This is a genomic window from Prevotella sp. P4-51, from assembly GCF_002251455.1.
GTDB lineage: Bacteria > Bacteroidota > Bacteroidia > Bacteroidales > Bacteroidaceae > Prevotella.
The window spans coordinates 1-115,343 of record NZ_NPJM01000062.1; the positions used below are offsets into that span (position 1 = coordinate 1).

Sequence of the window (115,343 nt, forward strand, 5' to 3'; positions counted from 1 at the left end):
TTCTACAAGACCATCATGAGCAGGCTTGACACCAAGGCTTTTGGGCTCAAGAAAACGAGTCGCATAAAGGCTTTTGTCTTCAGATTCATCTCCGTACCTGCCAAGTGGATCATGACTGCAAGGCAATACGTGCTGAATATCTACACAGAGAACCGAGCTTATGCAAAACCTTTCAAAACAGAATTCGGATAAGAATCCTTTCTTTCCGGTTAGAATCTGCGTATTACCTCAAGTCGCATCGTGGGGTAAGGGGATGGTGGCTACATATTGATGTTGTGCTGTTGCTTTTTACTGAAAGCTGCTACTAACGACTCATAAATCTACCCTTAATCGTGTATTGGATGATAGTTGCGGATTTTAGGTTTATTTGAACACAAGCGTTTTTTGAATACAGCCTGACGGCAATTTTCCAACAAAAGGGAAGAAGTAAGACTTCCCCATTGTTCGCACTCTGCTGTATGTCTCAATCAAACACGCCATTAAACAGATTGACCGCCTCTATCTTCTTTTCAAGAGCCACTTTTGCATAAACTTCGGTTGAAGTGATGCTTCCATGTCCCAAAACATCCTTCACTGCTGATATGTCTGCTCCTGCTGAGATAGCCAACGATGCTGTCGTATGCCGTGAGCAATGGTAGGTCAAATCCTTTTCTATGCCAGCCTTTTCTTTAAGTCTTCTTACGTATTTCGATACGTTGTCTGACTTCTTGACAAGGTGAAACACAAGACTTTCCGGATTGTCATCCGTCCGAGGTGGCAACAACGATTGTGCCATTTCATTGAGCGGAATAATGGCAGGACGCTTTGTCTTTCGCTGTATGATGCTGATTGTCGGCACGCCATCTATCATTTTAATATCACACCACCTCAGATGCTGCATATCGCCAAGGCGAAGGGCAGTCATGGATGATAACCCAAATGCCAGTTGTACGGTTCGTTCATTCTCACATTCTGCTTCCACCGCCAGGAAATGTGTGAGTTCTTCGGGCGTAAGATACTCTCTGTGTTTGTCAGGAGCATGGAAGCGTTCCAATTTGTTTAGACTGTGTACAGGATTGAATTTTACAAGTCCTTCACGCATAGCCTTGTTAAATATCGCTTTGACAGTTTCCTCAAACAACAGTAATGTGTAATCAGCCAACCGTCCTCCGTTGGTCTTGATTTGGCGTTTGTTGCGATACTTGTTGCGCATATAATCAAAAAGACCGCAAATTTCATCTTTACTGACATCTTTCAGCAGGATGTCTTTCTTATCTACTCTCCGTAAATAAGTGGCTATACGTTTGCGGACAACATTCTTATGACCTATCATCTTCTTGCAGTTGCCACAATCAACAGACCATTTGATATAATCATCGCACCATTGTAGCCAAGTCAAGCCGTTGCCTTGTTCTTCGCTTTTGGCATTCTCTTTCTCCAATACAGGAGGGGTGAGGATGCGCTCTGCTCGTATCTCCATAGCCTTGTTGTATGTAAGCCGATTGTGCTTTGCAGCACCAACGGCATCATCGGGCAAGAGATAGAGGTGCAAGTTTTCTCTCTTGCGGAAGCCAGTCTCGTAGTATTCCAGATATAAGGCTCTTTTGCCTTCCGTCAGCTTACGTTCCTTGATTTCTATCTTCATTGTATTACTGGTATTTGGTCAAACATTCCGTTCACGAGGTTCACGGTTTCCAACTTCTTCTTGTCAACAATCTTGGCGTAAATCTCCGTCATCTTGATGCTCTTGTGTCCGAGTATCTTACTTACTACATAGATACTTGCACCGAGTGTCAGGAGCATAGTTGCCGCCGTATGTCGTGAGCAATGGTAGGTTATATGCTTGGTTATTCCTGCTGCCTCCATCCATTCTTTCAGCACCACTTCTACAGTTGTAGATGTGATTGTCAAATTGTGGAAGATGTTGTCTATACCTTCTTCTCTTTTAGGCATCCACTTCTTTGTTTCTTCCGACAATGGGATGGTTACTCTATCCTTGGTCTTGACTTGGATGTGGTCAATGTATTCTGTCTTGCCGTCAGCAGCCTTGTGGATTTCACTCCAGTTCAAGGCTTTCATGTCGCTATATCGCAGACCAGTGAAACAGGAGAATAGAAAGGCTTTCTTTACCAGTTCATAACGGCATGGTGTATTCATCACTTTCTTTATTTCCTCTATCGTCAGAAACTCACGCTCTGCCACTCGCTTCTGTGGCTTCTCCTTTGCCTCCAACAGCAAGAATGGATTTTGCTCAATCAGTCCGTCCCTTACTGCCTTTGCCAATGACGAGCCGAAATAGTTGACGAACATACGGCAAGTGGTGGTGCTGAGTTGTTTCTTTCCATCATTGTAGGTGCAAGTCTTCAAAAAAGTAATGAAGCCTTTGCAAAACTCCTTATCCACGTCTTTCAACAGAAACTCTGGTTTTCCTATATATAAGAGGTATTGGTCAATGCGAGCATGAGTGTTTCGCTTTGTCTTCATGGAAGACTCAGACAACTCGGCATTGTACTTCACAAAGTCATCCATCCACTTGGTAAGTGTCATGCGTGACTTCTTCACCTTGTCCCAATCCACAAGACCCTCTCTCTGGATGTCAAGAATGCGCTGCGCCTTGATTTGCTCTGCCAACTTTCTTGTATTGGCGTTTTGCAACTTGGTAGCAGCGTTGATTTCTGGCACAAGATAGAGTTTCAGCGTCTCTTTCTTTCTCAATCCCTTTTGGTAAATGTCAAGATAGAGGCTGATGTTGCCACCTGCTATCTTCTTTTCTCGGATGCGCACAGGCTCCTTCAAACGGATTTCCTTCTTCTTTCGTCCCATTTTATTTCCTTTCTTTTCTGATGTTAATATATTCTTTTATCACTGATTATCAAGCATTTAACTTGCGATACAAAGATAATACAACGAGGGACAAAAACGAGACAAAAGTGGATAAACAATCCGCTAATTTAGGAAAGAATAACGAACCAATCCAAAATCGGCTTTCATTCCTAATAGACTGTAAATCAGTGATATTACATCACCTTGCTATCCTTTCATTTCCGATGGTTAGACCCGCTTGGGATAATTGGTGGTTACTGGTGGATCCTCCAAATGTGTATGGCATTGGCGGCACTGTTCTCTATCATCGTGGCGGCAAGCATGGCCTACAAGATGATGGTGAAGAACGAACCGTTGGACGTGATGAAACTGTTCAAGCCCTTGGTGGTGAGCATCATCCTCTGTTGGTGGTACCCACCTGCTGACACAGGCATGACCAACAGCGGCAGCAGCTGGTGCGTATTGGATTTTCTATCCTATATTCCCAATTGCATCGGCAGTTACACCCACGACCTCTATGAGGCAGAGGCGACCCAAATTTCCGACAAGTTTGAGGAGGTGCAGCAGTTGGTATATGTCAGGGACTCGATGTACACTGACCTCCAGGCACAGGCAGACGTGGCGCATAAGGGCACATCAGACCCCAACCTGATAGAGGCGACGATGGAGCAGACGGGCGTGGACGAAGTGACCAACATGGAGAAGGATGCCAGCAAACTGTGGTTCACCTCACTGACGGCAGGGGCCGTGGTGGGCATCGACAAGATAGTGATGCTGATAGCCCTGATCGTGTTCCGCATCGGTTGGTGGGCGACGATATACTGTCAGCAGATATTGCTCGGAATGCTCACTATATTCGGTCCAATACAATGGGCATTTTCGTTGCTGCCCAAGTGGGAAGGAGCGTGGGCGAAGTGGCTAACCCGTTATTTGACAGTTCATTTCTACGGAGCCATGCTCTACTTCGTCGGTTTCTACGTCCTGTTGCTGTTTGATATTGTGCTCTGCATACAGGTAGAGAACCTGACGGCCATCACCGCCAGTGAGCAGACGATGGCAGCCTATCTGCAAAACTCGTTCTTCTCGGCAGGCTATCTGATGGCAGCGAGCATCGTGGCGTTGAAATGCCTGAACCTCGTGCCCGACCTTGCGGCATGGATGATACCAGAGGGCGACACCGCCTTCTCAACCCGAAACTTCGGCGAGGGCGTGGCACAACAAGCCAAGATGACGGCTACGGGAACCATGGCGACCGTGATGAGATAACATGTGAGTGTGCGGTGAGTCACCGCACCTCCTATTGAAACAAATAAAAGTAACCATCAAGAAAAATGAAAGCAAAAAATGAAATTGAGCGTTGGCTCAAAGATGAGAAATTCATGGCGTTTGCCAACAAGCGTGCAAAGGAAGAGTTTTTCAATTCCGAAAACAACTACATCGACCCACAGTATGAGGAGATGGCAGAAGGCTTTGAGGATAACGACGAGTATGTAGTGCCTATGGTAGATTACCTGAGTTATCGCTTGCATCGTGTCAAAATCTACAGAAATCGACGGAGACGTGAACGTGACATCTGGTGGGTGTGGATCCAACTGAAATACGAAGGCATCTACGTAGAGGCTTGCATCAAGTATTACGCCAAACTGGTGGAAGAAGTTGAGAAGGACATATACACCATCCTGCACCGTGAATATGTGAGAATGAAGAGAAATCAGACCTCAAACAAGCAGTAACGTATGGTAATCAAGAACTTAGAAAACAAAATCAAGCTGGTGGGCATCATCTGCTCTGCGTTCCTCATGGGCTGCATCATCATCTCGGTGTCGAGCATCTGGACGGCGCGCTGCATGGTGACGGACGCGCAGCAAAAGGTGTATGTATTGGACGGCAACGTGCCCATACTGGTGAACCGCACCACGATGGAGGAAACGCTGGATGTGGAGGCAAAGAGCCATATCGAGATGTTCCACCATTACTTCTTTACGCTTGCTCCCGATGACAAGTACATCCGCTATTCGATGGAGAAGGCGATGTATTTGGTCGATGAAACTGGTTTGGCGCAGTACAATACGCTGAAGGAAAAGGGCTTTTACAACAATATCATGGGTACGAGTGCCGTGTTCAGCATCTTTTGCGACAGCATCAAGTTCAACAAGGAGAAGATGGAGTTCACCTACTACGGTAGGCAAAGGATAGAGCGAAGGAGCAATATTCTGATGCGTGAATTGGTGACGGCGGGACAGGTGAAGCGCGTGCCGAGGACGGAGAACAATCCTCATGGACTGCTCATCACGAACTGGAGAACCTTGCTCAACAAGGATATTGAGCAGAAGTCGAAGTCAAACTTCTAATATCCTAGCGGTATGAGTGTAAAAGGAATCAGACGGATGCTTGTGGGCGAGGATATGCCCGACAAGAACGACCCCAAGTACAAGAAGCGGTATGAGAAGGAGGTGGCGGCAGGGCGCAAGTTTGCCAAGACCGCGAGGATAGACCGTGCGGCGGCTAAGGTGCAAGGCTTTGCCAATGCCCACAAGACGCTGTTTCTCGTCATCGTCTTCGGCTTTGTCGCCACGTGCTTCGGCATCAACATCTACAGGATGGTGCGGTATTACGGTCATCGGACGGAGGCTGCAAGTGCCATCGAGCGGCAGGAAGGGCGCATGAAGCAGATGATGAATGCAGCCCATTGCATCACTCCTCCCGTGACGCATCGAACCAACGAGGAGAATCGAGACAAGTCAGTAACATCAAAATCAGACAGCGATGAGAATAACAGATAAGATAAACTTCCGTCAGCCGAAGTACATGCTGCCAGCCATCGTGTACATCCCGTTGATTGCCACAGGCTATTTTGTCTTTGACATGTTCAATACGGAGGTGGCGGAAACGCAGGACAAGAACCTGCAGACCACCGAGTTTCTGAACCCCAACCTGCCCGGAGCGCAGATTAAGAATGGTGACGGCATCGGTGGCAAGTATGAGAACATGGCGAAGTCGTATGGTCGCATAGCAGACTATTCGGCTGTTGATAACATTGAGCGTGACAACGAAGAAGAGAAAGAAGCGTATGAATCCAAGTACACAGAAGAAGACCTTGCGGAACTCGTCCGTCAGGCAGAAGAGAAGGACGATGCAGCCGAAGTGGCCGATGCCAAGGCGCGAGAAGCGGAAGCACTCGAAGCACTCAACAAGGCACTCGCCGAAGCGAGGCTGAGAGGACAGGCGGCAGTTGCCCCCGTGGCCCAGGATACCACACAGGCTGGGCCTCCCAAGGAGCAGATTGAGGTGAAAGGTCAGATTGCCGAGGACAGCAAGGCGGTGAAGGCACTGGACGAGGAGGACAAGGCACAGGAGGTGGTGAAGAAGGTGAAGGTGACTTCGGACTATTTCAACACCCTGACGCAGAACGAGCATGAGCCAAAGCTCATCAAGGCCATCATTGACGAGGACGTGAAGGCTACGGACGGGTCGAGGGTGCGGCTGAGACTGTTGGACGATATTGAGATTGGTGAGACCGTGGTGAAGAAAGGGTCGTACCTCTATGCCACCATGAGCGGTTTCGGTTCGCAGCGAGTGAAGGGTAGCATCAACTCCATCCTTGTGGATGACGAGCTGATAAAGGTTTCGCTTTCGCTTTATGACACGGACGGACTGGAGGGACTGTATGTCCCCGGCAGCCAGTTCCGTGAGACCACGAAAGATGTGGCGAGCGGTGCTATGCAGAGCAACATGAACATCGACCAGAGTGGAGCGAACAACAGTTTCTCGCAATGGGGAATGCAAGCCGTGACCAATGCCTACCAGAAGACAAGCAATGCCATCAGCAAGGCTATCAAGAAGAACAAAGTGAAGCTGAAGTATGGGACGTTTGTTTACCTTGTAAATGGGAAAGAGAAAAGGAAATAGACACTGCCCGACAACGGAATTGTCGGGAACGGTGGCTCATAGAGTATAAACATCAAAAAATCAACTAATATGAATTGTTTTCAGAAAATGAATGTCTGTGCATTGCTTTCGCTGAGCGTGCTTTCAGCCAAGGCGCAGACCACCTACATGGAGATGGAGCAGCTGACGGTCAACGACCAAGTGACCACCGTCATCACCGCCTCCGAACCCATCCGCTTTGTCGATATATCCACAGACAAGGTGGTGGGCGACCAACCCATCAACAACACCATCCGCCTGAAGCCGAAGGACAACGTGTATGCCGACGGTGAGGTGTTGGCGATAGTGACAATCGTGACGGAACGCTACCGCACGCAGTATGCACTGCTCTATACCACGAGGATGCAGGAGGCAGTAACCGATAAGGAAATAGAATGCTCGGAGCGCAATGCCTACAACAATCCCGCTGTAAGCCTGTCCACTGCCGACATGACCAAGTATGCACGTCAGATATGGTCATCGTCTGCCAAATACCGCAACGTGGCGACGAAGATGCACCGCATGGTAATGCGCCTGAACAACATCTACAGCGTGGGCGAATATTTCTTCATCGACTTCTCCGTGGAGAACAAGACCAACATCCGCTTCGACATCGACGAGATGCGCATCAAACTATCGGACAAGAAGCAGAGCAAGGCTACCAATGCGCAGATAGTGGAACTGACCCCATCTCTTGTGTTGGACGATGCGAAGACCTTCAAGTATGGCTATCGCAACGTGATTGTGGTGAAGAAGATGACCTTCCCCAACGACAAGGTGCTGACCATCGAGCTGTCGGAAAAACAGATAAGTGGACGCACCATCTCGCTCAGCATCGACTATGAGGATGTGCTGTCTGCCGATTCGTTTAACCATATACTGTTGGAGGAGGAATAATGAGAATTAGGAATGAGGAATTAGGAGTGAGGAATTGGCTTGTGCATACCTTACTCGTTGTCATCTGTTTTATGGCAAGCATGACTCCGGCAATGGCGCAGCAGAATAGCGACCGCATATCCTTGGGGTTCGGATGCCTGTATGAGCGAGGACTGGACGTGACGCTGTCCTACGAGTATGAGACGAAGTACCACAATGCGTGGGAGTATTTTGCAAACGGATATATCAAGTGGAACGAGTGCGCATCGTGCGGTCATGTCTGTCCTGAGAGTTTTTGGAACAACTACCGCAGTTATGGTTTCGGCTTTGCCTATAAGCCCTGTGTGGCAAGAGGACGCAACCACCATGGCAACATGCGCATAGGAGCATCGGCAGGTAGCGATACTGACAGGTTCTTGGGTGGCATCCACCTCGGCTATGAGCAAAACTATACACTCAGACACGGCTGGAAGCTCTTCTGGCAGGTGAAGACCGATGTGATGATCAAGGGTGAAGACCTGTTCAGAACGGGTATTGTCCTGGGTGTGAAACTTCCTGTAAAATGACTATGCGTATGAAGAAACTGTTTTCAATCTTGGCAGTTGCGGCAACGGTGTTGCTGACTGCCTGTGACGAGCATCAGGACTTTCCCGACACAGCCATGAAGGTCACCCATATCTTGACCACTGACGGCAAGGTGATGCCCTACGAAACCTACGAGCAATCGTGCAAGCAAGCCATTGCAGTGGTGTTCAACGTCAATCAGAGGGAAGAAATGGAGGGAAACGGATATGCCGTCTATCTGTGGGACATCGCTCCCGAAGCCTTTGCTGACAGTATCGGTGTGGAACAGGACACATCCTGTGACCTCACCGCCTACGACGGCAACAAGAACACTTTTGCCCTTTATGGCACGACCGATGTGAAGTCGCCTTTGGCTGAGCGTGTCTTCGACATGTGGCGTTACGGGCAAAGTGCCTATATCCCCAGTGTGGCACAGATGCGTCTGCTCTATCATGCCAAGGACATCATCAACCCATACATCCTGAAATGCGGCGGCACACCTATCCCCGATGAGGATGATGACTGTTGGTATTGGACTTCAACGGAGGTAGAAGGACAAGCGACCGCCAAGGCATGGCTTTACTCACTGGGAAGCGGTGCCATACAGGAGACTCCCAAGTGGCAGCCGCATAAGGCGAGACCCATCATCACGATTATGGATTAGCCCATATACAGACATCGAGTATCACCCGTATCATCATCAAAGTACAACAATTAAAAAAGAAAAAGCATGAAAAAGAATTTGTTTCTAATGTTGGGACTTGGAGCCATGCTCCTCACGTCCTGTGACCAAGACATCGTCAATGAGATTTACCTGCCCGGTGGCGGAGGTTCTGTGGTCGTGACCGACAGCACATCAACCAAGCAGCTTCAGGTATTCACCAATCTGGAGATGCTGCAACCTGCCGTTTCCACACGAGCCGTTGACAACCAGTGGGAACTCAATGATATGATTGGCATCTCTTCCACAGGGATGATCAACAATATGAAGTTCACCCGAAGCGGCGGCACGAATCAGTTTGTGTCAGCCAACAAGGTGTTTTTCACGGACACAGACACTCACACCTTCAATGCCTACTATCCCTATACGGCAAATCCTACCAACGACCTCATAGAGTTCCAAGTGCCGGAGGCAGCTGTACAGAGTGAGCAGAAGGTCAATGATTTTCTGTTTGCCAGTGGAGCGGCATCATACGCCAATCCGAGCCTTACATTGAACTTCACCCATCAGATGGTGCGTGTCATCATCAAGGTCTATACCTCACCAGAATACGGTTTCACCACCAATGATTTTGCAGGAAGCCTACTCACGTTCGTCGGTTATTTTGACAGCGGTACTTTCAACATCAAGACCGGAAAGGTAGAATGCAGTGACGAGTCGGTGACGACCTATTATTTCGGCGACCCACAAAGTGACCACATGGAATATACGCTTTATGTTCCTGCACAGGTTATGCCAGACATGACATTGCAACTCAGCAATGGGGAGAACTTCGTATTCCTCACAAACGACACGTGGAAAGCGGGTCATTCCTACAGCTATTCATTGAAGCCTGTACGCAACACCTTGGAGGTCATATCTGCAACTATTTCTCCGTGGACAGTAGAGTCTGAGAAGACCATCAACGGCTACGAATAAAACTCATAAGAGGATTGGAGGGTGTCCACCGTGGCATCCTTCATCTTTTCTCATTATCACCCAACATCATCGTAAAGTAAATGGAAGAAAGCAAAGAGTTACAGGGTTTTTACAAGATATTCAGGGCGGTGATTTATGTCTCCATCCTGATGGAGTTCTTCGCCTACGCACTGGAGCCGGAGCAGTTGGACTTCTTGGGCGGCGTAGTGACGGATATCCACACTCGCATCAAGCGGTGGATGATTTACCATGACGGCAACCTCGTGTATAGCAAGGTGGCTACGTTCCTGCTGATATGTATCACCTGTGTGGGAACGCGCAACAAGAAGCATCTGGAGTTTGACGCTCGCAGGCAGGTGCTCTATCCGCTGCTGTCGGGAGTGCTGCTGATTGTGCAGTCCGTATGGCTGTTCGGTCATTCGATAATGCCCTGTTTCTATACCCTCCGTTTGAACACTTGGCTCTATATGCTCACTTCCATCGTCGGTGTCGTATTGGTGCATATCGCCCTCGACAATATCTCTAAGTTCCTGAAGGAAGGGCTGCTGAAAGACCGCTTCAACTTCGAGAATGAGAGCTTTGAGCAATGCAGGGAGTTGCAGGAGAACAAGTACAGCGTGAACATCCCTATGCGCTATTATTACAAGGGCAAGTTCCGCAAGGGATGGGTGAACATCGTCAATCCGTTCCGTGGCACATGGGTTGTGGGTACTCCTGGTTCTGGTAAGACCTTCTCCATCATCGAGCCGTTTATCAGGCAGCACAGCGAGAAGGGCTTTGCCATGGTGGTGTACGACTATAAGTTTCCCACTCTCGCCACCAAACTCTACTATCATTACTTGAAGAACAAGAATGCCAAGGACAGCAAGATGCCCCATGGCATGAAGTTCAACATCATCAACTTTGTGGATGTGGAGTATTCGCGCCGTGTGAACCCCATCCAGTTGAAGTACATCAACAACCTTGCCGCAGCGAGCGAGACCGCCGAGACCCTGCTTGAATCCCTGCAAAAAGGCAAGAAGGAAGGCGGCGGTGGCAGCGACCAGTTCTTCCAGACCTCTGCCGTCAACTTCCTTGCCGCCTGCATCTATTTCTTCTGCAACTACGGCAAGGAGCCCTACGACAAGGACGGAAAGATGCTGATTGCCGAGCGGCGTGAAGACCCAAAGACGAAAAGGCTGATACCCACAGGACGGGTGTTCGACCATTCGGGCGCGGAGGTGCAGCCCGCTTATTGGTTGGGCAAGTACAGCGACATGCCACATATCCTATCGTTCCTCAATGAGAGTTATCAGACCATCTTCGAGGTACTTCAGACCGACAACGAGGTAGCCCCCTTGCTTGGCCCGTTCCAGACTGCCTTTGCCAACAAAGCCATGGAGCAGTTGGAAGGTATGATTGGCACGCTACGTGTCTATACCTCCCGTCTCGCCACCAAGGAATCTTACTGGATATTCCACAAGGACGGCGATGACTTCGACCTGAAGGTCAGTGACCCGAAGAATCCAAGTTATCTGCTCATTGCCAACGACCCCGAGATGGAGAGCATCATCGGTGCACTGAATGCCTTGATTCTCAACCGCCTTGTAACGAGGGTGAATACAGGACAGGGCAAGAACGTTCCTGTCAGCATCATCGTCGATGAGTTGCCGACCTTGTATTTCCACAAGATAGACCGACTGATAGGCACAGCCCGAAGCAACAAGGTGAGCGTGGCACTTGGCTTTCAGGAACTGCCGCAGTTGGAAGCCGATTATGGCAAGGTGGGTATGCAGAAAATCATCACCACCGTGGGCAATGTGGTGAGCGGTTCGGCAAGAGCCAAGGAAACCCTCGAATGGCTGTCGAGTGACATCTTCGGTAAAGTAGTGCAACTCAAAAAGGGCGTGACCATCGACCGTGACAAGACCTCCATCAACCTCAATGAGAATATGGACAGCCTGGTGCCTGCAAGCAAAATCTCCGATATGCCCACAGGTTGGATATGTGGACAGACCGCCCGTGACTTCGTAGTCACCAAGACCGGGATGAACGGAAGCATGAACATCCAGGAGAGCGAGGAGTTCAAGACATCCAAGTTCTACTGCAAGACCGACTTCGATATGACGGAAATAAAGAAGGAGGAATCGGAGTATGTCCCTCTCCCTAAGTTCTATAAGTTCAAGTCGAAAGAAGAGCGAGAGCGCATCCTCTACAAGAACTTCGTTCAGGTTGGGGAGGACGTGAAAGCCATGATTAAAGAGATTCAGCAGTTCCGCACTATGATGTAGTGATATTGATTAGAGTGCGGTGAGACATCGCACCTCCTATATAAAATAATGTAATGAGAAGATACATCATCGTACTATTGAGCATGTTGGCCATCTGTAGCGTGCCCTGTCAAAGCCAAACCATTGACAGGGCACTGTTTGAACGGATGGTAGCCATTACCAAACACTTCGAGGGTTGGCACGACCCAAAGACCACACCGGGCTATGTGGGCTATGGTCACCAGCTACAGAAGGGAGAGCGTTTCCCGAAAACACTGACACGTCAGCGTGCAGATTTGCTGTTACGGACAGACCTCCTCCGGCACCTGCGCCTATATGCCCGTTATGGCAGGGATGCTTATCTGCTTGCCACCCTCTCGTACCAGATTGGACCAGCCAAGTTGTTAGGCAATGGACGATACCCGAAAGCGTCCCTGCTCACCCGATTGGAACGTGGCGACAGGGACATCCTGCCACTCTATCTGAGCTATTGCAAATGGAGGGGAAAAGCAGTGGCATCCATTAGGAAACGGAGGTGGGTGGAATATCAGCTGTTGTATGCCGAGCGGTGAGGCACCATCCCTCCTATACCTGTTTGTCTGTCACTTATATTATATATAAAGGTAATAATTGCAATTTCAATGTTAAAGTCAGAGCATTATGGCATCCATCAAATTAAAGTTCAGAACATCATCTGTTCAAGAGAAAGAGGGTCGCCTGTATTATCAGGTGATACACAATCGTGTGGCACGTCAGATCCATACAGAGTACAGAATCTATTCCTCAGAGTGGGATGCGGACCATTCAAACATCATTTTGCCAACTTCCGTCACTCCACAACGTCAAGCCTATCTTCTTTCCTTGAAAGATACATTGGATGCTGACAGGAAGAAACTGCTGTTGGTCATTGCACGGTTGGACAAGGAAGGGCAGTCATATACAGCAGACACCGTCGTTGACAACTTCCATGAGGGAAAAGAATTACATGGCATTATCGGCTATACGCTGGAGTTGAACGAAAAACTGAGACGCATCGGCAAGAAGCGGATGGTAGCAAGGTACAAAACCACCCTCAACAGCCTCCAGCGTTACCTGAAAGGAGGCGATGTGCCATTGGAGGAAGTCGATGGGACAACGATACAAGGCTATGAACAGTGGCTGAAAGACAGCGGACTGTGCCGCAACACCACCTCTTTCTACATCCGCAACCTGCGCACCATCTACAATCATGCCGTAGATGACGGACTGGTCATCTCTTCCTCACCGTTCAAGCATGTATATACCGGCATCGACAAGACCGTCAAGCGGGCACTCCCCTTGGAAATCATCAAGCAACTGAAAGAGCTGGACTTGAGTCTGAACCCCCGTTTGGAGCTTGCAAGGGATATGTTCCTGTTCAGTTTCTATACCCGTGGGATGTCGTTCATCGATATGGCACAACTTACACCAAGCAATCTGCATGGCAGTACGCTCATTTACCGCCGTCAGAAGACCTCACAACAGTTGCACATCAAATGGGAACCTGCCATGCAGGAGATAGTGGCGAAGTACAAAACAGATGATTCTCCCTACCTGCTCCCTATAGCAAAAGGAGAGGGAGCCATATTCTGGAGACAGTACAAGAATGCCTATAGCCGTATCACCAAGCAGTTGAAGAAAATCGGAGAAATGATAGGCCTGTCCGTCCCCCTGACCACCTACGTAGCCCGCCACTCCTGGGCAAGCATAGCCAAGAGCAAGAACGTGCCCGTATCTACTATCAGCGAGGCATTGGGGCATGACTCCGAGAAAACCACACAGATATACCTCTCCTCATTGGACACCTCTGTCGTTGACAACGCCAACAATCTCATCATCAATTCTCTTTAGGAGGTGCAGCGTCTCACTGCACCTTTATTTCAATATTTATAACTATTGTATTGCGGTGTGATACCGCAACTATAATAAAAAAGTCGGGGATTGTTGAGCAAAAAGGTGTTTCTCTCTTTAAGAGAAATATCGTTTTGCTAAACAGTTGATATTGAGGTATCATTTTATCGTAAAAGACATATTTGCTCAACAATTGCTTGACGGAAATCAACAAATTTTAGCATTTTTGTAAAAAAGTCGCTATATAATTTGGTGAATTGGAGTTATTTTCATATTTTTGCATCCCGAAGAGTTTCTCTTAAAGAGAGAAACATCTTTTGCATACCTTTTCCGACCGAATTTTTATGTCGTAAAGAGGGGCTTTGCAGGGGGTGGACTCAGAAAGATGAGAATAGATGACTATTGTAGTTGAAACACATAGAAAGTTGCTGATATACAGACCGATACGCATATCGGGATGAACCATGAGTACGTTCTTTTCTCGAAAAACACATGTCAAAACAGTATGGTGAATGTATTGGACAAGGATAAGATACTGTGGTATGTCATGCGGGCCTACAAGAACGAGAATACTGCCGAAGATCGGCTCTCTAATGGGTTCTGCGGGATTTAGTGTGAATTAACATGCCGTATCCCGCATTAAACGGCAAGAAATTCGTAATTTTGTGGTCATTATGAAGAGAACAGAAGACATATTAGCCAAGCTGCTACTCCAAAATAATGATGACTGGGAGATAGGGGATGTGACATGTGATGATTCCATGGAGGAGATACACATCACTCTCAAATATCGCCACGGCACCATCAAAATTGAAGGGAAAGAATTCCCTATATTTGACTTCCGTCACGAACGGAGCTGGAGGCATCTAGATATGTGGCAGTACAAGACGATTCTTGATGCTCGAGTTCCTCGATACAGAGAAGGAAATGAGGTCAAAAGCGTGCCAGTACCATGGGCAATGCCGAACTCCCGACTGTCCTGGCTGATGGAAAAAAAACGATAGAAACGTTGCAATCCACCAAGAACCAGACAAAGACCGCACGTCTGCTCCGCCTGTCTTTTGAGCAGGTGCATGGAGTGATGCTACGAGCTGTGGAGCGAGGATTGAACCGGCGTGACAAGAAGCACATCTATGAGCATGTCTGTATGGATGAGAAATCAATCAGACGAGGCCATGAGTATGTGAGTATGCTCTATGACGGAGAGACTGGCCATGTACTTGAAGTCGAAGCAGAACGAACCAAGAAAAGCGTTGATAATCTGTGTACTAAGGCTCTCACAGAGGAGCAAAGAGCAGGCGTGAAGACCGTGTGCACGGATATGTGGGACGCATTCATCGATGGCGCGAAGAAGTACTTCCCCAACGCCAGTCATTGCCACGACATGTATCATTGTGTCACCTATCTGAACGATGCCGTCGACAAGGTCCGCAAGCGTGAGGTCAGGCAATTCCCCGAACTGAAACGGACCAAATATTTATGGCTAAAGGATCAGTCCAAATATACGTCCAACGACCAAACTCGTTTCGACAAGCTCGAAGATGCTGAATATGAGGTTTCGCAGGCTTGGAAAGTCAAAGAACTCTTTCGTGATCTCCTCCGTCTCAAGTACCATGGCGACATGGAAGCTTATGGGATGGTGTTGCGATGGATGGATGATGCATTGCAGTACAACATTGAGGAGATTAACGGTGTGGTCTTCATGTTCAAGAGACACCTTAAAGGCATCATAAGAGCCATGGTTACTGGCGCCAATAATGGCAAAGCCGAGAGAACCAACGGATCCATCCAAGAGATAAAGACCATCGGCAGAGGATATGGGACTGCCGAGCGATACAGGATCGCAATCCTATTTTTCTACGGTGGCCTAGACATATGTTAATTCACATTAATTACGGTAGAACCAAAGTTAAAAAATCCTCCCACTTTTGTTAGATATATTTTTTTGTGTAATTTTGTAATCGTTATGCGGCAGTAATAATATACATATTAATACGAGTTAGTAATCCTGTAGTTCTCATATGCTACGAGGAGGTATTAAAAGGTGCGTTTCGACAATGCATCTACTGTAGTATATTATTGCTTAATCCAAATGAATATTATAAATTTAGGAATTCTTGCTCACATTGATGCAGGAAAAACTTCCGTAACCGAGAATCTGCTGTTTGCCAGCGGAGCAACGGAAAAGTGCGGCCGCGTGGATAATGGTGACACCATAACGGACTCTATGGATATAGAGAAACGTAGAGGAATTACTGTCCGGGCTTCTACGACATCTATTATCTGGAATGGAGTGAAATGCAATATCATTGACACTCCGGGACACATGGATTTTATTGCGGAAGTGGAGCGGACATTCAAAATGCTTGATGGGGCAGTCCTCATCTTATCCGCAAAGGAAGGCATACAGGCGCAGACAAAGTTGCTGTTCAATACTTTACATAAGCTGCAAATCCCGACAATTATATTTATCAATAAGATTGACCGTGCCGGTGTGAATTTGGAGCGTTTGTATCTGGATATAAAAGCAAATCTGTCTCAAGATGTCCTGTTTATGCAAACTGTTACCGATGGATCGGTTTATCCGGTTTGCTCCCAAACATATATAAAGGAAGAATACAAAGAATTTGTATGCAACCATGACGACGATATATTAGAACGATATTTGTCGGATAGCGAAATTTCACCGGCTGATTATTGGAATACGATAATCGCTCTTGTGGCAAAAGCCAAAGTCTATCCGGTGCTACATGGATCAGCAATGTTCAATATCGGCATCAATGAGTTGATGGACGCCATCACTTCTTTTATACTTCCTCCGGCATCAGTTTCAGACAGACTTTCAGCTTATCTCTATAAGATAGAGCATGATCCCAAAGGACATAAAAGAAGTTTTCTAAAAATAATTGACGGAAGTCTGAGACTTCGAGACGTCGTAAGAATCAACGATTCGGAAAAATCCATCAAGATTAAAAATCTAAAGACTATTTATCAGGGCAGAGAGATAAATGTTGATGAAGTGGGTGCCAATGATATCGCGATTGTAGAGGATATGGAAGATTTTCGAATCGGAGATTATTTAGGTGTTAAGCCTTGTTTGATTCAAGGATTATCCCATCAGCATCCCGCCCTCAAATCCTCCGTCCGGCCAGACAAGCCCGAAGAGAGAAGCAAGGTTATATCCGCTCTGAATACATTGTGGATTGAAGACCCGTCTTTGTCCTTTTCCATAAACTCATATAGCGATGAATTGGAAATCTCGTTATATGGTTTGACCCAAAAGGAAATCATACAGACATTGCTGGAAGAACGGTTTTCCGTCAAGGTCCATTTTGATGAGATCAAGACTATCTACAAAGAACGACCTGTAAAAAAGGTCAATAAGATTATTCAGATCGAAGTGCCACCCAACCCTTACTGGGCCACAATAGGGCTGACGCTTGAACCCTTGCCGTTAGGGACAGGGTTGCAAATCGAAAGTGACATCTCCTATGGTTATCTGAACCATTCTTTTCAAAATGCCGTTTTTGAAGGGATTCGTATGTCTTGCCAATCTGGTTTACATGGATGGGAAGTGACTGATCTGAAAGTAACTTTTACTCAAGCCGAGTATTATAGCCCGGTAAGTACACCTGCTGATTTCAGACAGCTGACCCCTTATGTCTTCAGGCTGGCCTTGCAACAGTCAGGTGTGGACATTCTCGAACCGATGCTCTATTTTGAGTTGCAGATACCCCAAGCGGCAAGTTCCAAAGCTATTACAGATTTGCAAAAAATGATGTCTGAGATTGAAGACATCAGTTGCAATAATGAGTGGTGTCATATTAAAGGGAAAGTTCCATTAAATACAAGTAAAGACTACGCCTCAGAAGTAAGTTCATACACTAAGGGCTTAGGCGTTTTTATGGTCAAGCCATGCGGGTATCAAATAACAAAAGGCGATTATTCTGATAATATCCGCATGAACGAAAAAGATAAACTTTTATTCATGTTCCAAAAATCAATGTCATCAAAATAATGGAGCGGTCAGGAAATTTCTATAAGGCAATACAGTTGGGATATATACTTATCTCCATTCTTATCGGATGTATGGCATATAATAGCCTCTATGAATGGCAGGAGATAGAAGCATTAGAACTTGGCAATAAAAATGAAACGTATGGCTTAGAGTATTTCATACCCAAGCAGAAAGTCCTTCGCACTGTCAAGGGCAAGAAAGTCTTTTTCAAGGAAATATATATCGAAACCGAACGAATTATCATTCGAAATTTCAAACAGAAGGATGCCGAAGGGTTGTTGGAGTATCTTTCCCATCCGCGTGTGAATTGCTTTGCCGGAGACCGCCTTTGTTCCAGAGAGGCGGCATGGGCATATATGCAGTATTCCCCGAAAGACATGCTGCGCTATGCGGTGAGTCTGAAAAAAGATGACTTTATTATCGGTGACGTGTTCGCTTTGCGTGAGAATGAAGACACTTATAATGTGGGGTGGCATTTCAACAAACGTTTTGAAGGCAAAGGATTCGCTTGTGAAGCGGCAGCCGGATTGTTGGATTATCTTTTCCGAGAGGCGGGCGCACGGCGTATCTATGGATTTGTGGAAGATGACAATATCCGCTCCAAACGCTTATGCGAACGTCTTGGTATGCGCCGCGAAGGATGTTTCAAAGAGTTTGTGACATTCGTAAACAATCCTGACGGCTCCCCAAAATATGAAGATACCTGTGTTTATGCCATTCTCGAAAAAGAGTGGAATACCATCCGTCAGTGGTGACACACCAAACCTATTATGAATTAATACAAAACAAGAAGAAAATATGAACAAGCAATTCATTATCACGAATTTCGCCGCATTTGCTCTCATGCTGTTCCTGCCGACCGGATGCAGGCAGGCGGACGGCAAGCAGGATGCGGTGCAGAGTTATCGGGTCATAAAGGTCGCGGCAAGTCCGGTGGAAATCTCCGAGTCCTATTCCGCCGCCATACGCGGACGGCAGGATGTGGACATCCTGCCGCAAATATCCGGGCGCATTATCCGTCTGAAAGTGAAAGAGGGTGAACGGGTGAAGACCGGTCAAGTATTGGCTGTAATTGACCAAGTGCCCTATCGGGCGGCATTACGCACGGCGCAGGCCAATGTCAGCGCGGCACAGGCAAAAGTGGAAACGGCAAGAATCGAGCTGCGGGGCAAGCAGGCATTGTTTGACGAGAAGGTCATATCCGACTACGAGCTTTCTCTCGCCCGGAACCAACTGGCAGTGGCGTGTGCTGAACTCGAACAGGCAAAGGCACAAGAATCGGATGCACGCAACAATCTCTCCTATACGGAAATCAAAAGCCCGAGCAACGGAGTAGTAGGCACATTGCCCTATCGCATCGGTGCGCTTGTCGGTCCCAATATGGCACAGCCTTTCACGGTCGTGTCCGACAATGCGGAGATGTATGCCTATTTCTCCATTTCGGAGAATATGCTACGGCGATATTTGGCTCGCTATGGCTCGATTGACAGCATGATAGCCGGGATGCCGGAAGTGGGCCTGCAACTCAACGACGGCAGCCTGTACAAGGCGAAAGGACGTATTGAAACCGTAAGCGGCGTGGTGGATCCTGTTACCGGAACGGTACAAATCAAAGCCCTGTTCCCCAATCCCGACCGCGAACTGTTGAGTGGCAGCATCGGCAATGTCATCCTTCAAAACCCGAAAACGGAGGCCGTAACCATTCCCATGACCGCCACCGTGGAACTGCAGGACAAGATTATCGCTTACCGTCTGAAAAACGGACAGGCGGAAGCCGCCTATCTCACGGTGGACCGCCTGAACGACGGCAACCGGTTTATCGTAAAAGAAGGTCTTTCGGTCGGTGACACCATTGTCGCCGAAGGCGTGGGACTGGTGAGAGAAGGCATGAGCATAACCCCTAAAAACGAAACGAAATGAACCTGCGATTTTTTATAGACCGCCCGGTGTTTTCGGGCGTTATCTCGGTGGTGATTGTACTGTTGGGCATGATTTCCATGTTTTCCTTGCCGGTGGAACAATACCCCGACATCGCACCTCCGACCATCAACGTATCCGCAACTTATCCTGGAGCAAACGCTGAAACTGTGCAGAAGGCAGTGATAACCCCTCTGGAAGAAGCCATCAACGGCGTGGAAGACATGACCTATATGACTTCCACGGCATCGAATACGGGCGATGCTTCCATCGACATCTATTTCAAGCAGGGAACCAACGCGGACATGGCGGCGGTAAACGTGCAGAACCGCGTGAACGGCGCGCTGAGCCAGCTTCCGGCGGAAGCCACCAAGACCGGTGTCACCACTGAAAAGCAGCAGAATGCCGAACTGATGACTTTCGCGCTCTATTCGCCCGATGACCGCTTCGACCAGACCTTCCTGAACAATTACGTGAAAATCAATGTCGAGCCGAGGCTGAAACGTATCAGCGGCGTGGGAAAGGCACAGATGTTCGGTTCCAACTACAGCATGCGACTTTGGCTGCGTCCCGACAAGATGGCGCAATACGGGCTTATCCCCGATGACATATCCACCGTACTCGCACGACAGAACATCGAGGCCGCCACCGGCTCCTTCGGTGCCAATCATCCTACCGCCAATGAATACACGATGAAATACCGCGGACGCTTGTCCGGCGCGGAAGAGTTCGGTGAGTTGGTCATCAAGTCACTGCCGGGCGGCAATGTGCTTCGGCTGAAGGAGGTTGCCGATGTGGAACTGGGCGATGAATACTACAACTATTCCTCCGAAGTGAACGGGCATCCGGCAGCCATGATGCTCATCAACCAGAAAGCCGGGTCCAATGCTTCAAGCACCATCAAGGAGATTCACGAAGTGCTTGACGACCTCAGCCGGGACTTGCCCGAAGGGACGGAATTCGTGGTGCTTACCGATACCAACAAGTTCCTGTATGCTTCCATCAATTCTGTTATCCGGACACTTATTGAAGCGATACTTCTGGTTATCGTGGTGGTATATGTATTTTTGCAAGATATTAAGTCCACGCTTATTCCTACGATATCCATTTTCGTCTCCATTATCGGTACGTTCGCCGTGATGTCCATGATCGGCTTCTCCGTCAACCTGCTCACCCTGTTCGCGCTTGTGCTTGCCATCGGAACTGTGGTCGATGATGCCATTGTGGTGGTGGAAGCGGTGCAGGCGAAGTTCGACGAGGGCTATCAGTCTGCGGTTCTCGCGGCTGATGATGCCATGAAAGGCGTTTCGTCGGCTATCCTGACCTCTACCATCATCTTTATGGCAGTGTTTTTCCCCGTTGCCATGATGGGCGGGACTTCGGGAGCGTTCTACACGCAGTTCGGTATCACGATGGCTGTTGCCGTGGGAATCTCGGCAGTCAATGCCTTCACACTCTCACCGGCACTTTGCGCGCTGCTGCTGAAACCCTATATCGATGAGCAGGGCAACACCAAGAACAATTTTGCAGCCCGTTTCCGTAAAGCGTTCAATGCCGTCTTCGACCGTCTGAGCCGACGCTATGTACGTGGAGTGATGTTCATTATCCATCGCCGATGGCTGTTGTGGAGCATCATAGGCATTTCTTTCGGGTTGCTGGTGCTGCTGGTCAATGTCACAAAGACGGGACTTATTCCCGAAGAGGACACCGGGACGGTCATGGTGAGCATGAACACGAAGCCCGGCACATCCATGGCTCAGACAAGTAAGGTGATGGAGCGTATCAACAGCCGTCTCGACAGCATCGGCGAGATTGAATACAGCGGTGCGGTCGCCGGTTTCTCTTTCAGCGGTTCCGGTCCCTCGCAGGCGATGTATTTCGTGACACTCAAAGACTGGGAGCAGCGTAAGGGAGAGGGGCAGTCGGTCAATGATGTCATCGGAAAGATTTATGCCGCCACTTCGGATATTCCCGATGCCACGGTGTTCGCCATGTCGCCTCCGATGATTGCCGGGTACGGCATGGGAAACGGTTTCGAGCTTTATTTGCAGGACAAGGCGGGCGGAAACATCGCCGCCTTCAAGGAAGAGGCAGACAAGTTTGTCGAAGCCTTGTCGCAGCGACCCGAAATCGGCGAAGTCTATTCCTCCTTTGCCACGGATTATCCGCAATACTGGGTGGATATCGATGCCGCCAAATGCGAACAGTCGGGTGTGTCGCCCGCAGATGTGCTTTCCACATTGTCGGGCTATTATACCGGACAATATGTTTCCGACTTCAACCGGTTCTCCAAGCTCTACCATGTGACCATGCAGGCTCCGGCGGAATATCGTGTGAATGCGGAATCCCTGCACCACATGTATGTGCGTGCCACCGATGGCGGCATGTCGCCTTTGAGCCGGTTCGTGCGCCTGACCAAGACCAACGGCCCGTCAGACCTCACCCGTTTCAACCTGTTCAACGCCATCTCGATTAGCGGGTCTCCGGCTCAGGGCTACAGTTCGGGGCAGGTGCTCGAAGCCATCGGCGAGACGGCACGTGAAGTGCTTCCGTCAAATTACACATACGAGTTTGGCGGCATTTCGCGTGAGGAAAGCAAGACGACCAACAATGCCACGCTTATATTCCTGCTCTGCATGGTTCTGGTCTATCTGATTCTGTGCGCCTTGTATGAGAGCGTGTTCATACCCTTCGCGGTTCTGTTGTCGGTGCCTTGCGGACTGATGGGCAGTTTCCTGTTTGCGTGGCTCTTCGGTCTGGAGAACAACATCTACATGCAGACCGGACTTATCATGATTATAGGCCTGCTTGCCAAGACAGCGATCCTGCTTACCGAATACGCCGGTAAACGGCGGTCGGAAGGCATGACGCTGGCACAGGCGGCATACAGTGCGGCAAAAGTCCGCCTGCGCCCCATATTGATGACTGTGTTGTCCATGGTGTTCGGTCTTGTCCCGCTGATGATGGCGCACGGAGTGGGTGCCAACGGCAGCCGTTCGCTTGCCACAGGTGTAATCGGTGGAATGATTGTAGGTACTTTGGCTCTGTTGTTCCTTGTGCCGTCATTGTTTATTGTATTCCAATATATCCAAGAACGTGTTAAGCATAATTAAATGAAGAAGACAGTAATATATATCATATTGTCGGGATGGATGCTTGCCGGCTGTGGCACATACAGCCGGTATCATCGCCCTGACCTCTCAACGGAGAATCTGTATCGGGACATGCCGGCGGACATTGATACAATGACCATCGCGTCCCTGTCGTGGCGGGAAATGTTTACCGACCCGAAACTCCAGTCCTTGATTGAAACCGGACTTGAACGGAACGCAGACCTCAATGTGGCACGGTTACGCGTGGAAGCGGCAGAAGCCGTCCTGATGACTGCCAGACTATCATATCTTCCATCACTGGGACTGACTGCCGAAGGTAATGCCAATAAACATGACGGAGCAACGGCAAAGACATATAATGTGGGAGCGTCGGCAAGCTGGGAACTGGACATCTTCGGCAAACTTACGGCGGCAAAGCGTGGCGCAGCCGCCGCATTACAAGGAAGCCGTGCCTACCGGCAGGCCGTACAGACACAGCTTGTCGCCACTATTGCAGACAGTTACTACACCCTTGCCATGCTTGACGCACAAATGACAATAAGTAACCGGACTTTGGAGAACTGGCGGACTACCGTACGCACTCTTGAAGCGTTGAAAAAAGTGGGGAAATCAAACGAGGCTGGCGTATTGCAGGCAAAGGCGAACGTGATGCGACTCGAAGCATCCCTGTTATCCATACGCAAGAGTATTTCCGAAACAGAAAACGCCCTGTCTGCGATACTTGCCATGCCGTCACACTCGATTGGACGAAGTGATCTGGCCGAGGCTGCTTTCCCCGATACTGTCTCGATCGGAGTCCCTTTGCAACTGCTTTCCAACCGTCCCGACGTGCGTCAGGCTGAAATGGAACTGGCGCAAGCATTCTACTCCACCAATGCGGCCCGTGCCGCCTTCTATCCCAATATTACCCTCTCGGGAATTCTTGGATGGACTAATAACGGCGGTGGCGTAATCGTAAATCCCGGACAATGGTTACTTAATGCCATCGGTTCCCTGACACAGCCGTTATTCAACCGGGGCGTAAACATCGCCAACTTGAAGATAGCCAAAAGCCGTCAGGAAGAAGCCAAACTGTTGTTCCGGCAATCATTACTGAACGCAGGAAAGGAAGTGAACGATGCTCTGACCGCATGGCAGACGGCAAAATCGCAAATTGAAATCAATGCTCGGCAGGTTGAAACATTATGCGACGCTGTGCGAAAGACAGAATCGCTGATGCGTCATTCCAATACCACCTATCTGGAAGTGCTGACCGCCAAACAGTCTCTTCTCGAAGCGGAAGTGCAACAGTTACAAACTCGTTTTGAACGCATACAAAGTATAATTAAACTTTACCATGCGTTGGGAGGAGGAATGTAACTTTACAAGAATTATAACCTAATACTGAACCATGTTGTGTAATTTTTATATTTCAGTCGTCATAAACTTATAAATAAGTAATTTAGTATGCAAAAACAAATTAAAAAGTCTTCTCTTTTTTTGAAGAGAAGCAACACCTGACCCACTTCGCTACCGAACAGGATGTAGCAGAAGAATTGTTTGAGTTACTCTTAGAAGCGAGAGAACTCTATCTTCAGGATGTGATTTTGAATGGCAAGCGGTATGACCGCTATGTGGATGACTTCATCAACAGTCATCGGTATATCAACTGCAACAGTGCAATTTGCCGAAACTGCCACGAGATGAACATCCACATCGTCAAGGGACTGCTGAACGAATGCGCCCACCTTATCCAGCCTCTTTTTGAGGCATCCGACTTCTCCTTTGAGAAGTGTATGGAGTTACAAAGGAAGTATGACCGCTCGGAACCGTTGCCGCCATACAGTTGGCACGGAGCAAGGGGGCTTTTGTGTATGGCATCTGCAACGTCGTGGGTGCCTCTATCCCAAGAAATACGGATTCCGGGACATACATCCATGTAGGACCTGAGATAGGTGTGGCTTCTACCAAGGCTTTTACAGGACAGGTAACGGTGCTGATGCTGCTTGCCCTCTGCGTGGGACAGATGCGTGGTACTGTGGATGATGCAACCGTAGAGAGGATTGTCCGGGAGTTGAAGAACATGCCCCTATATATAAAAGATGTGTTGGGACTTGCTGACAAAATCAAGAACTTGTCGAAGATATACACCTATGCCCGCAACTTCCTTTATCTCGGTCGTGGGTACAACTACCCCACCGCCCTTGAAGGTGCGTTGAAGCTGAAAGAAATATCCTATATCCATGCGGAGGGTTATCCTGCTGCGGAAATGAAGCATGGACCGATTGCACTTGTAGATAGCGAGATGCCCACGGTGGTCATTGCTCCAACGGACTCGCTGTATGACAAGATAATCAGTAATGTAAGGCAGGTGAAGGCGCGTGGCGGTACGGTTGTCGCCATCATTACCAAGGGCAATGACGCAATGAAGGACATCGCCGACCATTGCCTTGAAGTGCCCGACGTACCCGAATGCCTTACACCTCTCGTTGTTTCCGTCCCATTGCAGTTGCTGGCCTATTACATCGCCATCAACAAGGATAGGAATGTTGACCAGCCAAGAAACCTTGCTAAATCAGTTACCGTAGAATGAATAGAATATTATCACTTATTGTTACCATCCTCTTTGCGTTGTGCATTGAGGCTGGCATCTTTATGCTTATTGCCCACTGGTGGGGCATGACTGCGGCCATTACCGTGATAGCCATTGAATGTGTGTTAGCCTTATGGACAGTTTACGAAATGAGACATGCGAGTGATGAACCAGTTGATGAATAACATTGCAGGCTGTGGTTAGAACGAAAAAGGCTAAAAACAAAAGGACGGGTCGATGATTCGTCCTATTTTTGTGTCTTTTTGGTGGCAAAATGTAGCGATTTAGCAAAATAAACATAAATTCCAGTGATATTCAGCATGAAAATTCGCCCATTTAAGTGAAAATGTGTAATTTTGCAACGCAAAATTGTGCCTAAGCATTTGCATCAAAACAACAATAGTTCAATCGAGGCTGATATGAAAGTAGAGATTAACAAGAAACGTTTAGAATACCTGCTGGCATTATACAAGATGTCGGTGGATGACTTGTTGTCTCTTCTGAACAAAGGCAGGAAACGGATAACAGGAGCCGCAGACATCAGTGGAGATTCTATTGATTTGGGGGTGTTGAAGCGTATAGGTGAGATATTCGACAAAGAAGTCAGTTTCTTTCAAGACTATTCTAAGTTGTCAACCAATGCAAGCAGCAGTATCTTCTTCCGCAAGACCTCATTCGGAACAGAGCTGAACTTGGAGTCGATCCGTACTGTAAACCGATTCGAGAGTCTGAAAAACGCTTTGGATGCATACAACAAACTGTCGCAACTGGATGTGAAGTTTGACATAGAACACTACACCCTACAAGATGACCCTAAGACAGTAGCCGTACGTGCAAGAGATTTTTTTTATCCCGGGGAAACTGTCAATCATAGGCAGTTTCTTGTGAAGATGATAGAAAAAATCGCCGATCATGGCATTTTTGTCTTTGAATACATAGAGACATGGAACAAGAAAGAGAAAACCAACATTGACGGTTTTTACCTTAAGCCCAATGTGATAGTGCTTAAGCATCATAAGCATTACAAGCGAGAAATATTCACTCTGGCGCATGAATTGGGGCATTGTCTATTGGGGATTGAAGAAGTGGAGTCGGTGGACATGATGGACATCTCGGCACAGACTTCATACAGTGATGTCGAAAGATGGTGCAATGATTTTGCATATCAGTTCATTATGGGACAAGAAGCAGAAACACTTGCTAACATAGCATGTGTAGATTCCCGTAACGACTACTGCATTGACCTCTTCAAGGCTATCAGTGCACGGACGCACATTAGCCGTCTTGCCTTATATACAAGGATGTATATCGACAGGAAAATCAGCTATTCGAGCTACAGCAATGTCAAGAGTGAATTGGCAGAGGAATACAGAAGAAGAGAGGAACAGGAAAAGTTGAAAAACTCTGAGAAGAGAGGCGGGCGAACACCAAAGCCCATCATTTCTCCGCTATTCTTGAAAACCATGCAATATGCCTATTTCAATGGAGTGGTCAACGAGACCACTTTCTGTTCGAGACTCAATGTCAAACCAGCAAATTTTGAGAGGGAGTTATGGCGATAGTTGTTGATACATGCTCATTGGTGATGATTGCCAAGAATTATCTTCCCTTGGATAAGGACGGACAGTTGTACTCATTCCTGGAAGAGGCGTTCTCCCGCAAGGATTTGATGCTACTTGATGTGATTCTGGATGAATCAAAACGCACCTCCAAAGGAATTGCAGTTGAAAAGATGCCTTTCCTCAAAGACAAGAAATTGGTCATTCCGACAAAGGATCTATTTCCATGTGCCCCAGAGAGATTCAGCAACATGATAGACAACAATTTCTGTGTAAGACTGAAGAAGCAGGAACTGACTGAAGAAGAATACATAGAGCAAAAGGAAGAATACCTTAAAACAGGTGATGCTAAGATTATCATTTATGCACTGAATGTACGACACTCGGACGCTATCCATCTGGAAGAGATGCAAGTAATGACGGAGGAAACAAGGCAGCAGAATGACGGTAAGTTGTTCAAGAAACTTCCTTTGTTGTGTGAGCAGATAGGGATTGGAACACTAACCGTTTCAGAATATCTGCATAGAAACGGGTTCTTTATTGACAAATAGCATAGATATTAGTATCATCTTATGACATCTTTCACGAAATCATATTATATTCGTGAATAAAACACTTGTTTTTCAAGAATAGAAATTGTTGAGGATTAGATATTTAAGACATTATTGCAATGCGGAAGGGGTGATGTGAACGACAAAAGACAAGGCGTTCTATTAGAGTGGATGCTTGATAAGATTGAGAAGAATGGACGGGTCGATGGCTCGTCCTTTTTTTGTGTCTTTGAGTGTGAGGTGCAGGTGGGGACCAGTACTGCGACCACTGTTGCCTGTCAGCGCGATGATGATGCCGGGACGGACGTGGGTGCCTTTGGTGACGAGAGTTTGGGAGAGGTGGCAATAGCTGACGGTGAAGTCGCCGTGACGGAGGGTGACATAGAGGCCTGAACGTTTGTCCTTGCCTACCTTGATGACCTCGCCGTGCATCATGGCGTATGTGGGTTCGTAATTTGCCTTCAAATCAAGCCCGTTGTGTAGGGCTTTTCTTTTTGTAAATGGGTCTCTGCGGTAGCCGAAAGGGCTGGTGACAGAGATATGACGGAGTGGACTGACAAGTGCCGTGTGGCGGTCGGTCTGCTCCGTTTGGGTTTGTAATGGGGCAAAGGCAAGAGAGTCTCGCCGCTGATGCGGCGAGCACGGAGGCAGTTGTTCGGATGTTGCGGACTGCGTCGTTTTTGGCACAGCCTTGCGGTGTACCTTAGTCTGTGTGACGGTATTGAACTGAGCGCATACTGTTGCTGATGAACAGAATATTGCTGCTATTGTGATGAGTAGAAATCGTTTCATGGTGCAAAAGTAACAAGCAATTCTTTGACTGGCATAAAGAACAAAGGGAAGACAAGAAGATTGTAACATAATATAGCAATCGAGTTTGATTTTTGAGCAGAAATCAAACTCAAATAATAATAATCGTCAAAAATAACACGCATTATCTTATGCAATTCTGCTTGTCTCTGAATAGGTATATAACTTTGCATGAGTTTAATTTCAAATTCAAAGTTAAAGTATGAAGCAAGTACGATTTGAAGAGAGCGAGGTGCCTTATCAGACACTGGCTCGTTTTGGTCTCACACAAGAGAAGATTGAAGACCTGCCCATGTGGGCGTTGGAAGATATTGGTCAGGGACGACGTTCACCGTTGCTGCCCATTCAGGTGAATAATGATGAGGGCGAGACATTGAAGAGCCGCACCCGATTTGCGTTGGTCCGTATGGAGGACGGCAAGGTGGATGTGGTCTTCTATCCGCAGTTGGAGAAATCACCATTGGAGGCTTTTACTCAGGAACAGCAGGAGGACTTGCTGGCTGGAAAGGCTATCCTTGCCGATGTTAAGGATGCTGATGGCAGGAGCAGCAAGGCTTTCGTGCAGATTGACACGGAGACCAATCAGGTGATGTCGGTACCTACGCCTGTCATCGGGCGCAACTTGGAGGTGCTGAAGGATGAACTGAAACTGAGTTCGGCAGAACTGACCGTGATGCAGAAGGGTGAGCCGCTCACGCTCATCATGGAGGACGAACAGGTGACGGTGGGTATTGACCTGAACGATAAGACCGGCATAAGGATTAATCAAGGCGACAGTCAGAAGTGGAAGGAGAACACCAAGCGAGAGTGGGACAAATACACCTTCGGGTGCTATGGCTGTTGGGTAATGGGCGATGACGGTAATCTTGACTATGTGCCTGAAGAGGAATACACGGAAGAACTTTGGAATGAGCAGAAGAAGAATGGAGAGCGCAACCGCGCCTCTTTTTCCATGCACAAATAATCTACACATAATATAAATAAGTATATGGCATCAAATAAATATTATCCAGAGGATGTGCTCGTCGAGAAGATACAGAGCGGCGAGTACGGTTGGTTGGAGTATGTCAACCATCATTCTGCTGAATGGCAGGAAGAATATGAGAGCTATTGTCTGAACAACGGACTCTGCATTTGTGAAGAGAGTGCGGAGCAGTTTGTCCATCACAAAGATGAGGAACTGGAGAAGGCAATAGAGAACGGTGAAGCATGATAAATGAAGAGTGAAGAATGAAGAGTGAAGAATAAGTATGGCGATAAGAAAGAATACGAATCCCCAACAGATGGACCTGCAACCAGAGATGCGTGACTTGCTCATGCGCAATGGTATGCAGGCTCATGTGGTGAGTAATGGCAGCGGCTATCAGCTTGTGGTGCAAGGGCATGACAGTCCGCTGCTTACCTATAACATCACCGAGAAGCAGATGTTGGCTCTGACCGACTGGGGTACGAATCATGCCAACAAGTTAGCCTACAATACCTTTACGGGCATTGTGGGCAACGACTTCTATATGCCCAAGAACTTCGTTCATGCACGCAATGCCAACGGTCGTGTAGCTATGGGGCTGCACGGCTATCGTGTTGGTATCGGCGAGTATGGACGGATGGGGCGCATCGATATGCCACCACCCTTTTTAGGTTGGACACCACGCAGTCAGGAGGGATTCCATCTTCGCAGAGTTGGAGGACGATTGTTCTTCCCCGAAGCCCCGATTGTGCCTGAACGTTGGGACGGCAGAATGAAGCCTGGCGAATTGCAGAGCGGCGGTTATGGGTTCTATTATAAGGGACAGCAACAGAGTTATAGCCCTCAGCAACAGGATGTGCTGAAAGATTTGGAGGGAATCATAATGCCTTCCATCAGCCGCACGAGAAGCACGGAGCCAGCCAAGCCTTATAAGGAACTGATTACCTCGCCTGTCTATTTCACCAATGAGAAGTGGCAGGAGTGTCTGGCATCGCATGGCATCATCATTGATGAGAATGCGAAGACGCTGACCATTCAGTCGAACAGCGTCAATGCCGACATGGTGTATGACCTGACAGATGAGGAACTGAAGAAACTCACCTCCAACTCCATCAAGGAAGTGCCCGTCGTTCAACGCTTGGAACTGCTGAATGGCATCATCAAGGACGACTTTGCTGACAAAATCCTGATGGACACACTGAATAGCAAGGAGCGCATCGACCTGCATCTGCATCCCGAACTTGAACAGGAGTTGCAGCAGCGTCAGCAACAAGACGAGGAACGGTTGCTTCCGTTGGAAGAGGACGAGACTGTCAGACGTGACGTGTTGCAAGGCGATGCCATGGTGAGAGGTGAAGACCTTGCCTTGATTAATGAGAACAAGGGTTGGTATCGTGAGGGAGCGCATGGGCGTGAAGTGAAAGTCGGTGACATCATGGTGGAGAAAGTGCCTCCGATGGAGGGAGATAAGAAAGGCGAAGATAAGTATCGCATGACCGCCATTATCAATGGAGAAGCCATCACGCACGAAATCAAGCAGAAGGACTACGACAAGTTCTTGGCGGTGGATGACTACCATCGCATGAAACTCTTCTCCAAGGTTTTCAGTGAAGTGGATATGAAGACACGCCCCGAAACCAACGCCGGACTGGGCACGAAGATATTGGCGGCTCTGACGGCAGGAGCAGTCGTTACAGCAGAGGTGGCGCATGACATAAGCCACCATCATCACCATCCAGCCCCGGAGTTCTATGCAGAGCATCATGGCGGTCCACGTCCTTACTTCAAACCGGGAGTGGATTCGCCACAGGAGATTGCGGCAAGGTACTTTGAGGCAGAAGCAAATCATGTTGCCACGGAGATAAGGAGAGGATATTAACAATGTATAATTTACAATTTATAATTTATAATGAGTAGTGAACTGACATACGATGACTTTCTGGACAGGTTGAGCATACAGGAAGTACTGGTGGACGCAGGGTATCATCTGAACAAGAGAGATGGCTTGCGTTATCCGTCGTATGTGCGTACTGACAGTGAGGGCAGACGGGTGCGTGGTGATAAGTTCATTGTCACGCAGAATGGGAAATGTTGCTTCCAACCACCGCAGCAGAAGGTGTATAATGTCATTTCGTTCATCAAGGAGCATCCAGAAATGTTTTCAGAGAACAAGGTGGGAATGTCTCCTGACCGACTCGTCAACCTCGTCTGCAACCGACTGCTCAACCAACCCATAGAGGACAGACCATCGAAGATTACAGAACCAAGAAAGGACGGAAAGCCATTCAACCTGAATGACTACGACATCCACAAGTTCAATCCGCAGGACAGGGAAACGCAGAAAAGGTTTTATCCCTATTTTAAGTTCCGAGGCATCGACCTCTATACGCAGTATGCTTTTCATCGGCATTTCTGTCTGGCTACTAAGCATCGGACGGATGGACTTACCTTTGCCAACCTTGCCTTTCCGCTTGTACTGCCCAAGACACCCGACAAGACTGTGGGCTTTGAGGAACGAGGACGACCGAAGATGGACGGTAGCGGCGGTTACAAGGGCAAGGCAGAAGGAAGCAACAGCAGTGAAGGACTGTGGATTGCCAACCTCACGGGCGAGCCGTTGGATAAAGCAAGCGAAATTGTATGGTTTGAGAGTGCCTACGATGCCATGGCAGAGTATCAGATAAATCCTGTAAAGATGGTGTATGTATCTACGGGCGGCACACCCACCGAGGGACAGATGCGAGGACTTCTGTCCGTTACTCCCAACGCACGGCACTATTTGGGTTTTGACAAGGACGATGCAGGGCGGCAGTTTGTTGCAAACTTCAGGAAGGTGGCAGCAGAGATGGGCTTCCGTCACGAGCATGTGCAAGCCTATCATCCATTGGGTTGCTACAAGGACTGGAACGATGCGCTGCTCAACAAGAAATCAGCAGAACTGATTGCCAAGGGCGAACCAGATACCTTCGACTATGCCGAGTTTATCGCAGCCGGCAAGGCAGAGAAACAAAGGGAAAAAGAAGAAAAGAACACATATCATAGAAGCGTATGAGACAAGAAGATAATAGCATCATCACCTTGTGCCCCAGCATCGGACAGTTTTTCATCAACGAACTGCCTCTGTTGCTGTTGTGCGTGGCAATGCTCCTAATCGGAGGATTGCCCGGTTGTGCATATAGTACCCTGTTGCTTGTCTTCAGCCTCCTGTTCTCCCTCTGTTTACTCTACCGATTCATCTATCTGAGGAGTATCCGCTACCATATCGGGAGCGAGCAACTCATCTGTGAGCACGGAGTGTTTCAGCGGAGCGTGAACTACATGGAGTTGTACCGAGTGGTGGACTTTGCCGAGCATCAGACATTGATACAACAGTTATGCGGACTGAAAAGCGTGACCGTGTTGTCGATGGATAGAACGACACCGAAACTGGAAATGACCGGCATCAGCAACAGCTATGACGTGGTGAGTGTGATACGAACAAGAGTAGAAACGAACAAACGAAGAAAGGGCGTATATGAGATTACGAATAGATAAGATTTGGTTCATTGTCGTGGCATTGGTACTGAGCGTGCCGTCAGCCCATGCACAGATTGTGACTGCCAACCCTTTGGAATGGATGGCATTAGCAGAGGGCAACGAAGCCATCAACGGTGAGATAGAGAAGGAAATCAAAGGTCAGACCAAGACTGCCCTGTTGCAGAATACCATCGCCGCAGAGTTCACCAAGATACACGAATGGGAGAAGAAGTACAACAGTTATCTGAAAACCGCCAGTGGTTATGCCTCTTCCCTCAAAGCCTGTACCTATCTGTACGACGATGGAGTGAAGATATTCATCACCTTGTGTAAGATGCGCAAGGCCATCAACAATAATCCGCAAGGCATCGTTGCCACCCTCTCGATGAACAACCTGTATATGGAGACCGCCACGGAATTGGTGTCCGTCTTCACACTGCTGAAAGATGCAGTCGCCAAAGGAGGCAAAGAGAACATGCTGACTGGTGCGGAAAGGAGCAAGACGCTGTGGGCACTGAACGACAAGCTGAGTGCCTTCAGCAAGAAGCTGCATCGTCTTTATCTGTCTATACGATATTACACCATGACCGATGTGTGGAACGGCGTGACGGCAGGGATGATAGACCGAAGCAATGGAGAGATAGCCACCCAAGCCCTTAGCAGATGGCGCAGAGCAGGACGTATGACCATCAGTGATTAACGATAAAGGAATCAGTCATGAAGTATTTCATATCAATTGCCATTTTTATGTTTATATCATCTTTTGCAGGAGTGCGGGCGCAGAACGACCCGACTCTTGCGGGGATGATTCTGATGTACACCAACAAGGCGGAGAAAGAACTGAAGAATCAGGAGAAAGTGATGCTGCTACAATCCACCGGCCATATCTGGACCAAGGAGGAAGTGGAAGCCACTACCGACCTGCAGCGGGAGTTCAACAACTATCTGGACTCCTTCCGTTCCATCGTCAGCTATGCCGCACAGATATATGGTTTCTATCACGAGATAGGTCAGTTGGTGGACAATATGGGTGGATTGGTGGCGCAGTTGGATGCCCATCCTGCCAACGGACTTGCCGTAGCCCTGTCAGCCAAGCGCAACAAGATATACCGCGAGCTGATTATGAACAGCATCGAGATAGTTAATGACATACGCACGGTATGCCTGTCGGGCAACAAGATGACCGAGAAGGAGCGTGTGGAGATAGTCTTCGGCATCCGACCCAAACTGAAGAAGATGAACAAGCAGTTGAAGCGACTGACGAGGGCGGTGAAATACACCACCATGGGCGATGTTTGGATGGAGATAGACGAAGGGGCAAGACCCACCAAAGCGAACAAAGCCGAGATAGCAGCGGCTGCCAAGAGGCGGTGGAAGCAGGTGGGCAAGAACGTAAACTGATGGAGCAGCGAGAGCAGAGCCGAACTTGTTCGAGCTATGCCGAGTCGTGACAGAAGAAGACGAAGTCAAACCGTGATTAAAAAACGATAAGATATGGGATTTTGGAGTTCATTATTGAAATATGGTGGCAAGGCGGCACGAGGTACTGGCCATGTCATCGGAGTAACTGGAAAGACCTTAGGCAGTGCGGCACTCCACCCGCAACGCACCCTTATGGGAGCCGGCAAGGCTATGCAGACGGCCGCAGTGGGTAGTGCCGCAGGCTATGTGACATGGGAGAAGCTGACCACAGACAAGAGCGTGGCACGCATCGTAGGTGATGCTGTCATCGGCGAGAATGCCACGGAAGCGGTGGCACAAACCGCCAACGATGTGCAACGTCTGACGGGCAAGGCTGGTGAAGCCGTTGATGCGGTGAACACTGTAGCCGGAAAGATGGACACCCAGTTCAGCGGCATCAGTGATTTCTTTAGGAATATGTTCGGAGGCGTAGGATGCGACATGATAGGCAATCTCTTTGGCAATATCGGCAAGGGCAACGTGTCGGGTATGAGCATCGTCGGACTGGTGGCTGCCGCCTTCATGGTATTCGGACGCTTTGGTTGGATGAGCAAGATTGCGGGTGCCCTGCTTGGAGCGATGATCATCGGGAACAATTCTAAGGTGGCGCAAACTCTGCCTAACAGAGGCGGTACGTCTTCACATGGGCAGAACATGAAAGAAGCAGAGACCCAAAGCAGAGGGATGAAACGATAACCAATATACAGTGATATGAGATATACAGAAGAAATGATACTGCGCTCATCGAGCGGCTACTGTATGCCGTTTGAGGAGCCTATAAAGCAGGACGTGCAGATGTCCTTGGGTTACGGAGAGCAGAAAAATCCCGTGACGGGAGAAACATTCTTCCATCACGGCATAGACTTCTCAGTGAACCATTACCTGCTGTCGGCGGTGGCAACGGGAACCGTCTCTGCCATTGGGTCGGACGCGGAGCATGGCATCTACCAGACCATCCGCTACGGCAAATACGAAGTGACTTACAGGCATCTCTCCAATGTCTTCGCCAACTTCTCCCAAAGCGTCAAGGCCGGTCAGACCATCGCCATCAGTGGCGACCTGCTGCACATGGAGGTGAGGTTTGACGGAGAGGAAATCAATCCGTTGGAGTTCCTCACCATGCTCTACGGCAATATCAAGGCATTGGAGCACAATTCCCAAATGGGCATCAATGAACTGGACATGAACATCCCTTCACCCTACGACACCGACCGTCAGGAGATAGAGGCATTGATGCTCCGCTTCCTTCCCTCCTACTTCGAGGACCTTCAACAAGGAGCATACTCTCTGCCCGAACATACGGAGCAGTCGTTGAGAAACATCTTCTCGTTGGGAGCGAGCAAGCATTATTTCTACGAGACCATGCCGAGCATGGCTAATCCCTTGGGCATCGGCAACCGCTGTATGCCTTTGGCGACTAAGGTGCAGAACCTGCTCATTGCCGACTTTCTCAACTATCTTGCCATGCGACATCAGGTATATCTCTCCACGATGGACGAGGTGTTAAAAAAAAACTCCAAGAGCAAGCCCTGACGCATGACGGCATCATCGACCCTCTTGCCGACTTGGACGTGGATATCCAGAGCTTCGACATTCCGAGGATAGTGAGCGTCTATCCCGACCGGGCTGGCGTGAGATGGTGGACAAAGGCATGGTTCAATGGTAAGGAAGAGGGGGAACCCTCCGTGGAGATTGAGGAACGTATGGCCGTGCAGTTCATCCACTGCCAAGTGGACAAGGACGCATGGTTGGAGGAACACTATCCTAAGCAGATGGAGATATATCACAATGCCATCGAGCAGACAAAGGAACAGATATTACAGCAGTATAATATATAAACAAGGTATATGGCAGTTAAGAACAGTCAGCGATTCGCAGAGATAGAGCGTCTGATGGGCGACTACTTCGGGTGTCACCTTGCCCCCGTGATGGGCAGGGTGCAACGGGACTTGTCCAACAGACAGGCAGACGAGATGCGAGCCTACTCCAACAGTACGGCTGGCATCCTACGCTCATTGGCCACTGCCAATATGCCTGGTGATGACCCATACGCCACGCTGAAGATTACAGGCAAGTGGAACAGCAAGACCACCGAAGACTATCTGGCGATGTGCAAGGAGGCTATTGTCGGCAACAAGGATATGCAGCGTGACCTTGCCGTGATGGCTGAGGAATGGCGCAAGGCGGTGGTGACGGAGATAGGACGAGAGCGGTACGATGCACTCTCTAAACAACTCGGTTGTGATTTGGCATACGCCTATATCGATCACCGCATGGAGCAGCTGATGATAGAAAAAATGGTGAAAGACCGTATGCCAACATCTTCTGCCGACTATATCATCCGCAAGGCGGCACAAAGCAGTCTGTTCGGTCTGCCCTACGAACTGAACAAGTCACCCCTTGCCGCAGAGATAGAAGCCAAAGGAGAGGCAGCCTATAAGCCCTCTCGAACAGAGAAGGCAGCGGGATGGGCAGCCGGAGCGGGTGCCGATGTCGTGGCCATGGGAGGGATTGGCTCATGGGCAACCTTCGCCAAGTTTGTCGGTATCGATATGGTGATGAATGTCGGCATGGAGCACCTAAGCAAGAAAGGTAGCAGCCAAGAGGTCTGTGTCGAGGAGTGTATCAGCAAGGGAGTTTTCGGTACGGGCACCAACGTCTTCGCCTCATTCCGCAAACAGGCAAAAGTCATCAAGAACCACGAGAACAGCTATATCAAGGCTACCAACAGCCATTTCAAGAACAAGATTCCCACGAGCAATATCACTTTTATGGATTGGACGAAACAAACCGAGCAGACCTCTTTTCCTTGGAACAAAGGTACGTTCCTTGACCCTCAGAGAAACGAAGCAACCAAACGTACAGGCAAGTACAAGGATGTGCCCTTGATAGTTGCGCCTGGACAGGAAGACGAGTATCTGGAGGTTAAGGCGAGACTGGATGCAGAGGCTGAGAAGGAGAAGAAGGCAGAACCGAAAGAAACTCCTGATTCATCGACTGAAGAGGCAACACCATCTGTAGTCCAGCAGGAGGAAACAGCCTTACAAACAAACGAAAATGGATGGGACGGGCTGTTGCAGAGTTTTGGACTGAACGGCTTTTCAGACATCGGCAAGAACCTTGGTTATGTGTTGGCGATGCTGCCCGATGTACTGGTGGGACTGTTCACTGGCAAGACAAAATCGCTGAATATGGACAATAGCCTCCTTCCTTTGGCCTCTATCGTGGCTGGAATGTTCGTGAAGAATCCTATACTGAAGATGCTGTTGATGGGTATGGGAGGTGCCAATCTGCTCAACAAAGCGGGACATGAGGTGCTGGGCAGGAAACAGCAGGAAGGCATTGCACCTACAGTTAGTCCTGCTGCATCTCGCATTCAGTACCGCCAATATCCTGATGAACCACTCAATCCTCGTATCAGCAACCCGATGCTGCAAGGGCGGTGTCTCGTTGCCAACATTGACCATGTGCCTTGTACCATTCAACTGCCTGACAGTGTGATTGGGGCGCATCAGTCGGGGGCATTGCCGCTGAATACATTGGCTAACGCCATACTTGCCAAGAACGACCAGATGCGACAGATGGCAGCAATGCAGTACGAAGAGCAGGCACGGGAGAGCGTGGTGCGACCGAGGGGAATACAGTGAAGCCCGACAACAAAATTGTCGGGAACGGTGGCTTGGTAAGCCAATTATAGAATGTGATTGAGATAAACAAAAAGATAAAAGCATGAAAGAGAAATCAGAATTTGAGAAGCGGACGGCGGAGAAGCAGGTGTCGCTGCTCACTGAGGCACTGACGAGTGCGGTGGATGCCAAGGGACATTGGTTGAATGCAAGCGGCAAACTCTATCCGAAGCTCTATCCCAAGGGCTTTTCGGTCAGTCCGTTCAATGCCCTTGTCCTTGCCCTTGACTCCGATGCCAAGGGTTGCAAGAGCAATCTGTTTACGCAGTTCTCCGAAGCGAAGGCACGGGGTGAGAGCGTGAGGGAGCATGAGAAAGGTGTGCCGTTCCTGTATTACAATTGGAATAAGTACGTCAACCGCAACAATCCCGACGATGTCATCACCAAGGAGGCATACGCAGAACTGTCGGAACAGGACAAACAGCAGTACAAGGGAGTGAAAAACCGTGAGATCCGTGTGCTGTTCAATATCGACCAGACGCTACTGCCTATGGCTAACGAAACAGCCTACACTACGGCATTGAAGAAGGATGGCACGGTGGAGGATAGAGGTTATGGCGACAAGGAGGACAAGCAGCTGCATGGGTGCGTCAACGGATTCCTTCAGAAGATGAAGGACAACCTCGTGAATGTACGTCAGGACGGCACGGGTGTGGCGCACTACGACACCGAGAAGGATGTCATCTACCTGCCACGGCAGCGTGACTTCGAGCACTACAATGACTATGTACAGGAGATGATGCGTCAGTTGGTGTCTGCCACCGGTCATCAGCAGCGGTTGGCACGTGAGGGCATGGTCATGAAGAACGGCAAAGCCCCGTCGGAGGATGCCGTGAAGAAGGAACGACTCATCACTGAGATAGCTTCGGGCGTGAAGATGCTCGAACTGGGACTGCCTGCCCGTCTGTCAAAGGACAGCCTTAGCATGGTGGACTATTGGACGAGGGAACTGAAGGAAGACCCTTGTCTGATTGATGCCATCGAGAGTGAGGTGAACGGTGCGCTGAAGGTGTTGAAGAAAGCCGAACTGGGTGAAAAGGTGGAGTATGCCACCGACCAGCATCAGCGAGAGACGGCGCAGATACAGGTGCAGTTGCCCAACCACTACTTCGTAGCAGACGAAATCAAGCAGCATCCCAACGAGGAGCAGCGTACTGTGGTCATCGTGCGTGATGATGCCAGCAAGACCGCCGATGTGGTGCTGCCACAGGGTGCATCGTTGGAGGTGAACAACGAGATCAAGGGCATGAACAAGCAACGCTTCACCAATGCCTTGCAGAAAGAGGGTTATGACAACGTGCGTTTCTACAATCCCGACGGAGCCTTGGGCTTCCGTCCCGACGACAGTTATTTCGCCGACAAGAAAATCACGGTATCAAGACTGCGCAACTGGTCTATCGAAGACCTATCCTCGTTGGATGCTTCTGAGGCCGTAACCCACAGCCGTGACATCGGTTTCGACAATGTGCAGTTGGTAAAGGATGACAAGGAGCGGTGGGCATTGTACATCAAGCCCGAAGGTAAGGAGGGCTTTGCCGTCTATCCCGACAAAGGAGACCTCAATCATTTCTTCACCACCTTGAAGCAGTCGATGGACAACATCGAGCGTGTGCGTGAGGAACTGGCACAGAAGTATTATGCTATGGCAGAGGCGAAACCCGACCTGAAGGTGGACATCTTCGGAGGTAATGAGCAGGAGGTTGATTTGAACCGCATCCAGCGTGTGGCAGTATTCCGTGCCAAATCGGGCGAATGCCTGTGTGCAGCCACTATTGACGGCAAGAAGTTGCAGCCGAGAAGTGTCAGTCCGTCACAATGGCAACGATTGTGGGTGGCTCCTGACAGGGATTCCTACAAGCAGAACCTTGCCGCCTCGCTGTTTGCTGATGTATTGCAGAAAGACAACAATGTCGAGCAAAGTACACAAGAGAAGCAGGAAGAAGCGACGGAGGTGAAGCAAGCGGAGACGGCAATTGTCGATAAGCATGATGAACAGAAGGAAGTGGTACTTAAGGAAGATAAAAGCTCTGAACAAAGGGAAGAGAAGAAACAAGAGGAAAAGAAAGAAGAAAAGAAGGATGAAAAGGCTGTCAAGGCTGCTGTCTCTCCCCTTGTCCAACAATATCTTGACTTGAAGAAGAAGCATCCTGATGCCATTCTTTTGTTTCGCTGCGGTGACTTCTATGAGACCTACAAGGATGATGCGGTGAAGGCATCCAAAATATTGGGTATTACGCTGACAAAGAGCAATGGGCGCAAGGATGATGAAGGCAAGCCGTTGGCAATGGCAGGATTCCCATATCATGCCCTCGACACCTATCTGCCGAAGCTCATTCGTGCTGGTGAACGGGTGGCCATCTGTGACCAGTTGGAAATGCCGAAGCAGACAACATCATCGAAGCGTGGAATTACGGAGATGGTGTCACCTGGAAAAGAGACAGGAAAGCAGATGGCACAGGAAAGTCAAGAAACAGAACAACACACCAGTCTAAGGAGATAGGCTTATGGGAAAGAACGCAGCGTATGCCGCACAATATGCGGAGGAAGCCAAAGAACAGATGCGGATGTATGGGATTCCTGCCTCCGTCATCTTGGCGCAAGCCATACTGGAGAGCAGCAACGGACAGAGCCAACTGTCGCGCGAATGCAACAACCACTTTGGCATCAAGGCTACGGCATCGTGGTTGAAGAATGGCGGAGAGTATGGAGTCTATACGGATGATAGGCCCAACGAGAAATTCTGTAAGTACAAAAGCGTGGGTGACAGTTATGAGCATCACTCGCAGTTCCTGAAGCAGAACAAGCGTTATGCGCAGTGCTTCACGCTGTCGCCTGACGACTACAAGGGATGGACGAAGGGCATTGAGCGTGCCGGCTATGCCACGGGCGGCGGTTATGCTGCAAGTCTGCAGCGCATCATTGAAGCCAACGGACTGGACAAGTATGACAGTGAGGTGATGGCTGAGATGCGGGCAGAAGGTCGGTCGTTCGGGGTGGAGAATAATCCTCGTAGAGAAATGCCTGCTGCCCATGTACCGCAGTCTGCCGGGTATTCCTTTCCTGTGGAGCGAGAGGAGTTTCTCTTCATCACCTCGCCTTTCGGCAATCGCCAGGATCCGATGGATGCCACCAAGCAGCAGATGCACAAGGGCATTGACATCAAGACGAACCATGAGGCGGTGTTGGCCACGGAGAACGGCGGCAAGGTGGTGGCGGTGAACCATAATGCGAACACGGCAGGAGGGAAATCCGTCACCGTGGAATACAGCCGTGAGGATGGCAGCAAGGTGCAATGCTCCTACCTGCATCTGTCTGACATAGCAGTAAAGGTAGGTGACGTGGTTAATGCCAGTCAGAAGTTGGGGGTGTCGGGAAATACCGGCACCAGAACCACTGGCGAGCATCTGCATTTCGGAGTGAAGAGTGTATCGGCTGACGGCTCAAAAAGGGATATGGATCCAGCCGCTTATCTGGCAGAAATCGGACAGAAAGGCAACATCAAGCTACAGGCCCTGCATAACGGCAATGACCTGTTGGCAAAATACAAGAGCAATGCGCCACAGGAGCAGAAGGTTTCGTCGGAGGACTGGATGAAGAAAATCCTTTCCTCGGAGGACAGCGGCGTGGGCATTTCGGGAACGAATGACCCTATACTCGACATGGCGATGACCACCTTCATGTCGCTGATGATGTTGGCAGCGCAGATTGACAGCAATGATGAGGAACGACAAAAAGGACTTATCTCTGCCATGGCAGCCAACCGGCTCGTAGATTTGACCTCGCTTGTTCCAGGCATGAGGCAATGCACCATTACTGTGGGTGAGAACGGCAAGACTGTGCTTCATGCAGAGAGCGGTACGGTGAAGATTGACCGTGAACTGACCTCCTCGGAGATGAACCGCCTGTCGCTCATTTTGGGCAATGCCAATCTGTCGGAAGAAAGCAAACGGACGAAGATTGCGGGAATGGTGACAGGCATCGTGGCGACACAGCAGGCTTCGCAGAACTTCGAGCAAGGGATGGAGGCTGAGAGTCAACAACAAAATCTGCAAAGGAAATGAAAAGGATAGCAAGTCATCTGTGTACATTGCTGGTGGGTATGGTAGCTGTGGCAGGACACTTCATGCTTACCCAATGGCTTTTCGGTCAGACCGTGGCCATCATCTATCTCGGCTTCCAACTTATCATAGCAGCGTGGATAGTCTATGAACTGATACGTGCGCTAGTATATGATGATTGAAAAGAGATTATTGTCATTGCTAAGACATTTCACTTGGACGATGGATATGTATAATTCAAATAGTATCGAGCAATGATCAAATGTAATGTAACAGTGTGCGGAACGGTCAGCAAGGCTGCGACCTGCCGCACGAACAAGGAGGGCAAGGCATTCGTGAGCTTTGCCATGAACGTAGTCATTCCAGCGAAGAGCGGGATTAACAAGACCATCGAGGTGTCGGTCATCAAAGATGGGACACTGACGGAGGTGGGCAGCTGCAACATCGGCGAACGCATTGAGGTAGCCGGTGTATTGGTACCAAGAAAATGGGGCGATGTCCTTTATTTCAACCTGTCGGCAAGCAGCATCAGCCACCAGCCTGACGAGGCAGAGGACTGCATCAAGGGCGTGATGGAGTTCCGCGGCAAGGTGGGCAAGAGCATTGAGGACAAGACGGACAAGAATGGTGTGCCGTACTGCCAGTTCTCCGCTTTCAGCGCAGAGAAAGTACAGGACGGATTTGAATACATCTGGGTAAGTTTCTTCCTATTCGATGGCAAATGCGAGGCATGGCTGCAACCAGGCGTGAAAGCGAACATCAAAGGGGCATTGTCTGTCAGTGTCTTCAATGACAAACTGGACTTCTCCTGCCGAGTGTCTGAAATGAGCGAATATGTTCCGCAGCCCTATAATGGTTAATTGACTATGGGAAAGCCTTATGCTAAGGAAGGTCCGAGTGCCGAAGACAAGGCACTCGACCTGTTTGCCGATATGATGATTGAGCGTATTCAGTCGCTGTCGGGCAAAGACGGATGGAAAAAGCCCTGGTTTACTGAAGGTGCGTTGCAATGGCCGAAAAACCTGAACGGACGAGAATATAATGGCATGAACGCTATGATGTTGCTCCTGCATTGCGAGAAGGAGGGTTACAAGATTCCTCGCTTCTGTACCTTCGACCGCATACAGCAGTTTAACAAAACTGGCAAGAAAGACGAGGAACAGAAGCCCCGTGTGTCAGTACTGAAAGGTGAGCATTCTTTCCCCGTGATGCTCACCACGTTTACGGTGGTCAATAAGGAAACAAAGGAACACATCAAGTGGGAGGACTACAAACTGCTCTCTCAGGAAGAGCGCGAAAAGTACAATGTATATCCAAAGCTTCAGACTTACCATGTCTTCAATGTGGCGCAGACCAACCTGAAGGAGGTCAGACCAGAGTTTTGGGAGAAACTGGAACAGGAATACTCGATGCCCAAGGTAGAGAAGGACGAGCAGTTTGCCTTTGAACCCGTGGATAGGATGATAGCGGACAACCGTTGGATATGTCCCATCAAACCGATGTTCGGTGATTCCGCCTATTTCTCCATCAGCAAGAATGAGATTGTGATGCCTGAGAAAAGGCAGTTCAAGGATGGGGAGTCTTTCTACTCGAACCTTTTCCACGAGATGGGACACTCCACGGGTGCGGAGGGACAGTTAGACCGCATCAAGCCCGCTACCTTCGGCTCGGCAGAGTATGCACGCGAGGAACTGGTGGCAGAACTGACGGCTGCGCTGACCGCTCAGCGGTATGGCATGACAAAGCATCTGAAAGGAGATTCGGCTGCCTATTTGAAGTCTTGGCTGGATTCGCTGAAGGAGTCGCCGCAGTTCATCAAGACCACGCTACTCGATGTGAAAAAAGCTACCTCAATGCTCACGCAGCATATCGACAAGATTGCTATGGAGATAGACCAGGAGAAAAAGGCTGAGCAGGAAAACGGGCAAGGGAAAAGTTATCTATCCATAGATGACGGCGACCATGCAGTCTTGGCATATAATGGTTCTGCTGTATATATCCAGCATCATGAGAAGGAGGACTCTGTAAAGATTGCTGTGCCGACGAGTAACGGTCTGGAAGTGAAACTCTCTGTTCCTTACGACCACGGCAAAGACCTTGACACCAATTATCAGGAGGCTTTTGCCCAGTACAAAAGCCTGACAGAGCCTTCACAATCGAAAGAAAACGTCTATTATGCCTCCATCGCCTATCTCCAATCAACGGATGACACATCGGAACTGGATAAGCTAAAGGAGAAAGGTGACTATCAAGGACTGCTGACGCTTGCCAAGGAATACTATGACGGGAACGGCATGGACGAGGAGCAGACCTACAGGAAGCCGTGCCAGAACAGAGGCGATGACCTGCTAATAGAGGACAAGGACTTTGCAGTGGTCTATAACGGGAGTGTTGGCGGTACGTATGAGGTGTTCCTGAAGCATACGGAGCAAGAAGTGCGTGACCATATCACTCGCTATGGCATAGGACGTGCCAGTGAGGACGTGAAGGCTGTGGCGAGGGAGATGACCGCCGAAGAGTTTTCGGAATTGGCGCAGCGAAAAATGCCGATATTCCAAATGCCGAATGGTGGTTTGCTGAACCTGCAATATAACAAGGATAAGGATAGCCTGGATGTGGGGACTGTGACCAATGCAGGACTCTCTGTGAAGCATACCTTCCCTTTCAGCCACAACCATTCTATGGACGCAAACATCAGCTCTGCGTATGAGCAACTGCTTGACATGGAGGAGTACCAGAAGGAAGAGGTACAAGAGGAGCACGTTGCCAAGTCCGCTTTCCGAAGATGAGAGTAGTATCGTAGTATATACTAATCGTAGGCTTTACTACTCATAGTAGGTACTAACAATAGTCAGCCGCAAGGAGTAATGTCCCTGCGGCTGATTTAATTTGGGGTCATTCCATATTATGAAGGAATGCTTGTAAATCCTCGTCTGGAATGCTCTTCAGTTTCACCGGCTTGAAGCCGTCCAACTGCTCCACTTGAAATATCTCGTCCACTCCATATTTGGAGCCATCCACCTTTACGCTCTCCATTTCATTGACGGAGGTATAGCCATACTCCGTTTCATGCAGACCGCATACGATGGTGAACAACGTGGTGTCGTTACCTTCCGGCTGTCCTTCAAGTACGAACCAACGGACGTGTCCGATGAAGAATATTGCCACACAAACGGCATCCTTGCCTTTGCCGTCCTGTGAATACAGAGGATAGGATTTCAGTATCTCCTCCAATACGGGTGTAATCAATCTGCTTGCCATAGTCAATCGTTGTTAAGTGTTCTGTAATACATTCTGTTCTCTACAAGGTGTTCGATGGCCTCTGCTGCCAATCGGCACACCCACTCGTCACGCTGGTCATAACGACCTTTTTGATAGTCGTTGGCAAGGCGTTCCAAGAAGGCAAACACCACCTTGCCCTTTTCGTTGATAAGATAGCGATGGTCATCTGCAAGGGCATTGCCTACCTTGGCGGCTGACCCCATCTGACCGTTTACGAACCGTGAGAAGCACTCGACAAATGCCTGCTCGTTTTCTGATAATCTGTGTAATTCCATACGCAAAGAAATTATTTGTTCAACTTGTTTTTCTTCCCTCCTTTTGAAGCCTTTCGGCTCCTCTTGTCGGGAACTGATTTTTCGTGCATCAAAAGACTGCGGAATGAGGGCGATAAGGCAAGAAAACAGACGGAGGAGTTAATGAAATACCCAAATCTTTGATTTGCGGAAAGCTGTCGTTCAGTCCTCTGCCTGTTAGCATGGCGGTACTTGACCATTCGCCCGGGCAGTAACTTTGCAAAGAAAAATGGGCATCGGCAAGTGGAATAGACACTACAAAACAGGAAAATCATTGATTTTTAGTGCATTTTTCTTTATTTCTTTCTTTGATTTAGGATAAAATATATAACTTTGCCTCCGAAAAAGTGTCACAAGTGACAGTTTTTCGTAAAATATGATAGTAAACAGATATAGATACATAGAACAGTTGAGCCGTTCAAAGAACAACGGGCTCATAAAGATAATCACAGGATTGCGACGTTCAGGCAAGTCGTTCCTTCTGAAGAAACTCTTTCATCAGCATCTATTGGATGAGGGCGTGAGAGAAGACCATATTCTCGTCATCGACATGGAGAGTAGGAAGAACAGAGAGTTCAAGAACCCGGACTACCTGTTGGACTGGGTGGAAAAGATGATGATTGACTATGAGACTTATTATATCATCATCGACGAGGTGCAGGAGGTGGAAGACTTTGTAGAGGTGCTCTCTTCCTTGTCAGTTACCGAAGGGGCGGATGTGTATGTCACAGGCTCCAACTCGCGTTTCCTGTCCTCTGACCTGGTGACGGAATTCCGAGGCAGAGGTGACGAGATACATGTGTGGCCACTATCCTTCAAGGAGTTCATGACGGTGTATGATGGTTCGAAAGAAGACGGTTGGGCTGAATACAGACTGTACGGAGGTTTGCCGCAACTACTTACACAGGTTGGGGATGAGAAGAAGGCTGATTTCCTGCGTCGCCTTTATCGCACGGTATATCTACGTGACATCTACGAGCGGAACAACATAGAACTGAGACCTGAATTTGAAGAATTGTCGAAGACCGTAGCATCCAGTATAGGAGCACCTGTCAATGCACTGAATATAGCCAATACGTTCAAGTCCGTAAGCAATGTGCAGAGCATAACCGACAAGACAGTGTCGGCTTATCTGGAATATATGCAGGATGCTTTCCTTATCGAAAAATCCGAAAGGTTCGACATCAAAGGACGGAAATACATAGGTTCGTTGTCCAAGTATTATTATCAGGACGTAGGTCTGAGGAATGCTATTCTGTCGTTCCGTCAGAGCGAGCCGACACATATCATGGAGAACGTCATCTACAATGAGATGCGTATGCGAGGATGGCTCGTGGATGTGGGTAACGTCTATCATCGAGTGAGGAATACGGAAGGAAAGCAGCAGAGGGTGACATTGGAAGTGGATTTTGTCTGCAACAAAGGGAGCGAGCGGATCTACATCCAGTCGGCGTGGCGTATGCCCGATGCAGAAAAGATGGAACAGGAGAAACGGTCGTTGCGTCTTGTAGATGACTCTTTCCGCAAACTGCTGATCGTGGGAGAACATACCAAGCAGTGGAGCGACGAAAACGGCATACAGATAATGAGTATATATGACTTCCTGCTTGACTGGTCAAGTACTGAGAAACACGGATAAAAAAAAGATATGCGCATAGAATATGCGTTAATACATATATGATTAAGGGAGGGCCTATCCATCACGGACAAGCCCTCCCTTTCTAAAATTTATCAATGAAAAAAAAGTTTTAGTGCTCTTGTTCGGAGCTGTATGTCTGGCTATAGATACAGCAGGATTCTGGTATGGCGGTTCGCCTCATTGGGCGAGTAATCGTCAATGCCGCCATCGAAAATCTGAGAGATGGTGCCATTTTCCATACCACGTTTCATCAGTTCCTCTGCAATGAATCTGGCACGGGAACGGCTGAGGTTATCATTGATGGCTTCACTGCCTGTGGCACTGTCGGCAGCGCCGATGACCTTAACTTTCAAGCCATATTTCTTGGCGATGCGTGCTACTTCGTCGAGATTGACGAGCTGTGACCTGTTGAGCAACCTGTCAGTGCCAAGTTCAAAGAAGAAATAGATGGGCGCACCTATGCAAGCCTTTCCTGAGTGGATGAGCGATAGGTAATCGTCTTCCGGCTCACCTTCAGCATTGCCATATTCTTCTGTACAAGAGGCGGACTCCATGACCTTTGTCTTTTGACCATTACCATACTTGTCTCTCATTCTTGCACGCAGCGAGTTGAGACCGCTGTAGTCGTTTCGAGGATAGCCATTTGTGACGGAAGAAGCGGCATCGTCAGAAAAGAGGTGGCCGTACTTGTCCAGAAGTCCCTCGATGGCAAGAATCTTGCGCAGCTGCTCCAGAGTCTGACAATCTCGATCGTGCTGGGCGTGATAGCGGCTGTTGCTGTCAGAAAGGGATGAGGCGTATGCCGAAAGCCATTCGTTCTGTGCGATGTACGGGCGAGCGTCTATCACTCGCTTCCAGCCAGTCTTGCCGATGCGGACAGAGAGGCCGAGGGATGCGGACAGCAGATGGTCGCCAAGGCGGTGTGCCTTGCCATAGCCGTCAAAATCCTGCATGGTGGTCATGTTGCCTATCTCTGCCGTAACAGCAATGCGTGGGGAGAGATGATACTGCCCCTGTATGCCGTAGGAAATGGCAAAGGGCTTGTGGGCATTCACCTTGTTGTGCAGCATACCCACGCCCACGTATGGAATGACACTCCATCTGGCAAGAGTGTGTACATCGTCCTTGTAGAGGTTGCCGAGGACATTCCACATGAAATCAGCACGCAGGTACTGGTAGTCCTGCGAGGAGTTGTTGCAGTCGTTGAACTGCATACCGCCATAGTTCAGACGACCGCCGACGGAAGGTGTGAACCATTTGCCGATCGACACGGAGAATGCCGGTTTCATGCGACCGAATAGGTCGTTGCATCCGAGCGGTTTGCCGAGGAAGACCGTAGTTCCTCCTGCCGCTTGGACAAACCAGTTGTCCGTCCATGGCGAAGCTACCAATGCCCCTTTCATGTAGGAAGGTTTAAGCGGACGAAGCATACCGTCTGCCGAAAGTCTGCATACAACGGTGGTGGTGTCCGCCGTGCGGTGATAGTCTTTGGCTTGCGCACCCAATGAAAGGGCGAAGCCAAGGGATAGAATAAGTATTTTTCTCATGTTGTTCAATTTAATCTGGTGAATACTATAACAGGTGATACGTGACAGTGCCGCTTATCGTTTCTTCCTTTTGCCGGAAGAGGGGCGCATCATGCGTGCAGCTTTCATCATGCAACGGCGTGCCCAAGCGCGTTCATCCTCGTCATCGTCACGTCCCCATTTGAGGTCGGACGAACTGCCGCCACCGCCATGACCTTCGGCAAAGGTGGTGGCATCATCGACGTAGCCGAGGAATAGAAGCGTGGCACAGTACATCACCTCCGTTCCATTCTCCGCAAAGGCCTGAAGCAGGGAACCGTCAAACACGTCCTTGCCCTCATTGGAAAGCCGTGCCACACGTTCGGAGAACTCGCTGACCATGTTTTCGAGAAGGGCATTTCTGAGAACGGTGTCCGCACCTTGTCGGATAGTATCGGAATATCTGTGTGCCTCCTGCCGCAACTCCTCCGTGCGCTCCTTCATGGCGGTCATCTCCTCACGCAGGGCATCGAGCTTGCGGTCAGCCTCTGAGAGCTTCTCCTGCTTGTCGTCCAGTTTCGACTGGATAGCGGACAGTTCCTGCTCCAGCTCTTGGACTTGCTGACGGAGAGCATCAGGATTGTCGTGACCTGCAAGAATCTGCCGATGCAATTCAGCAAGTGCCGCCTCCTTCTCAGCCTTCTCCTGCAAGAGGTTGTTGACCATTGAGGTGAGTCCTTTTACTCTCCGCTCTGCCAGACGGATGTCCGATTGGAGCGAGGCGAGTGTCCGCTGATGGGTGGCGACGGACTGCTCAATGGTGGTGCACTGTTCTGACAGCTGGCGGCGGTATTCTTCGGTGGTGCGGTGGCGTGCTCCCGTCTCTGAGACGGAAGTTCCGCGCTCCATGCCCCAACGCTTGTTGACATCGGCAAATTCGCTGTGCAGGGCTTTCATCCTGGCAGAAAACTCGTACTTGTCCTTTCCGGCGAATATCTGTTTGTATGCAAACTTGCCGTCCTTGATTGGCAAGAGGGTGCAGTGAACGTGCGGATTGGTTTCGTCCAAGTGTAAGATGAAAGCGACGATGTTCTCCTCACCGTATTTGTCCGCAACAAAGCGGTAAACATCCTTTGCCCATTCCTCAATGTCCTTGCATCGGGTTAGATGCGAATTGTCCGCTCCGTGAGTGAGATTCACCTTCTGGTCACCGAATGCCAATTCTGTCATACGTTCTCGTGAGCCTCCGAAGATGAAATTGACCACTGTGCGGAAGCGTGGCTCTGCCAGTCCCTCGTTGGGGTCTTTGATTCCACGGCTCCGCAGGATGTCTGCCATGCGCTCCGGGATGCTTCGGCTCTTGTCTATAGGACAAACCTTGCCGCCCCGAACCTCGAAGTTGAGCCGCTCACGGCTGCGGTCGTAGTTGCCTGTTGATTCAGCGGATCCCCAACCCTTTTCCGTCCAACGGCGTTGGTGCTCGTTGCTCTGTGCTGTGGTGATTCCCTTAGATGGTCGGAAATCCATAACCTGTTTTGGTGTTGCCATAACCTATTTCCTTTTATGTGTGTACAACTCTCCTGTCTCCAGCTTGCTGCTTGTAAGGACAGCCTCCCGATGGTCGGAGACCAAGAGGGGTATTAGGCTACCCAAATTCCCTCATTTCCGACCAACGGGCAAGCCCGATTATTTTACAGCAATGGCAGACGTGTAAACACTGTGCCAGTAGAAAAGAAGAAGCGTTGTACGGTGATTATTAGAGGTTAATACAGCCTTTTGATGGACAGGAGCCCTCTTGGTTGGCTACAATGGCAAGGAACGGTCGGCAGAGTGACTGAAACTGTGACTTGATGGCTGCGCTTTCCTGATGCAAGGCTGGTGAGCTGCCATCCAATGCCAATTCTGATATTGCCTTTGCCGCCTCGATGAATGAGAGCCAGTCTCCTCCCAGGTCTTTGTAAAAGAAGGGAAGAAGGGAGGTAACGAGGGCGTTATCTGTTTCCTGCGAAAGCACCTGATGGAAGGTGGCTTCGCAGACAGCTGTGAGTGCAGTCATACAAAAGGCGTGTCCTACAGATTCGGGAATGTTTCTTCCGCATGGCACCTTGCCAATTGAATTGCCATTGTCGGCTTTCTGCAAGATAATGGCTACTTCCTCTGTTGCATCTTCGTAGAGTTGTTCACATTCCGAGGCGCAAGCCGATGCGGACATCTTGCCGCTTCGCCATTCGTCCAATGCGGTACACATCTTCTGGCGGAACACATCCAAGGCTGCGTCAATCGGAGAAACGGCAGGTGTCTCAGCCAACATCGGGATGGTGATGATTTGGCTCTTCGTGAGACGGGTGACGGAAATCTGGTTCATCTTCTCCAACTGCTCGATGAAGGTGCGGACAGTGGCGCGGTGCCAATGCCAGCATCCTGCCAGTTCGGTAATGGTGATTACAAACTGCCCGTTGGACAGGCTGAACTCCTGCTTGCACAGATCCTTGGGGATGTACTGTACAGAAGCCTTGTCTACAAGGTCAAGGTAGGCTTCGAGCTTCGACAGCCTTATCCCGGACCTCTCTTTCAAGAACTCCAACAGGGACATCCGTTCAGACATCTTGCCGGAACTCGTTCTATGTTTCTGTTTCTTCATTTCAATAATCTGTTTGGTGAATACTGTTGTTTGTCGCCAGCTCCATTATACAAAAGGAACGGCATGATACAGGTGATACTTAATAGTAGTATATGATGAGCATTTCTGTGTCTTCGAGGAGCATCTTGCGGTCAGCCTTGTTCTTCCACAGCGATATGACTATGCGCGAGGGATAGAACAGTGATGCCAGAAGGACAAAGGAGATGGTGACAGCAAGCGTGAACAGATGAGGAGTGAAGACAAACACCACTGCCGCCAACGCGGCGATGCAGAAGGGTGTCCGCTCCTCGTGCAGACGCTGTAGCCACCTCTCCACATCCATAAAGACAAAGAATATGGCAAACGCTATGGTGGAAGCCACTACGCCTATGTCGTTATAGTGTACACAGAGGTAGAGGAAGTGGAACACGTACAGCAGGATGAGCAGCATCAACCGGTAGAGCTTCCTTGCTGTCACAAGCGCGGTCATGCGCAGATAGAACCGTGTCATAAACTGTCTGCGGCTTCTGTGCAGAATCATCGTCACAAAGAAGAACGCTGACATCAGGATGAGAAACAGTATCTTACTTGTCATAATATGTATAGCATGTGAATAATGGAAGTGGACTCAGGTCGGGCTGGACGACACCGTGTGTGGCAGTGGATATGATACGCTCCACATCCTCCAGTGTCAGTTCTCCCTTGATTATTCTCTGACGGAAAGCTCCGTCGGTTGTCCGAAGGCTCTTGATAGCCTGTTCCAAGTCGTACTCGGCTATCTGCCACACTTGCCCTCTCGTGTAGGGGAAATGATGGTGGATGGCCTTGACCACAAGCACACGGCTGAGGATGTCGGTCATTCTGCCGTTCCTGACTATCGTGTGGTTGCGGACAGTGGCGATGCTCTCAATCTCCAGCCATGTGCGGTGACGGTCGAGAAGATGGATAATCTTCATGTAAAGCGTTTCCTTCATCAGATGGTCGGGAGCTTGTGGCATGACTTTGGCCTTTGTTGTGGACAACAGAATGGAGCGTTGTTGCGGTAGAACAGGACTGTCATCTGGCAAATGTAACTTTCAAATGAAGTCGAGCAGGACTTCCTCCTTGGGCTTCATGTATTTGAAGAACCCGTTCTTGCAATGCAGACTGAGGTCGAGGCATACATCTGCCGACATGTGCTCCAGCGAGTCATAGATGGTCACTTTTATCTGGCTGACCATGCCACGCTCATCTGTGGAGCCGTTGACCTTGAACATCCGTCCGAAAGAAGGGTTGGAATAGGCACAGCAGCTGTGTCCGAACTCCGTATGACGGCTTGGAATGTGGTGATAGAGGATTATCATTTCCATCTCGTCTTCGAGCATATCCATCACCTCCTCTATCGTGAAAGGGGTGTTCAACTGGAAAGTAAGAAGCACGTAATCGTCATACTTGACAGGCTTCTCCATCTTGCGCTTGTCCAGCAGTTCTGGCAACTGCAAAGGCACGACGGCAAGGAAATCATCGCAAAACTGTTCTAACATAATCGTATTCTCTGTTTGGGGTGTTTATAATCTTGTGACATAAATCTTCATCATGAGCATGGGCATATCCGACAGGCGTTGCTTGTCGAGGTGCAGTTTCTTGGCCAGACCGTCCATCTCCTTGGGGAGCGCATCGGCTATTTTGTAGAGGTCTGCCTTGTCCTTGTCGGAGAGCACGCTCACGGAAAGGTCATCCATCGTCATGAACGGCTGCATCATCATCAGGAGGTAGGCGTGCATGGTGTGCTCGTCCTTTACCCTGCCACTATTCAGATCCTCGATAGCCGCTTGTGCGTTGCGCAGCAGACGGTGGTTGGTGCGCATGGAGAGGTATATCATTGCATCCTTGTGGGACAAATCCTTGCGGTCGGCGGCACGGAGTATCTCCCGACAGCAGTGTTCGGTGTTTCGTCTGATGTCACCGATGTCATCGTCAGCAAAATCCGGCAGGTATTGCAGGAAGGATTTGAAATACAAATGCTCTTCCTTGATGAAAGCGAGCAGGTCTTCCTTGCCGTGAATGCCTTGCTTGGCGGATTTTTGCAGGAACAGCAGGTAACGCTTCAGTACCGCCTGTTTACCACCTTTATTATATATAGGCAGGCTATCCAAGGAAGCGAAGAATGGCTGTGCTTCCTTCACGGCTTGCTGTAGTTCCTCATCACCAACATGGGAAGAGGTCTGTTCTCTGAGATAGAGCAGGTCGTGAAAGGTGCGTTGCTTAGACATCGCCATACGGCACAGCTCGATGTGGATGGAGTCGTTCAACTCATGATATACCGTGAACGGGTATGAGTGGGCTTTCCTGACAGTGTCACGTGAGATGCACGATGTCACGGAATCGTCCAACACGCGCCATTCGTTGACAATCTTAACTAATGTCTGAATTGAGACCTTGCCGTTCTGTCGAAGAGTGGTCAGAAAGCCATGATACTCTCTGATGGCTTCATCGCTCGAATGGAACGACTTCGTGCCGTTTCCGTCTGAACATGCTGTCAGCATGACTACGGCAAACGCAGTGGCAATACAAATGGCAAGTCTGATACAGCCATGCGAGTTTGATTTTGCATTATGCAATATTTGCTTCATGCAATGGAGGTTGGTTTGTCCTCCGAAAAGTTGGGTTTCATATTTCATTGTTGTCATTATTTTGAGTCTGATTTTGAAATTGACGGTGCAAAGTTAATGCGTTTCAGCGATATATTTGCAAGAATGACAGTAAGTTTAATCTTATTTGTGTATCATACTTGCGAGTATGATTTTCAATGAAATCAAGTGAAAAGAAAATGGCAAATTATCGTGTTTAAGTATGATTTTTCGTTCAAGTATGATTGTTTCTCGGAAAAATAGTGTACCTTTGCACTTGATTTCATTTAATAGCGTACAACAGTATGGCAAAAGTAGGTTACATCTTTATCGCCACCAATGGCGAAGAGTATGCAGAAGACAAGGCTTGGATGCAGCAATACGGCTGTGTTCAGGTGATAGAGGAACTGTCCGAACACGAGAGGCTGCGCCCGATGTGGAAGCAGCTCATATCGAGTCTGGAGCGCGGCGACGAGCTGGTGGTGTCGAGGTTCAGTAACGCACTGCGTGGCACCCGTGAACTGGCTACATTCATAGAATACTGCCGTGTGAAGGTGGTTCGCATCATCTCCATCCAAGACCGCATCGATACGTTTGACGAACTTTTCCCCGACACCAAGCCCTCACAGGTCATCCGTATGTTCGGGTCACTCTCTGAGGAGTGTGCCGTGCTGCGCAAGGCATCGGCACACATCATCCATCTGCAACAGAATATCCGGCCGCCCAAGAAGTCGGAAAGGGCACTGTCGAAACTGGAGCGTGAGAAGAATATCGTGAACATGTACAACGAGGGGCACAGCATAGATGACATCTTTGCCATCAGCGGCTTCACAAGCCGAAGTTCCGTGTTCCGCATACTCAACAAGCATGGTGTGACGCTGAACCGTGGACCTCATAGTGGACCGCTGAAGAAAAGGAATAAAGAATAAACAAAAAACAGATACAATGAATAAGACATTCAACATCTACTGTGATGAAAGCACCCACATGGTGCATGACGGTCATCCCTACATGCTTTTGGGATGTACAAGTATAGCATACACACAAATCCGCATGGCAAAAGATGCCATAAAAGATATTAAGAAGAAGCACGGCTATAGTGATGAGCTGAAATGGACAAATGTCCACGAGGCCACGTATAAAGTCTATGCAGAGCTTATAGACTGGTTCTTTATGAATGACATGGAATTTAGGGCTGTGGTTGTTGACAAGAGTCAGATTGACGAGAAACGAGAAGACTATACGTTTAATGATTTCTACTTTCGCATGTACTACCAATTGCTGCATCACAAGATGGACATGGATTATACATATAACATATATATGGATATCAAGGACACATGCAGTAGCGATAAGCTGGAGAGGCTCAGAAAAATAATGGAATACAACTCTTCCATTGGCAGGTTTCAGTTTATACGTTCACACGAAAGTGTCTTCATCCAATTGGCAGATGTTCTAATGGGAGCCATCAACTACAACCTTAGATATGAAAAGGGAGAAGTTGAAGGAAGGGTGAGAGCCAAAATGAAGCTGATTGAAAAGATAAAAAAACACAGTAATATCAGTCTCAACACCACAACTCCCAAATTTAGAAAGAAGTTTAATTTGTTTTTTATCGCACTGAAATAGCCAATGAGCAGTTTGAATATTATCAAGAAATACCCTGAGCTGCTGGAACTGGCATATCTCAGTGAACGAGAAAGAGAGCATGATCTTCATGCAATATTCAAGCGTGATATAGAAGATAACTGTCAATTCTCATTCAGAGGGTGGCGCATCTATCCTATAAAGACAGATGGCGAGATTGACATGGCAAGATTGTTCAAGCATCTTACCTGTGAAGAAATCATGGTTGAGAACGAAGACGGTACGACTTATCCAAAGCGAGTATTCGAGATGGCTCGTTCACAAAGGCTTCATTGGATAAATCACCATGTGAGAGAATTGACACCAGACAATCTGGATGTATTTACCATAGAAGAGAGGGACGGCAAAAAGCGTAAGGTCAAGAAAACATACATCTATGATAAAGTGGAAAAGTATGTTATTGTCTTGGAACAACAACGTAGCAACGGATTCTATCTGTTGACAGCATACCATCTTAACAAAGAGTATGGACTAAAGGCTTTGGAAAAGAAGATGAAAAAGAGATTGCAGACACCACTATAAAACGCAAGACCCGAATTGCATCAAAGGCAACCGGGTCTCGAAACTCCTTCTATCTATAGATGAGCGCTGCAAAGGTACGAATATTCTTTGAAATAACGAAGGTTTTTCATTGAATTCTTCTCGATTTTAACATTTGCAGGGCAGTATTGTAAGATAACAGGAAAGAAAATAGCATAATTTTACAGAAAATCGTAATGGAAACATTCAAAGACGTTATATCAAGTGACCAACTTGTCTTGGTCGATTTCTTCGCCACCTGGTGCCAGCCATGCAAGATGATGCACCCCATCCTTGAGCAGGTGAAGGAAGTGTTGGGTGACAGAATCCGCATCATCAAGGTAGATGTGGACAAGTATGGGGTGACTGCAAGTCAGTATGGCATACAGTCTGTGCCCACATTGATGCTGTTCAGACGCGGCGAAGTGTTGTGGAGGACGAGCGGTGTGATGCAGAAATCAGAGTTGCTGGCAACGATTGACCCGTTTTTAAGATAAAAGAGCAGAAATGTCAAAATCTAAATTAAAGTCTGTCCTCATGTCCATGGACAAGAGTGAAATAATAAAAATGGTATTGGAACTTTATTCTGCACGGAAAGAGGCAAAGGAATATCTTGACTTCTATGCAGAGCCGAATGAGGGCCAGAAGCTGGAAGAGTATAAGCACATCATACGGGAAGAGTTCTATCCGAGCAGAAACAGAGAGCCAAAGACACGCTTCTCAGTGTGCCGCAAGGCATTGTCCGACTTCAAGAAACTGAAGCCTTCGGAAGATTCAGTCGCAGAATTGATGGTGTTCTATATGGAGAATGCCTGTCAGTTCACTTATGACTATGGAGACATGTGGGAGCAATTCTATGATTCTGTTGAGAGTAATTTCGACAAGACATTGCGCCACATCGTGCTTTATGACCTTTGGGACAAGTATGATTCCCGAATCAAGCAATGCCTTCGTTGGGCAAGCCCTTGTGGATGGGGATTTCCTGACGCACTGAATGATATGTATGAGGAAATGAAGGCGCAAAATGAGGAACTCCGAAAGAAATACAGGAATTTCAAGATGCCCATCAACGCTGATTATTAAACGAATATACTCAAATGGGGAAACCAAAGAAAAAACATAAGAAAGCGAAACAACTGCCCTTAAGCAAAGAAGAGCAGATTTTTCAAGCGGCAAGAGACCTTGCAGCTGAAATTGGCATATCCTATTCTGAGGCATTAGGGTTTACTTTGGGCATAAAGGACGTAACGTATGGTTGGGAAGAAGACTATACGGAAGAAGAGTTTCAGGCACTGATTGACCACGCTGTGGGAGACACTGATTATGAGCACACCCTCTATTGAATCATCTACACGAGAGGAACGTTTGGATTACGTTCTGAATGAATGGAGATGTCTGCACAACTGTGAGCTGTGCGGTAAGTGCCATATTCTGAAAGGCAGAAGCGAAGAAATACTCTATGCAGACTATATAGACGGCAAGCGGTCATATATGGATATAACATTAGAAATCAGAAGCAACAGATAATGATGTCACAGAAATACATATATCCATCGTTGTTCCAAGAGGAAGAGCCGCAAGAAAGCGTTCCTGGTGATAAGAAAGAGTATGACCTGACGAATCTCTTTGAGAGATTGGCAAAGTCTGATTTTCGCAGCCGGTTCCATCTGTCCAAGCAAGACAGGGAGTATGTAATGGAAAAGGGATTGCCGACGATACGAAAACACGCAGAGGACTTTGTGGCAAAAAGACTTGCTCCGGCTGTCATACCGAACGACGGCAAGCAGACTCCCATGCGTGGGCATCCTGTTTTCCTGGCTCAACATGCCACTGGCTGTTGTTGCCGGGGATGCTTCTTCAAGTGGCATCACATCTCAGCAGGCAGGGCACTGACCAAGGAAGAACAGGAATATGCTGTTGCCGTATTGATGGCATGGATTGAAAAACAGATGAATAAAGGATGAAGATAGAAGAAGCCATAGTATATGTGATGGTAAAGCGAAATGGCGGCATGACAACCGACCAGATTGCCGATGCCATCAATCGTCATAGGCTGCACCTGAGAAAGGACGGTCAGCCTGTGACAAGCAAGCAGGTGTATGCAACAATCTGCCGTTTCCCTGAAATGTTCACAAAAGAAGCTGGCAGAATCATGTTAATGATATGACGTAACGATATGACAATAGATACAACCAACATGTGCTCACACCTTCAGAAGAAGTTGTTTGAACCAGAAGGTGTGTATTATCCTATATGGCAAGCCATGCAGGATGATGAGACCTTGACAGCAGTGGTACGAAGCAGACAGCTGCACATCTACAGAAACGGGAAGAAAATTCTCGTTCTGGCAGGTAAGGCACAACCGAAGATTATAAGGGAAGACAAAATACAAGAGTTAATAACAAGATTATAAACAAAACATCAAATCATCAAAACAATGGACGCAAAAGAAAAAGTATTGGCAACAATGAAAGAGGCTGGTCAGCCTCTCAACGCAGGTAAAATCGCAGAACTCAGCGGTCTCGACCGCAAAGAGGTAGATGCAGCCATGAAGCAGCTGAAAGCAGAGGGTGCAATCGTCTCTCCTGTGCGTTGCAAATGGGCACCTGCAGAGTAAGGTTTATACTGCTGTCTTGAAATATAGGCAGCAGTATCTTTATTTTTATCAAAATGTTAAGGTGAGGAATCTGAATATCCTTGCCTACGGACACAATTATCCGCTGCATCTTTTTGGGGTAAGGTGCAGACGTATGGCTGTCAGCGTATCTTGGTTTAAAGACGCTTAGCGGTCACGGCGGAAGTCGTTTCGTCTCTCTCCGCCGAACAAAGCTCTGAGCACATTGCCCAAAGCTCCGAACACGAAGTAGCAAACGATGATTGCAACAATATCGTCCATAAGCATTTTCTGTTTTATGGGTTATACACTATTATGAAGATTCACTATGTCCAATCCCTGCCTCTTGGCTTCTCTGACGGTGTAGAACGTGCCGCCCTTGGGATTGCCATCGAAGTAGGCTATGAGACGTGAACTGCGGTTGACCATATAGTCGTTGCGCCTCAGAAGGCAGCCATTGTAGTATTGCTCGCTCAATACGACCACGTCATCCACGATGCGCAGGATGGCATCATACTTGGCTTGCTCTTCCTTGCTCCACCGGTCAGACTGACCACGGAACGGCACAACGGCTATCACCTGCAAGTCCTTCAACTCGCATTGCAACGAAAGGGCGGCTTCTGCCGCCAGCAGGTCAAATCCCATTGCCATGCCACAATAGAAATACCGGTAGCCGTCGGCATACGCCTTGGCTATCTCCGATTTGAGACATTGCTTCAACTCCCTCCGCTTGGCGAAAGGTACGCTGCGGTGTCCGCTGAAGCATACGGACACTGCCTTGTCGTACTTTGTCATACTTTACCTTACTTTATAATGTGTGCGTGCGAGGAACATACCGCCAATAACACATGCCCCGAGCCTTTCGAGTTGGTTGGCATACTTGGCATAGCTGAGACCCTTGGTTATCACATCGTCAAAGACCAACACCATTTTGTTGTCGAAGAACGGCTCATCAAACTCAACGACATTCGCCTTGCGGACTTCATCCTCGTTCTTGCGGTTATCGTGGATGGTCTTACGCTCTCCGCATACCCTCACGTGCTCGTAGCCGTTTTCCGCTCCTGTCAATTCACACACCCTGTGGCAGAAAGCCTTGTAGCGGAGTTCGTTGCTCTCGCTTGTGGATGCTGGAACGGGGGCGAAGACGATGTTCACGCAACCCTTGCCGTAGAGTGTCAGCATATTCTCTGCGGTGCGCTGCGCCACTTCCTCGTAGGCTCTTCCGTCCTTGAAGTCAAACACTAATTGTCTGTCGGCAATCTCCTTCTCACCCACATTGCGGATGCGTGCGGGATAGTATTTGCAGAACCAAGTCTGAGGCTTGTCTAACTGCTTTTGGATTTGATAGTCATTCTTGTGTGCCATTGCTCTTATGTTTTTTCTTCCCTTATTTCGGAGGCTTTTCCTGCCTGCCCAAGGGATATTTTTTGCTTTCCAAGAGTGATGGCGATCAAAAAGCCAAATCGGGAGCGAAAAATACGCTCTGCACGCAGAGGAAGATTTTTCGGTCAAATGCAATGGACGATTTGGTGTTTGAACAATCGCCAGCATTACCTTTGCAAAACAATATCCGCAGCGGCAAGGCAGGCGAAAAGAAATCTGTTATGTAAAAGAGGAAACGGGCGGGATGGCGTGGGGCGAAGCTGTATATGGGGAAGGACGATAGTTGATATGAGGGAAAAAGAGAAAATCTTGTAATAGGGAACGACATTGCCTTTTATCAGCATGGAGACAGTCCTACAAGCAGAGAAAACTATTGCCCTAAAAATGAGTTGGATAGTATTTTCTAAAAGTAGTATCGACTACGAATAGTATAATAGTCGAATAGTTTTTACTACCATACTACGGATAGTAAAGTCTGTTTATAGAAGAGATAGCGGTATCATCGTCTGTTCGGCGATGATACCGCGCGGCACTCATGTGTCATGCCGCTTTAGGTATTCTGTCATTGCCTCATTGACAATATCACGCAAGGACATCCCTTTCTTGATGGCGAGGTACTTCATCCTCGTGTGGATGCTCTTGTTGATAAGGAAATTGCAATGCACCGGCACTTCGGTAGTCTCAGAAACAGACACAGGTGGTGCTGGTGTAGTTTCTGTGACTATCTGCTCCTTACTCGGCTTCTTTGTGGAAGAAAGGAGTCCGTTGAGACCGCCTTTCATTCCCTCTTTCAACATACTGCTCTTGCTCATGGCTATGCTATTTTAAGTTTAACACTTCTTTTGCCAAAGACATATAATCACTGGCACCATTGGATTTGGGATTATACTCAAAGATAGTCTTGCCGTTGATGGGTGCTTCTGCCAAAGCCACATTATCACGGATGACGGTCTTGAAAACCTTCTCGTGAAAACTGTCATTGACGATTTCCCTCACGCTTCGGTTCAACGTCTTGCGGCGATCGAACTGGGTGATGACGATGCCGCCCACTTTAAGGTTGGAGTTGAGCCGCTCCTGAACGATGCGGATGATGTCCATCAACTTTGCCATACCTCTCATGGCAAGGTATTGCGCTTGAACAGGGATGATGATGTAGTCGGCTGCGGTGAGGGCATTCAAGGTCAGCAAGCCCAATGACGGTGGACAGTCGATGATGATGTAGTCGAAATGCTCTTTGGCGATGGCTTTGGTGATAAGTCCCTTCAAGATAAGCTCCCGTCCCGGCTCGCTGATAAGCTCTAACTCAGCCGCAGACAGGTCAAGGCATGAGGGTGAGACGGTGATGCCGTTGTGCAACTTGACCAACGGCAAGGTGTACTGTCCACACATTGCGCCATAGACTGTCTGTTCTTCCTCGATGGACAATCCCAAGGCTTCCGTGAGGTTGGCTTGTCCATCCATGTCAATAGCCAAGACGTTCTTCTTACTCAGTTGCAGAGCTGCCGCAAGGCTTACTGCGGTCGTACTTTTCCCTACACCACCCTTGTGATTTAATACTGCAATTATCTGTGTCATAACATGATACTACTATTAGTGAATACTACTTTACTATTCTACTACTGATAGTACATACTAACCATAGTAAAAGCGGATTTACTACGATTAGTACGTACTACTCTCAGTTGATACTACCCTCAGAAGGGAAGGTCTTCGCTCTTGTCCTGCGGTGCATCGGCTGGCGGTACGGGAGCCTCGCCCTCTGCCTTGGCTGCCTTGCGTGCCTTTGTTGCAGGTGTGTCGGTTGCATCCTTCTTCCCTGCATTGACAAAGGCGATGGAGTCAGCTATGATGCTATGCTGTATGTGGTTCTCTCCGTTGCGGTCTGTCCAAATGGAAGAAGTCAGTGTGCCTTCCACAAGCACCATACGACCCTTGGTGAGGTATTCAGCCAAACGGATATGGTTCTCCTTGCTGCTCTTCACCCTTACCCAAGTGGTGATTTGCTTGCCCTTACTGTAGTCGTCCACTGCGATGTCAACAGCCATGAATGTTCCGTGTGTACCTGTGATGACGCGGCAATCCTTTGCTCCGATGCGTCCGATAGTGTGAGTGTAAATCATAATGTGAAAATGTTATAGTGGCAAGTTGGTTAGACTTGCCGTTACCTTGTTATTTAAATGACTTTTCTTGTTGATTGAACATAAGCTATTGCTTCATTCATAATTTCTGCTCGTGACCTACTCTTGTTATCTTGCATCCACTCATCAATTTCAGATTTGAGGAACATGATACGTTTCCCCTTCTTATGGAATGGTATTTGTTTATTGCTTGTCCAACAATAGATTGTGTGTTCAACTGGATGGGTAGGGAGATACTCACTCAATTCGGAAACACTAAGCCATTCCAATCCCTTATCGGGCTGAATTTGAGTCATTAGTGTGGAAAACTTTTCTTCTAAAATCTCCAGCTTGTTTATTACTAATGACAATGCTGATGGCAAGTCATTAAAACTCAATATTTGCTTTTCCATATCAATATATGTGTGGCAAGTTGGTTAGGCTTGCCGTTACCTTGTTATTAATATCCTTTCTTCGTCTGCCTTGTATTGGCGACAAAAGACTTGTTGCTGCCTGTGAGACTGATAGAGCCGCAATTAACAAACTCTCCGTCGGAATAGACTCTGTACTTCTGTCCGCTTACCTCATGCTTCTGTTTGATGCGCTCTCGCATCCACTTCTTGGCTGCGGTCAATGAGCAAAAGGTCTCGCTCTCCTTGGTCGTCTCGTCATATACGATGCACTGGGTCATACATGCTCCTACTTCATCCATGCACCTATACTCGACGTGACATAGTCCAACTGACCGCCAAATATGTCGCTTGGCTCTATGTCGTATTGTCCATCCCTCACTTCCTTGTCCTCTCCAAGAAGCGACAAGTTTCCGTCGGCATCCAAACGTGCTGCGTCTATGACGATGTCACGAGGCTCGTCAAAGAGATAACCTGCCACGATGGGCTGCTCTCCCTCGAAATGCACCTCAAAGCCTCCGTCCACCTCCGTGCCGTACTTGCGAAGAGCCGCTTTCAGCTCGTCCTGCTCCCGGTGCTGCAATGCCTGGAGTTGTCCGTGGATAGTGAGGTCTTGCAGTTCTGCCTCTCGTTTGGTGTGGGTTGCCTCGCCGGTCTTGCAGTCGATGTCATACTTGTGGTAAACCACTGGGATATGGTCTGCCGATGTGACAAGCCATGTGATGTTGTTCACTGAGAAGCCCTGTCTGGTGAGGAACTCCTCGATGTCTGAGCCGAGAAGGTGGTCGGCTACGTCAAGATACTCGATGCGTGCGTCAGCATCATGCAGGATGATAATCTTCATTGCCTTTCTATTTTTAGTGATACAAATAAGTTTGTCGCCCATGTCGCTGGACTTGTTTAACTACGTTGAAGAAACTTACGCTCAGCATAGTGAATAAATTCCCTCTGCGTTCGCTTAACCGTTTCTTTCTCTTCCCTCCTTTCGAGACCTTTCAGCCTGTGGAGGGATATTTTCTGCTCCCACAAGCCGCAAGAAAAGACATAAAGACAAATTATGTGTGAAGAATACTCTTTTCCGAGGAAAAGGAAGATTGTTCACAGTCACAAGACCTCAAGCAGAATTTGACGATTGTCTCAGACGCGGCTAACTTTGCAGGAAATATGCCTACCACTGCGCTGATTGGAAGAAGATTATTGATATTGGCTGCAAGAGGAATGATGTGTTATATATAAAGAGGTAAGAAGAAAGATTGAAACAGTAAGGGTGGGCAGTGAAGTGTTTGCAGGTCTGCTGTACCGACATAAAGCGAGTGTGTTGGCTGACCGGGATGCAAGTCATCAAAGCTTCAGCCTTGATAGCTTGTAGCACGGACAGACAATTCTCTCGCGTCGGTACTTCGGCATACTGTCAGCTTTGGCTAATAGCAACGTGTTGCCATCAGCCAAGGATGTCTGTATGACGACAGACCATGTAACGCTTCGCAAAGGCGTGGGGCAAAGCAGTATAATTTAGAAGTAGATAGTAACGTATATCAGGCAAGAAGAGACAGTTGCGCAACGGACAAATCGGGCACTCCTGTCAGCATGACAAATGTGCCTTGTCCTTGCCGCAGGACACTGAGGCAGATTGGACGTAGCAGACATGTCTGCCACATTCAATATGCCTGAGTGGACAAGAACTGCCTCTTGTATAGCAGAAGAGAAATTGTAAAACAGTTGATTAGTGGTAAAGGTGGTATGGGTGGGCAGAATGGCATTACACGGACATTGCCGAAGCCCGATAATGGGACAGCCAGACAGCAATAAAGGCAGTTATCAGAAGTGTCAGTTTCTGATAGTGACATTGTTGGCTGCCTGTCACATGGGATTCGTGCGGTGTCCGTACAGTAATGCCGTTCTGAAGGTGTGGGGCGAAGCGATACAACGCACTTGGACGAAACCACCGCTTATAACAGAAAATATTTTGCAGTCAAAGAGAAGAAGAATAGTAAAGCAGGTGTGGGTGGGTAGTGAAGCTGTCGCAAGATTGACGGTCTGAATATCAAGGCGAGTGGATAGCCAGTAAAGGACACAATTATCAGAAGCCTCGGCTTCGGCATCTTGTGGCATAGATGGCAGTCCTCTCGCGTTCAGACCTTGGCATACTGTCTTTCTTGGCTAATAGCGACTTTGTCGCCATCAGCCGGGAATATCTGTATGCCAACCATCTTGGTGACGTTTCGCAAATGGTGAGGGACGAAGTGGTTAGAATAAAGGAAGACGGCGTTGCCGTTATGGTTAATAAATGCACATGGTTGTTATTAGAGAAGATTATCACACGCTATAACAGCAGATTGATGTCCCTGAGCAAAACAAAAGCGACCCGAAGGTCGCCTTGTTATGGAGAGGAAAGGCTATTTCTTGCCTTTCTTGGTTGCTGGCTTGGCCGGCTCTTCCGCAGGAGTCTCCTCCTTGTCGGGACACTCGTAGAACTTGGTTGCAACCATGATGATTCTGGAGTGCTTCACGCCATCCTTGTCTGTCCACTCCTCTGGCTTGAAGAAACCCTCGACGGTGAGCAACGTGCCCTTGGTGAGCTTGTCGAATGATTCGGTGTGCTCGTTCTTGCGCCATGCCTCCATATTCATGAAAGCCGATACGCGGTTGGTTTCCTCGCCGTTCTTCTCCTGACGGCCTACTGCCAATGAGAAGCGTGCTACGCTGGCGTTTGCGAACTGACGGATTTCTGCATCCTTACCTACGAAACCTGAAACTGTGAAGTTGTTCTCGATCTTTTTCATTTTGAATTGAATTTAAAAGTGAAACTTAATTTTTACATGCATTCAAAAGCAGGGATGTGGCACCATGTGGGAAGCACCATGAAAATCGTTCGCAATACTCTTTTTGTCGTTGGCGGTAAGGGAGAAAAAGGAAGATTACGCACTATTTTATTGGTCACAGCGATAGCGGCCACACAAGAAGGAGGAAGTCCTTCGCAGCATCACGCTACCTTTGCATGGTAAAAATAAGTGGCTTTCAAATAGCTCAATTCAGAAAAAGACGGGGCCAAACAATGGAACAAAGGTTGTAAGCAAGGAGGCAATCCGTATGCAACAGACAGGGGCACTGCTATGGCTGTATGCCTGGAGAAACGAAGCGGGAAATCCGACCTTACAGCTGTATCATCAGAAGAGTGAGGAGCATGAACACTGATGCACGATGAACGACAAGCCTAAGGGTCAGCTTAGCAATAGAGGCATCAAGCCAAAAGAGGACAGACATCAGAGGATTGGCGATAGCACTGTCATCATGCTAAGACCAAGTTCTGTGTCCGACAAGGAAGAGTCGCAAAAGACAGACGAGTAAAACCAAAAGGCGAAATGACCATTCCTATAACAAGGTACAGAGACGCTTAAAACGGCGAAGGGACTTTGGCGACGTATCGCTATACAGGTGTCGAAGCATCGCTTCTATAACAGGACTGGAGCAAGTGAGCAAACCGCACAACTTGCTCCCAAGGTATTTCAGTTACAACAGCCATAACCTCATTGGAGGATTGTCCTAAAAGAGTTTTTGCAGTCAAAGGAAGAAAGAGTCTGCAAGCCACATAGCCAACAGACTCTCTCCTGATTATTCACAGATGACAACATCATCCTTGTACTCCGTCACTTCCTTGCCGTTGATGAGCTGGACAATGACCTCACAACCCAAGTCCTCGACAATCGTTCCCTCTGTCTGACCTCTTCGGGGATAAAGCAAGGTGCAGAAACACCCTACAACGCCGTCCAACTGCTCCATGTCTATCGTTGCCATATCCGTTCCTCCTTGTTAGCCGAATGTGATTGGATTGATGCAGAAATTCGTGTCCTCTGCCTCATACTCGTATTCATTGATGAAGTCAATCATCTTCTGTTCGCTTCTTCCGTCCTGTGAGACACCAGTCTTCTCACACCACAACTTGATAGCATCACCAAAGGTGGAGTAAGCACCCTCACAATCCTCAAAGAGTTCTCCGTATGCAGTGACGTAGCACTCTTCGGGGAAGAAGTCGTTCTCATCGTGCGTATAGAAGATGTCGCAACCTGGCTCAACCTCTCGCCAACTGATTGAAAGTTCATCGCCAAGTGCCTTGTTCACCTCCTCAAAGAACAAGTCGCATGAAGACCAAGCACTTTCGGTGTCAAAGGACAAGAGGGCATAATCGTCTTCCACGTTCTCCTCATACTCTGCCCAATAGATGTGTCCTCTCACCGAGATGCCTTTCTTCTCGTAGTCAATGCCATAGTGTTCTGCCAAGAGATACAGATACACATTATTACTGTTCACCTCCAACTCTTGGAGTGTGTTCCAAAGGTCTGCCACGGCTTTGCGTGAGCCTGTCACCTTGTACTGAGTGTCGCAAATGTTAGCCATAAGATAAAATTTTTATTTTCTTCCCTTATGTAGAACCAACTACCATCGGGATTGATTAAAGAATTATGTTGCCCCAAAAGGTGTTATGGCTCATCAATGCAAGGTTTTGCCGTCAAATACTACCTCTGCCACAATCAGAGCGTGGAGATTTCACGGACAAACCACAGGCACCGACCTTGCAGGATGAACGCCATGACAGGTACCTTTGCAACACAATTCTTATCAAAGCCCGATGGGGTGGTACATGGCAGACTGCATGGTACAGCAGTGTGAAGTGACGTTATAGGTGGAGATAAGGCTATAAGAGGTTTTTGCAGTCAAAGGAGAAAAGAGTCCACAAAGTGCAGTATCTACAGGACAAAAACACTTTAGTTTACCTTGGTTAGCTCTTATATATATGCTAACCTAAAGTAAACTGTATATATGTCCGTCTAAAACCCGAAAACCGTACGGGTCAGCTTACGTCAGAAACAGAAGTATAGAACCATAGAAGTGGTTCAAGAAGTCTTTCTTCCTTTGACTGCAAAATATTATCTTTGCACGAATCATAATTGCCCTGTAGGATTTAATATAATTTAACACTCTTTGTTGAATGCAAGGAAGAACAGCTTCAATATGCTGAATATCAGTAGTATAACATTGTGTTAACCCTTAATCTGTAGAAAAGGATGTTATCATACAAAGTAATGTCCATTTGTACTTTTTCTATATGGTTTTATACTTACATTTGCATATCATTTGTATCTTGATAACAGTAACTAACTGATTATCAATATACTTTATATTTGAGGAAGTGAAGTAATGCCGAAAGGTAGACACATAATACACTATAAGCAAAAGCGTGCAGCTCATTGGGCTGCACGCTTTTTTGCGTTTATGGGATTTTGTTACAACCATATCCACAGCAAGAAGAAACTTCTCTTTCCTTTGGTTAGACTGGATTGAACTATTAGACTCTATGGGGGACGCATGGAGAGGCACGTAGCGGGGGGCTTTTGTTGTATCTGGTATGGGCCACGCTTTACGCTCCTAACAACCCGATCCACAGCAGAGAGAGTCTACTATCCCTTTGGGATGGCTGGGATGGGGCTTCTGGATAAGGCTTCTCTTGTGGGCTTGGTGAGCGACTTATGCGCCTTTTCTGCACTGATTACTGCGATTATTGTGCGTATTGTCGCGTCTTAACATGATTTAACCTACTTGACCTTGCTTTTTAACACCTTTGTTGACCTTTTGTCATAAATATGCCGTATTTTTGCAGAAAATTAACGCTGTAATGGTTACTTTGCGCTCCATCCACGACCCATCCATTGCCCCGCTTGCTGCTGCGAGTGGTGCGTTGCGTGTCGCTTGGCGGTGCTGAGTGCCATTTCTGCTTACACCTATTTATATATATAACCCATTCAACTACTGATATTCATTAACAATTAAAAACTATAAACATTATGACAAAACATTTACGATTAATCATGCTATCCCTGCTCGCAATGATTTGCCTGGGGGGGTATTCGCAGCCAAAAAGTGTTGTATACACTTTTGCCAAAGAACCAACGTTAGTAAGTGGCAAAAACATTGTTTCTAAGTGGAATATTCCTACAAAGGGTAATACTGACAATAATGGACGCGGCTATGGATGGTCTAAGCCAAGTGAAGCAGTTACAGCCACCTTGAGTGCAGATTCGAAAGTTCGTGTCACATCTATTGTTATCAATGCCAATACAAATGGTACTACTACTACTGTTGCAATTGCCGTTGGCAACAATGCTATCGCTGCCCAAACAATTCAACAGAGTGTTAAAAAAGGCGATACAAATAAAAACTATACATATACTTATACCTCCAAGGAAGAATCAACTGATATTAAGTTCACACTTAAATCCAATAAATCTGTTTGGATTAAAACTATTACGATTTATTATGAAGAATCTGATGGTAGAGCTCCCACAACGGTTAAGTTCACAGGATTGACAGGTGAAGGTGTTAACTTGATTGATGGTAAATTAGACGGCAATGATTTTACTGGCTACACCGCTAAAGTAGTAGGCGATGTTGCTGGAGAAATCAAATATACAAGCGACAATGAAGCAGTAGCAACAGTTGACGCAAACGGCCAACTGACTATCAAAGATTATGGTAAAGCTACCATTACCGCTACATTCACCCCTGTCAAAATAGAAAAATACGCTGAGTCCACCGCTTCTTATACTGTAACCAATACTAGTCTACAATACACATCAATAGCAGACCTCAAGAAAGTTGTTACAGCTGACGAACAGTCTTTTGAGCTTAAACTGACCAATGCCATAGTTACTTATGTCTACATAAACAATGCTTTTATTCAGGATGAATCTGCTGGCATTCAGATTTATATGAAAGGCCACGGTCTAAAAGCAAAAAATACTTTTACAGGTATAGTCAATGTCAAGGCAAAGCTTTACAACGGCCTCGCCGAGATTACGAGTTGGACATCTACTGTAACACCTACTCAATCTGAGGTACCAGAACCTGTAGTAGTAACTCTTGCAGAACTCAAAGGTGACAACTATAGTAAATATGAAAGTGTACGTTGTAAGGTAGTGGGAGTTACCGTTACCAAAGGCATGAATGTCCAAGATGGAGAAATATCCCAAAATGGTACTGTTATGGCAGTTCGTGGCGGAGTAAAAAGCTTAACAATGAATGAAGGTGCAATCCTCGACATGATTGGTTACCCCTCAATCTTTAATGGCACTAAGCAATTCCAGGTATGGAAGAATAGCGATATGACAGAGCATCAGACTGTCAAAGAAATCACCCTCTATGAGGATCGCGACAATACTGTAGAGGCGGCTGAGAATGTCAATGTTACCTTGAAGCGTACGCTGGTTGGTGATGGTGACTGGAACACATTGTGTGTGCCTTTCTCTCTTACCGCAGCACAGGTCAAGGCTGCTTTCGGTAACGATGTAGAACTGCGCAAACTCTCCTCTATTGAGGGTACAACTCTTAAGTTTGTAAGCACCGACATAATTACAGCTGGTGAACCCTGTCTAATTAAGGTGGCTAAGGATGGTAGTACCTATAATTTTGAAGGCGTAGCTACGATAGCCGTTGCAAACAACAAGGTTTACACCTTTTCAAAGGTTAGTGGAGACATACAATTCCTCGGCATTTATTCTCCTATGGATGTTGTGACGGTAAATCCAGCAGGTCCCTCAACTGGTTATTACGCATTCCTTGGTGAAGGCAATAAGTTCTTCAAGGCTCAAGCGGAAACTAAGATGAAGGGATTCCGGGCTTTCTTCCTGGTTCCCAACAATGTTCCTTCTAACGCTCTCAAGGCTGTTATCGACGGCACTGCCACAGGTATCGAAGACCTGGTAATCGACGGCGTCAAGGCCAACGGTCGTGTATACAACCTCAACGGCCAGTATGTTGGCAACAGCCTCAACGGTCTGCAGCCCGGTCTCTATATCCAGAACGGCAAGAAGATAGTAGTAAAGTAATATAACCCATAATATACATAGATATGAACAAAATGAAATATGTGGCTCCTGCAGCCGAAAAGATAATCATCAACAACGATGCCATCTTGGCAGGTTCAATAAACAGCACCGGTGAAATAGGTGGCTTTACCGGTGACGAGGAGGTTAAAGACCAGGGATTTGCCCGCAGCCCATTGGCCACAGACGTTTGGGAAGACATCGACGAGACCAACGGATATAAATAACCGACCGTGAAGGGCAGGTGATGAATAAGCCCCAGCCCATAGACAATAACCAAACCAGCCCCCATGCGACGAAAGAGTTGCGTGGGGGCTAATTGTTGGTACGCTCGGCATGAACATTGTCTAACGGGTGAAAGTCCTGAGGTGCAACCATCCGAAACCAGCCGCCTTCTCCATTTCGTCGAGACTGTTTTCCTTTGTCCCTCAAAAAAGTTATGCTCAATTTGAATAAGGACAACCATATAGTTATGGCGTAGCATCCTACTGATATGCGCATGGGCGTGAATGGTATGTGTGGGCAGGTCCGGCAAGTGGATCTGTAACCGGCTAATGGTGACGTGTATATATTTGTGGGCAAGTCTCGCACGACAATGAAGTTGCTCCATTGGGAACGTGGAGGAGATGTGATGTACTACAAATGTTTGGAGCAAGGCAGTTTCCATCCTCGCATATTTCTTCGTCAGGGCATAGGCTTCAGGTCTATGCGCTGGGATGAGCATGTACTTCTGATGGAAGAAATGTTAGAATCGTACTTTTTGCCGTTCAAAAGAAATAAATTCCACCTTTTGCACTACCCTTTCGTCATTATATTCATAAAAATCATCAAATTATTGTTGATTGTGACGGTTATTTGAAATAAAAGCAGTACCTTTACAACTGATAACATTTTATCTATAAATAACTAATACAGAATACAATGAATAATATATTATCACTTTTAGATAATTTCACGCTTGATAATGCTGATGACATCGCCAAGTCATTGGCTAATGATTTCCGTAAACGTCGCATAGAGAAGAATCTTACTCGTGAGCAGGTTGCTGAGAAGTCGGGCGTTGCTGTAGCAAACATCGTGAGATTCGAGCAGAAAGGACTCATTTCGCTGAAGAACATCATTGGCATTGCTATGGCTATGGAATACACGTCTGAGGTAAAGAATATATTTTCTGAGCCAAAGTACTCAACAATGGAGGAACTGACTCAGATACGCAAGAACACTGGTAAAACGAGAGCACATAAGCAATGAACAATATAGATAGACTAACTGTAAAATACCACGGTGAGATTGTAGGAGTAATCTCGCTGACCCCAGACGACAAGCGTCTGGCTTTTGAGTATGATCCTCGCTGGCTTGCTGAGGGATTCAGCATTTCGCCATTGGAACTTCCGCTGAAGACTGGATTGTTTCTTGCAAAGCCAACAACTCTGTATGGTGACTTCGGCATCTTTGAGGACAGTCTTCCCGATGGCTACGGTCGCTATCTCCTTCACAAGGCTTTGATGCGTGAAGGCATTGATGACAGGAAACTGACTGCCATTGAGCGACTGAGCATCGTAGGCAATAGCGGCATGGGAGCTTTGACATACGAGCCTGAGGCCATCATATCAACAGGAGAAGATATTACCGACTTCGACTTACTCCAAGAGAAGGCTCTGGAAGTTCTCAAAGAACAGCAGGACACAGACGCTGGACTTCTGCTCTACAACAGCGGTAACAGTGGTGGTTGCCGTCCAAAGGCAGTGTTCTCAGACGCAGAAGGACATTGGCTTGTAAAATTCCGTCACACATACGATCCTAAAGACATGGGACTGCAGGAATACCATTACAATGAGATAGCACGCAAGTGTGGCATCGATGTACCAGACTTCAAACTTACCAATGGCAAGTACTTTACAACTAAGCGATTTGACCTTACCGACGATGGCGAGCGCATCCATACAGCTACTGCAGGTGGTTTGCTATGCCTTTCACTGTCTGAGCCTGTGCTTGACTACAGCAACTTGCTTGCTTTGACTGGCTACATCACACAGAATCCAAAGTATGTGGAGGAAATATACCGTCGCATGGTATTCAACTACCTTACCGACAACAAGGATGACCACTGCAAGAACTTCAGTTACCAGGTTCGTAAGGATTCAAATGGCAAGTTCATCTGGCATCTTGCTCCTGCATACGACCTTACCCTATGCACAGAAGGCTACAATGGTCAGCACGCTACATCTGTCAACTCTACCGGCTACCCTACTCTTCAGGACTTCATAGCCGTTGGCACAAAGATTAAAATGAGCGAGAAGCGTTGCAGGGAAATCTTTGATGAGGTTTATCAGAAATGCGGTGACCTTCTGCTCAATGACATTACAAAGAAATAACAGGAATGGTATAAACAATTTTGGCCTTCCAAAAGAAAGAGAGAACTATCACAATGATGGTTCTCTTTTTTTGCATAGCATTGAAGCAATGGCAAAGCACCTATAGGAGCTGTCGTCACTATGCAACTTCAGTAAATCGCAACCATCCGAAACAAGCCGCCTTTTCCATTTCATTGCTGTCCGCTAAAACTCTAAAGAGCACAAATTCCCCGCCCGAAGTCCTGAAATGGGACTCTGGGCTTGTTTTATAAAAAGTAAGCCCCTCTCTAATCACCTGAACCATTTTTGCCCAGTCTTTTTCTGGTTCCTCAAGGAAAGTATAGCAGTTCACATAATACATGAGCATGATTCTTACCATTGATGCCAATCCAGAAAAGCTCCAAGAGCGTTTGATGCGTTTTTTTATGACCATCAGAAGGAGATTGGCTATTAGGGTGCCCCAAATCTGTATCTTGATGGCGTTGGCGCTCTCCCCATAGAAGTATTTCAGCGGGAAATTTTGTTTCAACTGCTTGAACAGCAACTCTATTTCCCATCTTTGGCGGTATATGTCGATGATGTCTTCCACCTCCATGGTCATGTCGTTGGTGAGCAACGATATGACTTTCGCCTTTTTCTTCGCAGGATCGACATAGGTGACAATACGGGCCTTGTGTTTGATATTCTCTCCGCCCTTTATATGTTTCCTGAACTCCACGACCTGAACTCTACACTCCATGAGGCCACACGGCAACATGTACATTGTGTCAGAAAGAGTGTCATATACAAGATTCTTCTTCATCTTTGTCACGTATGTGACGCCACGATTGGTAAGTTCCTCAAACCTGGCATAGTCTATGTAGGCCCTGTCCATGGCAATGATATCTCCATCGTTATAATTCGCGGGCTTCAGCATAAAGCTGTCATTGGTTGCGGCTGACGTGAACTTGATGTCAGACGGCACGAACTCGTTAGCGTGGATATTGGTGTGCACTTTTATACCACCCTTCTTTTTCCCGGTCTTGGGATGCCTGCCCACGCCTTTGAAAATGAGGTTGGAAAAAAGGCTTATTGTCGTGGAGTCGATAATCTGCAGGCGGTTGAACCATGCGGGCATCCGAAGTTTTTGACACAAAGATAATATAACGCATCTGCCTGCGGGCGCGCCAGCCCAGAGGTTGTATGAAATGGCAGGGGAAATGTATGAAGTGTGATATCCGTTGTGATTGGAGCCAGGGTGGGCCCCATCCCAACCTTCCCCAACGAAGAATGCGACAAAACCACCCCATCTTCAGTTCCATGGATTTGGTTTTGTCGCATCATCTGTCTTCCCGGACGGTTGTCAGGCCGCGCGATGCTTCCTTTTCCACCACAGGTAATAGCCGCTGATGACGCCGGCTGGTGCTGCGCCTTGCCCCTTACTTTTCATAGAGCTCTATGGGCAGACCGTCGGGGTCGCTGAAGAAGAGGAAGGGCTTGTGGGTGTACTCGTCGGTACGGACGGGCTCGTGGACGATGTGGCGGGCGTCCAGCTCTGCTGCCGCCGCGGCTATGTCGTCGACCTCGAAGGCGAGGTGGCGCAGCCCCGCAGCTTCGGGATAGGAGAGGCGCGCGGGTGGAGAGGGGAAGGAGAAGAGCTCTACGACATAGGTGTCGCCGAGGTAGCAGTCGGCCTTCCACGAGTCGCGCTCGCTGCGATAGTGTTCGCTACGGATTTTGAGCCCGAGCACTTCGGTGTAGAAGCGCTTGGACCGACAGTAGTCGCTACAGATTACGGCTACGTGGTGTATGTGGTTGAGTTTCATCTCTTATGAGTTTGTATGTTTGCTGACCATGTTGCCCTCGGCCTGTTGTTCCTCTGGGCTGTATCGGTACACCCTGACCATCTGGCTGTCGCCGCCCAGCAGTTGGCTGCATCGGTTGAGGCGGCCCGTGTCTACAAATCCGCACTTCTCCATGACCCTGCCCGACGCCGGATTGCCCGTGAAGTGGTCGGCGTAGATGTTGTCGAAGTGCATCACGTTGACGCAGTAGTCGACCATGAGCCGCAGCGCCTCGGTGCAGATGCCCCTGTTCCAGTAGGGGCGCCCCAGCCAGTAGCCCACTTCGCAGTCGTGGGTGCCGATGTCGATGTTGCTCATCGCGTGGGTGTAGTAGCCTATGCAGCCGATGGCTTCGCCCGTCTCGCGGAGCACTATCGCCCAGGTCGAGTCGTTGGTGAAGACAGAGCGGATAATCTCCAGGCTCTCTTCGACCGACCGGTGGGCGGGCCAACCGGCTCGCGGCCCCACTTCGGGGTCTGAGGCGTACTTATAGAGCGCCTCGGCGTCGGTCTCCCGCCATCGGCGGAGTAGTATTGTCGCTGTTTCCATATTGTCGTTGATGTGTGGTGTGGGTGAGGGGGCTCTGGCGCCGCCCTCGGTCATTGCGGCTGTAAAGTTACATAGGAAGATTAACACCGCCAAACTATTTGCCTATTTTCTCATCATCCCCAGCCCAGGCCTCACTGTCTTGGCGACCGTGGGAGGCGTGGATAGCGGCTCGTAACGTATGACGCGGGTGCTCGTAACGTAAGGCGCGGATGCACGTGTCGAACGATACGGATGCTCGTTTCGGACGATACGCGTCAGCCAAGTGGCCCTCGGCGTCGGTGGAGGTCATGAGAAAAGTTGACGGGGTCATGAGAAAAGTTGCGGAGGTCATGATAAAAAACATCGAGGTCATGAAATCAGTATTTTAGGTCATGAAAGGAGTGGGCGGGGGCACGAAATATGTGTATGGTGGCATGAAATAAGATATAAAGCCATCAAAAAAGGGCAAAAGCAATCTTGCGGTGGTTGCTTTTGCCCTTTCGGGTTGTTTGCCGATGGCAGGCCTGGTGGGCGCGGTCGCCTTACAGACGGTAGCCCACGCTGAAGGTGAACGAGCGGTTCTTGGAACCGAGGTCTTTGTGCACCTTGGAGAGTCCCAGGTTGTAGCGCGCGTCAATCACCACGTTCATATACTCGTAGGAGATGCCCACGGGTATGCTGAAGTCGGTCTTGCTGTAGCCGTCCTTGGACTTGTCTTCATTTTTGGTGACCACCTGGCTGTAGGTGCGCACTCCCGTGGTGCGGTTCTGCGTGAAGTCGCAAGTGGTGTAGCCGCTCTTGGCCGAGGTGAGCATGCCCACCTGTACGCCAGCCTTGAGTGCCAGTCCCTGAGCCACATATACATGCGCCATGACGGGCACGGCGATGTAGGTAGTCGTGGTAGAGTAGTCGGTGTAGGCAGTGTACTTGATTTCCTCATCGGTCTCTGCCGGCTCTGCGCGCAGCTCGTCGAAGTCGTGATACTTGCTGCCCAGCGAGGTGTAGACTACGCCCGCCGAGAGCGCCACCTGGTCGGTGAGCTGGTAGAAGGCGTCGGCGCCCACGGCAAATCCGGGCTTGAACTTAGACTTGATGGTACCACCGCGCTCGAGCGTCAGGTCGTTGTCGGTGAGGTTGGCGATGGTCACTCCCACGCGTGGCACGAAGGAGAACGAGCCCTGCTTCTGCTGAGCCAGAGCTGCTGTGGCAATGAGTGCGAGCACGAGGCTCGTCATGATTTTTTTCATTTCTTATTGCTTGTTAATGGGTTGTGTAATGTCTTGTCAGTTGGCTACCTCTGAGATGAACTTGATGCGCACCAGGCGTATGTTTTCGTCGGTGTAGTCGCCTCCCAGTTCCTCGACGGCTGTGTCGAGGTCGTCGGTGTCGGCCTCCATGAAGTAGTCGAAGATGTCGTCGATGGCGTCGTCGTCCATCACATCGCGCAGGAAGTAGTCGATGTTGAGTTTGGTGCCGCTGTAGACGATGCTCTCTATCTCGTCGAGCAGCTCGTCGAAGTCGAGTCCCATGGCCGACGCCAAGTCGTCGAGTGCTATCTGGCGGTCTATGCTCTGGATAATCTTGACCTTGACCATGCTGTTCTTGGCTACCGTCTTTACGCGTATGTCCTCGGGTCTCTCGATGCCGTATTCTTCGCAGTGTCGTCGTATGAGGTCACAGAATTCGGCGCCATACTTCTTGGCTTTTCCCGCACCCACGCCCTGTATGTTCTGCAGTTCCTGCAGGGTGACGGGATACATGGTCGCCATCTGCTCGAGCGACTGGTCGAAGAAGATGACGTAGGGTGCGAGCCCCAGGCGCTTGGCCACCTTCTTGCGCAGGCTGACGAGCATCTCGTAGAGCTCGGGGTCGAGCGCTGCCATGGCTCCCTGGGCGTCGTCGTCTTCGTATTCGTCCTTGAACTCGGTGTCCATGACCACCATGAAGGAGTGGGGCGACTTGATGAAGCGCCGTCCTGACGGTGTGACCTTGAGCAGTCCGTAGTTTTCCACATCCTTCTTCATGTAGCCGGCTATCATGGCCTGTCGGATGACGGGATTCCAGAGCTTCTCGTTGAAGTCCTCGCCCGAGCCGAACTCTTCGAGCTCGTTGTGGTGATGGGATACGATGTCGTCGGTGCCGCGACCCTTGATGAAGTCGATGACATACTCCTGGCGGAAATTCTCCTTGAGCGCCAGCACCGCCTCGAGGGCTATCACCAACTGCTGCTGTGCCTCTATCCGCTCCTTGGGGTGCAGACAGTTGTCGCAGTTGCCGCAGTTGTCCTTGTCATATTCCTCGCCGAAGTAGTGGAGCAGTATGCGTCGGCGGCATACTGAAGACTCGGCATAGGCTGCCGTCTCCTGGAGCAGCTGCCGGCCTATGTCCTGCTCGTTGAGAGGTTTGCCCTCCATGAATTTTTCGAGCTTGTGCAGGTCTTTGTAGGAGTAGAAGGCTATGCAGATGCCCTCGCCTCCATCCCGGCCTGCGCGTCCGGTCTCCTGGTAGTATCCCTCCAGGCTCTTGGGTATGTCGTAGTGGAAGACGAATCTCACGTCGGGCTTGTCGATGCCCATGCCGAAGGCTATGGTGGCCACGATGACATCGATGCGCTCCATGAGGAAGTCGTCCTGGGTCTGCGAGCGCGTGGCGCTGTCGAGGCCGGCATGATAGGGCGCCGCCTTGATGTCATTGGCCTTGAGCTCGGCAGCCAGTTCTTCTACCGTCTTGCGCGAGAGACAGTAGATGATACCGCTCTTGCCCGGGTGCTTCTTGATAAAGAGCACAATCTGCTTGTTGATCTCCTTGGTCTTGGGCCGCACCTCGTAGTAGAGGTTGGGCCTGTTGAAGGAGCTCTTGTACTCGATGGCGTCCTGTATCTCCAGATTTTTCTTGATATCGCTTCTCACCTTGTCGGTGGCAGTAGCCGTGAGGGCTATCACCGGCGCGTTGCCAATCTTGTTGATGGTGGGTCTGAGGTTGCGGTACTCGGGTCGGAAGTCGTGTCCCCACTCCGAGATGCAGTGGGCTTCATCGATGGCATAGAACGAAATCTTGAACGACTTGAAAAACTCCAGGTTCTCGGGCTTGTTGAGCGACTCGGGAGCCACATAGAGCAGCTTGGTCTGGCCGTTGCGCACGTCATTCATCACCTGTGTGGTCTGCGCCTTGGTGAGCGACGAGTTGAGGTAATGGGCCAGTCCGTTGTGCTCGCTGATGCCATTGACGGCGTCTACCTGGTTTTTCATCAGGGCGATGAGTGGCGACACGACGATGGCAGTACCCTCCATGAGGAGCGACGGCAGCTGGTAACACAGGCTCTTGCCTCCGCCGGTGGGCATGAGCACAAAGACGTTGTGCCCCGCCATGAGCGAGCGGATAATGGCTTCCTGGTCGCCTTTGAACGAGTCAAAGCCGAAATAGTGCTTTAGTTTTTCCGAAAGATTTATGTTGTCTGTCATATTGATATAAAGCAGTTTTCTTTCTCCAAGGAACTGGGGTGGGGGAGATAGAATTACTGATAATTATATATCTGATGACGGTGGGGCTGCCCGGGGCGGTCCCACCGGGCAGATTACTGGGCTTCCTGCTTCTGGAAATTGGATTTCTCCATCTGTTCCTTGGCGTAGGCGAGGGTGACCTCGAATGTCTTGGTACGCTTGGAGGGCAGCTCGAACATGGCGTCCATCATGATGGCTTCGACGATGGAGCGCAGTCCGCGTGCGCCCAGCTTGTACTCTACCGCCTTGTCGACGATGTAGTTGAGCGCCGCCTGGTCGAAGGTGAGCTCAATGCCGTCGATGGCCATCAGCTTGATGTACTGCTTGACTATCGAGTTCTTGGGCTCTACGAGGATGCGCTCCAGGGCGGGCTTGTCGAGGGGGTTGAGGTGGGTGAGCACGGGCAGGCGTCCGATAATCTCGGGGATGAGTCCGAACGACTTGAGGTCCTGCGGCGTGACGTACTGTATGAGGTTGTTCTTGTCAATGCGTGCCACGTTCTGCACCGAGTTGTATCCCACCACGTGGGTGTTCATGCGCTGGGCTATCTTGGTCTCGATGCCGTCGAAGGCTCCACCGCAGATGAACAGGATGTTGCGCGTATCGACATGGATGTAGTCCTGGTCGGGATGCTTGCGGCCTCCCTTGGGCGGCACGTTGACCATAGTGCCTTCGAGGAGCTTGAGCAGACCCTGCTGCACGCCCTCGCCGCTCACGTCGCGGGTGATGCTGGGGTTGTCGCTCTTGCGGGCTATCTTGTCTATCTCGTCGATGAAGACGATGCCGCACTCGGCCTTGGCCACATCGTAGTCGGCCACCTGGAGGAGTCGGGAGAGTATGCTCTCGACATCTTCGCCCACGTATCCGGCTTCGGTAAATACGGTGGCGTCGACGATGGTGAAGGGCACGTTGAGCAGATGGGCTATGGTGCGCGCCAGCAGCGTCTTGCCGGTACCTGTGCTGCCCACCATCATGATGTTGCTCTTCTCGATTTCCACTCCGTCGTCGTCGATGTGCTGCTGCAGTCGCTTATAGTGATTGTAGACAGCCACGGAGAGGAATCGCTTGGCGTCGTCCTGGCCTATGACATACTGGTCGAGGTACTCCTTGATTTTGCGGGGCTTGGGTATCTCCTTGAGGGTGAAGGCGTCGGTGGGTTTCTTGTTGGCAGCTGCGCTGCCATAGGCTCCGGTCGACTCGGCTATCTCGTAGGCTTGCTTGGCGCAGTCGTCGCAGATGAAGCCGTGAAGCCCCGAGATGATGAGGTTGACCTGGCTCTCGTCGCGGCCGCAGAAACTACATACTTTCTTCTTAGCCATTCTTCTTGCGTGTTAATATAGTGTCTATCATGCCATAGTCCTTGGCCTCCTGAGCAGTCATCCAGTAGTTGCGGTCACTGTCCTGCCATACCTTGTCGTAGGGCGTGTGTGAGTGCTCACTGATAATGGTGTAGAGTTCCTTCTTGAACTTCTGAATCTCCTTGGCCTCAATCTCGATGTCGGACGCCTGTCCCTGTACTCCGCCGAGGGGCTGGTGAATCATCACTCGGCTGTGGGTGAGTGCCTGTCGCTTGCCCTCGGTTCCGGCTGTGAGCAGCACGGCAGCCATCGAGGCAGCCATGCCGGTGCAGATGGTGGCTACGTCGCTCGAGATAAACTGCATGGTATCATAGATGCCCAGTCCGGCTGTGACGCTGCCGCCGGGGCTGTTGATGTAGATGGAGATATCCTTCTCTGGGTCGGTAGAGTCGAGGTAGAGCAGCTGGGCCTGTAGGGTATTGGCGGTGTAGTCGTCAATCTCGGTACCGAGGAAGATGATGCGTTCCATCATGAGTCGTGAGAATACGTCCATCTGGGTGACATTGAGCTGGCGCTCTTCCAGAATATAGGGATTGATGTACTGTGCCTGCGACTTGATGACATCATCGAGTGCCATGCCGTTAATGCCTAAATGCTGGGTGGCATACTTGCGAAAATCTCTATTCATGATAATAATAATATATGTAATGAATGAAAACAAAGAGAGGTTGCCTACTCTTTTATGCATTGTTCTAAGAACAAAGATACATAAAAAAGTTGACAACCTCCTTATCTTTAAGAAGTTTTTTTTGAATTTCTTTTTATGCGTCGAGTTTGTTGAATTCGTCGAGGGTCACTTCCTTGACGTTGAGCTTGACAACGCCCTTGAGTTTCTCGGTGAGCTTGCGGTCGATGGCGCGCTCCACAAACGACTGGATGTGCTCCTGCTTCTTGAGCATCTCGGTGGCGTAGTTGTCCAGGTACTCGTCGGGCACATTGTTCATGCCGTACTGTGCAAACTGGGCGCGGGCAGCCTCCTTGGCAGTCTCCTTGACGTCGTTGTCGTCAATCTTGATTTCCTGGGCGGCAACCAGCTTCTCTCTGATGAGGTGCCATGTCAGCTCGTTGATGCTGGCTTCGTAGTTCTTCTCTACAAACTCCTCACCCTTGTCCTTGTTGTTGGCGAGCATGATGCGCTTGAGCAGGGCATCGGGGAACTCGAGCTTGCCGACCTTCTTCTCGCAGTGCTTGCGCACGTCCATGAGGAAGCGGAAGTCGGTGTTGACCTCAAACTGAGCCTTGAGGTTCTCGGCAATCTTGGCGCGGAAAGCAGCCTCGTCGGCCACGTTGCCCTCGCCGTATACGCGGTCGAAGAGCTCCTGATTAACCTCGTGCTTGGTAAAGTGGTTGATTTCCTTGACCTGATAGCTGAAGTCGCCGGTGTGCTCGGCTACCTCCTTGCGGTCTATCTTGAGGAGTGAGGAAACCTCGGCGTCGTTCTCGGGATAAGCCTTGCGGGGAGAGAAGGTCACTACATCGCCGGGCTTAACGCCGTCGAAGAGGTTCTTCTGGTCCTCGACCTTGATGTAAGAAGGCATAATTATGGCGTCCTCGACTACGATGCCGCCTTCCTTGGTGTTGCCAGCCTCGTCGAGCTCGCGCAGCTCGCCCTTGAGGGTGTCGTTCTCCTCGTAGTGGTCGCCGGGAGCGTAGCTGCCAGCCTGTGAAGCGAACATATCTACCTGACGGTCGATGAGCTCGTCGTCAACCTTGAGCTGGTAGTAGTCTACCTTGTCGCGGCCTGTGAGCTCGCACTTGAACTCGGGGGCGATGGCGATGTCGAACTTGAAGGTGTAGGGACCGTCCTTCTCGAGGTCCTGGGGCTCCTGTGACTCTGATGCCATGGGCTCGCCCAACATCTGGATGTTATTGTCCTTGATGTACTTCTGCAGCTGCTCGCCTACCAACTTGTTGATGGCGTCCATCTTGACGCTCATACCAAACTGGCGCTTGATGAGGCTTAATGGGGCCTTACCTGGGCGGAAGCCGGGGATATTGGCCTTCTTGCGATAGTCTTCGATTGTCTTGTTGACATCCTTCTTGATGTCTGCCTCTTCAACCACGAGGGTGAGCAGACCGCTTACTTTGTCAGGGTTTTCAAATGAAATATTCATCTCTGATACTATTTATAATTTTTTGATTTTCCGAATGAGTCGCAAAATTACTCATTTTTAGCGACATTACCTAATAATCTTGTGGAAAAGTGCATCCGCGGGCGGCTGGCGGCCGTCTGCAGATGGGTTTAGTCGCGGTGCATGGCTGCCGCGGCCGCTGCTGCCTGCTCGTCTTCCTCGGTGGGGGTGAAGCGGGTCAGCTGGAAGTTGTCGGTGAGGTAGTTTTTGCGCACCACGGGGTTTGACGCCAGCTCTTCGGGCTTTCCGCTGAAGAGAATCTTACCCTCGAAGAGCAGATAGCCACGGTCGATGATGGCCAGGGTATCGCGCACGTTGTGGTCGGTGATGAGTATGCCGATGTTGCGGTACTTCAGTCGCCACACGATGTGCTGGATGTCGGCCACAGCCACGGGGTCTACGCCGGCAAAAGGCTCGTCGAGCATCACAAACTTGGGGTTGATTGCGAGGCAACGGGCAATCTCGGTGCGGCGGCGCTCGCCACCCGAGAGCTGGGTTCCCATGTTCTTGCGCACCTTGGTGAGGCGGAACTCCTTGATGAGGCTTTCGAGCTCTCTAAGCTGCTCTTCATGGCTGAGCTGCGTCATCTCGAGCACGGCCATGATATTGTCTTCCACGCTCATCTGGCGGAACACGCTGGCCTCCTGGGGCAGATAGCCTATGCCTGCCCGGGCGTGCTTGTAGACGGGGTAGTTGGTGATGTCGATGTCGTTGAGGCTTACGCGGCCCTCGTTGGGCACTACCAGACCGGTGGTCATATAGAACGAGGTGGTCTTGCCTGCACCGTTGGGTCCGAGCAATCCCACGATTTCTCCTTGCTTCACATGGAAGTCGACCTTGTTGACCACCGTGCGCTTGCCATATCTTTTTACAAGACCCTCTGTGCGGAGGGTCATCACCATGTTGTCTGTATCGGCCATAAATAGCTATTGTTTATCGTGCAAAATTACAAAAAAATAAGACAATTACACTGAGAATACTAAAAAACTATTATATACATGGTAGTTTTTTGACCTTTTTTGGTTACTTTTGCAACGTAAAACGGACATTAAGCCTATGTTGATAATCAAATTGTTAAAGAAATATCTCACCACTTTCGGCAAATACCTCATCCTGATGGGGCGCTCGTTCAGCGTGCCCGAGCGGATGCGCATGTTTGCCAAGCGGTATATCAAGGAGATGTCGCAGTTGGGCGTAGACTCGATACCCATTGTGCTGCTTATCTCCTTCTTCATCGGCGCCGTAATCTGCATACAGATGAAGGTGAATATCCAGAGCCCCTGGATGCCGCGCTGGGTGTCGGGGTATACCACCCGCGAGATTATGCTGCTCGAGTTTTCGAGCTCCATCATGTGTCTCATCCTCTCGGGCAAGGTGGGCTCCAACATCGCCTCTGAGTTGGGCACCATGCGCGTGACCCAGCAGATAGACGCCCTGGAGATTATGGGCGTCAACTCGGCCTCGTTTCTCATCCTGCCCAAGATAGCGGGCCTGATGACGATGATGCCCACCCTGGTGGTCTGCTCCTCGGCGATGGGCATCGTGGGTGCTTATGGCACAGCCTATATCGGGCACCTCTTGCCGCCAGATGACCTGACCTTAGGACTGCAACACGCCTTCAATCCATGGTTTGTATGGATGAGTATCATCAAGAGTACCTTCTTTGCCTATATCATTGCCAGCGTGTCGTCGTTCTTCGGCTACACCGTCGAGGGCGGCTCGGTCGAGGTGGGCAAGGCCAGCACCGACGCCGTGGTGTGCAGTTCGGTGCTCATCCTCTTTTCCGACGTTTTCCTTACCCAAATCCTGAGTTGATATGATAGAAGTCAAGAATCTTACCAAGTCCTTTGGCGACAAGACCGTACTGCGTGGCATCAATGCCCGCTTTGAGACCGGCAAGACCAACCTCATCATCGGCCAGAGCGGTTCGGGCAAGACGGTGCTGATGAAGAACCTCGTGGGACTGCTGCACCCAACCTCGGGAGAGGTGCTCTACGACGGGCGTGACTTCGTGGGCATGACCAAGCACGAGCAGGTGATGATGCGCCGCGAGATGGGCATGATTTTCCAGGGCGCCGCACTCTTTGACTCGATGTCTGTGAGAGACAATGTGCAGTTCCCACTCGATATGTTTTCCTCGCTCAACTATGCCGACCGCGTGCGCCGTGCCGAGGAATGCCTTGACCGTGTCAACCTGGTGGAGGCAGCCAACAAGTATCCCGACGAAATCTCGGGAGGTATGCAGAAGCGTGTGGCGATTGCCCGAGCCATCGTGCTCAATCCCAAATACCTCTTCTGCGACGAGCCCAACTCCGGCCTGGACCCCCAGACGTCGCTCGTGATAGACCATCTGCTCTCCGACATCACCCACGAGTATGGCATCACCACCATCATCAACACCCACGATATGAACTCAGTGATGGGTATCGGCGAGAACATCATCTTTATATATAAAGGTACGAAGGAGTGGCAGGGAGTGAGCGCCGACATCATGGGCTCGACCAATGAGCGGCTTACCGACTTCATCTTTGCCAGTGACCTGCTCAAGAAGATGAAGCGCACCGAGATGCAAGGCTGAACCAGCTGACTCGGACTCGATAGAAAACGAAAAGGGCAAATCTGCGGATTTGCCCTTTTCGCGTATATGCAGTGCAGTGACCAGCGTGTCAGCGCCCGGCCATCACTCGGAGCTCCTTGACGAAGCGGCGGTAGAAGAGTATGCCGGCAATGGTAAGACCTATGGGGAAGGCGGTCCAGATGCCGTATATGCCCCAGCCTGCGATGAAGCCCAAGACATAGCCCACAGGCAGATTGATGCAGAAGTAGGCGATGAAGGCGTAGTACATCATCGGCTTCACGCAGGCTATGCCGCGCAAGGCGTTGGCGTAGATATACTGCATGCCGTCGCCAAACTGGTAGATGACGAGTATCCATATCAGATGCGCCACCGTGAGGCACGCCTCGTCGTTGTCGGTGAAGATGAAGCCGATGTCGTGGCGGAAGAGGATGATGGGCAGACTCACCACGGCAGAGAAGACCAGCAGCATGCGGAAGCCGTCGGCCGCGCAGCATCGCATGGCGTCATACTCCTTCTGCCCCATGAAGTAGCTGATGCGGATGGATATGGCTGAGGCCATGCCCGATAGCACCAGGTAGAACAACTGGGAGATGGTAATCATAATCTGGTGAGACGCCAGTGGAATGGTGCCCAGCCAGCCCACCATCACACAGCTCAGCGTGAAGGCAGCCGACTCGGTGCCCAACTGCAGTGCCACGGGCCAGCCCAGACGGTTCATCTCTACAAAGTCGGCACGCGTCACGGTGCTCTGCTTCAGGCTCTGGCGGTAGCGGACATAGCCTCTGCCGGTGAAGAATATCACCACGAGGGCTATCGACATCACCACGCGCGACCCCATGGTGGAGATACCGGCTCCGAGCAAGCCCAGCTCGGGGAAGGGACCTACGCCGTAGATGAGCAGCCAGTTGAAGAGGATGTTGACCACATTGCCGCCAATCATTACCCACATCGGCACCTGTGTGCGGGTGATGCCGTCGAAGAACTGCTTCAGGGTGTTGAACATGCCCACGAAGGGGATGCTCACCAGATTGACCAGGAAGTAGGGGCGGATGATGGGCAGCAGCTCCTCGGGCTGACCGATGTTGTGCAGGTTCAGGTAGAGCAGCGTCATCATTGCCATGAGCAGCAGTCCCACCACCATGTTGGCCACTATCGAGTTCTTCACCTTCTGCCCGATTTCGTCGGTGCGGCCCATGCCGAAGAGGCGGCCCACGATGGGGGTAAGTCCGTAAGAGAAACCGAGATAGAAGAGCAGTCCCAGGGTGAAGATGTTGTTGACCAGTCCGGCTGCACCCAGCTCGATGGTGCTGTGATGGCCTATCATCAGCGTGTCGGCAAAGCCGAGGATGATGGTGCCCAACTGTCCGATGACGATGGGTACTCCTATTTCCAAGAGGGGTTTATAATGGTGTCGTTGTGTCTGTTGCATTCTTGATTTTCGTTTTACTTGTTTTCGTTTACGGTCTTGTCACGTTGAGGGTGCCGGTCAGCCTGATGTCCTTTGACGAGGCGCCCACCATCAGGGTGAAGTCGCCCGGCTCGACCACGAAGCGCATGTCCTTGTCCCAGAGCGCCAGGTCGGCAGGCCCGAGCCTGAATGTCACCATCTGGCTTTCGCCCGGCTTGAGGCTGATGCGCTCGAAGCCACGCAACACCTGGGTATAGGTAGTCACCGTGCTGACCTCATCGCGCACATAGAGCTGCACCACCTCGTCGCCTTCGCGCGAGCCCACATTCTTGACCTTCGCCGTCACGGTCACGCTGTCGGTGGGCAGCATCGTGGAGCGCGAGATGACAAGGTCTGAATATTCAAAGCGCGTGTAGCTCAGTCCGTGGCCAAAGGGGAAGAGGCTGCCCCAAAGCGAAGACTTGTTCTCGACGTCTGAGCCGGGCTTGAAGGGGAAGGCGTAGGGTATCTGGCCCACGGTGCGGGGCGTGGTACAGGTGAGGCGGCCTCCAGGATTGTAGGCACCGAAGATGACCTCAGCCACAGCCTGTCCGCCATACTCTCCGGGGAAGCAGGCATTGATGATGGCTGGCACGTGACGGGCGGCATAGTTGACGGTGGTAGCCCGGCCCGCCATCAGCACCAGCACCACAGGGCGGCCCGTAGCCACAATCTCTCTGAGCAGCTGTTCCTGACGGCCGGGCAGATTGAGCGTAGTGCGCGAGTTGCCTTCGCCCACGGTCTTGTCGTCGTCGCCCAGCACCACGATTACCGCCTCGGCGTCGCGTGCCACGTTGACGGCAGAGTCCATCATGAGCCTCTCGTCGCGGGTCATCTCAAAGTCACACACCTCGCTCTCGGGATAGTGGGGGTCGCGTATCTCGCAGCCCTTGGCATAGACCACCTCGGCCTGGGGCAGCAGCTGTCTTACGCCGTCGACCACCGACACCACGTCGGCACCCGCAGGACCGTAGCGGCTTATGGGGCGGGCGTCGGCATTGGGACCTATCACCGCCACACGCTTCATCTGTGCGCTGAGGGGCAGGGTGGCGTTGTCGTTCTTGAGCAGCACCATCGACTGGCGGGCTGCGTCGAGCGCCAGCTGGCGGTGGGGCTCGCTGTGCACGATGCGGTCTACGCGGGCGGCGTCGCCACGGTAGGGCTGGTCGAAGAGCCCCAACCAGAACTTCACCCTCAGCACCTCGCCCACGCGCTCGTCGAGCGTCTCGCGGCTTATCTTGCCGCTCGTCACAGCCTGGCGCAGAGGCGTGATAAACTCCGAGGGCTGGGTAAACTGTGTGCGCACGTTGAGACCGGCGTTGACAGCCAGTGCGCAGGCGTCTTCATAGGAAGCAGCCACATGGTGCTTGGTGTAGAGAAACTCGAGGGCTTCGCTGTCAGACACCACGTAGCCCTTGAAACCCCATTCGTGGCGCAGTATGTCGGTGAGAAACCGGCGGCTGCCAGTGATGGGCTCGCCGTTGTAGTCGTTGTACGAACTCATCACGCCCAGCGCGCCGGCCTCAGCTATGGCCTTGCGGAAGGGTTCGAGGTAGAGGGTGCGCATCTCGCGCTCGCCCACATGGGGGTCGGTGCGGGTGTTGCCGTCGCGGCCTCCCACCGGGATGGAGTACACGGCAAAGTGCTTGGGGGTAGCCACCAGCCCGTGGGCTTGCAGTCCGATGACCATCTGCTTGCCCAGCTCGCCCACGAGATAAGGGTCTTCGCCATACGACTCCACGCAGCGGCCCCAGCGGGGGTCTTGGGCTATGTCGAGTATAGGCGAGTAGATGTTGGTGTAGCCCAGCGCCACGGCTTCCTTGGCTTCTGCGTCGGCTATCTGCCTTATCAGCTGTCGGTTCCATGTGCTTCCCTGACCTGTCTGGTTGGGGAAGTAGGTGGCGCGATAGTGGCAGAGACCGCGTATGCCCTCGTTGGTGAAGTCGACGGGGATGCCCAGTCGGGTCTGTTCGACAAACCAGCGCTGCACGGCGTGGAGGGCGTCGATATGTCGCTTGAAGGGGAAGGCGTATTGGGCTCCGAAGCGGCCCACGCCGTTGTGCTGCTCGTCGATGTTGCCGATGCCGTCTTTCCACACCTCGTTCTTCCATCCCTCGGTGGGCAGGGCGTCGGCGAGCACGCGGCCCGAGCCATAGAGCGTAGCCAGCTGGCAGGTCTTTTCCTCTATGGTCATCTGCTGCAGCAGGTCGGCCACGCGGGCATCAATCGGTGCGCGGCTGTCTTCATAGACATCCATGCGCCCGTTCTTGTTGAAGTCTATCCAACCTTTGTGGTAGATGCGCTGGGCTTCTGCGTGCTGTCCAGACAGAAGCGCCAGCATCAGCGCCAGCGCCACAAGGACAGTGCGCCGGCTCTTGTACATAGTTTGTTTGGTCATATATAGTCAGTCCATTGTCGGGCTGATGTGCAGCAACCCTCCCGGGCGCGTTCAGCCGCTATATATATAAAAGGTATCGCGCGCGAGGCGATGCCGTCAGCCCCGATGGCGCTTGCGGGCACAGTCGGGACAGATGCCTTTGACCATGTAGTCGATGGTAGAGACCCAGAAGCCGTCGGGCACATCTATCTTGGGTATGGCCACATGGTCCAGACAGAATGTCTTGCGACACTCCTCGCAGTAGAAATGGGCGTGGCGGTCGTCGTCGACGTCATGATGGTGGCTGCGGCAGAGTTCGTATTTCACCTCGCCGTTGCCACCCTCGATGGCGTGTACCAGCTGGCGCTTGTAGAATTCGGCCAGGGCGCGGTAGATGCCCGACTTGTCGATGGTGACGATGCTGGCTTCGAGTTCGCTCATTGACATGGGTCTGCCAGCCCGGTCCAGCGCCTCGGCTATCACGATGCGGTTGGCTGTGGCTCTGATACCGTGCTTGGCGAGCATCTGTGCATAGTCGTCCGGTTTCATCTGCGAGGTAGGGTGGTTAGCGTTCAAACTCCAGAGTGCCGAAGAAGTCGGGACGGTGGAAGTTGGGCGAAGGCAGGTCTATGCGGTTCCACGACAGGAAGTGGGGAGTCTGCAGCTTGTCGCCACACTTGTAGAAGTTGGCTTTCATGCGGGCTCCGTCGAGAGTGGCTATCTGTGAGTGGAAGGCTGTGCCTGTTGGTATGATGAGCGCCATGTGCCATGTGGTGGGCTCGATGCGCTCGGCAAATGGTGCGCGTCCCAGCGACGACCAGCGGCTTATGGCGTTGAGCACCTCGGCGGGAGCGGCCTCGCGGGCCTCGCGGGTCTCGCCGCAACCCACCAGCACCGTGCCGGCACAGTTGGTCTCTACATTATAATACACGTTGCCGCCCTCGGGCTGGAAGAAGAATTCGCAGCAGCTGTCTTCCCACACGCGGCCGTTGTCGTGGGGAGCCACGGCGGCCACCGACTGCTCGCTTACGCGGTATTCTATCAGCACGGCATCGCCCTTGTGGGCTATACGAAACTCTACCTTGGGGGCATAGGGATAATCGGCAGCCCAGTCTACGCAGTCGATGGGCTGGAACTCCACTCCCTGGGCGTCGAGCAGTGCCGGAACATCCTCGGCACGAGCCACGCTGGTGGCTATCTTCTTTACACTGAGATGTTTCATATCTTTCTTCGGGTTATTTACACTGGTTGATGAAGTCGCGCATGTATTGCTGCTGAGCATATACTTCGCGGAAGAGCTGCAACTGGTTGCGAGTGCGCACCAGATTATGCTCAGGATACTTAATTTTGTAATATGTGTCGCCATTGATGTAGTCGGTGAGGAATCTTACGCATTGCATGTAGGGGAAGAGGGCAACGGCGTAGGGCAGATTGTCGCGCTCTGCCGGGGTGAGGAATGTGGCCGACTCGAGATAGCCTCGGGTGAAGGCTTCGAAGATGTCGCGGCGGAAGGCTACGCGCTCGATGGCAGGGTCGTCCTCGGCCACGGCGTTGGCACCGGTGCGCAGGAAGTCGCCATAGTCAGAGAAGACAAAGCTGGGCATCACCGTGTCGAGGTCGATGACGCAGAGCACGCGGCCATCTTCGTCGAACATCATGTTGTTGACCTTGGTGTCGCAGTGGCAGATGCGCTTGGGCAGCACACCGTCTCTCCCCATCTGCTCGGCCTTGCACATCTCCTCGGCATGGGTCTCCAGCTCGTCCACCATGTCCTTGACCTCTGCCAGACGGCCTACGGGGTCTTGGGCCACGGCGTCGCGCAGCTGGCGCATACGCAGTTCCATATTGTGGAAGTCGGGGATGGTCTCGCCTAAGGGCTCGTCGAGGTCCACCAACATGGCTTCAAAGTGGCCGAAAGCCTTGCCGGCATAGTAAGAGTATTCGGGGTTGACGGCCTCGAAGGTCTTGGCACGGGGGATGAACACCATCACGCGCCAGTAGCGGTCGGCATCGTCGTGCCAGTAGGTCTTGCCCTCGGCGGTGGGCACAAAGCGCAGCACGCGGCGGTCTATGTCGTCGGCACCTTCGGCCTCGAGCTTGCGGCGTATGTGGGCGGTCACTGCCTCGATGTTGTGCTGCAGCAACTCTACATCCTGGAAGATGGCGTTGTTGATGCGCTGCAGCACGTAGTCGGGCGCATCGCCTTCGGTCGTCACCTTGTAGGTGTCGTTTATCAGTCCGTTACCCAGGGGAGCCACCGCGATGACGGGCGCCTCGACCTCAAATTGAGCTACAATAGCTTTCAGTTCTTTTTCGTCCATGTCTTCATGATTTGTAATTGCTACAAAATTACGACATTATTTCTCCAATGCCAAATATTTCAACCACTATCTCTTCTGCCGTCCTCGTAAAAACCGCCGCAGCCCGCTCTCCGGCCCTGTCGGCGGCGACGATGGGCATGGCCGTGGCAATGACGGGTAGGGCTGTGCGGCGAGGAATGGCCGTAGCGAGGCGGGATGGCGCCGCCACCGTCTTCAAGCCGGTTGCAAGTCGCGAAACGGTGAAATCAGGGCTTGCCGTCATCATTGCAGGCCGCGCATCGGCTAATTCGCAGTCCGCAATGCAGATAAATGTCGTCTCGGGCGTGTTTGCAACCCGGTTGCATGCGAAACCTTGTACCTTTGTCGCCGTAAACATTAAAAGCAATACTGTATGTCAGATCATCATCACCATCATCATAGTGGTTCTTGTCGCAAGGTGGCTCTTATCCTTGCGGCATCGTTGCTGCTTGCCGTTGCAGCATGGATAGAGCATGCGCTGGCGCTGCCCACCTGGCAGCTGCTGCTGGTCTATCTGGTTCCCTATCTGCTCGTGGGCGCGTCGACGCTGCGCGAGGCAGCCGAGGGCATAGTGCATGGACGCGTGTTCAATGAAGACTTTCTGATGGCAGTCGCCACCATCGGTGCCCTCGCCATCGGGTTCATGCCCGGCGCCGACACCGAGTTTGCCGAGGCGGTCTTTGTGATGCTTTTCTTCCAGGTGGGCGAGCTCTTTGAGGGCTACGCCGAGGGCCGCAGCCGCGACAGCATTGCCCATCTCGTAGAGGTGCGCCCCGATACCGCCCATGTGGAGCGCAGATGGGCGGTGGAGACCGTTGCGCCCGATGAGGTGGCTGTGGGCGAGACCATCGTGGTAAGCCCCGGCGAGCGCGTGCCTCTCGACGGCGTCATCCTCTCTGGCCAGGCTTCGCTCAACACGGTGGCTCTCACCGGCGAGAGCATGCCGCGCGATGTCGGCGAGGGCGACGAGATAGTCTCTGGCTGCATCAATCTCTCGGGTGTGCTCCGGGTTCGTACCACCCGCTCGTTTGGCGAAAGCACCGTGTCGCGTATCATCCATCTTGTCGAGAGCGCCAATGAACAGAAGTCGCGCAGCGAGTCGTTTATCTCCCGCTTTGCCCGTGTCTATACCCCCATCGTGGTCATCTCTGCCGTCATGCTGGCTGTGGTTCCGCCCCTCTTCCTTGGCGGCATGGCAGTCTTCGCCCAGTGGCTCCACCGAGCCCTCATCTTCCTCGTCGTGTCGTGTCCCTGTGCGCTGGTCATCAGCGTGCCTCTCACCTTCTTCGGCGGACTTGGCGGGGCGTCGCGTCGCGGCATACTCATCAAGGGCAGCAACTACATGGACACCCTGGCGCGGCTCCACACCGTAGTCTTCGACAAGACGGGCACCCTCACCCACGGCGAGTTCGAGGTGGTGGCTGTCCATCCCGAGAAATGCGACGAGCGCGAACTGCTGCATCTCGCCGCCCATGTCGAACACTATTCCACCCACCCCATAGCGGCGGCGCTACGCGAGGCTTTCCCCAGTGAGGCCACCGACGGATGCCGCGTCGAGGCGGTCGAGGAACTGAGCGGTCGGGGCATCCGTGCACGGGTAGACGGTCGCATCGTGTGCGTGGGCAATGCCAAGATGATGGGCGACCTGGGCGTGGAGTGGCACGATTGCCATCTCGTGGGTACCATCATCCATGTGGCTATCGACGGGCGCTATGCCGGACACATAGTCATCAACGACCGCGTCAAGGCCGACAGCCCTCAGGCTGTGGCAGACCTCAAGGCTCTGGGAGTGGGTCATACCGTGATGCTCACGGGCGACCGCGAGGCTGTGGCTGCCGATGTGGCGCGCCAGACGGGTATCGACGAGTATCATGCCCAACTGCTGCCTATCGACAAGGTGTCTCACGTGGAGCGTCTGCTGGCTGCGGCTCCCCGGGGTGCCACTCTGGCGTTTGTGGGCGACGGCATCAACGACGCCCCCGTGCTCAAGCGTGCCGACGTGGGCATCGCCATGGGAGCCTTGGGCAGCGATGCCGCGATAGAGGCAGCCGACGTGGTGCTCATGGACGACTCGCCCGCCAAGATAGCCACTGCCGTGCGCATCTCGCGGCGCACCATCGCCATAGCCCATCAGAATGTGTGGTTTGCCATAGGCGTCAAGGTGGCAATCCTTGCTCTCGCCACCGTAGGGTTGGGCACCATGTGGATGGCGGTCTTCGCCGATGTGGGCGTCACCGTCCTGGCTGTGCTCAACGCCATGCGCGCGCTCGTGGCTGGCCGCGCCCGGTAGCTGCAGGGCTCTCTGGCTGTGCGCAATGTATTATAGGGAACAGCGCAGGAAACCTGCCTGAACATAATGGGCCCAAGTCAATGCCCGGCATCGGTCTGCGGCGTCGCGCGGGTCATGGCGGTTGGACGGTGAGTCTCTTCGCCTGACACGAGAAATCCCCATAGCCGCCCCAGGTGGGTGGCTATGGGGATTGATGTTATTGCTGTCAGCCTGGACGGCAGTGATTACTTGCTGAACTTCTCTACCTGCTGACGTATCAGCTCCTGGTCGTCGAAGTAGTTGATCTGCATGGCTGCGCGCACTTCGTCCATGGTCTTCGCGGCGGTTTCGCGTGCTGCCTCCGAGCCTTTCTTGAGGATGTTGAATATCTCGGGGATATCCTGCTCCCACTCGTGACGACGGGTGCGGATGGGGTCGAGCATCTTGTTGATTACGCTGTTGAGGAACTTCTTGCAGGTGCCGTCGCCGATACCTCCCTGCACATACTGCTGCTTCAGGGCTTCGAGGTTCTCAAACTCGGGCCAGAACTCGGCAAAGTCTTCGTCGGTGCTGAAGGCTTCGAGGTATGTGAATACGGCGTTGCCCTCGAGGTGGCCGGGCTCTTCCATGCTCATACGTGGCTCGCCGTTAGACATCTTCTTGACCTTTTTCCATACAGTTGCCGCATCATCGCTCAGATAGATACAGTTGCCGAGGCTCTTGCTCATCTTTTCCTTGCCGTCGGTACCGGGCAGGCGTCTGCACACGGCCTGCTCGGGCAGCAGGATATTGGGCTCGACGAGCACCTCGCCGTAGGTCTGGTTGAAGCGGCGCACCAGCTCGCGTGTCACCTCGAGCATGGGCTCCTGGTCTTCGCCTGCGGGCACGGTGGTAGCCTTGAAGGCGGTGATGTCGGCGGCCTGAGAGACAGGGTAGCAGAAGAAGCCGAGGGGGAGATTGGCCTCAAAGTTGCGCATCTTGATTTCGGTCTTAACCGTAGGGTTGCGCTGCACGCGCGACACGCTGATGAGGTTGGAGAGATAGGTGGTGAGCTCGGCGAGCTCGGGTATCTGGCTCTGGATGAAGAGCGTGCACTTCTGTGGGTCGAGTCCACATGAGAGATAGTCGAGCGCCACCTCTATGATATTCTGTCTTATCTTCTCGGGGTTGTCGGCATTGTCGGTGAGCGCCTGCACGTCGGCCATGAACACGAACATGCGTTCATAGTCGCCTGCGTTTTGCAGCAACACCCTTCTGCGGAGTGAGCCGATGTAGTGTCCCAAGTGTAATTTGCCGGTGGGACGGTCGCCGGTAAGAATGATTTTTCCCATTGTCGTTATGTGATATTCTTAGAGTTACTAATCCATGATGCCTATAAATCGCAGCACGTCGTTGAGGTTGGCTACGACCATGAGGAGTACGAGTATGCCTATGCCGATGTATTCAGCCCATATCATGAAGTTCTCCGAGGGCTTGCGGCGGGTTATCATCTCGTAGAGCAGGAACAGCACGTGTCCTCCGTCGAGTGCGGGGATGGGCAGGAGGTTCATGAAGGCGAGGATGATACTCAGGAAGGCGGTCATCATCCAGAACATGTGCCAGTCCCAAGTCGGGGGGAAGAGGCTGCCGATGGCGCCAAATCCACCGAGGCTCTTGACGCCGTCGGTCGAGAATACGTACTTCATGTCGTTGACATATCCCTTGAGGATGTTGATGCCGTAGCGTGTGCCTGCGGGGAAACTCTCAAAGAAGCCGTACTCTACCTTGACGGGCTCGTAGTAGGAGAGGAGCGAGGTGAGGCCTACGCCCATCTTCATCTCGGGGGTGAGCACCAGACGGGTCTCCACGGTGTCCTTGGCGTTGGCGTAGGTGATGTTTACGGTGCGCAGAGCGAGGCTGTCGCTGCCGGTCTTGGCGTCTTCGAGCTTCTTGTTCAGCCCGGCCATGATGTCCTGAAACTCGTTCCATGTCTCAATCCTGGTGCCGTTGAGGGCGATGATGCGGTCGCCTTTGGCTATTCCTGCCTTCTGCGCGGGAGAGCCTTTCTCGGTGAGTGCCACCTCTGAAGGGATGTATGGGGCGACAAACCGTGGCGACTGCTTGATCATATCGAGCAGATTGAGATTGCCGGGGAGGTGAAGGCTGATGTGCTTGCCGTCGCGGATGATGTCTACGCGGGTGGCTTCAGAGAGTTCGCGCACCAGGTCGATGTTGAAGTCCTTGAACGTGCCGAGGTCGGTGCCCAGCAGGATGTCGTGGTCGGCAAATCCCAGAGCCTTGGCCTCCTTGTTGAACTTCATACCCATGGTCATGTCCTTGGTCGGGACAAACTGTTCGCCCCAGGCGAAGAGCACCATGGAGTAGATGAAGAGCGCGAGGAGGAAGTTGACCAGCACGCCGCCAATCATGACCAGCAGTCGCTGCCAAGCGGGCTTGGAGCGGAACTCCCAGGGCTGGGCAGGCTTTGCCATCTGCTCTTTGTCGAAGCTCTCGTCTATCATACCGGCTATCTTGCAGTAGCCGCCCAGTGGCAGCCAGCCTACGCCATACTCGGTGTCGCTGGTCTTGGGCTTGAAGCTGAAGAGCTTGCCCGACCACTTGCCGATACTCATATCGAAGAAGATGAAGAATTTCTCTACTCTTATGCCGAAGAGCTTGGAAAAGAACATGTGTCCTCCTTCATGCAGGAAGACAAGCAGCGAGATTGCCAGAACGAACTGGAGCAGTCTGATTAAAAATATTTCCATTATGATGATTATAACAATTTGTTTAACTGAGTAACTGGGCAGCCACACGGCGGGCCTCGGCGTCGGTCTGGATGTAGACGTCGTAGTCGGGCGAGGCGTCGAAGGAAACCAGGTTCATGGTGCGCTCGATGACGTCGGCCATCTGGAGGAAGCTGCAACGGCCGTGGCGGAACGCCTCGTTTACCACCTCGTTGGCGGCATTGACGATACAGGGCATGTTGCCACCCTTGCGGATTGAGTCAAACGCCAGGGCAAGACACTTGAACTTGCGCATATCGGGTTCGTAGAACTCGAGGCTCTTGCCATAGAGGTTGAGCCTGTCGCCACGCAGGGGGAGACGGTCGGGGTAGGAGAAGGCATACTGGATGGGCATGCGCATATCGGGCACGCCCAGCTGGGCCTTGACCGAGCCGTCGACAAACTCGACGGCGCTATGCACGATGCTCTGCGGATGCACAAGCACCTGGATGCGGTCGGCTTCGACGCCGAAGAGCCACTTGGCTTCGATGACCTCGAAGCCCTTGTTCATCAGCGAAGCCGAGTCGATGGTAATCTTGGCGCCCATGGTCCAAGTGGGGTGCTTGAGGGCGTCGGCGGCAGTGACCGAGCAGAGCAGCTGGTCGGTGAAGGTGCGGAAGGGACCGCCCGAGCAGGTGAGCAGTATGCGCTCTACCTCGTTGTTGCCCTCGCCGACGATAGACTGGAAGATGGCACTATGCTCCGAGTCGACAGGGAGAATGGGGGTGTGGTACTGTTGGGCCAGATTGCATATCAGCTCGCCCGCCACGACCAGAGTCTCCTTGTTGGCGAGGCATATCTTCTTGCCGCTCTTGATGGCGTGGATGGTGGGGGTGAGCCCGGCAAATCCTACCATCGCGGTGAGCACCATGTCTATGGGCTCGGCTTCTACTATCTGGTTGAGGGCGTCGCGGCCGGCATAGACCTTGATGTCGGGCTGGTCGTCGAGCAGCGCGCAGAGTTCACCGTATTTGTCCTCGTTGGCTATGACCACGGCAGCCGGGTGGAACTTCCGGGCCTGCTGAGCCAACTCCATCACGCGGTTGTTGGCCGTGAGGCAGTAGACTTCGTAGAGGTCGGGATGCTGTTCGATGACATCCAGCGCCTGGGTACCTATCGAGCCCGTACTGCCAAGTATGCAGATTTGTTTCTTCATTATTATATTATATATCCATGATGCCTTCGGGCAGCCGGGTCCAGATGGCCCGAGCCTCGGCATCTACCTTTTCTATCAGTTCTTCGTGGGCGGGAACGAGCAGAGAGTCGCCCGCCGGGGTGGTGATGTCAAACAGGGTGTTGATGGTGCTGTCGTCTACGTGGTCGATGGTGCCCACCTCTCTGCCGGTGGTGCTGTCGATGAGCTTGAAGCCCACTATCTCGCTCCAGCCGAAGCCGGCCTCGTCGCTGTCCGAGAGCTCACGGGGGAAGTAGACCTTGGCGCCGGTCAGGCTGCGGGCCTGCTCCTGGGTGTCGATGTCGCAAAACTTCATCAGCACGGTCTCGTCGCTCTTGAAGCGGTATTCCTCCATGAAGAAGGGGACGAGGATACCGTCGAGTTCGAGCAGCAGATATTCGGCGTCGACGCGGTCAAACACGTCGTCGCTTATCTGGAAGGTTATCTCGCCCTTCACGCCGTGGGGTCTGCCCAGGCGTCCTATCTGGAATACGTCGTCGGGGGTTATCATCAGCTTTCGATGCGTTGGATGTGGGCGCCCAGACGGTTCAGACGGTTTTCGATGTCCTCGTATCCACGGTCTATCTGGGCGATGTTGTCTATGCGGCTGGTGCCGTTGGCACTCATGGCGGCTATGAGCAGTGCTATTCCGGCACGGATGTCGGGACTGGTCATGCGGCCGGCTCTGAGCCTGCGGGCGTGGTCGTTGCCGTTGACCACGGCGCGGTGGGGGTCACAGAGGATAATCTGCGCGCCCATATCGATGAGCTTGTCTACGAAGAAGAGGCGGCTCTCAAACATCTTCTGGTGTATCAGCACATTGCCTTTGGCCATCGTAGCCACCACGATGAGCACCGACAGGAGGTCGGGGGTGAGCCCGGGCCAAGGGGCATCGGCGAGGGTCATGATAGAGCCGTCGATAAACGAGTCTATCTCGTAGTGGGGCTGCTCGGGGATGAACAGGTCATCACCGTCTTCCTCTATCTTGATGCCCAACCGTCTGAAGGCGTCGGGTATCATGCCCAGGTTGGGCAGCGACACGTTCTTGATGCGTACACCCTTGCCCACCATGGCTGCCATGCCGATAAACGAGCCTACCTCTATCATGTCGGGCAGTATGGTGTGGCTTGTGCCGTGCAGCGAGGCCACTCCCTCGATGGTGAGCAGGTTCGACGCCACGCCGCTGATGCGGGCGCCCATGCTGTTGAGCATCCGGCAGAGTTGCTGGATGTAGGGCTCGCATGCCGCGTTATATATAGTGGTGGTGCCCTCGGCCAGCACTGCCGCCATGATGATGTTGGCAGTACCCGTTACCGATGCCTCGTCGAGCAGCATATATCTGCCGTGCAGCCTGTCGGCCTTGATGGTGAACACGTTGCGATGGCTGTCATGGGCAAAGTCGGCCCCCAGTTGCTTGAAGCCGATGAAGTGGGTGTCCAGACGCCTGCGGCCTATCTTGTCGCCGCCAGGCTGAGCCACCGTGGCTTGACCGTATTTGCCCAAGAGCGGGCCGATGGTCATCACCGAACCTCGCAGCGACGCACTCTTGCGCACGAACTCGTCGCTGGCCAGATAGTTCAGGTCTATGTGGGCTGCCGTGAAGGTATAGTCGTTCTTGGCGTTGCGCACCACATCGACACCCATGTCCTGCAGCAGCTTGATGAGATTGCATACATCCAGTATCTCGGGGATATTGGTTATCCTTACCGGCTCGGTGGTGAGCAGACAGGCGCAGATTACCTCCAGAGCCTCGTTCTTGGCGCCCTGCGGGGTTATCTCTCCGTGCAATCCATGTCCGCCCTCGATGATAAATGACTCCATAGACGTTGGGGGTTGGGGTTATTTCTTCTTGTTATTGCGTTTCTTCTCGGTAAACTCTCTGACGTCAATCTTCTCAAACTTGAAGGTGCTCAGGTCGAGTTGTATCTTGCCGTCGGTAAACTTGGCGAGGTCCGACGCCACCTTCTCGTCGTCCGACGAACCATGGCTCCACTGATAGAGGCAACGCTTCATCTGGTTGGCGGTGAGCTTGACGAGATTGTCGCGTTCCTTGCCGGGCTCCATAGTCTTGAGTTTGGCGAAGAGCTCGAATATCATGTTGCCGTAGTGTCTTACCGGGATGCGCTGCATGGGATAGTCCATGGGCTGCGGCTTGGCGTCCACGGCGTGGGCCTGCTTGATGTCGTAGGGCCAGTCTATGTCGAGCTCGAAATGGCTCATGATGGCCAGATGGTCCCACAGCTTCTGCTTGTAGTCGGCGCTCTCGCGGTTGGCGGGATACATGCGGTCCATGATGGCGATGATGGTTTGGGCACACTGCTGGCGCTCTGCCTTGCTGGGCAGTGTAATGGCGTGCTCCACCATCTTCTGCACCTCGCGGCCATATTCGGGCAGTATCAGCTTCTCCCGCTGGGTGTTGTAGTCAAGTCCTTCTATTTGCATAGTCCTTACTGTAATGTCTTGGGTTGGGTATATGTCGTGTCTCAGAGCAGCTTCTTGGGCATCTTGGCCACAAAGTCCTTGAGATAGAATGGCACGAAGTAGGCCACGTCTTCGGTCTTGCCCTGGGTGATGCGGCGCTCAGCCAGAGGGAACATGTTCTTGGCCAGGGGCTCGATGCCGTCGATGTAGCGGGCATTGGGGTGGGCGATGACGTCCATACACTTGGCGGCGCCGTTGCCGAAGAAGTAGACGGGGCGCTCGTCGAGATACTTCCTGTAGGTGTCGGCGTCTACCACGTCGGCCTGGATGGGACGCACCTCATGCAGGGCGCGGTCGAAAATCTGTGCATACACCTCCATGCGGCGGGCGTCTATCATGGGGCAGAGCAGCGCGTTCTCCTCCTTTACCATCTCCTGCAACAGCACGGGCACACACATCAGTTCGAGAGTGGGTATAGCCACCAGGCTTACGCCACGTCCGTAGCACACACCTTTGGCCATAGACGTGCCGATGCGCAGACCGGTATACGAACCGGGGCCGCAGCTCACTGCTACGGCGTCGAGGGGTATGGCATGGCTCTCGGCAAAGGAGAGCGCTTCATCGACAAATTTACCCAACCGCTCGTTGTGGTTGGGGCCGGTATGGTCTTCCTGATTAAAGATACATGCACCGTTTTCGCTCACCGATACAGAGCAGACATTGGTGCTTGTTTCAATGTTTAATATACACGACATGAATTTTAATTTACTAAATAACTGCAAATTTACGGTTTTTTTCCTACATTTTTGTTACTTTTGCAGAAATTTAACGTGTAACTACTATGATACAGTCAATGACGGGCTACGGAAAGGCAGTCCTTACTTATGGAGAAAAGAAAATCAACGTCGAGGTGAAGTCGTTGAACAGCAAGACGATGGACCTCTCTACCCGTATAGCGCCACTCTATCGTGAGAAGGAGATGGAGATACGACAGATGCTTACCCGCAAACTGGTCAGGGGCAAGGTCGACTTCTCTATCTGGATTGAGAAGGACGAGGTGGCCGACGCTGCCACCATCAACGCCGCCCTCGTAGACAATTATTACCACCAGATACGGGACATCGCCGCCAAGACAGGTATTCCTGAGCCTCAGGACTGGTTTTACACGTTGCTCCGCATGCCCGATGTTACCTCTCGTGTCGAGGCTGTTGTCCTCGAGCCCGAGGAGTGGGCAGTGGCATGCCAGGCTATAGACGCCGCCGTTGGTGCGCTCATCGACTTCCGCCATCAGGAGGGTGCAGCCCTCGAGCGCAAGTTCAATGAGAAGATAGACAACATCGAGCGGCTGCTCGCCAGCATCGAGCCCTTCGAGAAGGCACGTGTCCAGAAGATACGCGAGCAGATCGTCAAGGGCCTCGAGCAGCTCCCCGAAGCCAGCTACGACAAGAACCGGCTCGAGCAAGAGCTCATCTACTATATCGAGAAACTGGATATAAGCGAAGAGAAGCAGCGCCTCACCAACCACCTCAAGTACTTCCGCGAGACTATGGCCGAAAACCAGGCCAACGGAAAGAAGCTGGGATTTATCGCACAGGAGATGGGACGCGAAATCAATACCACCGGCTCCAAGAGCAACCAGGCTGAGATGCAGAACATCGTGGTCAAGATGAAAGATGAGCTCGAGCAGATTAAGGAACAGGTACTCAACGCACTCTAATCATGACAAAGCCAGGCAAACTCATCATATTCTGCGCACCATCGGGCTCGGGCAAGAGCACCCTGGTGCAGTGGCTCATGGCCGCACACCCCGAGCTCCATCTCGCGTTCTCCATCAGCTGCACATCGCGCCCGCCGCGAGGCACCGAGCAGAACGGCGTCGAGTATTTCTTTATCTCGCCCGACGAGTTCCGTCAGCGCGTGGCTGCCGACGAGTTCCTCGAGTACGAGGAGGTCTATGAGGGCCGCTTCTACGGCACCCTCAAGAGCCAGGTAGACACCCAGACACAGCGCGGAGAAAACGTGCTCTTCGACGTCGATGTCAAGGGCGGATGCAACATCAAGGACTTCTATGGCGACCGTGCCCTGAGCATCTTTGTCCAGCCACCCTCGATCGACGAGCTGCGCCGCCGCCTCGTGGCACGTGCCACCGACACCCCCGAGGCCATCGAGCAGCGCGTGGGCAAGGCTGCCTACGAGCTTACCTTTGCGCCGCGCTTCGACCATGTCGTGGTCAACGACGACCTGGAGCGTGCCAAGGAGGAGGTCTACCGGCTCGTGAGCGGTTTTGTTAACCGATAGCCCCGCCCCCCATCCCTTCACCCTCATTCCCATGACCCTCTCCACCAGACAGATAGGCATCTTCGGCGGTTCGTTCAACCCCATCCACTGCGGACACATCGCCCTGGCGCGCCACCTGCTCACGGCGCTCGGGCTCGACGAGATATGGTTTGTCGTGTCGCCCCTCAACCCCTTCAAGACCCAGGCCACCGACCTCCTGGCCGACGATGTGCGCTACGTCATCACCGCACGCGCCCTGGCCAACGAACCCGGCCTCAGCGCCAGCGATGTAGAGATGACCCTGCCGCGCCCGTCGTATATGTGGAACACGCTCTGCCACTTGTCAGAGCTGCATCCCCATGCCCGCTTCACCCTGCTCATCGGCGCCGACAACTGGCTGGCGTTCGACCGCTGGGCCCACAGCCAAGACATAATCACCCACTACCGCATAGCCGTCTATCCGCGGCCGGGCTATGAGGTCGATGCCGCCGCCATGCCGCCCTCGGTCACCTACGTCCATTCCGACCTGTACCCCGTGAGCAGCACCGAGATACGCCGCCGCATCGCCGCCGGCGAGTCGATAGAGGGCATGGTGCCCCAAGACATCCAGGCAATGGTAGAGCATTACTACCGCTAACCCGCCACCATCGCCGCGCCAGCTACTATTGTTGTATCCGCCATACAGACCTGTCATAGCGCAAATGGCAAGCACTGCGGCGAGTAGTCTGTCTGCGCGTATGATGCCTGCCACTCTGAATATGATGCTCCAAAGTTCCTTCGCTTTTATACCTGTTACTATTATAGTTCTTGGCGTAATCTCCTCCGGGACTGTAATGCTATTGCGTTGTTGCCGGCATCATTATTGTAAGTGCGTATTACCTTTTGGATGACGAAACTGTACCCAGACACAGCCAAATGAGTAATAACGACGCCTTTTAACATTAATTACGAGAGATAATTAATGTATGTGCAAAAAAAACTCGTAAATTGTGACCGAATTAATATCTAAATACACAAATATGGAAACAATCGTTAAAAATCCAGCAGACATGTGCGCCATGTTTTTGGTCCACGGGTCGGTCTTCTGGGTCAGTTCGGGCTGAAAAGACAAGCGTCATACAGCAACCAGAAGCATCAATAACCTCTTCCCGACCATTTGTGCCTTGTCAATGTGTATGTATAGGCAAAGTTCTATGTAAGGTAGAGCATCCAAAACTTAACCCCAGGAAATAGTATGAATACTCAAAAGACCGTTAATCACCCCCCCCTATTCATTATGTAAAATGAGAGCGTTTTTCCTGTTATTATTCGCAGTCCTGTCTTGTCATACAGCCTATGGACAGACCATCGTCAACCTGACCGTCAGTAACGACAAGGAAAAACATGTTTCCAATATTCCCGTCAAAATTATAGCCTGCGACAGCCTGTTCACCCATACTACCGGTATGGACGGCCAGGTGTCTTTTACCATCCTTTCGCCAGAGTGTCGACGGGTGAAGGTGCTGATTAAAAGTAAGTTTTACGAAAATCTGGATACCACCATATATGTGGATGAGGCTTCTGCCAATCATCACATCACCATACACAGCAAAGTCCAAAAGATTAAGCAGGTAGAGGTTGTAGCCTATCGGCGCATCGCCAAAAACAATGCCGAGAAGAGCGTCTATCAGATAGATACTCATGGTCTGCTCAAAACCACCAATGCCGAAAAGGCTCTCTCTTTCCTCCCCGGACTTGTTGCCGATAACGGTAGCTATACGCTGACAGGGCAAAGCCGCAAGTGTCGCATCAAGATAGATGGCAGAGAGGCAACAAGCGAAGAGCTCAAAGCCATCAATGCCAAGGATATCCTGCGTGTGGAGGTACGCGAGATGACCAAAGACGATGACAGTGGCACCGCCGGAGAAATCAATGTCATAAAGCGGAGAGTGCAGCAGCCCAAAGTCTATACTCATCTCTCTGCATGGACGGGTGTACTGCGTCCGCAGATTGGTACTTACGACAATTTCGCATACCAGAGTAAGAGGTGGGACATTATTGCTTCTCTTAATCTGGTGCGACATACAATCCAGTCCGAAAGTAACGTTACCCGCTACTTCAACAGTCAGCCTATGCAGCCTCAGCAGTTGTCGCTCTCTCGGACTATCAAGACGGTACAGAATGCTGAGCATATCAAAATCAACTTCTTCGCCACCGACAAACTGACCTTGACCGCCTCTGCTTATCATAGCGGCTACCCATCGGATGCCACAGACTCAGGCAAAGATTTCAGCGGACACAGTTATCTGCGTACCAGCAACGAAAAGATAGACCATAGCGGAGGCTACGCCAACATGGGCTACAAGTGGAACGAGCGTAACACGCTTACGCTCAAAGGCAACTATTATTACTATCGCTATGCTATAGACTATCCGGGCAGTGACATCGAGCGTTATCGTTCGGCCATGCGCGAATATACAGGAGAGTTGCTTTGGGAGACGCGGAGGCGTATTTGGGGCCACGACCATGACATCAATGCCGGTTTCAAGAATGTATATCGCGAGAACAGCACCTCCTCGGCAGCTGGTGTGCATACGGGTTATTCTATCCAGCAGCTCTATCTTACGGATTATTATGCTTTCACGCGCGATTTCTCGGCTTATGTCATCCTCAAGGGCGAACACGACAATCTGGGGCATCGCCACAATATAGTCTTCCTCCCTTCGCTGCGTCTCAATTATAATCTCAAAAAGAGAGGTTCGCTCTCTGCCAATTATCAGCGTCGTATCACCCGCCCGAGTGTAGACTATCTCAATGCCGATACGCTCTTCATCAACGACTACACCCGCCATGTGGGAAATCCAGGCTTGCGCTCGCAGCATAATGATGCGTTTGGACTGTCCTGGCGTAAGCAGATACGCAAGGCATACCTCACGCTGAGCGCCAACTATGAGCGCGAAGCCGATATCATCAGCCAGATATACATTACCCCCGACAACTATGATGTCACGACTTATGCCAACATAGGGCGCAGTGACTATGCAGCCCTCTCTGCCAACATCACGCAGCGTTTCTTCCAGAACCGCATGAATGTATCGCTGTCCATTACTGGTTTTCATCGCTCCTATCAGCTTGATGATGCCTACAGTCAAAATACACTTATCCAAACGGTCAAAGGATGGGGATGGAATGGCAATCTTAATATGAGTTATCTCAGCACCAAGGGATGGATGTACATGCTGTCGGCCAACTATCGCCCCAAAAGCTATAGCCTGAACGGTACATTCCATCGCAATCCAAACCTGTTTCTTACCATCAGCAAGAATTTGTTTAATGACAGACTTGAACTCGGGCTGGACTTCGTCAACTCATTTGTATATTGCTGGAATACACGCAGCAATACCTACTTTAGAGATATGCACCAACAGTCTACCCAGCGACAGTATGCCAATAACATAACCATATCCGTGGCGTGGAATATAGGTAAGCAGTTCAGAAGCCGAAGAGTGGCAAGTGGCATCAGCAATGATGATATTGTTACCAAAAAAGGTGAGTAAGCTGATTAAGGGCAGTTAGACAGGAGTGGGTTCTCCACCTTTTGCCCCTGTGAGCACAGTGGTTACCGCCATCAGTCTCTCTTGGGTCAGTTCCAGCGTAGCAGCCGCACCTATCGTGGCAGCTACGCTGGTTGCTTTTGTTTGTATGCCGCTGCTTCTCGTTGAGGCTCAGCTATCCTCAATCTTGCTCTTCATCATGTTTATCTTGGTTTCGTGCCATGATACAATCGTTTCGTGCTTTGCCGTCACGATTTCACGCCACGATTTTATCGTTTCCCGCTTTGCAATAAGTCTTATGTGACCCTCTGCGCCTTTGGCCAGCCGCGCGGATGTCGGTGAAACCATCTCCAGCAGCGTGGAGAGTACCTTGGGCAGCGTGGAGAGTACCTTGGGCAGCGTGGAGGGCTCCTCTGGTGGCGTGAAGAGTACCTTGGGCGGCGTGGAGGGTTCCTCTGGCAGCGTGGAGAGTACCTTGGGCATCGTGGAGAGCTCCTCTGGCGGCGTGGAGGGTATCTTGGTCGACCTGCTGTCGGCTTGCGCCACTACCGATGCAGACGCCAGAGCCCCCGCCTTGTCGCTCCATCGGGTGGAGTGGCAGAGCGGGGGCTCTTGGGATATGGATGCGACGATGGGGGGCTTATCGCTTCAGGCTCTCGGGCAGTGCGGGCATCGCGCCGTGCTGGGTGCAGACATAGGCGCTCACCTCTACGGCGTGCTTATGTGCCTGGGCGATGGTCATGCCCTTGAGGATGTAGGCGCAGAAGGTGCCGGTAAACGAGTCTCCGGCGCCCACGGTGTCGGCAACATCCACATGAGGAGTCTCGTGGAACGACTTGCAGCCGGGAGCGAAGACATAGCTGCCGTTGACACCACAGGTGAGCACGAGCATGTCCAGATTGTACTTGCCGAGGATGAGCCAGCACTTGTTCTCAATGTCCAGACCGGGATAGCCGAAGAGGCGGCCCAGCGTGATGAGCTCTTCATCGTTTATCTTCAGTATATTGCAACGCTTCAGACTCTCGCAGATAATCTCCTTGGTATAGAAATTCTGGCGGAGATTGATGTCAAAGATCTTGAGACAGTCGCTGGGCGTGTGGTCGAGAAACTGGTAGATGGTATCACGGCTCGCAGCGCTGCGCTGGGCCAGTGAGCCCCAGCATACGGCACAGGTGTTGGCAGCCACGTTGCTGACGGCGTCGGTGAAGGGTATGTTGTCCCACGCCACGCCCGTCTTGATGTCATAAGTAGGTACACCCTGGTCGTCCAGTTCCACCTGTACGGTGCCTGTAGGATAGTTTACGCGGGGCAGGAGATAGTCCAGGTGTTTCTCTTCGAGCTGGCGGATAGCCTCGTCGCCATAGGCGTCGTTGCCCAAGGCACTCACGGCTATCGAGCGCAGACCGTGCTGGCCGGCATGATAAGCGAAGTTGGCAGGGGCGCCACCCAGTTGGGAGCCGGAGGGGAACACATCAAACAGCACCTCACCCAGGCCCACACAGTATTTGTTCTTGAAATCGGTATTCATAGTCTTGTCTTTGTTGAGTTGTTACATCTTGATTTTACCAATATATGTGAAGAGGTAGGCCACGCCTACAGCCATTACCAGCACAGCGCCTATCTGGCCGAAGGCATCGCTGGCAAATCCCATGAGCAATGGGAAGACAGTGCCACCAAAGAGGCCCATAATCATCAGGCCGCTTACCTCGTTCTTCTTCTCGGGCAGCGCGAGCAGAGCCTGAGAGAAGATGATGGAGAAGACGTTGGAGTTGCCGTAGCCCACGAGTGCGATGGCGATGTAGAGCATCTCTCTGCTCTCGCTGACAAACATGCCTACCATGCTCAGCGCCATCATCACGATGCTGATGATGAAGAATGTGCGTGACTTCATCACGCGGAGGAAGAATGAGCCGGTGAGGCATCCAATGGTACGGAAGATGAAGTAGATGGATGTGGCTTCGGCAGCCTCGTTGAGTGTCCAGCCCAGGCGCTCCATCAGCAGCTTGGGGGCTGTGGTGTTGGTACCTACGTCGATGCCCACATGGCACATGATGCCCACAAACGACAGCAGCACGATGGGGCGGGTCAGCAGGCTGAGACATTCGCCCATGCCAGAGGCCTTGCCCTGGGGCTTCTCTTCATCGATGGGAGTGCCGGCGAGGAAGATGGAGGCGCAGATGCCTATCACCATGTAGATGGGGAACAGCACACGCCAGCCCATGCCCAAGGAGGGAACAGCCCCGATGGCGCCCCACATGGCGATGTATGGTGCCATGAACGAGGCGATGGCTTTGACAAACTGGCCGAAGGTGAGGGTCGACGCCAGGTTCTTGCCCGTGGTCACAGCCGATACCAGCGGGTTGAGCGAGGTCTGCATCAGCGCGTTGCCGATGCCCAGGAGGGAGAAGGAGGCCAGCATCACGCCGAAACTCTCGCCCACGATGGGCAGCAACAGCGAGACTACGGTGACCACCAGCGACAGCAGCACTGTCTTCTTGCGCCCGATGCGGTTCATCAGCATGCCCGTAGGCACCGAGAAAATCAGGAACCAGAAGAAGACCAGTGACGGAAACAGGTTGGCTGTGGCGTCGTTGAGGTTGAGGTCTTCCTTGACATAGTTGGAGGCAATGCCGACCAGGTCTACAAATCCCATGGTGAAGAAGCAGAACATCAATGGGATGATGGTGAGCTTGGATGAAGTCTTCATAATTATAGCGCGAGCTTATGTACGTTGATGTTGTTGAATTGTGCCTTGCCACCCTCGGCGTAGAGCTTCACGTTCTCGTAGGGGGCAACGGGGAATACGAGGTTGGTCATGGCGATGCGGCCGCCGTCGACGAAGAGCTCGATGGATGACTTGTCGACGAAGATATCTACGTGGTAGGTCTTCTTGCCGGCCTGGCAGAGTGAGAGCGGAGCCCATGTGGCCAGGGCGAAGTCATTCTTGTAGTTGATGGAATTGACCACGCGGGCGGGCTGCTTGCCCTCGGCTGCGCGCTGCTTGTCCCAGGCCAGCTCGATGTCATGGGGCACAGCCTGCTTGCCAAAGTCGGTGAGTCCGCTTTCGGTGCGGTCCATCACCACCTTGCCCTGCTTCATGTCGAAGTAGATGAGGGTGCGCTCGCGCTTGTTGTTGGAAATCTCGATGCCGGCTATGCCGTTGGCGTCGGGGGTGATGTCGGCCTCAATCTCGAAGGCGCCGTCCATGCCGGCGGTCAGACTGGCAAACGCCTTGGACTCGTCTACCGTCTCGTTGGCCAATGTGCGGGTTGCCTTGCGCAGTGCGTAGACCTCGGGGGCAACATCTTCAGACAGATAGTACTTTCCGTTGTTCTCAAAGAGCTTCAGCTCGCGTGGCAGACCATTGGCGCCGCGGTTCTGCTTGAACGGGGTGAGGTTGGCGTACTGCCAGTTGCTCATCCAGGTTATCGCCAGCACTCTGTCGCCGGTGTTGGAGAAGGTCACAGTGGCATAATGGTCCTTACCCCAGTCCATCCACTTCACATCTTTGGCATCGGGGCAGGTAAACTGCTTGCCGTCGAAGTCGCCGACGAAGTACTCGGTGGCGCTGCCGCCAAACCAGCATCCAGGGTTGATGTTCATAGTCATCACCCATTTCTTGTTGTTCTTGTCGCCATTGACGGGCAGCTGGAAGAAGTCTGGGCACTCATACTGGCATGGCTGCTGGCCCAGTCCCTTGCCAAAGGCGCTCACGTAGTCCCATTTCTTCAGGTTCTTGGACTTATAGAAACGGGTCTCCTTGTCGGCAGAAACAATCATATACCAGCACTTGCCCTTCTCATACCAGAACACCTTGGGGTCGCGGAAGTCCTTGAGACCGTCAAAGGGAGTGAGCACGGGGTTGCCCTCATACTTGGTGAAGGTGCGGCCGTTGTCGTTGCTGTAGGCGATACACTGCACCTCGTCGTGGTTTACACTGTTGTTGGTGTAGATGGCGATGATGGCGTTCTTGCCAAATCCGGCGGTATTCTTCTTGTCGACTACCGAACTGCCGGAGAATATGTGGCCCACGGGGTCACGGGCGATGGCTGGGTCGAGGTGCTCCCAGTGTACCAGGTCTTTGCTCACGGCGTGTCCCCAGTGCATATTGCCCCACTTGCTGCCATAGGGATTGTACTGGAAGTAGAGGTGGTACTCCCCGTCCTTATAGACCATGCCGTTGGGGTCGTTCATCCAGCCATAGAGAGGAGTGAAGTGGTAAGAGGGACGGTAGTAGTCGGTATTGGTGGTATCGAAGGTGTTGCTCAGCTTCATCAGGTTGAGGGCGAGGGCGTCCTTGGCGAGGCCGAGTATCTTGACGGTAGCGGTCTTGCCATGTCCCAGCGCGAAGGGCACATAGTAGTCGGCGCCGTTTTGAGCCAGGCGCACGTCCATCCAAGTGTCGTCCTTGGAGCCGGTATCGAGCAGCACCTGCGCTTCATCCTTCTCTTCCTGGATAGGCAGCAGGATGTACTTGGTGGGGTTGTCTACACGGATGATGGTTGTGTCGCCCTTGTGTTCGATGTTCATCTTCTGGGCGGTGGCGGTGGTGGCAACTGTAGCCATCAGCATGAGGCATGCCGCCTTCATTATGTTGCTTGTTCTCATTGTGTTGTTGTTTAGTTATTATATTAACGGTATTGTTGTCTGTTTCTTGTGTGCCGACAACCCTATACCTATTATTATATAGGGTTGTCAGCGTGTGTGTGAAGAGTGAGAATGATCAGAATTTGAGAGATGCGGTAAACTCTACGGTGAACGGGCGGAGATAGCTGCCAGTCATGATCTGGTTCTTGATGTTCTTGGCCTCGTCCTTGGTTATCAGCTCGGCGCCGGCGATGCTGCCCTTGGCTCCGGTCTGGTTGAGGAAGTTGACAACAGTACATCCCAGGCTCAGGCGCTTGCTTGCCTGCCAGTTGACGCCACCGAATGTCTCCCAGTGGCCATTGAAGTAATATGCCTCGTTGATGTTGGCGTAAGTCTTGCTGAAGTAGCGGAAACTGGTCCACAGCTTGATGTCCTTGGTGACCATGTAGCTGGGGTCGAGCTCGATGAGTATCTCTGGGATTTCGGCTACGATGTTGCCAGTGGCATTGATCTTGCCCACATAGCCATCGTTGAAGGTGACAGAAGTCTCAAACTTCTTGTATGTAGGCTTCTGGTAAGTGAACAGGAAGTGGAAATCGAATCCCTTGAAAGGATGAGCCACAGCGTCGGTAGTCCAACCCCAGGTCTGGATGTCGTAAGCCAGAGGAGCAGCCTTGATCTCGCTGCCGTGCTGGAGGTTGAGCGTAGAGTTGTTGTTGGTCTTGGAGATATACGAGAACAGTGATGTGAGGCTCAACCATGAGTTGTTGTAGTATATACCTGCACGGCCGAGTGGCACGGATATCTTGTCTGTATTGGGAAGGGTAGCAGGAGCGAAGGCTTCAAACTTCGGGTGCTGCACGATGTAAGTGAAATCGCCGGTGAAGCCAAAGTTGTCGGTGAGCTTATAGGTTGCGGCTACCGAGAAGTCGTAGTTCAGCCAGTTGTAGGCCAGATCTACGGGCGCAATCTTGGTTCCGTCGGCAGCCATGGCGCCGAGGTGATAGTCAGCGAAACGGCCTACGAAGTTGCCCTGGGCATTCTTCACGGCGGCGTTCACTCCCTTCAGGCGCTGCCATTCCACGCGGGCGCCATAGTAGAGGTTGAGCTTCTTGGTGACATCCCAGTCGTGGGTGAAGTAGAGTGCCAGCTTGTTCTCGCTGCCTTTATAATATTCTGAAGCGTTCTTGTTGAAGTCGTAGAAGTAACCGCTGCGCAGGTTGGCATCCCATACACGGACGGCATAGCTACCATCGGCAGGCACACTCTGGTCATACATGGTCGTATTGGAGCAGTAGTCGATGTGGTAGAACCACTCGTTGAGGCCCAGGCGCAGGGTAGAGGTCTTGAACTTCTTGTTGAGCTCGGTGGTGAAGAGCGCCTCGTCTATGGTACCGGCATTGAGACACGACATGCGGGTCTGTACGTACTGGCCGTCGTATGCCTTGGTCTGGCCGTCGATGTCGCGGTACATATAGTTATACAGCCCGTGGTTGTCGGCACTGTTGAGGTCGACGATGGACATCGGGGTCTGGTAGACCATGGCTCCGCGCGAGTGGTCGTACTTCAGCGTGGCCTTCCAGTTCAGTCCGTTGTCAAAGCGGTAGCTGTTCATCAGCGTCACCTCACTGGCCTTGTTCAGGCAGGCGTCGTAGAGCGTGGTCTGGGCCAGCTTGCCGGTGCGCATGTCACGATAGGTCATCTCGTTGTCGATGGGCAGATACGAGGTGGTACCCAGCTTGAATTTGCCGTACTCCTTCACGCTTCCGTCGCCCACATAGATGAACGGGGCGCTCTGTGTGGCGTAGTTGTAGACATTGTGGCTGTTGGCATACTTATACATGGCGGTAAACTCGCCACGTTCGTTGTTGTACTTCTTGGTGAGGAGCGCCTTGTAGATTTGCGTACGGTCCTGGTAGGGCGTAGACTTGATTTTGAACGTACCGGGGTCGAAGTCCTGGTACATGTTGACGCTGTAGAACCAGTCCTTACCCAGGTCACCGTTCATGTTGAGCGAGAACTCCTGCAATCCGAAGTGGTTGCTCTTGTAGTTGAGCGTTCCGTTGAAGCCCTTCTGACCTTTCTGGGTAAAGGAGTTGACGGCGTAGCCGATGTTGCCGGTGGTGATGGCAGTCTCGGCAATCTTGAGCAGACCCTGGTGGCTCAGGCTGGCATCGCCGCGCCAGATGGTGTTGACCGAGTGGGGATTGGTGGCATAGGTAACGGGCAGGCCGTTCTCGAGCACGTTGACATCGGCAGATGGCAGACCAATCTGAATCTCTCGAGGGCCGTTGGCACTGGCTGCGTTGAGCATCACGTTGCGGTTGCCCTCTTCCTTGGCGTTTGCATTTTCGTCCTGTGCATACGCTGCTGAAATGTTTACCATTGAAAGTGCAAGCACCATGGCTGCGAGCTTTCCTTTGAATAAGGTATTCATAACCGTTTAGATTTTTAATTGTTGTTGATTGCGTTAAATTTCTGCTGCAAAGTTATCCAAACGGTTGGGAGACAACTATAACTGATGGTTCATGTGATAACAAAAATCGTTCATTGTAACATAATTGTTATACAATGAACGATTTTTGCTGTGGTTGTCTATGCCTGGGTCGATAATCAGGCTATAATTTTTCCATTCCTATATATAAAGCGTGCGACGATGACGGCTGTCACCGCGTGTCGGGTCATGAGTTGGCTATGTCTCCCGGCAACATGCCGTATTCGTCCTTGAAACACTTGGTGAAGTAGGACGGCGCCGAGAAGCCCACCTCGTATGCCACTTCGGCGATGGTCATGCTGCGGCTCTCCAGCAACCGCTTGCCCTTGGCGAGGCGTGCCTTGCGCAGGATGTCGACCACCGATGAGCCCGTCATGGCTTTGACCTTGCGATAGAGCTGCACGCGGCTCAAACCTATCTCCTTGCCGATGTCCTCGACGCCGAAGTCGCAGTCGGAGAGATGCTGCTGGATGATGGCGTTGAGCTGCTTGACAAACTGCTTGTCTCGGGCGTTGAGCTGTGTGGCCTCGACCTCGGTCTCTACATCTGCGGCACGCTGGTATACATGCTTGAGCAGCTTGCGCTGCTTCAGCAGATTGTCGATGCGTGCCAGGAGCACCTTGCCGTGGAATGGCTTGGTGATGTAGGAGTCGGCGCCATGCTCATAGCCCTCTGCGCGGTGTTCCTCCAGGTTCTTGGCGGTGAGCATGATGACCGGGATGTGCGAGGTGGCGGTTCCGGTCTTGAGCTGCTCGGTAAACTCGAGTCCGTCCATCACCGGCATCATCACGTCGCAGACCACCAGGTCGGGCACCTCCCTGCGCGCCACCTCCAGACCCTCCTTGCCGTCGGCAGCCTCGATTACGAAGTAGGTGTCCTGCAACAGCGTGCGTTCATACTGGCGTATGTCGTTGTTGTCGTCGATGATGAGTATCGTGGGCTTGTCGGCTTCTTCGCTCACCAGCTGTTGCACCTTGCCCTGCTGCTTGTCGCCGTCGTCGATGTATTGCAGCGCTGCCTCGTCGGCGGTCGGGGTGATGGTGTCGGTGTCGTCGGCTATCGGCGCGCCGTCGGCCTGATGGCGGGGGATGACCACGATGAAGTCGGCGCCCATGCCGGGACGGCTCTCCACCCTTGCCTCGCCGTGGTGGAGTTCGGCGAACGACTTGACCAGAGCCAGTCCTATGCCCGTGCCGCTTGCGGCGCCCTTGAGCTGGAAGAACCGCTCAAACACCTTGTCCGCCTCTGCGCTGGCGATGCCCTTGCCCGTGTCGCGCACATCGATGCGTATGTTGTCGGCCTCGGCGGCGAGCGTCACATGGATTTCGCCTCCTGCCGGAGTGTATTTCAGCGCGTTGCTGATGAGGTTGAACACGATGCGCGCCACTTTCTCCTTGTCGGCGACCATCATACGGTCGGTGTCGAAGCCTGTGGAGGCACAGTCCATCCTTATCTTCTTGCGCTCGGCAGTCAGGCGGAAGTCGTCGGTCCACACCCTCATCGCCTCGACGATGTCAAAGCGGCTGAGGCTAAGCTCCATCTTGCCGTTCTGTATCTTGCGGAAGTCGAGGATATTGCCCACGAGCTGCTGCAGAGCCAGTGCGTTGCGCTGCACCATCTTGAGCAGTTCGCGGCTCCTGCCCTTGATGCTGGAGTCTTCGAGCATCATCTCCACAGGGTCGGCGATGAGCGTGAGAGGCGTGCGCAGTTCGTGGCTGATGTTGGTAAAGAACACCAGGCGCGAGTGGGTGAGCTCCATCACCTCCTCGTTGAGTCGCTTCAGCTCCTTGTTCTTCTCCTCCAGTTCTCCGTTGGCCTTGGCGAGCTGCTCGTTGAGTTTGGCCTTGATGATATATCCTCTGAAAATCATGGCGGCGGCGGTGACGCATACCAGGAGGAACGCTCCGAGGCCGATGAGCATTACCTTCTGCGCATTATAGTCGGAGAGGTATTGGTTGACCTGGTTGTGGAGCGTCTTCAGATTGCGTGACTGCCTCTCCGCATCGCGCGCTTCCATCAGCGTGAGCTCGGCGTTGGCCTTGGTGATGATGGATGTACTCAGATAGTTGTCCTTGTCAAAGGGCTTGTGGGTAAGTATCTTCATGGCGAGCGCTATCACCTGGTCGCCCTTGGTGGGGTAAAGGTATGACGCCTCAAGCACGCCGTCGCGCACCAGCTCCAGACCTCCGCCCTCGGTGGCGAGCCCATCCACGCCCGTATACTTGTATCTCTTGCCCACGCCCATCTGCTGCGCTGCCACATAGGCACCCCAGGCGAGTCGGTCGTTATGGGCGTAGACATAGTCGAAGTCCTGCGTGCGCTTCAGGATGCGCTTCATCGCCTGGATGCCGCTCTCCTCCTTCCAGTCGCCACCCTCCGACACCACCACCTCTATGCCGGGATAGGACTTGACGGCATCCATAAATCCGCGATGACGCTCCAGGGCTGGCGACGAGCCTTCGAGGCCTGTGATTTCGACGATACGGCCCTTGCCGTGCAACTGCTGGGCGATGAACGTACCCATAGACTTGCCTATCAGATAGTTGTCGCAGCCGATGAAGGCAGTATACTTGTCAGAGTTGGTCTTGCGGTCGTAGAGTATCACGGGGATGCCCTTGTCGTAGGCTCGCTCTACGGCCTTGGATATCGGGCTCAACTGGTTGGGCGACACCACCAGCAGGTCGACGCCCTCGTCGACAAACTGGTTGATCTGCTTGT

At 51.1% G+C, this 115,343-nt stretch carries 110 protein-coding genes and 6 pseudogenes (1 of these 116 running past the window's edge); 65 read left to right on the forward strand and 51 right to left on the reverse strand.

Annotated elements, in window-relative coordinates; genetic code table 11:
• A pseudogene (locus CIK94_RS10395) lies at window positions 1–192 on the forward strand (IS1380 family transposase); the annotation flags it as partial.
• Between the two features lie 271 nt (window positions 193–463).
• Here the strand turns inward: CIK94_RS10395 and CIK94_RS10400 are convergent.
• Window positions 464–1,624 (reverse strand): site-specific integrase, encoded by a 1,161-nt coding sequence (locus CIK94_RS10400; protein ID WP_074557834.1) that lies wholly within the window; start codon window positions 1,622–1,624, stop codon window positions 464–466.
• Window positions 1,621–2,802 carry a site-specific integrase gene (locus CIK94_RS10405; protein ID WP_068855511.1) on the reverse strand — a complete coding sequence of 394 codons (1,182 nt, stop codon included), beginning with the start codon at window positions 2,800–2,802 and terminating at the stop codon, window positions 1,621–1,623. Before CIK94_RS10405 ends, CIK94_RS10400 begins: the two co-directional genes overlap by 4 nt.
• Before the next feature lie 240 nt (window positions 2,803–3,042).
• On the opposite strand from CIK94_RS10405, the pseudogene CIK94_RS10410 reads away from it, so the two are divergent.
• The 24 genes and pseudogenes from CIK94_RS10410 to CIK94_RS10525 form a co-directional block, all read left to right on the forward strand.
• A pseudogene (locus tag CIK94_RS10410) lies at window positions 3,043–4,068 on the forward strand (hypothetical protein); the annotation flags it as partial.
• A 65-nt stretch (window positions 4,069–4,133) separates the two neighbouring features.
• The gene (locus CIK94_RS10415) at window positions 4,134–4,535 is read left to right on the forward strand and encodes a hypothetical protein (protein WP_094423030.1); all 402 of its coding nucleotides are present in this window, start codon (window positions 4,134–4,136) and stop codon (window positions 4,533–4,535) included.
• A 3-nt stretch (window positions 4,536–4,538) separates the two neighbouring features.
• Complete coding sequence (traK, locus tag CIK94_RS10420) at window positions 4,539–5,153, forward strand: conjugative transposon protein TraK (RefSeq protein ID WP_005816126.1); 615 nt, start codon at window positions 4,539–4,541, stop codon at window positions 5,151–5,153.
• A gap of 12 nt (window positions 5,154–5,165) precedes the next feature.
• Entirely contained in the window at window positions 5,166–5,585 is a 420-nt protein-coding gene (locus tag CIK94_RS10425; protein ID WP_005816127.1) for a hypothetical protein, read from the forward strand.
• Window positions 5,569–6,711, forward strand: a complete 1,143-nt coding sequence (traM, locus tag CIK94_RS10430) for a conjugative transposon protein TraM (protein ID WP_005816128.1) — start codon at window positions 5,569–5,571, stop codon at window positions 6,709–6,711. The genes CIK94_RS10425 and traM overlap by 17 nt, the downstream gene beginning before the upstream one ends.
• Window positions 6,712–6,780: 69 nt before the next feature.
• Entirely contained in the window at window positions 6,781–7,626 is an 846-nt protein-coding gene (gene traN, locus CIK94_RS10435; RefSeq protein ID WP_005816133.1) for a conjugative transposon protein TraN, read from the forward strand.
• A complete protein-coding gene (locus CIK94_RS10440) occupies window positions 7,626–8,171 on the forward strand; it encodes a hypothetical protein (RefSeq protein WP_005816135.1) in 546 nt (181 codons plus the stop codon). Before traN ends, CIK94_RS10440 begins: the two co-directional genes overlap by 1 nt.
• Before the next feature lie 8 nt (window positions 8,172–8,179).
• The gene (locus CIK94_RS10445; protein ID WP_005816136.1) at window positions 8,180–8,833 is read left to right on the forward strand and encodes a hypothetical protein; all 654 of its coding nucleotides are present in this window, start codon (window positions 8,180–8,182) and stop codon (window positions 8,831–8,833) included.
• A gap of 66 nt (window positions 8,834–8,899) precedes the next feature.
• Window positions 8,900–9,808: a fimbrillin family protein gene (locus CIK94_RS10450; protein WP_005816138.1), complete on the forward strand. Its 909-nt coding sequence runs from the start codon at window positions 8,900–8,902 to the stop codon at window positions 9,806–9,808.
• Between the two features lie 80 nt (window positions 9,809–9,888).
• Complete coding sequence (locus CIK94_RS10455; RefSeq protein ID WP_005816140.1) at window positions 9,889–12,078, forward strand: type IV secretory system conjugative DNA transfer family protein; 2,190 nt, start codon at window positions 9,889–9,891, stop codon at window positions 12,076–12,078.
• A 53-nt stretch (window positions 12,079–12,131) separates the two neighbouring features.
• Entirely contained in the window at window positions 12,132–12,629 is a 498-nt protein-coding gene (locus CIK94_RS10460; RefSeq protein ID WP_005816141.1) for a hypothetical protein, read from the forward strand.
• Between the two features lie 88 nt (window positions 12,630–12,717).
• The gene (locus tag CIK94_RS10465; protein WP_005816149.1) at window positions 12,718–13,926 is read left to right on the forward strand and encodes a putative resistance-associated DNA invertase; all 1,209 of its coding nucleotides are present in this window, start codon (window positions 12,718–12,720) and stop codon (window positions 13,924–13,926) included.
• A 674-nt stretch (window positions 13,927–14,600) separates the two neighbouring features.
• Window positions 14,601–14,930 carry a transposase family protein gene (locus tag CIK94_RS14105; RefSeq protein ID WP_144008377.1) on the forward strand — a complete coding sequence of 110 codons (330 nt, stop codon included), beginning with the start codon at window positions 14,601–14,603 and terminating at the stop codon, window positions 14,928–14,930.
• Window positions 14,879–15,808 (forward strand): ISL3 family transposase, encoded by a 930-nt coding sequence (locus tag CIK94_RS10475; RefSeq protein WP_094423032.1) that lies wholly within the window; start codon window positions 14,879–14,881, stop codon window positions 15,806–15,808. Before CIK94_RS14105 ends, CIK94_RS10475 begins: the two co-directional genes overlap by 52 nt.
• Before the next feature lie 210 nt (window positions 15,809–16,018).
• A complete protein-coding gene (tet(Q), locus tag CIK94_RS10480; protein ID WP_094423033.1) occupies window positions 16,019–17,944 on the forward strand; it encodes a tetracycline resistance ribosomal protection protein Tet(Q) in 1,926 nt (641 codons plus the stop codon).
• A 215-nt stretch (window positions 17,945–18,159) separates the two neighbouring features.
• On the forward strand, window positions 18,160–18,699 hold the full coding sequence (locus CIK94_RS10485; protein WP_032939761.1) for a GNAT family N-acetyltransferase: 540 nt from the start codon (window positions 18,160–18,162) through the stop codon (window positions 18,697–18,699).
• A 43-nt stretch (window positions 18,700–18,742) separates the two neighbouring features.
• On the forward strand, window positions 18,743–19,864 hold the full coding sequence (locus tag CIK94_RS10490; protein WP_005816213.1) for an efflux RND transporter periplasmic adaptor subunit: 1,122 nt from the start codon (window positions 18,743–18,745) through the stop codon (window positions 19,862–19,864).
• Complete coding sequence (locus CIK94_RS10495) at window positions 19,861–22,974, forward strand: efflux RND transporter permease subunit (RefSeq protein ID WP_094423034.1); 3,114 nt, start codon at window positions 19,861–19,863, stop codon at window positions 22,972–22,974. Before CIK94_RS10490 ends, CIK94_RS10495 begins: the two co-directional genes overlap by 4 nt.
• Window positions 22,975–24,333: an efflux transporter outer membrane subunit gene (locus CIK94_RS10500; protein ID WP_094423035.1), complete on the forward strand. Its 1,359-nt coding sequence runs from the start codon at window positions 22,975–22,977 to the stop codon at window positions 24,331–24,333. It abuts the gene before it with no gap.
• A gap of 137 nt (window positions 24,334–24,470) precedes the next feature.
• A pseudogene (locus tag CIK94_RS14770) lies at window positions 24,471–24,785 on the forward strand (hypothetical protein); the annotation flags it as partial.
• Window positions 24,782–25,546, forward strand: a pseudogene (locus CIK94_RS10510) (SIS domain-containing protein); the annotation flags it as partial. The pseudogenes CIK94_RS14770 and CIK94_RS10510, both read left to right, overlap by 4 nt.
• The gene (locus CIK94_RS10515; RefSeq protein WP_005816226.1) at window positions 25,543–25,731 is read left to right on the forward strand and encodes a hypothetical protein; all 189 of its coding nucleotides are present in this window, start codon (window positions 25,543–25,545) and stop codon (window positions 25,729–25,731) included. The pseudogene CIK94_RS10510 and the gene CIK94_RS10515, both read left to right, overlap by 4 nt.
• A 234-nt stretch (window positions 25,732–25,965) precedes the next feature.
• Entirely contained in the window at window positions 25,966–27,108 is a 1,143-nt protein-coding gene (locus tag CIK94_RS10520; protein WP_007897423.1) for an ImmA/IrrE family metallo-endopeptidase, read from the forward strand.
• Entirely contained in the window at window positions 27,099–27,656 is a 558-nt protein-coding gene (locus CIK94_RS10525) for a DUF4411 family protein (RefSeq protein WP_005816230.1), read from the forward strand. Before CIK94_RS10520 ends, CIK94_RS10525 begins: the two co-directional genes overlap by 10 nt.
• A gap of 162 nt (window positions 27,657–27,818) precedes the next feature.
• Here the strand turns inward: CIK94_RS10525 and CIK94_RS14885 are convergent, their stop codons facing one another.
• Entirely contained in the window at window positions 27,819–28,448 is a 630-nt protein-coding gene (locus tag CIK94_RS14885; protein WP_007837448.1) for a M23 family metallopeptidase, read from the reverse strand.
• Window positions 28,449–28,668: 220 nt separating this feature from the next.
• Between CIK94_RS14885 and CIK94_RS10540 the strand changes: the two genes are divergently transcribed.
• The 16 genes from CIK94_RS10540 (at window position 28,669) to CIK94_RS10615 (ending at window position 44,943) form a co-directional block, all read left to right on the forward strand.
• Entirely contained in the window at window positions 28,669–29,430 is a 762-nt protein-coding gene (locus tag CIK94_RS10540) for a DUF4099 domain-containing protein (RefSeq protein WP_005816235.1), read from the forward strand.
• A gap of 24 nt (window positions 29,431–29,454) precedes the next feature.
• Window positions 29,455–29,679 (forward strand): hypothetical protein, encoded by a 225-nt coding sequence (locus CIK94_RS10545; protein WP_005816237.1) that lies wholly within the window; start codon window positions 29,455–29,457, stop codon window positions 29,677–29,679.
• 37 nt (window positions 29,680–29,716) lie between these two features.
• The gene (locus CIK94_RS10550) at window positions 29,717–31,312 is read left to right on the forward strand and encodes a hypothetical protein (RefSeq protein WP_005816239.1); all 1,596 of its coding nucleotides are present in this window, start codon (window positions 29,717–29,719) and stop codon (window positions 31,310–31,312) included.
• 30 nt (window positions 31,313–31,342) lie between these two features.
• Window positions 31,343–32,485, forward strand: coding sequence for a toprim domain-containing protein (locus CIK94_RS10555; RefSeq protein ID WP_005816242.1), 1,143 nt, complete (start codon window positions 31,343–31,345; stop codon window positions 32,483–32,485).
• A complete protein-coding gene (locus CIK94_RS10560) occupies window positions 32,482–32,967 on the forward strand; it encodes a PH domain-containing protein (protein WP_005816244.1) in 486 nt (161 codons plus the stop codon). Before CIK94_RS10555 ends, CIK94_RS10560 begins: the two co-directional genes overlap by 4 nt.
• On the forward strand, window positions 32,948–33,649 hold the full coding sequence (locus tag CIK94_RS10565) for a hypothetical protein (RefSeq protein WP_005816246.1): 702 nt from the start codon (window positions 32,948–32,950) through the stop codon (window positions 33,647–33,649). The genes CIK94_RS10560 and CIK94_RS10565 overlap by 20 nt, the downstream gene beginning before the upstream one ends.
• Before the next feature lie 17 nt (window positions 33,650–33,666).
• Window positions 33,667–34,350 (forward strand): hypothetical protein, encoded by a 684-nt coding sequence (locus CIK94_RS10570; protein ID WP_005816248.1) that lies wholly within the window; start codon window positions 33,667–33,669, stop codon window positions 34,348–34,350.
• 93 nt (window positions 34,351–34,443) lie between these two features.
• Window positions 34,444–35,106, forward strand: a complete 663-nt coding sequence (locus CIK94_RS10575) for a hypothetical protein (protein WP_005816251.1) — start codon at window positions 34,444–34,446, stop codon at window positions 35,104–35,106.
• A 15-nt stretch (window positions 35,107–35,121) separates the two neighbouring features.
• Window positions 35,122–35,943, forward strand: coding sequence for a M23 family metallopeptidase (locus CIK94_RS10580; protein ID WP_005816253.1), 822 nt, complete (start codon window positions 35,122–35,124; stop codon window positions 35,941–35,943).
• Window positions 35,944–35,975: 32 nt separating this feature from the next.
• Window positions 35,976–36,248: a hypothetical protein gene (locus tag CIK94_RS10585; RefSeq protein ID WP_007897422.1), complete on the forward strand. Its 273-nt coding sequence runs from the start codon at window positions 35,976–35,978 to the stop codon at window positions 36,246–36,248.
• Window positions 36,249–36,257: 9 nt separating this feature from the next.
• Complete coding sequence (locus CIK94_RS10590; RefSeq protein WP_005816255.1) at window positions 36,258–38,057, forward strand: hypothetical protein; 1,800 nt, start codon at window positions 36,258–36,260, stop codon at window positions 38,055–38,057.
• Between the two features lie 82 nt (window positions 38,058–38,139).
• Window positions 38,140–40,596 (forward strand): zincin-like metallopeptidase domain-containing protein, encoded by a 2,457-nt coding sequence (locus CIK94_RS10595; protein ID WP_005816257.1) that lies wholly within the window; start codon window positions 38,140–38,142, stop codon window positions 40,594–40,596.
• Between the two features lie 4 nt (window positions 40,597–40,600).
• On the forward strand, window positions 40,601–42,157 hold the full coding sequence (locus CIK94_RS10600; RefSeq protein ID WP_005816260.1) for a glucosaminidase domain-containing protein: 1,557 nt from the start codon (window positions 40,601–40,603) through the stop codon (window positions 42,155–42,157).
• A complete protein-coding gene (locus tag CIK94_RS10605) occupies window positions 42,154–42,336 on the forward strand; it encodes a hypothetical protein (protein WP_005816263.1) in 183 nt (60 codons plus the stop codon). Before CIK94_RS10600 ends, CIK94_RS10605 begins: the two co-directional genes overlap by 4 nt.
• Before the next feature lie 72 nt (window positions 42,337–42,408).
• The gene (locus CIK94_RS10610; RefSeq protein WP_005816265.1) at window positions 42,409–43,014 is read left to right on the forward strand and encodes a hypothetical protein; all 606 of its coding nucleotides are present in this window, start codon (window positions 42,409–42,411) and stop codon (window positions 43,012–43,014) included.
• Between the two features lie 6 nt (window positions 43,015–43,020).
• Window positions 43,021–44,943: a zincin-like metallopeptidase domain-containing protein gene (locus tag CIK94_RS10615; protein ID WP_005816267.1), complete on the forward strand. Its 1,923-nt coding sequence runs from the start codon at window positions 43,021–43,023 to the stop codon at window positions 44,941–44,943.
• Between the two features lie 106 nt (window positions 44,944–45,049).
• On the opposite strand, the gene CIK94_RS10620 is transcribed toward CIK94_RS10615, so the two are convergent.
• Complete coding sequence (locus CIK94_RS10620) at window positions 45,050–45,415, reverse strand: DUF2958 domain-containing protein (protein ID WP_005816269.1); 366 nt, start codon at window positions 45,413–45,415, stop codon at window positions 45,050–45,052.
• 2 nt (window positions 45,416–45,417) lie between these two features.
• The gene (locus CIK94_RS10625; protein WP_005816271.1) at window positions 45,418–45,711 is read right to left on the reverse strand and encodes a hypothetical protein; all 294 of its coding nucleotides are present in this window, start codon (window positions 45,709–45,711) and stop codon (window positions 45,418–45,420) included.
• 394 nt (window positions 45,712–46,105) lie between these two features.
• On the opposite strand from CIK94_RS10625, the gene CIK94_RS10635 reads away from it, so the two are divergent.
• A complete protein-coding gene (locus CIK94_RS10635) occupies window positions 46,106–47,368 on the forward strand; it encodes an ATP-binding protein (RefSeq protein WP_005816273.1) in 1,263 nt (420 codons plus the stop codon).
• 140 nt (window positions 47,369–47,508) lie between these two features.
• Here CIK94_RS10635 and CIK94_RS10640 read toward each other — a convergent pair whose 3' ends face one another.
• The 7 genes from CIK94_RS10640 to CIK94_RS10670 form a co-directional block, all read right to left on the reverse strand.
• Complete coding sequence (locus CIK94_RS10640) at window positions 47,509–48,915, reverse strand: OmpA family protein (RefSeq protein ID WP_005816276.1); 1,407 nt, start codon at window positions 48,913–48,915, stop codon at window positions 47,509–47,511.
• A gap of 54 nt (window positions 48,916–48,969) precedes the next feature.
• Window positions 48,970–50,421 (reverse strand): MobV family relaxase, encoded by a 1,452-nt coding sequence (gene mobV, locus CIK94_RS10645; RefSeq protein ID WP_005816278.1) that lies wholly within the window; start codon window positions 50,419–50,421, stop codon window positions 48,970–48,972.
• Between the two features lie 208 nt (window positions 50,422–50,629).
• Entirely contained in the window at window positions 50,630–51,514 is an 885-nt protein-coding gene (locus tag CIK94_RS10650) for a hypothetical protein (RefSeq protein WP_005816280.1), read from the reverse strand.
• Between the two features lie 79 nt (window positions 51,515–51,593).
• Window positions 51,594–52,088, reverse strand: a complete 495-nt coding sequence (locus tag CIK94_RS10655) for a hypothetical protein (RefSeq protein WP_005816282.1) — start codon at window positions 52,086–52,088, stop codon at window positions 51,594–51,596.
• Window positions 52,078–52,491 carry a hypothetical protein gene (locus CIK94_RS10660; RefSeq protein ID WP_005816283.1) on the reverse strand — a complete coding sequence of 138 codons (414 nt, stop codon included), beginning with the start codon at window positions 52,489–52,491 and terminating at the stop codon, window positions 52,078–52,080. The genes CIK94_RS10655 and CIK94_RS10660 overlap by 11 nt, the downstream gene beginning before the upstream one ends.
• 78 nt (window positions 52,492–52,569) lie before the next feature.
• Window positions 52,570–53,016: a hypothetical protein gene (locus CIK94_RS10665; RefSeq protein ID WP_004319947.1), complete on the reverse strand. Its 447-nt coding sequence runs from the start codon at window positions 53,014–53,016 to the stop codon at window positions 52,570–52,572.
• A gap of 24 nt (window positions 53,017–53,040) precedes the next feature.
• Window positions 53,041–54,153: a hypothetical protein gene (locus CIK94_RS10670; protein WP_005816286.1), complete on the reverse strand. Its 1,113-nt coding sequence runs from the start codon at window positions 54,151–54,153 to the stop codon at window positions 53,041–53,043.
• A 254-nt stretch (window positions 54,154–54,407) separates the two neighbouring features.
• On the opposite strand from CIK94_RS10670, the gene CIK94_RS10675 reads away from it, so the two are divergent.
• The 10 genes from CIK94_RS10675 (at window position 54,408) to CIK94_RS10720 (ending at window position 58,885) form a co-directional block, all read left to right on the forward strand.
• Complete coding sequence (locus tag CIK94_RS10675; RefSeq protein ID WP_005816288.1) at window positions 54,408–55,031, forward strand: recombinase family protein; 624 nt, start codon at window positions 54,408–54,410, stop codon at window positions 55,029–55,031.
• Window positions 55,032–55,047: 16 nt separating this feature from the next.
• Window positions 55,048–55,731, forward strand: coding sequence for a DUF3800 domain-containing protein (locus CIK94_RS10680; protein WP_005816290.1), 684 nt, complete (start codon window positions 55,048–55,050; stop codon window positions 55,729–55,731).
• A 3-nt stretch (window positions 55,732–55,734) separates the two neighbouring features.
• On the forward strand, window positions 55,735–56,271 hold the full coding sequence (locus CIK94_RS10685; protein ID WP_005816292.1) for a hypothetical protein: 537 nt from the start codon (window positions 55,735–55,737) through the stop codon (window positions 56,269–56,271).
• 194 nt (window positions 56,272–56,465) lie between these two features.
• Complete coding sequence (gene trxA / locus CIK94_RS10690) at window positions 56,466–56,765, forward strand: thioredoxin (RefSeq protein WP_005816294.1); 300 nt, start codon at window positions 56,466–56,468, stop codon at window positions 56,763–56,765.
• Window positions 56,766–56,775: 10 nt separating this feature from the next.
• Window positions 56,776–57,351: a DUF6155 family protein gene (locus CIK94_RS10695; protein WP_007837469.1), complete on the forward strand. Its 576-nt coding sequence runs from the start codon at window positions 56,776–56,778 to the stop codon at window positions 57,349–57,351.
• Between the two features lie 14 nt (window positions 57,352–57,365).
• The gene (locus CIK94_RS10700) at window positions 57,366–57,611 is read left to right on the forward strand and encodes a hypothetical protein (RefSeq protein WP_005816298.1); all 246 of its coding nucleotides are present in this window, start codon (window positions 57,366–57,368) and stop codon (window positions 57,609–57,611) included.
• Between the two features lie 183 nt (window positions 57,612–57,794).
• Window positions 57,795–58,232, forward strand: coding sequence for a DUF4186 domain-containing protein (locus CIK94_RS10705; protein ID WP_005816300.1), 438 nt, complete (start codon window positions 57,795–57,797; stop codon window positions 58,230–58,232).
• Entirely contained in the window at window positions 58,229–58,435 is a 207-nt protein-coding gene (locus CIK94_RS10710) for a hypothetical protein (RefSeq protein WP_005816302.1), read from the forward strand. Before CIK94_RS10705 ends, CIK94_RS10710 begins: the two co-directional genes overlap by 4 nt.
• A gap of 9 nt (window positions 58,436–58,444) precedes the next feature.
• Window positions 58,445–58,681 carry a hypothetical protein gene (locus CIK94_RS10715; protein WP_005816304.1) on the forward strand — a complete coding sequence of 79 codons (237 nt, stop codon included), beginning with the start codon at window positions 58,445–58,447 and terminating at the stop codon, window positions 58,679–58,681.
• Between the two features lie 24 nt (window positions 58,682–58,705).
• A complete protein-coding gene (locus tag CIK94_RS10720) occupies window positions 58,706–58,885 on the forward strand; it encodes a transcriptional regulator (RefSeq protein WP_005816310.1) in 180 nt (59 codons plus the stop codon).
• Between the two features lie 300 nt (window positions 58,886–59,185).
• Here the strand turns inward: CIK94_RS10720 and CIK94_RS10725 are convergent, their stop codons facing one another.
• Together CIK94_RS10725 and CIK94_RS10730 are read right to left on the reverse strand one after the other, a co-directional pair.
• On the reverse strand, window positions 59,186–59,677 hold the full coding sequence (locus CIK94_RS10725) for an SLOG family protein (protein WP_005816313.1): 492 nt from the start codon (window positions 59,675–59,677) through the stop codon (window positions 59,186–59,188).
• A gap of 3 nt (window positions 59,678–59,680) precedes the next feature.
• A complete protein-coding gene (locus CIK94_RS10730; RefSeq protein WP_005816315.1) occupies window positions 59,681–60,247 on the reverse strand; it encodes a hypothetical protein in 567 nt (188 codons plus the stop codon).
• Here CIK94_RS10730 and CIK94_RS10735 point away from each other — a divergent pair.
• Window positions 60,241–60,492 (forward strand): hypothetical protein, encoded by a 252-nt coding sequence (locus tag CIK94_RS10735; RefSeq protein ID WP_225494525.1) that lies wholly within the window; start codon window positions 60,241–60,243, stop codon window positions 60,490–60,492. The two genes, CIK94_RS10730 and CIK94_RS10735, sit on opposite strands and share 7 nt — an antisense overlap.
• Before the next feature lie 306 nt (window positions 60,493–60,798).
• On the opposite strand, the gene CIK94_RS10740 is transcribed toward CIK94_RS10735, so the two are convergent.
• The 9 genes from CIK94_RS10740 to CIK94_RS10795 form a co-directional block, all read right to left on the reverse strand.
• The gene (locus CIK94_RS10740) at window positions 60,799–61,077 is read right to left on the reverse strand and encodes a plasmid partition protein ParG (RefSeq protein ID WP_005816317.1); all 279 of its coding nucleotides are present in this window, start codon (window positions 61,075–61,077) and stop codon (window positions 60,799–60,801) included.
• A 7-nt stretch (window positions 61,078–61,084) separates the two neighbouring features.
• Window positions 61,085–61,840, reverse strand: coding sequence for a ParA family protein (locus CIK94_RS10745; protein ID WP_005816319.1), 756 nt, complete (start codon window positions 61,838–61,840; stop codon window positions 61,085–61,087).
• A gap of 119 nt (window positions 61,841–61,959) precedes the next feature.
• Window positions 61,960–62,385, reverse strand: coding sequence for a single-stranded DNA-binding protein (locus CIK94_RS10750; protein ID WP_005816321.1), 426 nt, complete (start codon window positions 62,383–62,385; stop codon window positions 61,960–61,962).
• A 53-nt stretch (window positions 62,386–62,438) separates the two neighbouring features.
• A complete protein-coding gene (locus CIK94_RS10755) occupies window positions 62,439–62,795 on the reverse strand; it encodes a helix-turn-helix domain-containing protein (RefSeq protein WP_007837478.1) in 357 nt (118 codons plus the stop codon).
• A 47-nt stretch (window positions 62,796–62,842) separates the two neighbouring features.
• Window positions 62,843–63,094 carry a hypothetical protein gene (locus CIK94_RS10760; protein ID WP_007837480.1) on the reverse strand — a complete coding sequence of 84 codons (252 nt, stop codon included), beginning with the start codon at window positions 63,092–63,094 and terminating at the stop codon, window positions 62,843–62,845.
• Window positions 63,082–63,636: a hypothetical protein gene (locus CIK94_RS10765; protein WP_005816324.1), complete on the reverse strand. Its 555-nt coding sequence runs from the start codon at window positions 63,634–63,636 to the stop codon at window positions 63,082–63,084. Before CIK94_RS10765 ends, CIK94_RS10760 begins: the two co-directional genes overlap by 13 nt.
• Window positions 63,637–65,188: 1,552 nt before the next feature.
• Entirely contained in the window at window positions 65,189–65,575 is a 387-nt protein-coding gene (locus CIK94_RS10775) for a single-stranded DNA-binding protein (RefSeq protein ID WP_004319910.1), read from the reverse strand.
• An 829-nt stretch (window positions 65,576–66,404) separates the two neighbouring features.
• Window positions 66,405–66,587 carry a hypothetical protein gene (locus tag CIK94_RS10790; protein WP_004319908.1) on the reverse strand — a complete coding sequence of 61 codons (183 nt, stop codon included), beginning with the start codon at window positions 66,585–66,587 and terminating at the stop codon, window positions 66,405–66,407.
• Window positions 66,588–66,602: 15 nt separating this feature from the next.
• Window positions 66,603–67,187 carry a hypothetical protein gene (locus CIK94_RS10795; RefSeq protein WP_005816332.1) on the reverse strand — a complete coding sequence of 195 codons (585 nt, stop codon included), beginning with the start codon at window positions 67,185–67,187 and terminating at the stop codon, window positions 66,603–66,605.
• 1,445 nt (window positions 67,188–68,632) lie between these two features.
• On the opposite strand from CIK94_RS10795, the gene CIK94_RS10805 reads away from it, so the two are divergent.
• From CIK94_RS10805 to CIK94_RS10825, 5 genes and pseudogenes are all read left to right on the forward strand, one after another.
• Complete coding sequence (locus tag CIK94_RS10805; protein WP_094423036.1) at window positions 68,633–70,672, forward strand: Ig-like domain-containing protein; 2,040 nt, start codon at window positions 68,633–68,635, stop codon at window positions 70,670–70,672.
• Window positions 70,673–70,695: 23 nt separating this feature from the next.
• Window positions 70,696–70,896, forward strand: a complete 201-nt coding sequence (locus tag CIK94_RS10810; RefSeq protein ID WP_094423037.1) for a hypothetical protein — start codon at window positions 70,696–70,698, stop codon at window positions 70,894–70,896.
• A 332-nt stretch (window positions 70,897–71,228) separates the two neighbouring features.
• A pseudogene (gene tnpB / locus CIK94_RS14955) lies at window positions 71,229–71,528 on the forward strand (IS66 family insertion sequence element accessory protein TnpB); the annotation flags it as partial.
• A gap of 62 nt (window positions 71,529–71,590) precedes the next feature.
• Window positions 71,591–71,920: a helix-turn-helix domain-containing protein gene (locus CIK94_RS10820; RefSeq protein WP_022311307.1), complete on the forward strand. Its 330-nt coding sequence runs from the start codon at window positions 71,591–71,593 to the stop codon at window positions 71,918–71,920.
• Window positions 71,917–73,044, forward strand: a complete 1,128-nt coding sequence (locus tag CIK94_RS10825; protein ID WP_094423040.1) for a type II toxin-antitoxin system HipA family toxin — start codon at window positions 71,917–71,919, stop codon at window positions 73,042–73,044. Before CIK94_RS10820 ends, CIK94_RS10825 begins: the two co-directional genes overlap by 4 nt.
• A 277-nt stretch (window positions 73,045–73,321) precedes the next feature.
• Here the strand turns inward: CIK94_RS10825 and CIK94_RS10830 are convergent.
• The 9 genes and pseudogenes from CIK94_RS10830 to lptB form a co-directional block, all read right to left on the reverse strand.
• Window positions 73,322–74,134 (reverse strand): annotated as a pseudogene (locus CIK94_RS10830) (IS4 family transposase); the annotation flags it as partial.
• A 307-nt stretch (window positions 74,135–74,441) separates the two neighbouring features.
• Window positions 74,442–74,828, reverse strand: coding sequence for a VOC family protein (locus CIK94_RS10835; protein ID WP_094423041.1), 387 nt, complete (start codon window positions 74,826–74,828; stop codon window positions 74,442–74,444).
• Between the two features lie 3 nt (window positions 74,829–74,831).
• A complete protein-coding gene (locus tag CIK94_RS10840; RefSeq protein WP_094423062.1) occupies window positions 74,832–75,395 on the reverse strand; it encodes a GNAT family N-acetyltransferase in 564 nt (187 codons plus the stop codon).
• 521 nt (window positions 75,396–75,916) lie between these two features.
• The gene (locus tag CIK94_RS10845; RefSeq protein WP_094423042.1) at window positions 75,917–76,621 is read right to left on the reverse strand and encodes a porin family protein; all 705 of its coding nucleotides are present in this window, start codon (window positions 76,619–76,621) and stop codon (window positions 75,917–75,919) included.
• Window positions 76,622–76,657: 36 nt separating this feature from the next.
• Complete coding sequence (recQ, locus tag CIK94_RS10850) at window positions 76,658–78,835, reverse strand: DNA helicase RecQ (protein ID WP_094385793.1); 2,178 nt, start codon at window positions 78,833–78,835, stop codon at window positions 76,658–76,660.
• A 113-nt stretch (window positions 78,836–78,948) separates the two neighbouring features.
• Window positions 78,949–80,193 (reverse strand): ATP-dependent Clp protease ATP-binding subunit ClpX, encoded by a 1,245-nt coding sequence (gene clpX, locus CIK94_RS10855; protein ID WP_022310061.1) that lies wholly within the window; start codon window positions 80,191–80,193, stop codon window positions 78,949–78,951.
• Window positions 80,186–80,860 (reverse strand): ATP-dependent Clp endopeptidase proteolytic subunit ClpP, encoded by a 675-nt coding sequence (clpP, locus tag CIK94_RS10860; RefSeq protein WP_094385791.1) that lies wholly within the window; start codon window positions 80,858–80,860, stop codon window positions 80,186–80,188. The genes clpX and clpP overlap by 8 nt, the downstream gene beginning before the upstream one ends.
• A gap of 133 nt (window positions 80,861–80,993) precedes the next feature.
• The gene (tig, locus tag CIK94_RS10865; RefSeq protein WP_094423043.1) at window positions 80,994–82,346 is read right to left on the reverse strand and encodes a trigger factor; all 1,353 of its coding nucleotides are present in this window, start codon (window positions 82,344–82,346) and stop codon (window positions 80,994–80,996) included.
• A 128-nt stretch (window positions 82,347–82,474) separates the two neighbouring features.
• Window positions 82,475–83,284: an LPS export ABC transporter ATP-binding protein gene (gene lptB, locus CIK94_RS10870; RefSeq protein WP_022310058.1), complete on the reverse strand. Its 810-nt coding sequence runs from the start codon at window positions 83,282–83,284 to the stop codon at window positions 82,475–82,477.
• Window positions 83,285–83,420: 136 nt separating this feature from the next.
• On the opposite strand from lptB, the gene CIK94_RS10875 reads away from it, so the two are divergent.
• Window positions 83,421–84,179, forward strand: a complete 759-nt coding sequence (locus CIK94_RS10875) for an ABC transporter permease (RefSeq protein ID WP_022310057.1) — start codon at window positions 83,421–83,423, stop codon at window positions 84,177–84,179.
• A 1-nt stretch (window position 84,180) separates the two neighbouring features.
• Entirely contained in the window at window positions 84,181–84,942 is a 762-nt protein-coding gene (locus CIK94_RS10880; RefSeq protein ID WP_094423044.1) for an ABC transporter ATP-binding protein, read from the forward strand.
• Between the two features lie 88 nt (window positions 84,943–85,030).
• Here the strand turns inward: CIK94_RS10880 and CIK94_RS10885 are convergent, their stop codons facing one another.
• The 6 genes from CIK94_RS10885 to CIK94_RS10910 all read right to left on the reverse strand — a co-directional run bounded on the left by CIK94_RS10885 (window position 85,031) and on the right by CIK94_RS10910 (window position 91,349).
• Complete coding sequence (locus CIK94_RS10885; RefSeq protein ID WP_094385785.1) at window positions 85,031–86,371, reverse strand: MATE family efflux transporter; 1,341 nt, start codon at window positions 86,369–86,371, stop codon at window positions 85,031–85,033.
• Between the two features lie 28 nt (window positions 86,372–86,399).
• Window positions 86,400–88,787, reverse strand: a complete 2,388-nt coding sequence (locus CIK94_RS10890) for a glycoside hydrolase family 3 N-terminal domain-containing protein (RefSeq protein WP_371591715.1) — start codon at window positions 88,785–88,787, stop codon at window positions 86,400–86,402.
• Between the two features lie 96 nt (window positions 88,788–88,883).
• On the reverse strand, window positions 88,884–89,342 hold the full coding sequence (locus tag CIK94_RS10895) for a Fur family transcriptional regulator (RefSeq protein WP_371591369.1): 459 nt from the start codon (window positions 89,340–89,342) through the stop codon (window positions 88,884–88,886).
• Window positions 89,332–89,988 (reverse strand): carbohydrate-binding family 9-like protein, encoded by a 657-nt coding sequence (locus CIK94_RS10900; RefSeq protein ID WP_094388336.1) that lies wholly within the window; start codon window positions 89,986–89,988, stop codon window positions 89,332–89,334. Before CIK94_RS10900 ends, CIK94_RS10895 begins: the two co-directional genes overlap by 11 nt.
• A gap of 13 nt (window positions 89,989–90,001) precedes the next feature.
• The gene (locus CIK94_RS10905) at window positions 90,002–91,087 is read right to left on the reverse strand and encodes a phosphotransferase enzyme family protein (RefSeq protein WP_022310051.1); all 1,086 of its coding nucleotides are present in this window, start codon (window positions 91,085–91,087) and stop codon (window positions 90,002–90,004) included.
• Between the two features lie 28 nt (window positions 91,088–91,115).
• Window positions 91,116–91,349, reverse strand: a complete 234-nt coding sequence (locus CIK94_RS10910) for a hypothetical protein (protein WP_144008378.1) — start codon at window positions 91,347–91,349, stop codon at window positions 91,116–91,118.
• Window positions 91,350–91,478: 129 nt separating this feature from the next.
• Here CIK94_RS10910 and CIK94_RS10915 point away from each other — a divergent pair, with 129 nt between their 5' ends.
• Window positions 91,479–93,395, forward strand: a complete 1,917-nt coding sequence (locus CIK94_RS10915) for a heavy metal translocating P-type ATPase (RefSeq protein ID WP_094423047.1) — start codon at window positions 91,479–91,481, stop codon at window positions 93,393–93,395.
• Window positions 93,396–93,619: 224 nt separating this feature from the next.
• On the opposite strand, the gene trpS is transcribed toward CIK94_RS10915, so the two are convergent.
• From trpS to tsaB, 7 genes are read right to left on the reverse strand one after another with little or no spacing between them, the layout of a single operon-like run.
• Window positions 93,620–94,705 (reverse strand): tryptophan--tRNA ligase, encoded by a 1,086-nt coding sequence (gene trpS, locus CIK94_RS10920; protein ID WP_022310049.1) that lies wholly within the window; start codon window positions 94,703–94,705, stop codon window positions 93,620–93,622.
• A gap of 27 nt (window positions 94,706–94,732) precedes the next feature.
• Window positions 94,733–96,121, reverse strand: a complete 1,389-nt coding sequence (gene rseP / locus CIK94_RS10925; protein WP_094423048.1) for an RIP metalloprotease RseP — start codon at window positions 96,119–96,121, stop codon at window positions 94,733–94,735.
• Window positions 96,122–96,143: 22 nt separating this feature from the next.
• On the reverse strand, window positions 96,144–97,295 hold the full coding sequence (locus tag CIK94_RS10930; protein WP_094388331.1) for a 1-deoxy-D-xylulose-5-phosphate reductoisomerase: 1,152 nt from the start codon (window positions 97,293–97,295) through the stop codon (window positions 96,144–96,146).
• 7 nt (window positions 97,296–97,302) lie between these two features.
• On the reverse strand, window positions 97,303–97,824 hold the full coding sequence (gene rimM / locus CIK94_RS10935; RefSeq protein WP_094388330.1) for a ribosome maturation factor RimM: 522 nt from the start codon (window positions 97,822–97,824) through the stop codon (window positions 97,303–97,305).
• On the reverse strand, window positions 97,824–99,134 hold the full coding sequence (gene murA / locus CIK94_RS10940; RefSeq protein ID WP_094423049.1) for a UDP-N-acetylglucosamine 1-carboxyvinyltransferase: 1,311 nt from the start codon (window positions 99,132–99,134) through the stop codon (window positions 97,824–97,826). The genes rimM and murA overlap by 1 nt, the downstream gene beginning before the upstream one ends.
• An 18-nt stretch (window positions 99,135–99,152) precedes the next feature.
• Window positions 99,153–99,755, reverse strand: coding sequence for a DUF4290 domain-containing protein (locus CIK94_RS10945; RefSeq protein WP_022310044.1), 603 nt, complete (start codon window positions 99,753–99,755; stop codon window positions 99,153–99,155).
• 41 nt (window positions 99,756–99,796) lie between these two features.
• On the reverse strand, window positions 99,797–100,489 hold the full coding sequence (gene tsaB / locus CIK94_RS10950) for a tRNA (adenosine(37)-N6)-threonylcarbamoyltransferase complex dimerization subunit type 1 TsaB (protein WP_094388328.1): 693 nt from the start codon (window positions 100,487–100,489) through the stop codon (window positions 99,797–99,799).
• Window positions 100,490–100,575: 86 nt separating this feature from the next.
• Between tsaB and CIK94_RS10955 the strand changes: the two genes are divergently transcribed.
• From CIK94_RS10955 to CIK94_RS10970, 4 genes are all read left to right on the forward strand, one after another.
• Window positions 100,576–101,451 carry a YicC/YloC family endoribonuclease gene (locus CIK94_RS10955; protein ID WP_094388327.1) on the forward strand — a complete coding sequence of 292 codons (876 nt, stop codon included), beginning with the start codon at window positions 100,576–100,578 and terminating at the stop codon, window positions 101,449–101,451.
• Window positions 101,452–101,453: 2 nt separating this feature from the next.
• Complete coding sequence (gene gmk / locus CIK94_RS10960) at window positions 101,454–102,032, forward strand: guanylate kinase (RefSeq protein WP_022310041.1); 579 nt, start codon at window positions 101,454–101,456, stop codon at window positions 102,030–102,032.
• A gap of 31 nt (window positions 102,033–102,063) precedes the next feature.
• Window positions 102,064–102,648, forward strand: coding sequence for a nicotinate (nicotinamide) nucleotide adenylyltransferase (nadD, locus tag CIK94_RS10965; protein WP_094423050.1), 585 nt, complete (start codon window positions 102,064–102,066; stop codon window positions 102,646–102,648).
• A 646-nt stretch (window positions 102,649–103,294) separates the two neighbouring features.
• Window positions 103,295–105,547, forward strand: a complete 2,253-nt coding sequence (locus CIK94_RS10970; protein WP_094423051.1) for an outer membrane beta-barrel family protein — start codon at window positions 103,295–103,297, stop codon at window positions 105,545–105,547.
• Between the two features lie 168 nt (window positions 105,548–105,715).
• On the opposite strand, the gene CIK94_RS10975 is transcribed toward CIK94_RS10970, so the two are convergent.
• From CIK94_RS10975 to CIK94_RS11000, 6 genes are all read right to left on the reverse strand, one after another.
• The gene (locus tag CIK94_RS10975) at window positions 105,716–106,090 is read right to left on the reverse strand and encodes a hypothetical protein (RefSeq protein WP_158216563.1); all 375 of its coding nucleotides are present in this window, start codon (window positions 106,088–106,090) and stop codon (window positions 105,716–105,718) included.
• Between the two features lie 94 nt (window positions 106,091–106,184).
• Window positions 106,185–107,072 (reverse strand): carbohydrate kinase, encoded by an 888-nt coding sequence (locus CIK94_RS10980; protein ID WP_094423053.1) that lies wholly within the window; start codon window positions 107,070–107,072, stop codon window positions 106,185–106,187.
• 21 nt (window positions 107,073–107,093) lie between these two features.
• Window positions 107,094–108,251 (reverse strand): MFS transporter, encoded by a 1,158-nt coding sequence (locus CIK94_RS10985; protein ID WP_094423054.1) that lies wholly within the window; start codon window positions 108,249–108,251, stop codon window positions 107,094–107,096.
• Between the two features lie 2 nt (window positions 108,252–108,253).
• Complete coding sequence (locus CIK94_RS10990) at window positions 108,254–110,152, reverse strand: GH32 C-terminal domain-containing protein (protein ID WP_094423055.1); 1,899 nt, start codon at window positions 110,150–110,152, stop codon at window positions 108,254–108,256.
• A gap of 115 nt (window positions 110,153–110,267) precedes the next feature.
• A complete protein-coding gene (locus tag CIK94_RS10995) occupies window positions 110,268–112,568 on the reverse strand; it encodes a TonB-dependent receptor (RefSeq protein ID WP_094423056.1) in 2,301 nt (766 codons plus the stop codon).
• A 244-nt stretch (window positions 112,569–112,812) separates the two neighbouring features.
• Window positions 112,813–115,343, reverse strand: the 3' portion of a protein-coding gene (locus CIK94_RS11000; RefSeq protein ID WP_094388319.1) for a substrate-binding domain-containing protein. Its footprint extends 220 nt past the window's final position; only the last 2,531 of its 2,751 coding nucleotides appear in the window; the start codon falls outside the window, past its right edge — the gene reads right to left on this strand; the stop codon is at window positions 112,813–112,815.

Coding starts and splice junctions, on each gene's coding strand:
- CIK94_RS10400 (WP_074557834.1), bottom strand. CDS start 1,624: ATGAAGATAGAAATCAAGGAACGTAAGCTGACGGAAGGCAAAAGAGCC.
- CIK94_RS10405 (WP_068855511.1), bottom strand. CDS start 2,802: ATGGGACGAAAGAAGAAGGAAATCCGTTTGAAGGAGCCTGTGCGCATC.
- CIK94_RS10415 (WP_094423030.1), top strand. CDS start 4,134: ATGAAAGCAAAAAATGAAATTGAGCGTTGGCTCAAAGATGAGAAATTC.
- traK (WP_005816126.1), top strand. CDS start 4,539: ATGGTAATCAAGAACTTAGAAAACAAAATCAAGCTGGTGGGCATCATC.
- CIK94_RS10425 (WP_005816127.1), top strand. CDS start 5,166: ATGAGTGTAAAAGGAATCAGACGGATGCTTGTGGGCGAGGATATGCCC.
- traM (WP_005816128.1), top strand. CDS start 5,569: ATGAGAATAACAGATAAGATAAACTTCCGTCAGCCGAAGTACATGCTG.
- traN (WP_005816133.1), top strand. CDS start 6,781: ATGAATTGTTTTCAGAAAATGAATGTCTGTGCATTGCTTTCGCTGAGC.
- CIK94_RS10440 (WP_005816135.1), top strand. CDS start 7,626: ATGAGAATTAGGAATGAGGAATTAGGAGTGAGGAATTGGCTTGTGCAT.
- CIK94_RS10445 (WP_005816136.1), top strand. CDS start 8,180: ATGAAGAAACTGTTTTCAATCTTGGCAGTTGCGGCAACGGTGTTGCTG.
- CIK94_RS10450 (WP_005816138.1), top strand. CDS start 8,900: ATGAAAAAGAATTTGTTTCTAATGTTGGGACTTGGAGCCATGCTCCTC.
- CIK94_RS10455 (WP_005816140.1), top strand. CDS start 9,889: ATGGAAGAAAGCAAAGAGTTACAGGGTTTTTACAAGATATTCAGGGCG.
- CIK94_RS10460 (WP_005816141.1), top strand. CDS start 12,132: ATGAGAAGATACATCATCGTACTATTGAGCATGTTGGCCATCTGTAGC.
- CIK94_RS10465 (WP_005816149.1), top strand. CDS start 12,718: ATGGCATCCATCAAATTAAAGTTCAGAACATCATCTGTTCAAGAGAAA.
- CIK94_RS14105 (WP_144008377.1), top strand. CDS start 14,601: ATGAAGAGAACAGAAGACATATTAGCCAAGCTGCTACTCCAAAATAAT.
- CIK94_RS10475 (WP_094423032.1), top strand. CDS start 14,879: ATGGGCAATGCCGAACTCCCGACTGTCCTGGCTGATGGAAAAAAAACG.
- CIK94_RS10490 (WP_005816213.1), top strand. CDS start 18,743: ATGAACAAGCAATTCATTATCACGAATTTCGCCGCATTTGCTCTCATG.
- CIK94_RS10495 (WP_094423034.1), top strand. CDS start 19,861: ATGAACCTGCGATTTTTTATAGACCGCCCGGTGTTTTCGGGCGTTATC.
- CIK94_RS10500 (WP_094423035.1), top strand. CDS start 22,975: ATGAAGAAGACAGTAATATATATCATATTGTCGGGATGGATGCTTGCC.
- CIK94_RS10515 (WP_005816226.1), top strand. CDS start 25,543: ATGAATAGAATATTATCACTTATTGTTACCATCCTCTTTGCGTTGTGC.
- CIK94_RS10520 (WP_007897423.1), top strand. CDS start 25,966: ATGAAAGTAGAGATTAACAAGAAACGTTTAGAATACCTGCTGGCATTA.
- CIK94_RS10525 (WP_005816230.1), top strand. CDS start 27,099: ATGGCGATAGTTGTTGATACATGCTCATTGGTGATGATTGCCAAGAAT.
- CIK94_RS14885 (WP_007837448.1), bottom strand. CDS start 28,448: ATGAAACGATTTCTACTCATCACAATAGCAGCAATATTCTGTTCATCA.
- CIK94_RS10540 (WP_005816235.1), top strand. CDS start 28,669: ATGAAGCAAGTACGATTTGAAGAGAGCGAGGTGCCTTATCAGACACTG.
- CIK94_RS10545 (WP_005816237.1), top strand. CDS start 29,455: ATGGCATCAAATAAATATTATCCAGAGGATGTGCTCGTCGAGAAGATA.
- CIK94_RS10550 (WP_005816239.1), top strand. CDS start 29,717: ATGGCGATAAGAAAGAATACGAATCCCCAACAGATGGACCTGCAACCA.
- CIK94_RS10555 (WP_005816242.1), top strand. CDS start 31,343: ATGAGTAGTGAACTGACATACGATGACTTTCTGGACAGGTTGAGCATA.
- CIK94_RS10560 (WP_005816244.1), top strand. CDS start 32,482: ATGAGACAAGAAGATAATAGCATCATCACCTTGTGCCCCAGCATCGGA.
- CIK94_RS10565 (WP_005816246.1), top strand. CDS start 32,948: ATGAGATTACGAATAGATAAGATTTGGTTCATTGTCGTGGCATTGGTA.
- CIK94_RS10570 (WP_005816248.1), top strand. CDS start 33,667: ATGAAGTATTTCATATCAATTGCCATTTTTATGTTTATATCATCTTTT.
- CIK94_RS10575 (WP_005816251.1), top strand. CDS start 34,444: ATGGGATTTTGGAGTTCATTATTGAAATATGGTGGCAAGGCGGCACGA.
- CIK94_RS10580 (WP_005816253.1), top strand. CDS start 35,122: ATGAGATATACAGAAGAAATGATACTGCGCTCATCGAGCGGCTACTGT.
- CIK94_RS10590 (WP_005816255.1), top strand. CDS start 36,258: ATGGCAGTTAAGAACAGTCAGCGATTCGCAGAGATAGAGCGTCTGATG.
- CIK94_RS10595 (WP_005816257.1), top strand. CDS start 38,140: ATGAAAGAGAAATCAGAATTTGAGAAGCGGACGGCGGAGAAGCAGGTG.
- CIK94_RS10600 (WP_005816260.1), top strand. CDS start 40,601: ATGGGAAAGAACGCAGCGTATGCCGCACAATATGCGGAGGAAGCCAAA.
- CIK94_RS10605 (WP_005816263.1), top strand. CDS start 42,154: ATGAAAAGGATAGCAAGTCATCTGTGTACATTGCTGGTGGGTATGGTA.
- CIK94_RS10610 (WP_005816265.1), top strand. CDS start 42,409: ATGATCAAATGTAATGTAACAGTGTGCGGAACGGTCAGCAAGGCTGCG.
- CIK94_RS10615 (WP_005816267.1), top strand. CDS start 43,021: ATGGGAAAGCCTTATGCTAAGGAAGGTCCGAGTGCCGAAGACAAGGCA.
- CIK94_RS10620 (WP_005816269.1), bottom strand. CDS start 45,415: ATGGCAAGCAGATTGATTACACCCGTATTGGAGGAGATACTGAAATCC.
- CIK94_RS10625 (WP_005816271.1), bottom strand. CDS start 45,711: ATGGAATTACACAGATTATCAGAAAACGAGCAGGCATTTGTCGAGTGC.
- CIK94_RS10635 (WP_005816273.1), top strand. CDS start 46,106: ATGATAGTAAACAGATATAGATACATAGAACAGTTGAGCCGTTCAAAG.
- CIK94_RS10640 (WP_005816276.1), bottom strand. CDS start 48,915: ATGAGAAAAATACTTATTCTATCCCTTGGCTTCGCCCTTTCATTGGGT.
- mobV (WP_005816278.1), bottom strand. CDS start 50,421: ATGGCAACACCAAAACAGGTTATGGATTTCCGACCATCTAAGGGAATC.
- CIK94_RS10650 (WP_005816280.1), bottom strand. CDS start 51,514: ATGAAGAAACAGAAACATAGAACGAGTTCCGGCAAGATGTCTGAACGG.
- CIK94_RS10655 (WP_005816282.1), bottom strand. CDS start 52,088: ATGACAAGTAAGATACTGTTTCTCATCCTGATGTCAGCGTTCTTCTTT.
- CIK94_RS10660 (WP_005816283.1), bottom strand. CDS start 52,491: ATGCCACAAGCTCCCGACCATCTGATGAAGGAAACGCTTTACATGAAG.
- CIK94_RS10665 (WP_004319947.1), bottom strand. CDS start 53,016: ATGTTAGAACAGTTTTGCGATGATTTCCTTGCCGTCGTGCCTTTGCAG.
- CIK94_RS10670 (WP_005816286.1), bottom strand. CDS start 54,153: ATGAAATATGAAACCCAACTTTTCGGAGGACAAACCAACCTCCATTGC.
- CIK94_RS10675 (WP_005816288.1), top strand. CDS start 54,408: ATGGCAAAAGTAGGTTACATCTTTATCGCCACCAATGGCGAAGAGTAT.
- CIK94_RS10680 (WP_005816290.1), top strand. CDS start 55,048: ATGAATAAGACATTCAACATCTACTGTGATGAAAGCACCCACATGGTG.
- CIK94_RS10685 (WP_005816292.1), top strand. CDS start 55,735: ATGAGCAGTTTGAATATTATCAAGAAATACCCTGAGCTGCTGGAACTG.
- trxA (WP_005816294.1), top strand. CDS start 56,466: ATGGAAACATTCAAAGACGTTATATCAAGTGACCAACTTGTCTTGGTC.
- CIK94_RS10695 (WP_007837469.1), top strand. CDS start 56,776: ATGTCAAAATCTAAATTAAAGTCTGTCCTCATGTCCATGGACAAGAGT.
- CIK94_RS10700 (WP_005816298.1), top strand. CDS start 57,366: ATGGGGAAACCAAAGAAAAAACATAAGAAAGCGAAACAACTGCCCTTA.
- CIK94_RS10705 (WP_005816300.1), top strand. CDS start 57,795: ATGATGTCACAGAAATACATATATCCATCGTTGTTCCAAGAGGAAGAG.
- CIK94_RS10710 (WP_005816302.1), top strand. CDS start 58,229: ATGAAGATAGAAGAAGCCATAGTATATGTGATGGTAAAGCGAAATGGC.
- CIK94_RS10715 (WP_005816304.1), top strand. CDS start 58,445: ATGACAATAGATACAACCAACATGTGCTCACACCTTCAGAAGAAGTTG.
- CIK94_RS10720 (WP_005816310.1), top strand. CDS start 58,706: ATGGACGCAAAAGAAAAAGTATTGGCAACAATGAAAGAGGCTGGTCAG.
- CIK94_RS10725 (WP_005816313.1), bottom strand. CDS start 59,677: ATGACAAAGTACGACAAGGCAGTGTCCGTATGCTTCAGCGGACACCGC.
- CIK94_RS10730 (WP_005816315.1), bottom strand. CDS start 60,247: ATGGCACACAAGAATGACTATCAAATCCAAAAGCAGTTAGACAAGCCT.
- CIK94_RS10740 (WP_005816317.1), bottom strand. CDS start 61,077: ATGAGCAAGAGCAGTATGTTGAAAGAGGGAATGAAAGGCGGTCTCAAC.
- CIK94_RS10745 (WP_005816319.1), bottom strand. CDS start 61,840: ATGACACAGATAATTGCAGTATTAAATCACAAGGGTGGTGTAGGGAAA.
- CIK94_RS10750 (WP_005816321.1), bottom strand. CDS start 62,385: ATGATTTACACTCACACTATCGGACGCATCGGAGCAAAGGATTGCCGC.
- CIK94_RS10755 (WP_007837478.1), bottom strand. CDS start 62,795: ATGGAAAAGCAAATATTGAGTTTTAATGACTTGCCATCAGCATTGTCA.
- CIK94_RS10760 (WP_007837480.1), bottom strand. CDS start 63,094: ATGGATGAAGTAGGAGCATGTATGACCCAGTGCATCGTATATGACGAG.
- CIK94_RS10765 (WP_005816324.1), bottom strand. CDS start 63,636: ATGAAGATTATCATCCTGCATGATGCTGACGCACGCATCGAGTATCTT.
- CIK94_RS10775 (WP_004319910.1), bottom strand. CDS start 65,575: ATGAAAAAGATCGAGAACAACTTCACAGTTTCAGGTTTCGTAGGTAAG.
- CIK94_RS10790 (WP_004319908.1), bottom strand. CDS start 66,587: ATGGCAACGATAGACATGGAGCAGTTGGACGGCGTTGTAGGGTGTTTC.
- CIK94_RS10795 (WP_005816332.1), bottom strand. CDS start 67,187: ATGGCTAACATTTGCGACACTCAGTACAAGGTGACAGGCTCACGCAAA.
- CIK94_RS10805 (WP_094423036.1), top strand. CDS start 68,633: ATGACAAAACATTTACGATTAATCATGCTATCCCTGCTCGCAATGATT.
- CIK94_RS10810 (WP_094423037.1), top strand. CDS start 70,696: ATGAACAAAATGAAATATGTGGCTCCTGCAGCCGAAAAGATAATCATC.
- CIK94_RS10820 (WP_022311307.1), top strand. CDS start 71,591: ATGAATAATATATTATCACTTTTAGATAATTTCACGCTTGATAATGCT.
- CIK94_RS10825 (WP_094423040.1), top strand. CDS start 71,917: ATGAACAATATAGATAGACTAACTGTAAAATACCACGGTGAGATTGTA.
- CIK94_RS10835 (WP_094423041.1), bottom strand. CDS start 74,828: ATGAAACTCAACCACATACACCACGTAGCCGTAATCTGTAGCGACTAC.
- CIK94_RS10840 (WP_094423062.1), bottom strand. CDS start 75,395: ATGGAAACAGCGACAATACTACTCCGCCGATGGCGGGAGACCGACGCC.
- CIK94_RS10845 (WP_094423042.1), bottom strand. CDS start 76,621: ATGAAAAAAATCATGACGAGCCTCGTGCTCGCACTCATTGCCACAGCA.
- recQ (WP_094385793.1), bottom strand. CDS start 78,835: ATGACAGACAACATAAATCTTTCGGAAAAACTAAAGCACTATTTCGGC.
- clpX (WP_022310061.1), bottom strand. CDS start 80,193: ATGGCTAAGAAGAAAGTATGTAGTTTCTGCGGCCGCGACGAGAGCCAG.
- clpP (WP_094385791.1), bottom strand. CDS start 80,860: ATGAATAGAGATTTTCGCAAGTATGCCACCCAGCATTTAGGCATTAAC.
- tig (WP_094423043.1), bottom strand. CDS start 82,346: ATGAATATTTCATTTGAAAACCCTGACAAAGTAAGCGGTCTGCTCACC.
- lptB (WP_022310058.1), bottom strand. CDS start 83,284: ATGGCCGATACAGACAACATGGTGATGACCCTCCGCACAGAGGGTCTT.
- CIK94_RS10875 (WP_022310057.1), top strand. CDS start 83,421: ATGTTGATAATCAAATTGTTAAAGAAATATCTCACCACTTTCGGCAAA.
- CIK94_RS10880 (WP_094423044.1), top strand. CDS start 84,181: ATGATAGAAGTCAAGAATCTTACCAAGTCCTTTGGCGACAAGACCGTA.
- CIK94_RS10885 (WP_094385785.1), bottom strand. CDS start 86,371: ATGCAACAGACACAACGACACCATTATAAACCCCTCTTGGAAATAGGA.
- CIK94_RS10890 (WP_371591715.1), bottom strand. CDS start 88,787: ATGACCAAACAAACTATGTACAAGAGCCGGCGCACTGTCCTTGTGGCG.
- CIK94_RS10900 (WP_094388336.1), bottom strand. CDS start 89,988: ATGAAACATCTCAGTGTAAAGAAGATAGCCACCAGCGTGGCTCGTGCC.
- CIK94_RS10905 (WP_022310051.1), bottom strand. CDS start 91,087: ATGGACGAAAAAGAACTGAAAGCTATTGTAGCTCAATTTGAGGTCGAG.
- CIK94_RS10910 (WP_144008378.1), bottom strand. CDS start 91,349: ATGACGGCAAGCCCTGATTTCACCGTTTCGCGACTTGCAACCGGCTTG.
- CIK94_RS10915 (WP_094423047.1), top strand. CDS start 91,479: ATGTCAGATCATCATCACCATCATCATAGTGGTTCTTGTCGCAAGGTG.
- trpS (WP_022310049.1), bottom strand. CDS start 94,705: ATGGGAAAAATCATTCTTACCGGCGACCGTCCCACCGGCAAATTACAC.
- rseP (WP_094423048.1), bottom strand. CDS start 96,121: ATGGAAATATTTTTAATCAGACTGCTCCAGTTCGTTCTGGCAATCTCG.
- CIK94_RS10930 (WP_094388331.1), bottom strand. CDS start 97,295: ATGAAGAAACAAATCTGCATACTTGGCAGTACGGGCTCGATAGGTACC.
- rimM (WP_094388330.1), bottom strand. CDS start 97,824: ATGATAACCCCCGACGACGTATTCCAGATAGGACGCCTGGGCAGACCC.
- murA (WP_094423049.1), bottom strand. CDS start 99,134: ATGGAGTCATTTATCATCGAGGGCGGACATGGATTGCACGGAGAGATA.
- CIK94_RS10945 (WP_022310044.1), bottom strand. CDS start 99,755: ATGCAAATAGAAGGACTTGACTACAACACCCAGCGGGAGAAGCTGATA.
- tsaB (WP_094388328.1), bottom strand. CDS start 100,489: ATGTCGTGTATATTAAACATTGAAACAAGCACCAATGTCTGCTCTGTA.
- CIK94_RS10955 (WP_094388327.1), top strand. CDS start 100,576: ATGATACAGTCAATGACGGGCTACGGAAAGGCAGTCCTTACTTATGGA.
- gmk (WP_022310041.1), top strand. CDS start 101,454: ATGACAAAGCCAGGCAAACTCATCATATTCTGCGCACCATCGGGCTCG.
- nadD (WP_094423050.1), top strand. CDS start 102,064: ATGACCCTCTCCACCAGACAGATAGGCATCTTCGGCGGTTCGTTCAAC.
- CIK94_RS10970 (WP_094423051.1), top strand. CDS start 103,295: ATGAGAGCGTTTTTCCTGTTATTATTCGCAGTCCTGTCTTGTCATACA.
- CIK94_RS10980 (WP_094423053.1), bottom strand. CDS start 107,072: ATGAATACCGATTTCAAGAACAAATACTGTGTGGGCCTGGGTGAGGTG.
- CIK94_RS10985 (WP_094423054.1), bottom strand. CDS start 108,251: ATGAAGACTTCATCCAAGCTCACCATCATCCCATTGATGTTCTGCTTC.
- CIK94_RS10990 (WP_094423055.1), bottom strand. CDS start 110,152: ATGAGAACAAGCAACATAATGAAGGCGGCATGCCTCATGCTGATGGCT.
- CIK94_RS10995 (WP_094423056.1), bottom strand. CDS start 112,568: ATGAATACCTTATTCAAAGGAAAGCTCGCAGCCATGGTGCTTGCACTT.